General features: G+C 69.7%; 92 protein-coding genes, 1 tRNA gene, 2 pseudogenes and 1 riboswitch. Of the genes and pseudogenes, 47 read left to right on the top strand and 48 right to left on the bottom strand.

Features of this window, described 5'->3' with window-relative positions:
* Positions 1 to 115 precede the first annotated feature (115 nt).
* On the bottom strand, positions 116 to 1057 hold the full coding sequence (locus ABH927_RS29185) for a cobalamin biosynthesis protein (RefSeq protein WP_370026812.1): 942 nt from the start codon (positions 1055 to 1057) through the stop codon (positions 116 to 118).
* A 16-nt stretch (positions 1058 to 1073) separates the two neighbouring features.
* On the bottom strand, positions 1074 to 1889 hold the full coding sequence (locus tag ABH927_RS29180) for an aminoglycoside phosphotransferase family protein (RefSeq protein ID WP_370026811.1): 816 nt from the start codon (positions 1887 to 1889) through the stop codon (positions 1074 to 1076).
* Between the two features lie 168 nt (positions 1890 to 2057).
* On the opposite strand from ABH927_RS29180, the gene ABH927_RS29175 reads away from it, so the two are divergent.
* Together ABH927_RS29175 and ABH927_RS29170 are read left to right on the top strand one after the other, a co-directional pair.
* Positions 2058 to 3029: a Gfo/Idh/MocA family protein gene (locus ABH927_RS29175; RefSeq protein ID WP_370026809.1), complete on the top strand. Its 972-nt coding sequence runs from the start codon at positions 2058 to 2060 to the stop codon at positions 3027 to 3029.
* A 282-nt stretch (positions 3030 to 3311) separates the two neighbouring features.
* Entirely contained in the window at positions 3312 to 3821 is a 510-nt protein-coding gene (locus tag ABH927_RS29170) for a hypothetical protein (RefSeq protein ID WP_370026807.1), read from the top strand.
* A 68-nt stretch (positions 3822 to 3889) separates the two neighbouring features.
* Here ABH927_RS29170 and ABH927_RS29165 read toward each other — a convergent pair whose 3' ends face one another.
* The gene (locus ABH927_RS29165; RefSeq protein ID WP_370026806.1) at positions 3890 to 4891 is read right to left on the bottom strand and encodes a tyrosine-type recombinase/integrase; all 1002 of its coding nucleotides are present in this window, start codon (positions 4889 to 4891) and stop codon (positions 3890 to 3892) included.
* Between the two features lie 95 nt (positions 4892 to 4986).
* Between ABH927_RS29165 and ABH927_RS29160 the strand changes: the two genes are divergently transcribed.
* Both ABH927_RS29160 and ABH927_RS29155 read left to right on the top strand, forming a co-directional pair.
* Positions 4987 to 5060, top strand: a tRNA-Arg gene (locus ABH927_RS29160).
* Between the two features lie 858 nt (positions 5061 to 5918).
* Positions 5919 to 6065, top strand: coding sequence for a hypothetical protein (locus ABH927_RS29155; protein WP_370026804.1), 147 nt, complete (start codon positions 5919 to 5921; stop codon positions 6063 to 6065).
* 222 nt (positions 6066 to 6287) lie between these two features.
* Here the strand turns inward: ABH927_RS29155 and ABH927_RS29150 are convergent, their stop codons facing one another.
* A complete protein-coding gene (locus ABH927_RS29150; protein ID WP_370026802.1) occupies positions 6288 to 6974 on the bottom strand; it encodes a TetR family transcriptional regulator in 687 nt (228 codons plus the stop codon).
* A gap of 244 nt (positions 6975 to 7218) precedes the next feature.
* On the opposite strand from ABH927_RS29150, the gene ABH927_RS29145 reads away from it, so the two are divergent.
* From ABH927_RS29145 to ABH927_RS29130, 4 genes and pseudogenes are all read left to right on the top strand, one after another.
* Positions 7219 to 8187 (top strand): zinc-binding alcohol dehydrogenase family protein, encoded by a 969-nt coding sequence (locus tag ABH927_RS29145; RefSeq protein WP_370026801.1) that lies wholly within the window; start codon positions 7219 to 7221, stop codon positions 8185 to 8187.
* 262 nt (positions 8188 to 8449) lie between these two features.
* Positions 8450 to 8977 (top strand): nuclear transport factor 2 family protein, encoded by a 528-nt coding sequence (locus ABH927_RS29140; RefSeq protein WP_370026799.1) that lies wholly within the window; start codon positions 8450 to 8452, stop codon positions 8975 to 8977.
* A gap of 64 nt (positions 8978 to 9041) precedes the next feature.
* Positions 9042 to 10442, top strand: a complete 1401-nt coding sequence (locus tag ABH927_RS29135) for an aldehyde dehydrogenase family protein (RefSeq protein WP_370026797.1) — start codon at positions 9042 to 9044, stop codon at positions 10440 to 10442.
* A gap of 150 nt (positions 10443 to 10592) precedes the next feature.
* Positions 10593 to 12076, top strand: a pseudogene (locus tag ABH927_RS29130) (ISL3 family transposase).
* 371 nt (positions 12077 to 12447) lie between these two features.
* On the opposite strand, the gene ABH927_RS29125 reads toward ABH927_RS29130, so the two are convergent.
* Positions 12448 to 14469, bottom strand: coding sequence for a M60 family metallopeptidase (locus ABH927_RS29125; RefSeq protein ID WP_370026796.1), 2022 nt, complete (start codon positions 14467 to 14469; stop codon positions 12448 to 12450).
* 792 nt (positions 14470 to 15261) lie between these two features.
* Between ABH927_RS29125 and ABH927_RS29120 the strand changes: the two genes are divergently transcribed.
* From ABH927_RS29120 to ABH927_RS29110, 3 genes are all read left to right on the top strand, one after another.
* Positions 15262 to 15540, top strand: coding sequence for a hypothetical protein (locus tag ABH927_RS29120; protein WP_370026794.1), 279 nt, complete (start codon positions 15262 to 15264; stop codon positions 15538 to 15540).
* 146 nt (positions 15541 to 15686) lie between these two features.
* Positions 15687 to 16304 carry a hypothetical protein gene (locus ABH927_RS29115; protein WP_370026793.1) on the top strand — a complete coding sequence of 206 codons (618 nt, stop codon included), beginning with the start codon at positions 15687 to 15689 and terminating at the stop codon, positions 16302 to 16304.
* Positions 16301 to 17320 (top strand): hypothetical protein, encoded by a 1020-nt coding sequence (locus tag ABH927_RS29110; RefSeq protein WP_370026791.1) that lies wholly within the window; start codon positions 16301 to 16303, stop codon positions 17318 to 17320. The genes ABH927_RS29115 and ABH927_RS29110 overlap by 4 nt, the downstream gene beginning before the upstream one ends.
* A 304-nt stretch (positions 17321 to 17624) precedes the next feature.
* Here ABH927_RS29110 and ABH927_RS29105 read toward each other — a convergent pair whose 3' ends face one another.
* The 7 genes from ABH927_RS29105 to ABH927_RS29075 form a co-directional block, all read right to left on the bottom strand.
* Positions 17625 to 17849 (bottom strand): hypothetical protein, encoded by a 225-nt coding sequence (locus ABH927_RS29105; protein WP_370026790.1) that lies wholly within the window; start codon positions 17847 to 17849, stop codon positions 17625 to 17627.
* Positions 17850 to 17966: 117 nt separating this feature from the next.
* The gene (locus ABH927_RS29100) at positions 17967 to 18752 is read right to left on the bottom strand and encodes a GAF and ANTAR domain-containing protein (RefSeq protein WP_370026789.1); all 786 of its coding nucleotides are present in this window, start codon (positions 18750 to 18752) and stop codon (positions 17967 to 17969) included.
* A gap of 61 nt (positions 18753 to 18813) precedes the next feature.
* On the bottom strand, positions 18814 to 19584 hold the full coding sequence (locus ABH927_RS29095; RefSeq protein ID WP_370026788.1) for a GAF and ANTAR domain-containing protein: 771 nt from the start codon (positions 19582 to 19584) through the stop codon (positions 18814 to 18816).
* 139 nt (positions 19585 to 19723) lie between these two features.
* Positions 19724 to 20095, bottom strand: a complete 372-nt coding sequence (locus ABH927_RS29090; RefSeq protein ID WP_370026787.1) for an STAS domain-containing protein — start codon at positions 20093 to 20095, stop codon at positions 19724 to 19726.
* Positions 20096 to 20700: 605 nt separating this feature from the next.
* Positions 20701 to 21138: an ATP-binding protein gene (locus ABH927_RS29085; protein WP_370026786.1), complete on the bottom strand. Its 438-nt coding sequence runs from the start codon at positions 21136 to 21138 to the stop codon at positions 20701 to 20703.
* Positions 21139 to 21367: 229 nt separating this feature from the next.
* Entirely contained in the window at positions 21368 to 21724 is a 357-nt protein-coding gene (locus tag ABH927_RS29080) for a PRC-barrel domain containing protein (RefSeq protein WP_370026785.1), read from the bottom strand.
* 291 nt (positions 21725 to 22015) lie between these two features.
* Positions 22016 to 22189: a hypothetical protein gene (locus ABH927_RS29075; protein ID WP_370026784.1), complete on the bottom strand. Its 174-nt coding sequence runs from the start codon at positions 22187 to 22189 to the stop codon at positions 22016 to 22018.
* Between the two features lie 618 nt (positions 22190 to 22807).
* On the opposite strand from ABH927_RS29075, the gene ABH927_RS29070 reads away from it, so the two are divergent.
* The 3 genes from ABH927_RS29070 to ABH927_RS29060 are packed head-to-tail and all read left to right on the top strand — an operon-like array spanning position 22808 to position 27123.
* Positions 22808 to 23086 (top strand): hypothetical protein, encoded by a 279-nt coding sequence (locus ABH927_RS29070; RefSeq protein WP_370026817.1) that lies wholly within the window; start codon positions 22808 to 22810, stop codon positions 23084 to 23086.
* A 3-nt stretch (positions 23087 to 23089) separates the two neighbouring features.
* A complete protein-coding gene (locus tag ABH927_RS29065) occupies positions 23090 to 24268 on the top strand; it encodes a hypothetical protein (RefSeq protein ID WP_370026783.1) in 1179 nt (392 codons plus the stop codon).
* Between the two features lie 35 nt (positions 24269 to 24303).
* The gene (locus tag ABH927_RS29060; protein WP_370026781.1) at positions 24304 to 27123 is read left to right on the top strand and encodes a BTAD domain-containing putative transcriptional regulator; all 2820 of its coding nucleotides are present in this window, start codon (positions 24304 to 24306) and stop codon (positions 27121 to 27123) included.
* Here ABH927_RS29060 and ABH927_RS29055 read toward each other — a convergent pair.
* The 6 genes from ABH927_RS29055 to ABH927_RS29030 form a co-directional block, all read right to left on the bottom strand.
* Positions 27113 to 27988 (bottom strand): SAM-dependent methyltransferase, encoded by an 876-nt coding sequence (locus ABH927_RS29055; RefSeq protein WP_370026780.1) that lies wholly within the window; start codon positions 27986 to 27988, stop codon positions 27113 to 27115. The genes ABH927_RS29060 and ABH927_RS29055 overlap by 11 nt on opposite strands.
* A gap of 206 nt (positions 27989 to 28194) precedes the next feature.
* Positions 28195 to 29856, bottom strand: coding sequence for a hypothetical protein (locus ABH927_RS29050; protein ID WP_370026779.1), 1662 nt, complete (start codon positions 29854 to 29856; stop codon positions 28195 to 28197).
* A gap of 22 nt (positions 29857 to 29878) precedes the next feature.
* Entirely contained in the window at positions 29879 to 30820 is a 942-nt protein-coding gene (locus tag ABH927_RS29045; protein WP_370026777.1) for a carbohydrate ABC transporter permease, read from the bottom strand.
* On the bottom strand, positions 30817 to 31830 hold the full coding sequence (locus ABH927_RS29040) for an ABC transporter permease (protein ID WP_370026775.1): 1014 nt from the start codon (positions 31828 to 31830) through the stop codon (positions 30817 to 30819). The genes ABH927_RS29045 and ABH927_RS29040 overlap by 4 nt, the downstream gene beginning before the upstream one ends.
* Positions 31830 to 32036 carry a hypothetical protein gene (locus ABH927_RS29035; RefSeq protein WP_370026773.1) on the bottom strand — a complete coding sequence of 69 codons (207 nt, stop codon included), beginning with the start codon at positions 32034 to 32036 and terminating at the stop codon, positions 31830 to 31832. The genes ABH927_RS29040 and ABH927_RS29035 overlap by 1 nt, the downstream gene beginning before the upstream one ends.
* Before the next feature lie 80 nt (positions 32037 to 32116).
* Complete coding sequence (locus ABH927_RS29030; RefSeq protein ID WP_370026771.1) at positions 32117 to 33286, bottom strand: ROK family protein; 1170 nt, start codon at positions 33284 to 33286, stop codon at positions 32117 to 32119.
* A 513-nt stretch (positions 33287 to 33799) separates the two neighbouring features.
* On the opposite strand from ABH927_RS29030, the gene ABH927_RS29025 reads away from it, so the two are divergent.
* Positions 33800 to 35881, top strand: a complete 2082-nt coding sequence (locus tag ABH927_RS29025) for a phosphocholine-specific phospholipase C (protein WP_370026770.1) — start codon at positions 33800 to 33802, stop codon at positions 35879 to 35881.
* A 273-nt stretch (positions 35882 to 36154) separates the two neighbouring features.
* Here the strand turns inward: ABH927_RS29025 and ABH927_RS29020 are convergent, their stop codons facing one another.
* From ABH927_RS29020 to ABH927_RS29010, 3 genes are all read right to left on the bottom strand, one after another.
* Positions 36155 to 37567, bottom strand: coding sequence for a WGR domain-containing protein (locus tag ABH927_RS29020; protein ID WP_370026768.1), 1413 nt, complete (start codon positions 37565 to 37567; stop codon positions 36155 to 36157).
* A gap of 107 nt (positions 37568 to 37674) precedes the next feature.
* Positions 37675 to 38415, bottom strand: a complete 741-nt coding sequence (locus tag ABH927_RS29015; RefSeq protein ID WP_370026766.1) for an SGNH/GDSL hydrolase family protein — start codon at positions 38413 to 38415, stop codon at positions 37675 to 37677.
* A 123-nt stretch (positions 38416 to 38538) separates the two neighbouring features.
* The gene (locus ABH927_RS29010) at positions 38539 to 39633 is read right to left on the bottom strand and encodes an alpha/beta hydrolase (RefSeq protein ID WP_370026764.1); all 1095 of its coding nucleotides are present in this window, start codon (positions 39631 to 39633) and stop codon (positions 38539 to 38541) included.
* A 240-nt stretch (positions 39634 to 39873) separates the two neighbouring features.
* On the opposite strand from ABH927_RS29010, the gene ABH927_RS29005 reads away from it, so the two are divergent.
* From ABH927_RS29005 to ABH927_RS28985, 5 genes are all read left to right on the top strand, one after another.
* The gene (locus tag ABH927_RS29005; protein ID WP_370026762.1) at positions 39874 to 40992 is read left to right on the top strand and encodes an SPFH domain-containing protein; all 1119 of its coding nucleotides are present in this window, start codon (positions 39874 to 39876) and stop codon (positions 40990 to 40992) included.
* Positions 40993 to 41031: 39 nt separating this feature from the next.
* Complete coding sequence (locus ABH927_RS29000; protein WP_370026761.1) at positions 41032 to 42144, top strand: hypothetical protein; 1113 nt, start codon at positions 41032 to 41034, stop codon at positions 42142 to 42144.
* Between the two features lie 267 nt (positions 42145 to 42411).
* Positions 42412 to 42699, top strand: a complete 288-nt coding sequence (locus tag ABH927_RS28995; protein WP_370026816.1) for a PucR family transcriptional regulator — start codon at positions 42412 to 42414, stop codon at positions 42697 to 42699.
* A gap of 103 nt (positions 42700 to 42802) precedes the next feature.
* Positions 42803 to 44356 carry a M28 family metallopeptidase gene (locus ABH927_RS28990; RefSeq protein ID WP_370026759.1) on the top strand — a complete coding sequence of 518 codons (1554 nt, stop codon included), beginning with the start codon at positions 42803 to 42805 and terminating at the stop codon, positions 44354 to 44356.
* Between the two features lie 382 nt (positions 44357 to 44738).
* Positions 44739 to 45275, top strand: a complete 537-nt coding sequence (locus tag ABH927_RS28985; protein ID WP_370026758.1) for an NUDIX hydrolase family protein — start codon at positions 44739 to 44741, stop codon at positions 45273 to 45275.
* A gap of 2 nt (positions 45276 to 45277) precedes the next feature.
* Here ABH927_RS28985 and ABH927_RS28980 read toward each other — a convergent pair whose 3' ends face one another.
* The 4 genes from ABH927_RS28980 to ABH927_RS28965 form a co-directional block, all read right to left on the bottom strand.
* Positions 45278 to 46006 (bottom strand): MFS transporter, encoded by a 729-nt coding sequence (locus ABH927_RS28980; RefSeq protein ID WP_370026756.1) that lies wholly within the window; start codon positions 46004 to 46006, stop codon positions 45278 to 45280.
* A 166-nt stretch (positions 46007 to 46172) separates the two neighbouring features.
* The gene (locus ABH927_RS28975; RefSeq protein WP_370026755.1) at positions 46173 to 47417 is read right to left on the bottom strand and encodes a cytochrome P450; all 1245 of its coding nucleotides are present in this window, start codon (positions 47415 to 47417) and stop codon (positions 46173 to 46175) included.
* A 120-nt stretch (positions 47418 to 47537) separates the two neighbouring features.
* Positions 47538 to 49076 (bottom strand): alkaline phosphatase, encoded by a 1539-nt coding sequence (locus ABH927_RS28970; protein WP_370026753.1) that lies wholly within the window; start codon positions 49074 to 49076, stop codon positions 47538 to 47540.
* Positions 49077 to 49339: 263 nt separating this feature from the next.
* The gene (locus ABH927_RS28965) at positions 49340 to 49840 is read right to left on the bottom strand and encodes an ATP-binding protein (protein WP_370026751.1); all 501 of its coding nucleotides are present in this window, start codon (positions 49838 to 49840) and stop codon (positions 49340 to 49342) included.
* A 131-nt stretch (positions 49841 to 49971) separates the two neighbouring features.
* Here ABH927_RS28965 and ABH927_RS28960 point away from each other — a divergent pair, with 131 nt between their 5' ends.
* The 4 genes from ABH927_RS28960 (at position 49972) to ABH927_RS28945 (ending at position 54385) form a co-directional block, all read left to right on the top strand.
* Positions 49972 to 50751, top strand: a complete 780-nt coding sequence (locus tag ABH927_RS28960) for a helix-turn-helix domain-containing protein (protein ID WP_370026749.1) — start codon at positions 49972 to 49974, stop codon at positions 50749 to 50751.
* A complete protein-coding gene (locus tag ABH927_RS28955; protein ID WP_370026747.1) occupies positions 50742 to 51023 on the top strand; it encodes a DUF397 domain-containing protein in 282 nt (93 codons plus the stop codon). The genes ABH927_RS28960 and ABH927_RS28955 overlap by 10 nt, the downstream gene beginning before the upstream one ends.
* A 461-nt stretch (positions 51024 to 51484) precedes the next feature.
* Positions 51485 to 52666 carry a metallophosphoesterase gene (locus tag ABH927_RS28950; protein ID WP_370026746.1) on the top strand — a complete coding sequence of 394 codons (1182 nt, stop codon included), beginning with the start codon at positions 51485 to 51487 and terminating at the stop codon, positions 52664 to 52666.
* A 300-nt stretch (positions 52667 to 52966) separates the two neighbouring features.
* The gene (locus ABH927_RS28945) at positions 52967 to 54385 is read left to right on the top strand and encodes an amidase (protein WP_370026744.1); all 1419 of its coding nucleotides are present in this window, start codon (positions 52967 to 52969) and stop codon (positions 54383 to 54385) included.
* Positions 54386 to 54493: 108 nt separating this feature from the next.
* Here the strand turns inward: ABH927_RS28945 and ABH927_RS28940 are convergent, their stop codons facing one another.
* On the bottom strand, positions 54494 to 55009 hold the full coding sequence (locus ABH927_RS28940) for a DUF1003 domain-containing protein (protein WP_370026742.1): 516 nt from the start codon (positions 55007 to 55009) through the stop codon (positions 54494 to 54496).
* A gap of 157 nt (positions 55010 to 55166) precedes the next feature.
* Between ABH927_RS28940 and ABH927_RS28935 the strand changes: the two genes are divergently transcribed.
* Positions 55167 to 55784 carry a helix-turn-helix domain-containing protein gene (locus tag ABH927_RS28935; protein ID WP_370026740.1) on the top strand — a complete coding sequence of 206 codons (618 nt, stop codon included), beginning with the start codon at positions 55167 to 55169 and terminating at the stop codon, positions 55782 to 55784.
* Between the two features lie 49 nt (positions 55785 to 55833).
* Here the strand turns inward: ABH927_RS28935 and ABH927_RS28930 are convergent, their stop codons facing one another.
* The 4 genes from ABH927_RS28930 to ABH927_RS28915 all read right to left on the bottom strand — a co-directional run bounded on the left by ABH927_RS28930 (position 55834) and on the right by ABH927_RS28915 (position 59330).
* Entirely contained in the window at positions 55834 to 56850 is a 1017-nt protein-coding gene (locus tag ABH927_RS28930; protein ID WP_370026739.1) for an LLM class flavin-dependent oxidoreductase, read from the bottom strand.
* 28 nt (positions 56851 to 56878) lie between these two features.
* Positions 56879 to 57211 (bottom strand): TIGR04076 family protein, encoded by a 333-nt coding sequence (locus tag ABH927_RS28925; protein WP_370026737.1) that lies wholly within the window; start codon positions 57209 to 57211, stop codon positions 56879 to 56881.
* Positions 57212 to 57226: 15 nt separating this feature from the next.
* Positions 57227 to 58897, bottom strand: a complete 1671-nt coding sequence (locus ABH927_RS28920) for an amidohydrolase family protein (RefSeq protein WP_370026735.1) — start codon at positions 58895 to 58897, stop codon at positions 57227 to 57229.
* Between the two features lie 172 nt (positions 58898 to 59069).
* The gene (locus ABH927_RS28915; protein WP_370026733.1) at positions 59070 to 59330 is read right to left on the bottom strand and encodes a response regulator transcription factor; all 261 of its coding nucleotides are present in this window, start codon (positions 59328 to 59330) and stop codon (positions 59070 to 59072) included.
* A 335-nt stretch (positions 59331 to 59665) separates the two neighbouring features.
* Here ABH927_RS28915 and ABH927_RS28910 point away from each other — a divergent pair.
* The 3 genes and pseudogenes from ABH927_RS28910 to ligD all read left to right on the top strand — a co-directional run.
* A pseudogene (locus tag ABH927_RS28910) lies at positions 59666 to 59824 on the top strand (aldehyde dehydrogenase family protein); the annotation flags it as partial.
* 94 nt (positions 59825 to 59918) lie between these two features.
* Positions 59919 to 60134: a hypothetical protein gene (locus ABH927_RS28905; RefSeq protein WP_370026731.1), complete on the top strand. Its 216-nt coding sequence runs from the start codon at positions 59919 to 59921 to the stop codon at positions 60132 to 60134.
* Positions 60135 to 60152: 18 nt separating this feature from the next.
* Positions 60153 to 61103, top strand: a complete 951-nt coding sequence (gene ligD / locus ABH927_RS28900) for a non-homologous end-joining DNA ligase (RefSeq protein WP_370026729.1) — start codon at positions 60153 to 60155, stop codon at positions 61101 to 61103.
* 6 nt (positions 61104 to 61109) lie between these two features.
* On the opposite strand, the gene ABH927_RS28895 is transcribed toward ligD, so the two are convergent.
* The gene (locus tag ABH927_RS28895; protein WP_370026727.1) at positions 61110 to 62138 is read right to left on the bottom strand and encodes a LacI family DNA-binding transcriptional regulator; all 1029 of its coding nucleotides are present in this window, start codon (positions 62136 to 62138) and stop codon (positions 61110 to 61112) included.
* A 136-nt stretch (positions 62139 to 62274) separates the two neighbouring features.
* Here ABH927_RS28895 and ABH927_RS28890 point away from each other — a divergent pair, with 136 nt between their 5' ends.
* The 4 genes from ABH927_RS28890 (at position 62275) to ABH927_RS28875 (ending at position 65240) form a co-directional block, all read left to right on the top strand.
* Complete coding sequence (locus ABH927_RS28890; protein WP_370026726.1) at positions 62275 to 63096, top strand: ABC transporter permease; 822 nt, start codon at positions 62275 to 62277, stop codon at positions 63094 to 63096.
* Positions 63097 to 63131: 35 nt separating this feature from the next.
* Positions 63132 to 64154 carry an ABC transporter substrate-binding protein gene (locus ABH927_RS28885; RefSeq protein ID WP_370026724.1) on the top strand — a complete coding sequence of 341 codons (1023 nt, stop codon included), beginning with the start codon at positions 63132 to 63134 and terminating at the stop codon, positions 64152 to 64154.
* 2 nt (positions 64155 to 64156) lie between these two features.
* The gene (locus ABH927_RS28880) at positions 64157 to 64978 is read left to right on the top strand and encodes an ABC transporter ATP-binding protein (RefSeq protein ID WP_370026722.1); all 822 of its coding nucleotides are present in this window, start codon (positions 64157 to 64159) and stop codon (positions 64976 to 64978) included.
* Between the two features lie 121 nt (positions 64979 to 65099).
* On the top strand, positions 65100 to 65240 hold the full coding sequence (locus ABH927_RS28875; protein WP_261583541.1) for a hypothetical protein: 141 nt from the start codon (positions 65100 to 65102) through the stop codon (positions 65238 to 65240).
* A gap of 3 nt (positions 65241 to 65243) precedes the next feature.
* Here the strand turns inward: ABH927_RS28875 and ABH927_RS28870 are convergent, their stop codons facing one another.
* Complete coding sequence (locus ABH927_RS28870) at positions 65244 to 65885, bottom strand: GNAT family N-acetyltransferase (protein WP_370026720.1); 642 nt, start codon at positions 65883 to 65885, stop codon at positions 65244 to 65246.
* Between the two features lie 120 nt (positions 65886 to 66005).
* Positions 66006 to 66536, bottom strand: coding sequence for a hypothetical protein (locus ABH927_RS28865; RefSeq protein ID WP_370026718.1), 531 nt, complete (start codon positions 66534 to 66536; stop codon positions 66006 to 66008).
* Positions 66537 to 66687: 151 nt separating this feature from the next.
* Between ABH927_RS28865 and ABH927_RS28860 the strand changes: the two genes are divergently transcribed.
* From ABH927_RS28860 to ABH927_RS28815, 10 genes are all read left to right on the top strand, one after another.
* Entirely contained in the window at positions 66688 to 69498 is a 2811-nt protein-coding gene (locus ABH927_RS28860) for a BTAD domain-containing putative transcriptional regulator (RefSeq protein ID WP_370026716.1), read from the top strand.
* 278 nt (positions 69499 to 69776) lie between these two features.
* Positions 69777 to 70490 carry a glycosyltransferase family 2 protein gene (locus ABH927_RS28855; protein WP_370026714.1) on the top strand — a complete coding sequence of 238 codons (714 nt, stop codon included), beginning with the start codon at positions 69777 to 69779 and terminating at the stop codon, positions 70488 to 70490.
* A gap of 53 nt (positions 70491 to 70543) precedes the next feature.
* Positions 70544 to 71017: a hypothetical protein gene (locus tag ABH927_RS28850; protein ID WP_407072838.1), complete on the top strand. Its 474-nt coding sequence runs from the start codon at positions 70544 to 70546 to the stop codon at positions 71015 to 71017.
* Between the two features lie 283 nt (positions 71018 to 71300).
* Positions 71301 to 71693 carry a DoxX-like family protein gene (locus tag ABH927_RS28845; RefSeq protein ID WP_370026712.1) on the top strand — a complete coding sequence of 131 codons (393 nt, stop codon included), beginning with the start codon at positions 71301 to 71303 and terminating at the stop codon, positions 71691 to 71693.
* Entirely contained in the window at positions 71690 to 72583 is an 894-nt protein-coding gene (locus tag ABH927_RS28840; RefSeq protein WP_370026711.1) for a DUF3419 domain-containing protein, read from the top strand. Before ABH927_RS28845 ends, ABH927_RS28840 begins: the two co-directional genes overlap by 4 nt.
* Positions 72580 to 73353, top strand: a complete 774-nt coding sequence (locus ABH927_RS28835; protein WP_370026709.1) for a DUF2071 domain-containing protein — start codon at positions 72580 to 72582, stop codon at positions 73351 to 73353. The genes ABH927_RS28840 and ABH927_RS28835 overlap by 4 nt, the downstream gene beginning before the upstream one ends.
* Positions 73350 to 74081 (top strand): class I SAM-dependent methyltransferase, encoded by a 732-nt coding sequence (locus tag ABH927_RS28830; RefSeq protein ID WP_370026708.1) that lies wholly within the window; start codon positions 73350 to 73352, stop codon positions 74079 to 74081. Before ABH927_RS28835 ends, ABH927_RS28830 begins: the two co-directional genes overlap by 4 nt.
* Complete coding sequence (locus tag ABH927_RS28825) at positions 74078 to 74500, top strand: hypothetical protein (protein ID WP_370026706.1); 423 nt, start codon at positions 74078 to 74080, stop codon at positions 74498 to 74500. Before ABH927_RS28830 ends, ABH927_RS28825 begins: the two co-directional genes overlap by 4 nt.
* Positions 74501 to 74565: 65 nt before the next feature.
* Entirely contained in the window at positions 74566 to 75303 is a 738-nt protein-coding gene (locus ABH927_RS28820) for a hypothetical protein (RefSeq protein ID WP_370026705.1), read from the top strand.
* Positions 75290 to 76414 carry a helix-turn-helix domain-containing protein gene (locus ABH927_RS28815; protein ID WP_370026703.1) on the top strand — a complete coding sequence of 375 codons (1125 nt, stop codon included), beginning with the start codon at positions 75290 to 75292 and terminating at the stop codon, positions 76412 to 76414. The genes ABH927_RS28820 and ABH927_RS28815 overlap by 14 nt, the downstream gene beginning before the upstream one ends.
* Here ABH927_RS28815 and ABH927_RS28810 read toward each other — a convergent pair.
* The 9 genes from ABH927_RS28810 to ABH927_RS28770 all read right to left on the bottom strand — a co-directional run bounded on the left by ABH927_RS28810 (position 76411) and on the right by ABH927_RS28770 (position 85139).
* Positions 76411 to 77226, bottom strand: a complete 816-nt coding sequence (locus ABH927_RS28810; RefSeq protein ID WP_370026701.1) for a PIG-L deacetylase family protein — start codon at positions 77224 to 77226, stop codon at positions 76411 to 76413. The two genes, ABH927_RS28815 and ABH927_RS28810, sit on opposite strands and share 4 nt — an antisense overlap.
* On the bottom strand, positions 77223 to 78254 hold the full coding sequence (locus tag ABH927_RS28805; protein ID WP_370026699.1) for a sugar phosphate isomerase/epimerase family protein: 1032 nt from the start codon (positions 78252 to 78254) through the stop codon (positions 77223 to 77225). The genes ABH927_RS28810 and ABH927_RS28805 overlap by 4 nt, the downstream gene beginning before the upstream one ends.
* Entirely contained in the window at positions 78251 to 79135 is an 885-nt protein-coding gene (locus tag ABH927_RS28800) for an ABC transporter ATP-binding protein (RefSeq protein ID WP_370026697.1), read from the bottom strand. The genes ABH927_RS28805 and ABH927_RS28800 overlap by 4 nt, the downstream gene beginning before the upstream one ends.
* A complete protein-coding gene (locus tag ABH927_RS28795) occupies positions 79132 to 80073 on the bottom strand; it encodes an ABC transporter ATP-binding protein (RefSeq protein WP_370026696.1) in 942 nt (313 codons plus the stop codon). The genes ABH927_RS28800 and ABH927_RS28795 overlap by 4 nt, the downstream gene beginning before the upstream one ends.
* Positions 80066 to 80935: an ABC transporter permease gene (locus tag ABH927_RS28790; RefSeq protein ID WP_370026694.1), complete on the bottom strand. Its 870-nt coding sequence runs from the start codon at positions 80933 to 80935 to the stop codon at positions 80066 to 80068. The genes ABH927_RS28795 and ABH927_RS28790 overlap by 8 nt, the downstream gene beginning before the upstream one ends.
* Complete coding sequence (locus ABH927_RS28785) at positions 80932 to 81915, bottom strand: ABC transporter permease (RefSeq protein ID WP_370026693.1); 984 nt, start codon at positions 81913 to 81915, stop codon at positions 80932 to 80934. Before ABH927_RS28785 ends, ABH927_RS28790 begins: the two co-directional genes overlap by 4 nt.
* A gap of 4 nt (positions 81916 to 81919) precedes the next feature.
* The gene (locus ABH927_RS28780; protein WP_370026691.1) at positions 81920 to 83659 is read right to left on the bottom strand and encodes an ABC transporter substrate-binding protein; all 1740 of its coding nucleotides are present in this window, start codon (positions 83657 to 83659) and stop codon (positions 81920 to 81922) included.
* An 18-nt stretch (positions 83660 to 83677) separates the two neighbouring features.
* Positions 83678 to 84826, bottom strand: coding sequence for an ROK family transcriptional regulator (locus tag ABH927_RS28775; protein WP_370026689.1), 1149 nt, complete (start codon positions 84824 to 84826; stop codon positions 83678 to 83680).
* A gap of 109 nt (positions 84827 to 84935) precedes the next feature.
* Positions 84936 to 85139 (bottom strand): hypothetical protein, encoded by a 204-nt coding sequence (locus tag ABH927_RS28770; protein ID WP_370026687.1) that lies wholly within the window; start codon positions 85137 to 85139, stop codon positions 84936 to 84938.
* A gap of 156 nt (positions 85140 to 85295) precedes the next feature.
* Here ABH927_RS28770 and ABH927_RS28765 point away from each other — a divergent pair, with 156 nt between their 5' ends.
* The 3 genes from ABH927_RS28765 to ABH927_RS28755 are packed head-to-tail and all read left to right on the top strand — an operon-like array spanning position 85296 to position 89047.
* On the top strand, positions 85296 to 87698 hold the full coding sequence (locus ABH927_RS28765; RefSeq protein ID WP_370026685.1) for an MFS transporter: 2403 nt from the start codon (positions 85296 to 85298) through the stop codon (positions 87696 to 87698).
* The gene (locus ABH927_RS28760) at positions 87695 to 88528 is read left to right on the top strand and encodes a YceI family protein (protein WP_370026683.1); all 834 of its coding nucleotides are present in this window, start codon (positions 87695 to 87697) and stop codon (positions 88526 to 88528) included. The genes ABH927_RS28765 and ABH927_RS28760 overlap by 4 nt, the downstream gene beginning before the upstream one ends.
* A gap of 36 nt (positions 88529 to 88564) precedes the next feature.
* Positions 88565 to 89047: a MarR family winged helix-turn-helix transcriptional regulator gene (locus ABH927_RS28755; RefSeq protein WP_370026681.1), complete on the top strand. Its 483-nt coding sequence runs from the start codon at positions 88565 to 88567 to the stop codon at positions 89045 to 89047.
* Here the strand turns inward: ABH927_RS28755 and ABH927_RS28750 are convergent.
* The 3 genes from ABH927_RS28750 to cobN are packed head-to-tail and all read right to left on the bottom strand — an operon-like array spanning position 89039 to position 94246.
* Positions 89039 to 89419 (bottom strand): PPOX class F420-dependent oxidoreductase, encoded by a 381-nt coding sequence (locus ABH927_RS28750; protein ID WP_370026679.1) that lies wholly within the window; start codon positions 89417 to 89419, stop codon positions 89039 to 89041. The two genes, ABH927_RS28755 and ABH927_RS28750, sit on opposite strands and share 9 nt — an antisense overlap.
* Entirely contained in the window at positions 89403 to 90659 is a 1257-nt protein-coding gene (locus ABH927_RS28745; protein WP_370026677.1) for a cytochrome P450, read from the bottom strand. The genes ABH927_RS28750 and ABH927_RS28745 overlap by 17 nt, the downstream gene beginning before the upstream one ends.
* Positions 90656 to 94246, bottom strand: a complete 3591-nt coding sequence (cobN, locus tag ABH927_RS28740) for a cobaltochelatase subunit CobN (RefSeq protein ID WP_370026675.1) — start codon at positions 94244 to 94246, stop codon at positions 90656 to 90658. The genes ABH927_RS28745 and cobN overlap by 4 nt, the downstream gene beginning before the upstream one ends.
* Positions 94247 to 94303: 57 nt before the next feature.
* Positions 94304 to 94381, bottom strand: a riboswitch (cobalamin riboswitch).
* 64 nt (positions 94382 to 94445) lie between these two features.
* On the opposite strand from cobN, the gene cobG reads away from it, so the two are divergent.
* Positions 94446 to 95747 carry a precorrin-3B synthase gene (gene cobG / locus ABH927_RS28735; RefSeq protein WP_370026673.1) on the top strand — a complete coding sequence of 434 codons (1302 nt, stop codon included), beginning with the start codon at positions 94446 to 94448 and terminating at the stop codon, positions 95745 to 95747.
* Between the two features lie 23 nt (positions 95748 to 95770).
* Here cobG and ABH927_RS28730 read toward each other — a convergent pair whose 3' ends face one another.
* The gene (locus ABH927_RS28730) at positions 95771 to 96847 is read right to left on the bottom strand and encodes a cobalt-precorrin-5B (C(1))-methyltransferase (RefSeq protein ID WP_370026671.1); all 1077 of its coding nucleotides are present in this window, start codon (positions 96845 to 96847) and stop codon (positions 95771 to 95773) included.
* Between the two features lie 35 nt (positions 96848 to 96882).
* Between ABH927_RS28730 and ABH927_RS28725 the strand changes: the two genes are divergently transcribed.
* Positions 96883 to 97626, top strand: a complete 744-nt coding sequence (locus ABH927_RS28725; RefSeq protein WP_370026670.1) for a cobalt-precorrin-6A reductase — start codon at positions 96883 to 96885, stop codon at positions 97624 to 97626.
* On the opposite strand, the gene ABH927_RS28720 is transcribed toward ABH927_RS28725, so the two are convergent.
* On the bottom strand, positions 97623 to 98252 hold the full coding sequence (locus ABH927_RS28720) for an HNH endonuclease signature motif containing protein (protein WP_370026668.1): 630 nt from the start codon (positions 98250 to 98252) through the stop codon (positions 97623 to 97625). The two genes, ABH927_RS28725 and ABH927_RS28720, sit on opposite strands and share 4 nt — an antisense overlap.
* A gap of 184 nt (positions 98253 to 98436) precedes the next feature.
* On the bottom strand, positions 98437 to 98686 hold a 250-nt coding region (locus tag ABH927_RS28715), incomplete at its 5' end, for a hypothetical protein (protein WP_370026666.1).

Raw genomic sequence — 98686 nt, 5'->3', positions numbered from 1 at the left:
CCCACAACCACGCAAACCTACAGCTTCCACACCCACATCACGATCTTCGAGAAGGGACTTGCCTCCCGCCCACGATGCTAAACGCAACGGCGTTGACCAACCCTCTCACGCGTGATCATGCAGTCCTTGACAACCGGACGCCGACCGCGAGCGCCACGGCCGAGAGTGAGACCGCGCGTGCCAGCCGTACGGACCTGCGGATGTCCGCGACCGCCGGACGTGGGCCGTCGCCCAGTTCCGGACGGTGCTCCACCCGGCCGCCATAGTCGTTGGCACCGCCGAGCCGTACGCCGAGGGCCCCCGCGAAGGCGGCCTCGCACCGCCCGGAGTTGGGGCTCGGGTGACGATGGCCATCGCGGCGGAGCATGGCTAACGCGCGGCGCGGGGATCCGCCCACGGCGGGCGCGAAGGCGACGGTGAGCAGGCCGGTTAGCCGGGCCGGCACGAAATTGGCCACGTCGTCGAGCCGGGCCGACGCCCATCCGAACCGCTCATATCGCGGCGACCGGTGGCCGACCATGGCGTCCAGCGTGTTGATCGCGCGATAGGCCAGCAGGCCGGGAACGCCGGCGACCGCGCCCCAGAAGAGCGGGGCGACGACGGCGTCGGAGGTGTTCTCGCCGATCGACTCGACGGTCGCCCTGGCCAGCTCAGCGGCGTCCAGGCCGGCGGGATCGCGGCCGCACAGGTGCGGCAGCCGCTCGCGGGCGGCCGTTAGGTCCCCCTCCTCCAGGGTTCGGGCCATGTACGCGCCCTCCCGGGCCAGGGTCGTCCCGCCGAGGACGGCCCAGGTCGCGGCGGCGGTGACGGCCGTCCGGGCGGCCGGGCGCGAACGGGTCAGCCGGTCGGCGAGGACGCCGACGCCGGCGGCGGTGCCGACGCATAAGGCGGAGAAGGCCACCCCGCGGCGGCGCGAGTCCCGATATATCCGCTTTTCTAGGGCGGCCACCCGGCTGCCGAACACGGCCACGGGATGACCTCGCCTCGGGTCCCCTGCCACGGCGTCGATCGCCGCCCCGAGAAGAATCCCCGCCGCGGTCGCCCTTCCCTTGATCACCCGGGCATTCTGCCACTCAGATCAGGTGGGAGTGGAGGGAGTCCTCGTGGGCGTCGAGCCACGCGGCCGCCCTTCTGATCCGCTGGCCGGCTCCTCCGGCCCACAGGGCGGCCCAGCCTCCCCCGTGGGTCTCCGCTCTCGTGCGCATGGCCGTATAAGAGCGGCCGAACCTGATCCGGGCCACCTCCAGCAGCCGCAGCCTGTCCCTCCGGCCCAGGCCGTACGCGTCGGAGAAGAGCCGCAGGCGTGCCCCGGCGTCCAGATGGCGCTGGAGCGGGTCGCGGTCGAGCGGGTCGGCTATCGGCGCCCAGTGCCGCAGCGTCGTGACCACGTCGAAGAGCCGTGTGGTCGGCCTGGCCATGTCGAAGTCGATCAGAGCGTACGGCACCGGCCGCGACGCTCGTGGGTCCTCGCGGAAGACGACGTTCTCGGGGGTGACGTCGCAGTGGCCGATCAACTCGGGCTCGTCGTCCGGGGCGGACCCGCTCTCCCAGATCGCACCCGGCGGCGGGGTGAAGGTCGCCGCCGCGTCGTGGAACCGCCGCAGCAGACGGGCGAGCGCGACCAGCGTCTCGTCGCTGACGGCGTACCGGGGCAGGGGGCGCGTCGGCACCTCGCCCTCGACGAACGTCAGGATCTCCCGGTCGAGCCCGTCAATGCCGACGACGCGCGGAGCGCCCTCGAACCCGGCCGCCTCCAGGTGCCTGAGCAGTGCGTGCACGGAGGGTGAAGAGGCCCGCATGGGGCGCCTGACCGTGCCGCCTACCCGCACGACTCCCTCAGTGACATCACCGGTGAGGGGGATCTCAGAGGGGGCCGTGCGCGCGAACATAGCCATCTACCTTAGTGGTCACGACCTCGCCCGGAGCCTGACCTGCGCCAGGATGGCATGCCGGGAGAAGGAGCCAGAAGTACGGGTTGACGCGAGCCACAGGCGTCGGCTGCGAGCGCCGTAGATCGATGAATGCCAGGTTCATGGCGGACCCTTAGGATGATCGGCGTGCGAATCGGTACGCTCGGCGCCGCCCGGATCACCCCCGCCGCCCTTGTGAGGCCCGCCCGGCTCGTTCCCGGTGTCGAGGTCGCCGCGGTCGCCGCCAGAGACCGGTCACGGGCCGCCGCCTTCGCGGCGAAGCATGGCATCCCGGTCGTGCACGACTCCTACGAGGCGCTGGTAGCCGACCCGTCGATCGACGCCGTCTACAACCCGCTGCCGAACGCTCTGCACGCCGAGTGGACCCTGCGGGCTCTGGAGGCCGGCAAGCACGTCCTGTGCGAGAAGCCGTTCGCGTCCAACGAGGCGGAGGCCCGTACGGTCGCCGAGGCCACGGACAAGTCCGGCCTTGTCGTGATGGAGGCATTCCACTACCGGTATCACCCGCTGGCCGAGCGGATGCTCTCGATCGTCGGCGACCTGGGCGAGATCCAGGAGATCGAGACGTGGCTGTGCTTCCCGCTCCCCCGCTTCTCCGACATCCGATACTCGCTGCCGCTCGCCGGCGGAGCGCTCATGGACGCCGGGTGCTACGCCGTACATTGCGCGCGCCTGCTCGGCGGAGGTGAGCCCACCGTCGTGTCGGCGCGAGCCCTTCTCCGCTCGCCAGGCGTTGACCGCGCGATGGCGGCCGCGCTGGAGTTCCCCTCGGGTGCGTCCGGCCGGGTCCACGCCTCGATGTGGTCGTCGCGGTTACTCAAGATCGCCGCCCGGGTCACCGGCTCGCGTGGCGAGATGCGGGTCCTGAACTTCATCGCCCCGCAGATCTTCCACCGCCTGTCGTACACGGTCGACGGCGTCACGCGGCGGGAGCGGGTCGCGGGCGACGCCACGTACACCTACCAGTTGAGGGCGTTCGCGTCAGCCGTACAGACCGGAGACGGCAACCTCACCCCGCCGTCGGACTCGATCGCCAACATGGCCGTCATCGACGAGATCTACCGCAAGGCCGGCTTGTCCCCACGAGGCACCGTCTGAGGCCCCTCCCGGAAACCGGGTGTGTACTCACTCGTAGGATCATGCGGAATCAGGCACGAGCGGCCTGTACGGAGTTGGGATCTTTAGACGGGCCGGAGGCTTCGTATCCACAAGATGGCCCCGCGTACGCACAGAACCTAGGGCTCGTAGCAAATGCGGCCGGCGGCCCGGTCACGACGATGAGCGCCACGAGCTCACACCCCTGTGAGGTACTCCCCCCATCTGGTGTCCGTTGTTCCGTCCCGTCTATGCGGTTGCGGCCCCCCTGTCATGATGCCGGGCGTGGATACCTCCGACATGACAGCCGCAGCCTACGAGGTCCATCGCCGCTGGCGTGCCCGGGAGGCGCCTGACGGAGAGTTCATCATGTTCGCCGATGGTTCGCTGTCAGTGATGCGCCTCATGCGCTTCTCCCCACCAGGTCAGCTCAACGATCTACAGGCCGAGCGATGGCAGTGGGTCGAGGTCCTACGAGCCACCGCGTGGAAGGCCAACGATTGGGTGGAAGTCGATTCCGTGCTCGCCTCGTGCACCTACGCCAAGGGTCGTGCCTTGGCAGGAGAGTCAGCCAACCACGGCAGCATCGGCTGGGTCGCTCTGACGCGAGACGATGACGAAGGCACCTTGGAATGGGTCGCGGTCTCCAGCGAGGCCAATCCGTTCGCCGAGGTCGCCCTGAATGAGACCACTGTGACGGCCATCAGTACCGCAGGCCGTACGTGGGCCTTCCCCCGAAATGCGCCTCAACAGGTGAGGATCACTGAAGACCCGGCTTACCCCTGGTGCCGCTGAACAAACGCAGCGCCATTGGCGCTCAAACTGCGGACCGACCACGTCACCAAGATCAACCGCTCCACCGGCTAGATCCGGTCACCTGGCGACAGCCGGGCGTGCGCGTCCCGCGCCCGGCGCTGGGCCGTCGCCATGGTGTAGCGGCGGACCATCTCCAGCGAGGTCCAGCCGCCCACGTGCATCAGGTCGATCGGGTCGCCCCCCGCGTCCAAGAACGAGGTCGCCATGGTCGTGCGGAAGCGGTGCGTGTAGACGCCGGAGATGCCGGCCTCCTTGGCTCGCCGCTTCAGCATCTGCAGGATGCCGGTCGTTGTCAGGCGGCGGTCGCCACCGGCCGCGGTGATGCCACGCTCGGGCAGCCACAGCCACGGCGAGTCGGCGTGCTTGTGCCGCGCCCGGGCGCGGAGGTAGCGATCGATGGCGGCAGCCGTCTTGCGCCCGATCGGGGCCATGTGCATCCGGCCGCCCTTGAGACGTATCCGCAGAACGTGCTGGGACAGGAACACGTCGGTGAGCTCGTCGTCCTCGGGGTGGTAGTGCAGCCCCGCCAGGCCGGAGCCTCGCATGCCGTTGTCGAGCAGGATCCGCATAATGGCCGTGTCGCGGCGGTCGATGAAGGTGGTGCCGGAGCACGTCTTGAGCATGAGCTTGAGCTCGTCCTCACTGAGGGGCTCGACCGGCTGGGTGACCACGTTGGGCGGCGCGACGTTGGCCATCGGGGAGGGGCCGTCGAGCTCTTCTTCGTCTACGAGCCAGTTGAACAGGACGCGGAGGTTGCGGAAGTGCTTGTGCGCGTCGCCCGCGCTGCGAGCCCGGGTGTCCCCGCAGGGGCAGGGCTTGATGCGCTTGTCGTCGAGCCAGCAGCCGTGCAGGCGCGCGGCCAGAAAGGCGCGCACGTGCTTGGCCTCAATCTTGTCGAGCTGTCCGGGCATGTCATGCTGGGCGAGATAGGCGATCAGAAGTCGCGCGGAATGGACGTAGCTCGTGATGGTGCCAGCGGCGAGCTTCTCGCCTTCGAGGGCCAGCTTCCACGAGGGGATGAGGTCTCGGAGGAGTGGGGATCTACCCATGGGGAAAGCTCCAAATCCGATGCTGTTTCATCGGTGTGCGGCTATGCTACCTTAGGCCAAGGTCAGCAACCCCGCTGGTCAACTCCCCAAATCAAGCGCCCTTAGCTCAGCCGGATAGAGCATCGGACTTCTAATCCGACGGTCGGGGGTTCGAATCCCTCAGGGCGCGCTCACGATCATGCCGGCCCCGAAGACGATCAATGGAAGATCAAAACCGAACACCTCCCAGGCTTCGCCCCCTTTCCATGGCACGCTGACCGTCAAGAACACCCAAGGGCGCCCGGGCGGACAAGTAGGGCGAAAGGTGACAATCCGCGCCAGAACTCGGCAACCAGCGGACGAACAATCCGTAGGGCTGGTTCGACTGCTCGACCCCCGATACGTCGCGGTCAACTGGGCGCATGTCTCGTACAGCTCACGGTTGAACAGGGGCGGCGAAGGTGTCTCGACCGCGGTGGAGATCAAGGCCGTGACCGCGAGGCTTCCGGCGAGGGGGAAAAGATCACGTCTTCGCATGAACGCATCCAAGGACTTGAGGAGTGCCTCCACTCTGAGCGATGAGTCCTCATCCCGCATGCCGGCCCACCGCGTGGACGTCTGGGTGGAGCTCGGCCCCCAGGGATGGCATTTCCGCTGGTGGACAGGCCGAATATCCGATCAGCGGCTCAGGGAGTACACCTCCTGTCCGGGCTCGGCGGCCGAGACGGCGGCACGCCGAATCGGCTGCCGCGTGCGTCAGATGAGACAGGCACCCTCACTCAGCGTCCTGGGCCGCCTGGAGATGGCCGCCGAACTGGCGGTCGCGGCGCAGGATGCAGATCCGCCTTAGGGCCAGGCAAGGACACGTCCTCCGGCGGGCAGGAGCGCGCGGCATGACAACGAGACTCCTGGGCTGGGGCGTATGCGAGGGCCTTGGAGGTCGAGCGCCAGGCGCGTGGGCCGCTGGTGTACGTGCGCGATCCGGCCGATGCCTCGCACGGGTTCGTCCGGGTGAGCCTTCCCCCGGTGGACCCGCTTCCTGGCCGCGGTGAAGTCGGGACAGTTCATCCCGCAGCGGGAAGGCGATGAGATCACCATCACCATCGGCGACCTGTGGAATACCGGGATCGTCACCAGCTCCCCCTCCCTCGTGACCACACCCCACACCTGGGAGCTCTTCGTCAAGCTCGACTGAGTGAAAGGAGCCTCACCATGGTTTTGTTCGTGAGAGTTGACCGCGCTTGCTCGTCGAGTGTGACCGCGGTCGTGTCCCGGTGAATTCGTTGTTCCTGAGGTTGACCGCACGGTGTGGCCCACGGTGAAATGCCGGATGCGGTTCGTGATAAAGGAGCGCCTCCATGCCCCCTTCGAAGGTTGAGCTCTACGCCGCGATCCGCCGGGGGCGGTTTCGCGGTGTTCAAAGGCTGGGAATTCGGGCTGAGCGTTGCTGGGGATGGGCCATTCCGTCGATCAGAGCGGTGGTCAGGCGGGTGAGGGTGGGTTCGAAGTCGATGCCGATGTGCGCCATGGAGGGCTCTTCGGCGTAGAGGCGGGTGAGGGTTTCGGCGGGGTGGCCTGCCTGCCACAGCGATGCGGTCATCGCGATGATCCCGATGATCACGTCGCCGGCCTGGGCCTTGTCGAGTGTGCTGGCTGCGGTGATGGCGTCGGTAAGGGCTCCCACAGCGACGATGGCGACGCTCTTGAAGGCGTGTACACGCTCGTAGGAGACCTCGCGTTCGAGGCTCAGGGTGACGTGGGTGAGCAGGTCGCAGAAGAGCGGGCGCTCGGCGAGCGAGGCCGTGAGGATGCCGGCCAGTTCGGTCGAGGCGACTCGCTGGAGGCCTGCCAGGCGCACGGCGATGTCCTGGGACCAGTCGGCGTACCCCTCCTCGGCGAGGGCGAGCAGGATCTCTTCGCGCGAGGCGTAGTAGCGGCGTACGGCTGAGGCGTGGACGCCGGCCTGGGTGGCAATCGCGGTCAGGGTGACCGCGCGGATGCCGTCCCGGGCACCGAGGGTACGGGCCGCTTCCATGAGGTCGGCGGCCCGCTGCTGCTTATGGCGGCGAGAGTAGGCCCGCTGAAAGGTGCTGGCTTCTGACATGCGGCAACAGTACAACGCAATGCCATTGCGCTGTACAACGCAATGGCATTGCGTTACTGTCAGGTGTCGGCGGCGCGAGAACTGCACGGAGCCAACGCCCGCAGGGCGCGCCGAGCACGGACGCGGCTCTCTGCCGGGCGGGCCGCAGGCCCAGCGGCCTCTTCGCGGGCGCCCGGCGACCGCCCCGGCCTGGGGCGGGTGATCACACCCGCAGAGTACGAAGCAGGAGTTTTCAATGCATGCGATGACCATCAGTGAGTTCGGTGGACCCGGGGTCCTGGTTCCGGTTGAGCAGCCCGACCCGAAGCCGGGCCCGGGACAGATCACCATCGACACCAGCCACGCCGCGGTCGGCCTGGTCGACGTCCTGTTTCGCCGCGGCGACATGGCCGGCCGGGCCGGATACCCCCAGCCGCCTTTCGTGCCCGGTCTGGAGGTCGCCGGAACCGTCCGTGAACTGGGCGACGGCGTCACCGAATTCCAGATCGGCGAACCGGTCGTGACGCTCTCCCAGATGTCACTGGGCGGATACGCCACGGTGACCCTGGCCGACGTTGCCATGACCGTGTCCCTCAAGGGCAGCGGTGTAGACCCGGCTCAGGCTGTCGCGGTCCTGCCGAATGCGACCACGGCGTATCTGGCGCTCACCCGCGTGGCACACCTGCGCAAGGGGGAGAAGGTGCTGGTGCACGGCGCGGCGGGCGGCCTGGCCGCCGCCTTCCCCGCGGTCGCCCGCTCACTGGGCGCTTCGCACATCACAGGTACCGTCTCCTCGCAGGCCAGGATCGCTGACACCACACACCTGGACTACGACGAGGTGTTCACCAGTGACCAGTTCGTGAAGGCCCTGGAAGGCCGCCCGGTCGATGTCGTCGTCGACCCGGTCGGCGGCCAGGTACGCACCGCCACCCTCGACGTCCTGGCGCCGCTCGGCCGCATCCTGCTCCTCGGCCACGCCGCCCGCGACCTGGACATCCCGCTCACCGGCGACGAACTGTGGATCAGGAACGCGGGCATGCTCGGCTTCGCCGTAGGTCCCTACCTCCAGGACAACCCCTCCGCCGCACGGCCGGCGGTCGAGCAGGTCGTCTCCCTCCTCGCGGCGGGCCGGCTGACCCAGCGCGTCGACGAACTCCCGCTCACCGACGCGGCAGAGGCACACCGCCGGCTGGAGGCACGCGAGGTACCCGGCCGCATCGTCCTGGCCGTCTGACCATCAGGCACACGCGAATAATCCGCTGGCGGGGAGTCGGCGTACCCTTCCGCAGCCGGGCGACCGCCGGGCCAGTCCCCTTCGCGGCCTGGCAACGAATCGTGGCGCGCACGAAACCGGCCAGGAACGCCGAACAGTGCGCGTTGAACGCGGACCGCTGTGATCGCGGCCTGTCGGCGCCGGCGGCTCACGCCAACGGCTGCGGATGGCTAACGTGACGGCCGCGCGCTCAGACGCCCATCACAAGAAAGGATAACGAGTCATGACCGTGGAATCCGATGTCCGCTATGTGCTGGACCGGATTGCGATCCAGGATGTGATCGCCCGGTATGGCCTGGGACAGGACCTGCATCAGGGCGACAACGAGGACCAGGACATGCTGGCCCAGTGGGCGGAGGTCTTCGCCCCGGACGCCGTGATTGATGCCTCCGACGTGGGGCTGAGTGCCGAGATCGGCCTGGAAGAGTACGTCGACTTCATGCGTGGCAAGGACCGCAGAGGCGACCAGGGGCTGGGCCGGCTGTTCGGCCTGTGGCAGCACCGTGAGGGCTACGCGACGGTCACGCTCGACGGCGATACCGCGACCGCGATTTCGCCCTTCTTCCACACCCATGAGACGCGGGACGGCAACGCCAACGTCATTCACACCGGCCTGTGGCACGACCGCCTGGAACGGCGCCCGCAAGGGTGGCGGATCGTTCACCGCCGCCTGGAGGACGGCTTCTTCAACACCCTCCCCCGCATCGACAACCCGCACGACCTGGTCGAGCACGACCCCGCGAGCCGATAACCGGAACCAGCCCCGGCCCAAGGGACGCACCCGGGCCCGCGCGAAACAGTAAGGAAGCACAACCATGAAATCCGTCAGTCAGCACTTCATCAACGGCCGTTTCGTCGATTCGCACGGCCAGGACACCGTCGACATCCACAATCCCGCGACCGGTGAACTCATCGGACGCTCGACGCTTGGCGACGCCGTGGACGCCGAACGGGCCATCGCCGCGGCCAAGACCGCCTTCCCCGCCTGGTCCACGACCAGCCTGGACGAACGCAGGCAGTACCTGCAGCGCATCGCCGACGCGCTGACCGAGCGCATGGACGACTTGGTCGCGATGACCGTCGCCGAATACGGTGCCCCTGCTTTCTTCGCCGGCTACATCGACGGCCAGGCTCGCGACTTCTTCGTCCTCGTCCAGGACCTCCTCAAGCCGGAAACCTTTGAGGAGACCAACGGAAACGCCACCATCACCAAGGTGCCGGTCGGCGTGGCCGGCCTGCTCACCCCGTGGAACGGAAACCCCTGGTTCGTCTGCGGCAAGACCGCATCCGCGCTCGCCGCCGGCTGCACCGTGGTCATCAAGCCCAGCGAACTGAGCCCGCTCGAGGCGCAGATCCTCATGGAGTGCTTCGAGAAGGCCGCCCTGCCGCCTGGTGTCATCAACGTCGTCATCGGCCCCGGCGCCACCGTCGGCAACACGATCACTCGCAGCCCCGACGTGCAGAAGATCTCCTTCACCGGCTCGACCCGGATCGGCAAGCAGATCAACCACGACGCGACCGAGACCATGAAGCGGGTCACGCTGGAACTCGGGGGCAAGTCACCGACCATCGTGCTCGACGACGCCGACATGGAGGACGCGATCGGGTTCGCGCTTGGGGCCGGCCTGATGAACACCGGACAGGCCTGCATCGCCGGAACCCGCATCCTCGTCCCCGAGAGCCGCCTCGACGAGGCAAAGACCGCGATCAAGGCAGGCGTCGAGGTTCTCAAGATCGGCGACCAGATCCAGCCCATGGTGTCCGCCGGACACTACGAACGAGTCCAGAGCTACATCCGCAAGGGCATCGAAGAGGGTGCCGAGGTACTCGTCGGCGGCGAGGGCAAGCCCGCGGGCTTCGAGGCCGGCAACTACGTGAAGCCCACCGTCTTCACCAACGTCACCAACGACATGACCATCGCTCAGGAAGAGATCTTCGGCCCCGTCCTGTCGGTCATCACCTACCGCAACGACGACGAGGCGGTCGCCATCGCCAACGACGTCGAATACGGACTCCATGCCTACGTCTATGGCCAGGACCAGGAACGCGCCCGCAAGGTCGCCAACCGCATCCTTGCCGGCCGGGTGATGATCAATCAGATCGTAGACGACCCCACCAGCCCCTTCGGAGGCTTCAAGATGTCCGGCTTCGGCCGCGAATTCGGCATCCACGGCCTCCAGGCCTACCTCGAAACCCGCACCGTCTACGCCAGCTGAAACCGGCACACCGGCGTTGGTCACACTCCTCGGCAAGCGGCTTTGTGACGGGAGTGTCAACTTTTCGGCTCTGTCCTGTAATCGGTGGTGGCGTTGGGTGATCATCTGCCAGCTTGGGGTGTGCTGAAGATCAACGATCTGGTGGGCGTGGTGTTCTCGGGGCTGTCTGACCTGGTCATTGAGGATGTGGTGGACGAGAACGACCTCATTCGGGTCATGGCCCGCACTCGGGATGAGCCTGTGCCCTGCCCGGTGTGCGGGGTGCTGACCAGCCGTGTGCACGGCTTCTACGGCCGGACGGTCACGGACGTCCCGATCGACGGGCGGACAGTGGTGGTATCGGTGACAGTACGACGCCTGGTCTGCCCGACGCTGGGGTGCCCACGGCAGACGTTCCGTGAACAGGTTCCAGGGCTGCTGGAGCGCTACCAGCGCCGCACCAACCGGCTCACCGGCCAACTGGGAGCGGTGGCCAGAGAGCTCGCGGGCCGGGCGGGCGCTCGCCTGTCACAGGCACTGGACGTCGCGATCTCGAGGTCCACCGCGCTGCGGCTGCTCATGCGGTTGCCGCTGCCGCCACCGCGGGTCCCCCGAGTGCTCGGGGTCGATGACTTCGCTCTCAAACGGCGCCACCGATACGCCACCATCCTCACCGACGCCGAAACCGGCGAGCGCATCGACGTTCTCCCCGGCCGTGGCGCCGACGCCCTTGAGGCGTGGCTGCGTGCCCACCCCGGAGTGGAGATCGTCTGCCGGGACGGGTCGGGTGCCTACGGCGAGGCGATCCGCAGGGCGTTGCCCCACGCGACACAGGTCAGCGACAGATGGCACGTGTGGAAAACCTCTGTGACAAGACCCTCGCTGAGGTCCGCTCCCACAGCTCCTGCTGGGCCACGGTCAACCCGGCTCGGCCCGCATGTGTCCGGGAGCAGACCACCCGCGAACGCCGGCAGCAGATCCACGACCTGCTGGACAAGGGCGTTGGCCTGCTGGAATGCGCACGCCGTCTCAATCTGTCCCTGAACACCGTCAAGCGCTACGCCCGCACCCGTGAGCCCGAGGCCCTGCGCCGCGCTCCACGCTACCGGCCCACCCTCGTCGATCCTTACCGCGATCACCTGCGGGAGCGGCGCGCCGCCGAGCCGGCCGTCCCGGTCCTCCAGCTGTTCCACGAGATCAAGGAACTCGGGTACACGGGCAGCCTCAACCTGCTCTACCGCTACATCACCCAAGGCCGAGCCGAGGGCGATCGGCCCGTCATCACACTGCTCACCCGCCCCGACAGGCTACGTGAGGCCGACACCGCGTTGCTGCAGGAACTCGCCCTTACGTGCCCCGAACTGGCCGAGCTCGCTCACCTGGTCCGTACCTTCGCGGAACTCCTCACCCCGGCCGCGGGCAACGACGCCAAGCTCGCCGCCTGGCTCACCGACGCCCGGGCCGCTAACCTGCCCCACCTGCACGGTTTCGTCAACGGCCTCGAGCTCGACCGCGAGGCTGTGAATGCCGGCATCACCTTGCCACATCACAACGGCCGGACCGAAGGCGTCAACACGCGAACGAAGAGAATCATGCGGCAGATGCACGGCCGGGCTGGGTTCGACCTCCTGCGCCACCGCATCCTGCTGCAATGAAGATCACTCAGCGCCACCACCGATTACGGGACAGAGCCGATGTTGTTGTTCTGCCAGTCCCATGCTCTTGATGAGTCCGTCAAAATCGTCGAAGAGCATGCTCGCCGTCGGATAGATGGTGTGATGTACGCCCGCCTACTCCGGCACCATCAGAGATGACGCCCAGACCTTTCGGCAAAGGCTGCGTCGGCTGGCGTACCTGACCGCTCAGCCCGACGGCGCGGAGGTTCTCCACAGGATCTTGATCATCTCGCGCGTTCGTGGCCGCGCCGCGTTGGCCACGCTCCTTCTGCCGGTCGAGTTCGTCCAGCACCGCGCCCCGACGCCTGAACGCGGGAAGCCCGGCGGCGGGGCCGCCGGGCCCGGGCGGGTCACGTATAGGGGCGGATCTTGGTCAGGTCGGTGTCGGGCTTGGGCAGGGCCAGGGCGCGGACGGCGTCCCAGATGTCCGTTTCGCTCTCCTTGAGCAGGCCCCAGTCGGCGAAGAATCCGGTGAGGTCGCGGCCGGCGGCGGTGCAGGCCGAGACCACGAACCACTTCTTGCGCTCGTAGGTGCTCGTCGTGTTCCCGTGCACGGCGCGGACGTGCTTGTGCCAGGCGGGCAGGAAACCCGGCCCGAGGCCGAGCCGCAACTGCTCGAAGATCGCCTGAGGATCGGAGTCGCCCGCCCCGAATTTCTTCTCCGAACGGGGCAGGGCCAGGTATTTCTGGGTGCCGGGCCAGCGTCCCGGGAATTCGTCGGTGCGCTCGTTGTGGAATTTCTGGTTGACGGCCAGCGCGTAGAGGTTGACCGAGATCTCGGTGATTCCCTCGGGGTCGCCGTAGGTGGTGTCCTGCTGGAAGTGATGGCCGTATTCGTGCAGCATGACCCAGGAGTTGCGGGCTGCCTCGGAAAGCAGCGCGTTCATGAAGTAGCCGGGCTGATCCTCGTGCGGGAGGCCGATGTACCCCGACGCCGCGTGTGGGGGCGCGGCACTGCTCGTCTCCACCGCGTACAGCCGCAGCGTGGGCGGCGCGTGGACCGGGGTGCTGCCGTCCATGCCGCTGACCGCCTCGGAGATGGCGACGACGTCGTGGTGCGCGGCGAGTGTGGCGGCCGGGTCGCCGTCCTTGTAGCGGCGGGCGGTGGGCAGCAGTGCGGCGATGACGACGCGTTCGCTGACCATCTCGACCTCGGGGGCCGTCGTCTTGTCCAGCATGACGCGCCACTGGGCGGCGGTCGTCTTCCCCTGTACGTGGTAGGGGATGGACCGCGCGGTGCCGCCCAGGAGCAGCCACGCCGGTTCGCCTTCGCCGGTGGGGGTGGTGCGGCGTAGGTGGATGATGCCGCCGTGCGGATCGGTGATCTTGTTGATGCCGGGTTTGAGTGCGGTCACGCGCAGGCCGGGGGCGAACTGCTTGGGGTCGTCCCGGTTCGCCATTCCCGGGGCGCCGACCAGCACTTCCAGTCCCGGCGCGTGGCCGTAGACGGTGATGGAGACCTCCTGGCCGGCCGGCGCGAAGTAGCCGGTCGGCTGATAATCGGCGAACGGGAAGCCGAGCTGGAGCCGCACCTCCTCGTCGCCGGCGCCGACGCACGGCGCGAGGGCGAGGAGCCGCGGCTGCGGGAAGTCGATCGTCGCCTCGACGGCGTCGTACACGCGGCCGCCGAGGTGGACCCGCAGGCGCAGCGTGTTCGCGTCCCACTTGTAGTCGGCGGGCACGTTGGGGTTCGACATCGTGCCGTCGGCGGTGAAGTCGCCGATGCTCGCCCAGTTGCCGTCTGGCCACTGCGCCTGCAGGTTCGCCCCCTGCGGCCCGCCCCGCGCGGTCACCTGCAGCTTCCCGTCGGCGGCCCGCACCGCCGAGACCGCGGTCAGCGGCGGGCGTACCCGGACGTCCACCGAGGGGGTGAAGGTGAGGCCGGGCTTGAAGACGCGCAGCCGCAGGACGTCGGTGCTCACCTGGTAATTGGAGGGCACGTTGGGGTTCGACATCGTGCCGTCGGCGTTGAAGTCGCCGATGCTCGCCCAGTTGCCGTCTGGCCACTGCGCCTGCAGGTTCGCCCCCTGCGGCCCACCCCGCGCGGTCACCTCCAGTCTGCCCGCCGCCGTCCAGACGGCGGTCACGACCAGTGCCGGCCGCACAGTGAACTGCCGGTAGCCGGAGGCGTCGCCATACTTGAAGGCGCGCAGGCGCACCGTGTCGCGCGCCCACTGGCGGTCGTGCGGCACGTCCTTGTTGAGCACGCTTCCGTCGGCGGTGAAGTCGCCGATGCTCCCCCAGTTGCCGTCCGGCCACTGCGCCTGCAGGTTTCCCCCCACCGGACCGCCCCGCGCGGTCACCCAGAGCCTCCGGTCGTCGGTCCAGGCCGCCCATGCCTCGTCGAGGTGTGCCTGCGTTTCATCGGCCACAGAAATTCATCGCCCCTCCGTCGGGAATAAAGGAAATGCCCGGCCCCCGGACCGGCCTTTTGCCGTTCCCATTCCGGGCCCGACCGGTGCATTCGGAGCCTAACCCAGAGAAAATATCGAAACAAGGAAGCAATTTAGGGCCTCGACAATTCGGCGCACCCCAAACAGAATCAAAGTGGCCGTTCCGCGCGGCCCGGAAAGCCGGACACCGCTCAGGGGCGGGACGCGTCGCCGCTTTCGGGTACGCGCCGCGCGCACGCCGCCGTGTCCGTCGTCTTGGCCGGGCGGCGCCGAAGCCTGGCGCCGCCCGGGGCTGCGCCAGGCTTCGGATCAGGCGAAGAGGGCTGCGTAAGTCGCCGACACCGCCCTGGCCTCATGACGTCCCGATTGCCGCAGGTCAAGGCGTCAGCTTCTGGCACGGTCCCGGCGGCTTCCACCGGTTCGCCGACCGGGACCGGATTGGTGGCTTGCGTTGCTTCGACGCACTGACCTGGGGCGGGATGGTCAGGGAGACCGGACAGAAGAAGAAGCATCGTTCTGTCGGGTTACCGGCTCTGATGGCGGCTGGGGACACATTCGGGAGCGGAGAGCCCTTCCGGTCCGCCTGATATTGGCTGGTCTCCTCGGTCTCAGCTCACCCGGGGATTCGTCCCGGAAAGGTCCCGAAACTCAAGGTCTCGACAGGGTTTTTCGGGATGAGTCTCGGGACGGCGGCTCCTGCGAAAGATGACGGCAGGGGTAGCGTCGGCCGGATGTCCCGGAAACGACAATTTGTTGGATTTCATACCCGAGGTGGCTCCCACCGCGCCGCCCCGCCCAGCGGGCAGCCGAAAGGAGGAAACCAAGATTTGCGACGACGAGGTCCTGGACTTCTACCTCGGCACCCACCGCCCCCGCTGGCTGGTCACCACCCCCCTTGAGGTGTCGCTGTTCATCTCCCACTGGGTCCTCGCCGCGCTGTTCCTACGGTTGGCAGCCATCGAAGAAAGGATTGCTGGCGCGATCCCAGGACGGGAGCTGATCGGCGCTGATAGCGACCGATTGGCTACATATGGTATTTCTTTGGGGTGACGCCGACGCGTGGAGCCTCCGTTCCTGAGACGCCGACCGCTGAAGGCGACGATGACCCACTCCTTGCGCCCAGCGGTCCCGGTGACCGCGCACGTAATCCGCTCAGTAGTCGCAGCTACGTAGTCCGACGGTTGGTGGCAGCCATTATGTCGAGCCTGGCGGGCGCGCTCTCCATAGCTGTGCTGCTCAGCGGCGGCGACGGCCTGCTTCTGTCGGTGCTGGCCTGGATCGTAGCGGTTGTTGGGTGCGTCGTCGCTCTGGCTCAGGTGCGTCTTTTCTGGATGGTCCTAGGTATGGACCCGGTCGTCACCGGGCGATTCCAGGTCGAGGAGCGATGGGCATCGGTCCCGTTGCTCACCGACGAGGACCTGCGAGAGTTGCTCGGTGAGGGGGCGAACTCCCGGGCCGACGAGGCGTCCGGCGTCCGATCGCTGTTTGTGGACGGCAACCGGGTGGGGTCCGTCCTGGTCGCTCGTGCGCCTTCGCCGGGCGCGGCCCGTCGGTACGTCCGCCGGCAGGCCCGATGGTCAGTCGACCGTGGTGTCGGCGTGGCCCCGACCGGACTCGGCGATGCCGCCGTCTACACCGTGGATCTGGCCCTGCGGGGCGTCAAGGTCGCGGCCGGGACGAACGTCTTGTGCGTCAGCGCGACCGCGGATGTCGCGACCGCGTCGATACCCGTCTGGCAGGCCGTCGCGCACCGGGCGCTCGATCGGCTGACCGCCTGCGGGTCTTCACCGGAGGCGCAGGTGGCGGTGCGATGACCTTCGTCGGCTCCAGCGCGGGCCTGTGCGCCGCCGCCGAGCGCGAAGTCCCGTTCATGGTCTTCGTATACGACGCCGGCCTGGTCTTCGCCCGGCCGACATGGGGAACCCTGACGGCGACCGCTCGGGACACCGCGGTGCTCAGTGGTGCCGCTGACCTGGCGTTGTCCGTGCTTTCGCTTGTTGCGCCGCTCAACGCCAGCGGTGCGGCGATCGGGCGTGGCCGAGTCCTGCGGTTGATGCGCCAGATCCGCGCGGCGCATGTCCGCTTCCGCGGCCGTGCTGCGGCGACACCATTGCCGGATCTGGCGGCAGAGCTCGCAGCCGCGGGCTGGCGGGCGATCGAACTGCCGGCCGGGGAGATCGCCGGGTGGAGCTTCGAGCAGGCCGCGGGCCGCCGCCCCGGGCGGGTGGACATCTACGATCGACAGGGCCGGCGGTACTCGCTGAGTGGATCGGCTGGCTCCCTGGGGTCGTTCGCACAGCTGCTGCGCGGCTACCCCGCTAACGCGCCGGCCGCCCCGCTGCCAACGACGACCAGCGTCGCCCAGGCCCTGCCGATGGTGGCATCGGTGCCGCCGCCGCGCCGCGCCCGTGCCGTCCTCGCCGCCGTGGTCCTCGCCGCGCTGGTCGGGACGCTCGTGGGCCGGTACGCTCTGCCCGCCATGCCTCGTGGCGCCCGGATGGTGGTCCGCCTCTGCGGGTCGAGCGCCGCCGATCGCGCGATACCGACCTGTGGCGACCATCCGGTCAGCAAGGAGGGGCGGGAGCGGGTCATCGATGCCCTGCGGCGGGGGGCCACGGTCTATGTGGTCGGTCCGCAGGACACCTCCGATGTCCTGGTGGCGGTCCTCGCCGATCCGAATCACACGTGGTCGCGGCTGCAGGCTGCCCTGACCGGCATGCCGGGGGTAGCCGCGGTTCTGCCGGCCTGCGACGGAGGTCCGTATCCAACGGCCGAAATCCGGGGTGGGTGTGTCGATCCATACGCGACTCCGGACTGGGTCTTCAATTGAGCGACGTCCCACCGGCCCGGCCGATCCACGCGCTCGCTCATGAGGATCTGCTGATCTTCTGCAAGCCGGCCGCCGGTGTAGCCGAAATCGCACATCCCGGGGACGGGGCGTCGCGGTGAGGACGGCACGGGCCCGACAGCGACACCGCACGCCTGACCAGCGGATATTGCTTAACGCGGGGGCGGCCACGGCTATATCCGTGTAGGCATGGGACCGCATGCCGGTGGCGTTCAGCGCGTCTGAGCTGCCCTGACACGGCCGCTCCGGGAACCGGCGTGCCCCCGGCCCGCCGCTTGGGGCAGTGCTATTCCTGATCAAGCTGACCGATCGCGATGGTGATGGGTTGATCTCGCGTGGCGAGTTCACCCGGCTGAAGCAAAGAGCGCCGGCGCCGTTCTACGGTGGCGAGGTGATGTTCGGCGCGCTCGGTCGGCCCTGCATCGACATCCGCGCCTTCCAGCGGTATCTCGTGGGCAAGGGCCTGAAATACATCGACGGGGAAGTCGAGGCGTTCCTGCGCAACGTTCATCCGGACCTGGGCCTGGCCGCGGCTCACTCATCGCGGGCGTCTGGCTTGGTCGGGATGTCGTGCGCGGCCGGGGAACTGGGAGGTGCCGGAAGAGCGGGTGGCGGGGGTTGTGGGCGCTCAGATGCGGGGGCCGTCCTCGGTCGTGCGGTGCTGGGTTTGCAGGAGGTCGGTCAGGAGCGGGTCTTGGTTGATCACCTGGGCGGCGACTGCGGACAGGTGCTGGTTGTGGCTGCGGGCGTAGCTGCGCATCGCGGTGAAGGCGTCGGCCACGCTGATCTGGGCGCGTTCGGCCAGCATGCCCTTGGCCTGTTCGATGATGACCCGGTTGTTGAGGGCGTACTGCAGCTGTTCGGTGACCAGTTGGTGCTGGCGCAGGGTGCGTTCATGGGTGATGCCGATGGTGGCCACGTCGGCCAGGGCTTGGGCGACCGCGCTGGTCTGGTCCGGCGGGACGCCGGGGGTGTGGCTGAACAGGTTCATCGCGCCCAGGGTCTGATCGCGCAGCCGCAGCGGGAAGGCTTGGACCGCGGCGTAGCCGGCGCGTTGGGCGGCCTCGGCGAAGCGCGGCCATGGCTGCCGCTCGGCGGTCAGGTCGGCGCAGGTGACGATCTGCCCGCTGCTGTAGCAGTCCAGGCAGGGGCCTTCCTCGGTCTGCAGCTGGAACAGCTCCAGCAGGCGTACCTGGTCGCTGGAGGCCGCCACCAGGGTGAGCGAGCCGCGCTCATCGGCCAGCAGGATGCCGGCGGCGTCGACGTCCAGGAGCCTCACGCATCGTTCGGCGAGCATCTGCAGGAAGTCGATGACATCGAAGTCGACGACCAGGGTGTCGGCAAGCTCGACGAAGGTTTGGACGATCTTTCGGTCGAGCATCTGCCTCACCTCGGGGTCAGCGTAATCAAGCATGGCATACCGCACCTTGGCAGTGCCGGTGGATGGGGATCTGTCGCGATCGGCGCGCGGTGCGTCATTCGGGCTCCACGGGGAAGCGCAGGCGTCGGGCTACGACGTCGGCGGCGACCTGCAGCAGGCTACGGTCGGCGGCGAAGGCGTGGGCGCGCAACTGGACGAACGCGGTGCGCAGGTCGACGCCCGACTGGACGGCGATCATGCCGGTGGCCTGGTGCACCTGCGCCCAGTGTTCGCCGGTGCCGCGCTCCAGGCTCGCGCCGTCGATCAGGGCCCCGTCGATCAGGCTGGCGTGGGTTGCGGGCATGCCGGAAAGCGCCCCATTGGCGCCGTGACTGTGCTGGATGTGCACGAGCAGGGCGATATGGGCGAAGGTGAGCGCGTCGGCCAGGTCGTCGGGGCTCAGCCAGCCCGCGCGAGCCCGGCTGATCTCCAGCACGCCGACTGAGATCGCGCCCAGCATCATCGGCAGAGCGAACAGCGCTTGGGCTCCTGCCTCGAGGGCGGCGGGGGCGAAGACCGGCCAGCGGCGCAACGTTTCCGGGTCGGCCAGATCGGGCGCCAGGACGGGCCGCTGATCGGCCAGCGCGGTAATGGCGGGGCCTTCGCCGACGGTGGCGTGGGCTTCCATCACCTGGTAGGCGGCCGGGCTACTGGCACACAGCGGCTCATACCCCATGGGCGGCCCGGTCAGGGCCACAGCGACCCCGTGAGCATCAAGCGTCCGCGCGCACGTGTGGCACACCGTCTCCACGCTCACCGGCCTGCCCTGGGCTTGGGCGTCGGCGATGATCGATTCCCACACAGCAGCCGGGCGCTGCGTGCTCATCGACCCTCACCATCTGAGCCCGGGTGACGCTCGCCGGGCAGGTCCCGGCTGATCCGCATGCGGCTGGGCTTCATCCAAGCACATCGGCTCCGGCCTAACGCATGCTCTGTTCGGTCTGGTTCCTTTGCTCGGTGGCCGGTCACCCGGCTGGGCCGGCCGTGACGCGCTCGCGTTCGTCGGCCAGGACGTAGGTGGGGGGCATGTCGGTGACAAGTTGTGTGCGCAGCCCTAGCAGAGCGACCAGGCGCGCAACAGGACGGTTGACGCCGCGTAGCCCGAACCAGCCGCCGGCTTCGAAGAAACGTTGGGTGCTGAGCAGCATCAGCCGCAGTCCGGCGGCATCGCAGAATCTCAGCTCGGCCACGTCCATGATGATGTGCTGGTGCCCTTCGGCGCGCAGCCGGTCCAGGGCCCGTTCCAGTTGCGGGCGAGACAGAGCGTCCAGTTCGCCTGCCACCGACAGCACGCTGCAGCCGAGATGGTGCACGGTGCGGATGACAAGGTTGGTCATGTAGCCCACTTTCGGCAGGCAACACATGAAGATCCGACACGAGAGTGGACGGCCTGGCCGTCGACGCAGAAGGTCCACCGGCAGGGCGACGAAGCCCGCATCACCTCGGCACCGCGGGGTCTGGACGGCACGAAGATCGCAAAGTGCGCAATCCCCAGATGGTGCGAAGGACGAAAAGGGAAAAAACCCCTCTCCTCTTTTAGAGTAAGTCCTCCCGGGGCCAGAGCCAAGAGCGCACCTGCCCGAATACGCGGCCGGCGCACCGCTGCGCGCAGCCCAAGCCCGAGAGGGCAGACACCCCGCCGCGGGTAAGGCCGAGGGCAGGGATGTAAATCTGCTCCAACGGTGGCTGCGCGCCCGGGTGATGACCAGCCGGACACAGTGCCGGCACCGCAGGGGCCGGCTTTGCGGCGCCCGCAGTTGGGCTGCGGGGTCGGGCTCACGCGGGCGAGCAGGTGACGGCGGACCTACCCCATGATCCAATCGAGTGCCTCATGGCGGCGGCCATCGAATCGGGTGGCCTGACGCCACACTTCCACCAGCGCCTCGGCGCTGGCTCGCTCCTAGCACGCCATCGCCCTACGGGGGTGCTCCGCCGCGGCAGTTCACCGCCGCCCTCGCCTTGGGGACCAGAGCGCTGTGGCCAGCAAAGCTCGTGCCGAGCGCATAGCGCGGCGCATGCGTAGCCGTACGCGTGAGCGGCCATCCAGGCGGGTGATGGTGGCTTCGTCGCAGACCTGGTCCATCACCCACAGGCCCAGCCCGTTGCGGCCAGGCACGGGCCGTTGCTGGGGGAAGGCGTCGGGGGCGAGCTGGCCGACATCATCGAAGATGTCGACGCTGAGGAACTCCTCGTCGGCCCAGATCCGCACCTGTCCGCGGCCGCGGGCGTGTTCCAGGACGTTGGTGGCGGCTTCGCTGGCCGCCAGCACGAGGTCCTCGCGTTGCCGATCCGACAGTCCCGCCCAGCGGGCGGAACCGTCGACGAGCTCGCGAAGACGGCCCAGGTCGTCGCTGACCGGCCAGGTAGCGAGCTCGCCCACGTCCATCGACCCCCAATTGGTGCCGGTTCGGCTGAGTGACAGGGCGGCAACCCGCGTCCGCACTCGATGGCCGGCAGAGCCTGTAGCAGCGTCCCGTCACCTGCCTGGGGCCCAGCCGTGTGCCCCCTGCGCATCCCACAGGCTCCCTTTGTAGATGCCCTGCCGCGCGGTGAGCCCTGAAGCTTGGGCAGAGCCCGACCGCGCGCAAGGGGATGCGGCTGGTCAGGTGTTATCTGGGGTCGCCGGGCAGCCGGCCGTAGTAGCCGCCGACCTGGTCGCGGTAACCGGCTTCCTTGTAGTTGTCCTTGTCGAACTCGGGCGCGTCCTTGATCTCGGCCTTGGTGCGCGCGAGGTGGACCTTGCGCTCCTGCGGGTCGATCCTGGTCACCGTACTGGCGGGCAGGACCCGCTTCTTACCGAAGATCCACGGGCCGGTGTCGACCACGACGTAGCTGTCGCCGACCACATTGCTGGCCTCATCGACCGAGCCGATGGAGCCGTCGGTGGCCTGGACGTCGAAGCCGACGATGTCCAGGCTGTCGTCGCCGTAGACGCCGGAGTCGTAGGACCACATATCGTTTGACACGAATTCCTCCTGCTGAAGGTGAAGAACAAGACTCACCCACCCTGCCCCGTCCCCTACCGCTAAACACCACTCGCCCGGCAGCGGTGGCCTTCCATCTGCTCAGATCGGCGTGCTGAAGATCCAGGTCGAGGGGCTGGGGCCTTCAGCCCTGGCCCCACCCCAGGTAACGACCGAATGACGCGCCCGTCGGACATGATCCGCTGGAAACGGCGTTGGACATGCGTTCGGCCGACACTCTCAGGCCTCGAAGTCATTGCCGACCATCACTCGCGCTAGCGAGAGGATGTTCTCTTAGGAGACCGTGGAAGGGAGACCGACGCCGAGCTGGGTGTACAGCTCCAGTTGGTCAAAGTAGAGGCGGTGGGCGGTGATCAGATCGTTCTCCATGGTGAACACCCAGCATAGGTGGATGCTCAGCCGCCGGCCGGACGGCTCGATGGCCTGCTGAGCGCCGAGCCCTTTCACGAAGTCCCCGTCGGGTCCTCGAGCTGTCGCGGTGATTCTGGCGCCTAGGGCCGCGGCGATCCGCCAGGCCGGCGACTTCTGCGTGGGGGTCGCGACCTTCCCCTACAAGCATCCGCGTCGGCCACGATCGGGTCGGACACCGAGTTCCAGTAGTGATGGTCGCGTGGCCGCTCGGTGGTTGTCCGGTCATTGCTCGTGTGGTTCCCAAAATGGTTGCTCGGCGGTTGCTCGCGTGTATGAGATACGGCACGGAACGCGCCGACATAACCTGGCAGTTTGGCTGAGACAATGACGGACGGAATTGCAGAAGGCGGCACGACACGGCAGTAGACGGCATTTGAGCAGCCGACTTCTAATCCGACGGTCGGGGGTTCGAATCCCTCAGGGCGCGCTCTCGCCCAGCAGCGGAGACCCCCGCCTGAAGCGCTAACGCGGTCGTGCGGGGTTCCTCATGTCTGGCTGTCTACGGCTGCGAGCGTCTCTGACCAATGCTTGCCCACCACTCCAGGTGACTCCCTACTGCGCGCGGCGGAACGCACTCCATGCGGCCAATCGACCACCAACCGTGTCCATAAAAAGCGGCTTGGGCATGATTGATCGTGGTTACGATTGATCGCCATGGCGGCATCAAAGAAGGCGGAACTGGAGGCGCTGGTCGAACAGGCCACCGTCGACGCCTACGACGAGCACGAGCAACTCTCCGGCTTTCACGTCATGCTGGAGGAGCACCTCACCGTGACGGTCAAGAAGATCGACATGCTTCCAGGAACCGGAATCGTCGCGATCTGCATGCGGGGACCGCATCGGCAGGCGATCGGCATCCTCGACCTTCCGCTGCCGACACCGCGACCTGACGGCTCCGAATGGATCGACGCCTACCGTCAATGGTGTCGGTGAGCAATGAGCGAATACCAGTACTACGAATTTCTCGCGGTCGACCGACCTCTGGACGCCCAGCAGCAGGCCGAGGTCCGCGCGCTGTCCACCCGGGCCCGGGTCACCGCCACCAGCTTCACCAACGAATACGAATGGGGCAATTTCCGCGGCGACCCGAACCGGATGATGGAGCGCTACTACGACGCGCACCTGTACCTGACGAACTGGGGCACGCACCGGGTCATGCTCCGGCTGCCCCAGGCGCTTCTCAACCTGGAGGTCGCCGAGCAGTACTGCGCCGGGGATCAGGTCAGGGCATGGACCTCGGGGAAGCACCTCATCCTCGACCTGACCAGCGAGGAAGAAGAGGAATACTGGGACGAGGACGTCGAACGCTCGCTGTCGGCCATCGTGGGGGTTCGAACCGAACTCGCCGCAGGAGATCTGCGACCGCTCTACCTGGCCTGGCTGGCCGCCTACGGCACCTGGGAACGCGATGAAGACGCCTTCGACTATGGCGAACAGGACGTAATCGAACCACCCGTGCCCCCCGGACTCGACACGCTGAGCGCGCCCCAGCAGGCCTTGGCAGACTTCCTGCGCCTCGATCCCGACCTGCTCGCGGTCGCGGCGGAGGCCAGCCCAGCCGTGACCACCATCCAGGACGATCCACGGGAGCTGGCAACCTGGCTGGCCGAACTTCCCCAGCGAGAGAAAGACAAGCTGCTTCTGCGGGTCGTCCAAGACCAGGCGGCCCAGGTCCGGATGGAGTTGCTGCGCCGATTTCGCCGTAAGCCTCAGGCCGAGGCCAGTGACGTCCCCGCGCGTGCCGTGGGCGAGCTACTGGACGCCGCGGCCGAACGCCGTCGTGAACGCGAGCGGCGCGCGGCGTCCAAGCGGGCCGAGGAAGAGGCTAACCGCGAGCGGGAGCGGGCCATGGCTCGCGAGAAGCGGCTGGATGAGCTGGCCCGCGACGAGGAAGCGGCCTGGTCACGAGCCGAATCCATGATCGACACCAAGAGGCCGGGCGAGTACAACGCGGCCGTCGAACTCCTCAAGGACCTGCGGGCGGTGGCCCAGCGCGGCGACCGCCTCGACGGGTTCGTCCGGTCCTTCACCCTGCTACGCCAAAAGCACCTGCGCAAGCCCGCTCTCCTCGAGCGCTTCAACCGCGCCGGACTCGACGACCCACCCACCGGCTGACTGGCATAGCACCGGAGTCGGAGCGGGAGACCACCATGCGCTTTGCGATCTTGGGGCCGGTCGAGGTGACCTCCGATGACCGGGCCGTCCCGTTGTCCCCGATCCGGCGGCGTCTGCTGTGCGCTCTGCTGGTCGCCGGTAAGCCCGGGCTTACCGCCGACGCGCTGGTGGAGGCGCTGTGGGGGCCCGACGCCGACCCGGCCGCGCATGAGAGGTCGCTGAAGACGCTCATCTCGACGACCCGCCGTGCCGTGCCCGGCCGTATCCCGCTGGGCTCCTCCCGGCGCTACCGCCTCGTGCTTGACCCGGGCGACACGCTCGACGTGGAGGAGTTCCGCGGCCTGGTCGCCGGCGGCGGACCGCTACTGGAGGCGGGACGCCACGGCGAGGGGGCGGCGGTGTTGCGGCAGGCGCTGCGGCTGTGGGGCTCCCCCGGCCTGCCCGACCTGCCCGACCTGCCCGGCCAGCCGAGCATGCTGTGGCAGGCCCGCGACGAGCTTCTCGCGGAACGAGCCGCGGCGCAGATGTCGCTGCTCGCCGTACTGACGGAGCTGGGCGAGCACCGCGAGGTGATCCGGGACGTGCGGCGGGAGCTGGAGTCCGACCCGCTGTCGGAGCCGCTGCACGCGCTGCTGATGCGGGCCCTTGCCGCCTCCGGGCGCCGCGCCGACGCGCTGCGGCACTACGACGCCGCGGCGGAGACGCTGCGGCAGGAGACGGGCAGCGAGCCCGGCGCCGCACTGCGGCAGCTCCGCGCGAACCTCGCCGCCGATGATCATCCGGCCGCCCACCCGCTCGTGGTCCCCGCCCAGTTGCCCCCGGACGTCGTCGACTGGACCGGCCGTGCCGAGGAGGTCGCGCAGGTCGCCGGCTTCCTCCGCACGGCAGCCACGGGTGTGCCCATCGTGACGATCTCGGGGCCAGGCGGGGTCGGCAAGTCCGCCCTGGCCGTTCATGCGGCTCACCTTTTGCGTGACGCCTACCCTGACGGGCAGCTGTATGCCGAGCTGCCCGGCATGGCGGGGTCGCCCGACCTTGGGAAGGTGCTCGGCGCGCTGATCGGCGCGCTGGGCGTCGCTCCGGAGGCGTTGCCGCGGACCCCGGCCGAGCGGACCGCGCTGCTGCGGTCGCTGCTGGCCGGCCGGCGGGTCCTGCTGGTGATCGACAACGCGGTGACTTCCAACGAGGTGCGGGCGTTGCTGCCGGGCACCGCGGGCTGCGCGGTGATCGTCACCAGCCGCAAGCAGCTGTCGGGCCTGCCGGGCGCGTGCCCGGTCATCGTGGACCCGCTCCCCCGTGATGATTCGCTGTGCCTGCTCGGCCGGATCGTCGGCCGCTCCCGCGTCGATGCCGAACCGGACGCCGCCCGGCAGATCATCGACGCGCTCGACGGGTTGCCGCTGGCCGTGCGGATCGCCGGCGCCCGCCTGCAGCGCATGCGGCACTGGCCGCTGGCGCACCTGGCCGAGCGCCTGGCCGAGCGGCGCCTGCAGGTCCTGACGGTCGGCGACCTGGCCATCAGCGCGTCGATCGCCGAATCGTATGAGGCGATGCCCGAGCACCTGCGGGTGGCGTTCCGGCACGTGTCGCTGACCGGGGTGGGTGACTTCCCGTCCTGGATCGCCGGGGTGCTGATGGGGGGGGCCGGCTCCGAGGAACTGCTGGACGCGCTGACCGAGCACAGCCTGCTCGCCACGGCCGGGGTGGACGACGTGGGCCAGCCGCGCTACCGCCTGCATGACCTGCTGCGGCTGTATGGGGCCGAGCGGCTGGCCGAGCACCAGGGCGAGCACGACGACGCGGTCAGGCGGCTGCTCAGTGGGTGGCTGGAGCTGGTGGGGCGGGCGGACACGCTGATCCTGCGCGAGCCGTACCACCCGCCGCCCGCGCCGATCAGGCGGGAACGCCCGGCTCTGGCCCAGGCGCGGGAGGCGATCGACGCCGACCCGGGCCGGTGGCTGTCGGCCGAGGTCGGCAACGTGCTGTCCGCGATCCGCCTGGCCTGTGAGGAGGGCCGGTTCCGCCCGGCGACCGGGTTGGCGTTGCGGGTGGCGTCCATCCTGCATGCGCAGAACCGGCACCGCGAGGCCGAGGACATGTGGCGGCGGATCATGCACGCGGCGGAGCGGCCCGGCGTGCCGGGTGCCGCGGGCGACGCCCGGATCGCCGCGGAGGCGCGGTACCGGGTGGCTGCGCTGATCACGCGTCAGCCGGGCGGAGCGAGGCGGGCCAGCCCGCTGCTCGACATGTGCGTCGGCGTCTGGGAGGAGGTGACCGACCGCCAGGCGTTGTCGCGGGCGCTGTCGCTGCGCGCGTACTGCGCGGTGGCCGCCGACCGCGACCACGGCGACCACGGCGACGGCGGGGTGCAGCTGAAAGCGGCGTGGTCCGGCGCAGAACAGGCATTCGATCTGGCCGCGGGCCGGCACCGGTACGCCGAGATGCTCGCCGCGCGCACCCTGGGGTTGGTCGCCGGTGCCGACGGCCGGCACGGGCAGGCGATCCGGTGGTGCTCGGCCGCGCTGAAGCTGGCCGAGTCCCTGGCAGGGGCGGCCGGGGAGACGCACCGGTCGTATGTCGTGTTCGCCCTGACCGGGCTGGTCGCCGCGCTCCTGGGCGCCGGCGAGTACGAGGAGGGCCTGGAGCTCGCCCGGCGGGGGCGCGCCATGGCACGGGCGGTGGCCTACCGGGAGGGGGAAGCGTCGTGCGTGGAACGCGCGGGTGATGCCCTGGCCCGGCTGGGACGCCGCGAGGAGGCCGCCGCGCAGTACGCGCTGGCAGCCGACCTGTTCGACGTCGTCGACCGGCGCAAGGCGCACCGGTGCCGGCGGAAACGGGACGCGGTCAGGGCTTGACTGCGACGCCGGACCAGATGCGGAGCGGGCCCCGGGCGGCGGGAACGGCGACGCCCGGCCGCCACTGCGGGACGTCGACCATGCCGGGCGGCAGCAGGTCGAGCCCGTCGAAGAACCGCTCGATCTCGTTGCCGGGCCGGAACGTCAGCGGGCGGGTCAGCCGCGGGTTGGTCGCCTGGATCCGTTCCCACACGGCCGGGTCGATCTCGTCGGTGGAGGCGTGCGACACCACAAGATAGCTGCCGGTCGGCACGTCCTCCATGTACCGCCGGACGAGCCCTTGGGGGTCGTAGTCGTCGCCGACGAAATGCAGCACCGCCACCATCAGCACGGCGACCGGCTCGGAGAAGTCGATCAGACGTTGCGTCGTCTCGTGGTTGAGGATGCTTTCGGGGACGCGCATGTCGGCGTCGATGTAGCCGACGAACTCCTCATCGATGAGCAGCCCCGCCGCTTCCGGCAGGACCTCGGGGTCGTTGTCGACGTACACGACCCGGGCGTCCTCGTCGACGGCCTGGGCGACCTGGTGCACGTTCTCCTGCGTCGGGAGGCCGGACCCGAGGTCGAGGAACTGGCGGATCCCACGGTCGGCCGCGAGGTGGCGGACGGCTTCGATGAGGAATTGCCGGTTGGCCAGGGCGCTGTCCCGGGCTTCGGGGCTGATCTTGAGGACCTGGTCGGCGGCCGCGCGGTCGGCGGCCGAGTTGTGCGTGCCGCCGAGGAAGACGTCATACAAGCCGGCGACGGACACGCGCTGGCTGCCGTCGAGGCCGCTGATGTCGCCTGTGGTGGCGCGGGCGGGGTTGAGGGTCACCGGCTGCAGCTCCTCGGGGCCGTCGTGGTCACGGGGCGGGAACCCGATCATAACCGTCCACCAGGAGGCAAAAACGGGCGAACGCCGCCCGGCTGGTCGTGGCCGCGACCGCTCGGCTGTCGCACACTCCGTACCGGTCGCGGGTCGTCCCCCACCGTGTTGGACCGGCGAACACCGTCGCGCCCAGCCGGCCGTTGCCGACCACCGGAGCCGCCTCGGCCCGCTCTGCGGCCGGCGCCGGCCGGCTGGGCGCAGGGTCACTTGCCGGCCTTGTACTTGTCGTAGTCCTTCTGGTTCAGTTCCAGGTACCGCTGCAGGCCGACGCCGTCGAGACCCTTGACGTAGGCGTCCCAGTCGGTGTCGATGTTCTTCGACCCCGTGATGAAGGCCAGCTGGCCCTGGGCGACATAGCTGTCGAGGTTGGTCTTCAGCGTCGCGATCTCGGCGCTGGCACTCGGGTCGGTCCAGACCGAGACGGTCGGGAAGAACTGTGCCTTGTCATCGTGGCCCTCGTACAGCTTGGTTGCCTGGAACAACCGCCGCTCGTATCCGGCCTCGGCGTAGACGTCCATCGGCACCACGTTGGCGTTGCGGTAGGCGAGGGTCAGGTTGTACTGCGCCATCGAGTCCCAGGAGAGGTTCTTGGGCGCCTGAGAACCCGGCGTGCGCTTGTACAGCGGCTGGACATTGTTGTCGAGCGCGATGTCGCCGGGTCCCGGCTTGGTCCAGCCCACGCCCTCCGGACCCATCACCGCGATATTGGTGCCCTCGGTCGTGTAGATGTAGTCGAGCATCTTGATCGCCGCGACCTGCGCCTCCTTGCTGGCTTTGTTGGTCAGCATGAAGGTGAAGGTGCTGGAGCTCGGGTAGTTCAGACCGCTGTAGCTCTTACCGGACGGCCCGGTCAGCGGCGGCGCGGCGTCGTACTGCTTGTCGCGGCCGTCCTTGGAGCCCAGCTGCACGAAGATGGCCGGGTGCAGGAGAGGCGACGAGCCGATCGTGACGGCGTCGGGGTTGTTGCCGGTCGCCTGTAGTGCCTCGGCGTTCTGGGTGAACGAGGCCTGGTCGATCAGACCCTCCTTGAACAGCGAGTGGATGTACTTGAGGCCTTCGCGCCACTCCGGCTTGTTCACCGGAGTGGTGACCTTGTCGCCGTCGAGGGTGAGCAGCCCAAGCCCGCCGTTGTTCGCACCGGCCGGGGGGTAGGCGAACGCGCCCATCAGGTAGTCGATCAGGTGGCCGTCCTGCGTGTCGGCGGTCATCGGGATCTCGTCGGCCTTGCCGTTGCCGTTCGGGTCCTTCGTCTTGAACGCCCGCAGGACCGTACGCAGCTCCTCGGTGGTCTTCGGCATCGGCAGGTTCAGCTTCTTCAACCAGGCGCTGTTGATCCACAGCTTGTCCGGATAACTGCAGTGGAAGCAGTCCGACCATTGCGGCAACGCGTAGATGTGCCCGTCGGGCGCGGTCGACATCTCCTTGAGCGTCTTGTTGGAGTCCAGCGCCTTCTGGATGTTCGGCGCGTTTTCCTTGATCAGCTTCTCCAGCGGCACCGCGACGCCCTGCTTGCCCAGCTTCAGCACGTCGGCCTGGGAGAACCCGTCCACCCAGGGGATCAGCATGAACAGGTCCGGGTAGTCGCCGCTGGCGAGCGCGATCTGCCTCTTCTCCCTGGCCGGCCCCGCGTCCCACGTGGTGGTCTGCCAGCGGAACTCGATCTTGAACTTGTCGCTCATCAACTTCGTGACCGGGTTCGTGGCCAGATTCAGGTCCGCGTTGGCTTGCGCGAACGTGTTGATGATGACCTTGCCGTCGGCGCCGAGCTTGGGCTTGGCATCGTCCTCGCTGGACGTGCAGCCCGCGACTCCCAGTGCCGTGACGATCGCCAGTGCGGCGACCGTCCTGATGGAGCGTATTTCCATGGTTCTTTCCAATCGTGAGTTGCTAGCCCTTGACGGCGCCGACCAGCACGCCCTTGGTGAAGTGGCGGGCGACGAACGGGTAGATGATCAGTACGGGCAGGCTCGAGACAACGATGAGGGCGTACTTCAGGACGTTCGCGAGCTGCAGCTGCTGAAGCTGTTGCGTGACGTCCGTGGCGCCAACGTTGCGCTGGTTGAGGATGAGAATGTTCCTGAGCACGATCTGCAGCGGATAGAGATCGGGATCCTTGAGATAGACCAGGGCGTCGAAGTAGGTGTTCCACTGAAAGATCACGTACATCAGCGCGAGGACGGCCAGCAGTGGCTTCGACAGCGGCAGCACCACCGACCGGAGATATCGCAGCTCGCTCGCCCCGTCGAGCATCGCCGCCTCGTGGAGGTCCTCCGGGATGGAGTTGGCGAAGAACGTGCGTGCGATGATCACCTGCCAGACGCCGATGGCGTTGGGGATCAGCAGCGCCCAGCGGGTGTTCAGCATGCCGAGGTCCTGGATCACCATGTACGTCGGGATCAGGCCGCCCGAGAACAGCATGGTGAAGATCAGGCCGGTCATCAGCACGTTGCGCCCGAAGAAGTTCTTGCGCGACAACGGGTAGGCGATGGCGACGGTCAACGTGACGCTGATCAGGGTGCCGCCGATGGCGTAGATCAGCGAGTTGTAGTAGCCCCGCAAGACCTGCGAGTTGCTGAGGGCGACTTCGTAGGCGTGCAGCGAGAACTCGACCGGCCAGAAGGTCACCCTGCCGGAGGAGACGGCACTCGCGCTGCTGAACGAATTGGCGACGATGTAGATCAACGGCAGCAGCACCAGCGCCAGGATCACCACCAGCATGATCGTGACGACGACCAGGAACACCCGGTCGCGGAACGGCTCGCGGACCTTCTCCCTGGCCGCCGGCTTCCGCCGCAGCCCGGACAGGACCGACGTCGTCAGCGCGCTCATCCCCACAGTCCCTTCCCGGTGATCCGCTTGGCGGCGAAGTTGACGAACAGCAGCAGGCAGAGGTTGATCACCGAGTTGAACAGGCCGACGGCGGTCGCCATGCTGAAGTCCGCATTGACCAGGCCGGTCTTGTAGACGTAGGTCGGGATGATCTCCGATTGCGCCAGGTTCAGATCGTTCTGCAGCAGGTACGCCTTCTCGAACCCGATCGCCATCATGTTCCCCACGCCGAGCACCAGGATGATCACGGCGGTGGGCATGATTCCCGGCAGGTCGACGTTCCGGATCCGCTGCCACCGGCTGGCACCGTCGATCTTGGCCGCCTCGTGCAGCGCCGGATCGATGCCGGCGAGAGCGGCCATGTAGATGACCGCCGAGTAACCCGTGGTCTGCCAGACGTCGGACCAGACATAGATGTGCCGGAAGTAGTTCGGATCGCCGAGGAAGTCGACCGCCGGGATCCCGAACAGGCCGAGCGCGTCGTTCACGATGCCGAGCCGTGGCGACAGGATGAGGATCGTCATCGAGACCGCCACCACGGTGGAGATGAAGTAGGGCGCGTAGGTGAGCAACTGGACCGAGCTCTTGAACCAGCCGTTGCGGATCTCGTTAAGCGCGATGGCCAGAATGATCGGAATCGGGAAACTCGCCAGCACCAGGTAGAACGCCAGGATGAAGGTGTTCTTCAGCAGCGTGGCGAAGACCGGGTTGCTGAAGAACAGCTCGAAGTTCTTGAACCCGACCCACTCACTGCCCCAGATTCCCTCAACGACGTTGTAGTCCTTGAACGCGATGACGGCGTTGCTGATCGGGATGTACTTGAAGATGACGAAGTACGCCACCGGCACGATCACCAGCAGGTACAGCTGCCAATACAGCCGCCAGGACCGCTGCGCCTCGGTCCAGCGGCTACGCCAATAGCGCGCGGGCGCGTTCCGGAGCCGGCGAGACCGGACCGGCGGCTCGGTCGCGCGAGCCGGCGGGCTCGGGCGCCGCGTGGTGATCTCCATCAATCCACCCGCAGGTCGCCGGCGGCGTCGAGGTGCCATTCGATGCCGATACCGGGTGCGTCCGGCGGCCGGCCCCAGCCGTCCATGATCACCGGTCCGGTGCCGGTGATGGCGCCCAACTGCGGCAGGTGCTCGACGTACCTGCCGTTTGGTACGGCGCAGGCCAGGTTCACGTGCGGCTCCATCATGAAATGCGGTGACCTCACAGTCACACCTCCTGGTTGAGGGGGCGGGGTGGTACCTGTTGCGATAAGGCCGGCCGATGGCCGGATCGAGGCCGGTGGGGTCAGGAAACGACGAGCGACTGGATGCTCACCGCGGCCGCTCCGCGTGCCCACTCTTCAAAGGGGAGCGGGCGGATGGACAGCGGGCAGTCGACGGCGGCGCCGAACGCCTGCCGTTCGAAGCCCGCACGGATGTGTGTTTCGAACAGGTCGTAGGCGGCGAGTCCTTCGCCGGAGACGACGATCCGGGCCGGGCCGACCAGGTTCGCGACCGCCGCGATGCCGGAACCTATCGCGTTGCCGCCCCGGGCGAAGACAGCGCCGATTTGCTCGTCGCCGCCGCGTGCCAAGGCCATCGCTTCGTCGATGGTGAGCTCGGGCCGGCCAGAGCGGTCCCGGGCCTGCCGGACGATGGCGTGGGAGCCGGCGATGGCCTCCACGCAGCCTCGACCACCACAGTGGCAGCGGGGGCCGGTGGCGTCGATGCTGATGTGGCCGATCTCGCCGGCCACGCCGTGCGATCCGGAGACCAGTTGGCCGTTGACGACCAGGCCGCAGCCGATGCCGGTGCCCACCGTGACGAGGGCGAACGACTCAGCGCCCACGCCCTCGCCGAACCAGTGCTCGGCGGTGGTCAGCGCCTTCACGTCGTTCTCCACCGTTACCGTCAGTCCGGTGATCTTGACCGCGTGTTCCATCAGCGGCACGTCGCGCCACTGAAGGAACGGCGAATATCGGACAAGGCCGGTGGTGCGGTCCACGTCTCCGGAAATGGCGAGCCCCAGCCGGCGGGTGCGGTCCCGGTAGCCGCCGGGGCCGTCCAGCAGCTCGTCGACGAGCTCACCGAGCGCGGTGACGACGGCCTCGACGTCAGGGGCGGCCAGCGGCCGATGAGCCGAGGTCCGTATCTCCGCGCGGAGATCGCAGAGCACGCCGATCAGCTCGTCCGCGGTGATCTTCACTCCGACGAAGAACTCGCGGTCGGCGCGTACGGCCAGCGGGCTGGCCGGCCGTCCGGCGCCCAGGCCGGTCCGCTCCGTCGCGGCGAGCTCCCGCAGGTAGCCCGTCTCGATGAGCGGACGGGCGGCCTTGGTGACGGCCGCGGAGGACAGCCCGAGCCGGCGCGCGAGGCTGACCCGGCTCAGGGGTCCTTCGGTCAGCACCGCGGTGAACACCGCCGTGGCCGCCGGGGTCACGGTAAGCGTTCCGGGCGTTCCGGTCGCGAGAAACATGGCCGAAACTTAGGCTTAATAATTTCCTTCGTCAAGTATTGATTTCCCGACCCTGGGCGACTTACGCTCAGCGCACGCCCGCCCAAGTCGAGGACCAGATGCCCTCTGTGCTGTTCCATCCCGACCACCGACGGCGGTCAGGTGTGGTCTTGCCCACCCCGCCGACGCGCTGGTGAACGCGAGGGCGGCCGCCGTGTCGGCCGGCTTGCACGTGAACGGCTGACCGGTCGCGCGGGCCAGGTCCCAGCCGTGCAGGACCAGTTCGTCCAGCGCGACTGGTCACCCACCGAAGTCACACGTCGGGTGCCGAGCGCTCAACCCCAGATGTAGCGGCGGCCGCGTGTCGCGGGTCGTACGGCCGGGCGCCAGAGACGAGGCAGACGGATCGGGCCGGGCGAGGCGTTCAGACGGCCTTCCGAATGGCGTTCCACATCTGTCGCGAAACGTTCGCGATCACCTGCCGACGATTGGTTCGCCAACCGTCAATGCGCCGTCATAGGAGAAGGGCCTGCCGTGCCGAAGATTGATCGCCGACGTTTTCTGCAGCTCGCGGGCGGCACCGCCGCCTTATCGCTGCTGCCGGACAGCATCGCCCGCGCCGCCGCCATCGCGCCCGCCACTCGGACCGGAACCCTGCAGGATGTAGAGCACATCATCGTTCTGATGCAGGAAAATCGATCCTTCGACCATTATTTCGGCACTCTTCGAGGTGTACGTGGATTCGGGGACCCGCGGCCCGTCGTGCTGCCCAGCGGGAAGCCGGTCTGGTACCAGTCCTCCGGTACGCGGGACATCCTGCCTTTCCATCCCAAGGCCGACAACCTGGGCATGCAGTTCCTGCAGGACCTCAACCACGACTGGAACGGCGGCCACAAGGCCTGGAACAACGGCAAGTACGACCAGTGGATCGCCGCCAAAACCGCCACGAGCATGGCCTATCTCACGCGGGACGATATTCCGTTCCATTACTCGCTTGCAGACGCATTCACCGTTTGTGATGCCTACCACTGCTCGTTCATCGGGTCCACGGACCCGAACCGCTACTACATGTGGACCGGCTACACCGGCAACGACGGCACCGGGGGCGGTCCGGTGCTCGGCAACAACGAGCTCGGCTACGACTGGACCACCTATCCCGAGCGGCTGGAGCAGGCCGGCGTCTCGTGGAAGGTCTACCAGGACATCGGCAACGGTCTGGACGCGAACGGATCCTGGGGCTGGACCGGTGACCCCTACATCGGCAACTACGGCGACAACTCCCTGCTGTACTTCAACAAGTACCGCAACGCCCAGCCCGGCGACCCGCTCTACGAGAAGGCCCGCACGGGAACGAACGTCAAGGCCGGGGGTGGCTTTTTCGACATCCTCAAGGCCGACGTCCTCAACAACCGGCTACCCCAGGTCTCCTGGATCGCCGCGCCCGAGGCGTACACGGAGCACCCGAACTGGCCGGCGAACTACGGCGCCTGGTACATCGCCCAGGTGCTGGATGCGCTGACGGCCAATCCTGACGTGTGGAGCAAAACCGTCCTGCTCATCACGTACGACGAGAACGACGGATTCTTCGACCACGTCGTTCCTCCCTACCCACCGGGGTCCCGCACCCAGGGGCTGTCGACCGCGGACGTCAGCGGAGAGATCTACAGGACGGGCGGCGGCTACGTCGGCGGCCCGTATGGCCTGGGCCAGCGTGTTCCGATGATCGTTGTCTCGCCCTGGAGCAAGGGGGGCTGGGTGTGCTCCCAGGTGTTGGACCACACCTCGATCATCCAGTTCGTCGAAAGGAGATTCGGAGTGCATGAGCCGAACATCTCCCCTTGGCGGCGCGCTGTGTGCGGCGATCTCACCGCGGCGTTCGACTTCGCGCAGTCGGACACGACCCTGACGGCCCTTCCGGACACCAGGGGCTACGCTCCGCCAGACCGGCAGCGGCATAGCGACTACGTGCCGAAGCCCCCCGCCAACCCCGCCTTGCCCAAGCAGGAAGCCGGGCTTCGCCCCGCACGGGCCCTGCCGTACGACCTGGGCGTGGAGGGCAGGACCGATCCCGTGGGCGGATCCCTTTCGATCGACTTCGCCAGCCGAGGCCTGGTCGGCGCGACGTTCTACGTGACCTCCGGCAATGGCATGGGCGGTCCCTGGACATACACCGTGGAAGCGGGCAAGACCCTCTCTAACAGTTGGGCTCCATCGCGACAGAGCCAGGGCGCGTACGACCTGTCGGTCTTCGGACCCAATGGCTTCCTGCGCACGTTCCGCGGCCATGTGGCCGGCGCGGGGGGATCCCGCCCGGCGGATCCCGAGGTCAGCGTCCGCTACGACACCGGCCTCAGTGGTGTCACGCTGACGCTCACCAACCGCGGCGGCACCTCCTGCGGAGTCACCGTCACGGACGCGTACGGCAACGCCGGCCCGGCGACGTACCGGCTCCAGCCTCACGCCAGCGTGACGCATTCCGCGACCCTGACCGACAGCTACGGCTGGTATGACCTGAAAGTCACCTCCGACCAGGACCCCACGTTCCTCCGACGCGTGGCCGGACACGTCGAGACCGGCAAGCCGAGCATGAGCGACCCCGGAATCATCACCGGTTAAGCGGCCAGCCTTGGCCCCCGGAGGAGGCATCGTCCGGATCCGTCGGACGCGGCTGTAGGTTTCGCCCGTGCGGAATCGGTACCTATACCACCGGTCGGACGGGAAGCGTCGACCAGCACGTGCACGGTGTGCGCCGACTCCGGCAGGGCTGTCACCGACAGCCCTGCTGGATCACTCGAGTCGGCTTCGACAGGTCCCACCGTACCGCCGAGGTCGAGCACGCCCCGCATGAACAGATAGCACCCGGGGACGTGGGAGCCACCACCGCTGCTCTCAGACCAGCCTTCTGATCTCACCGAAGGTGCGATAGAAGCCGCCTCGCCCCGAAGGGTGCACACCCTCGACGAGGTAGCGCGCGCCCACCTCCCGGATCTCCTTGGGGAACTGCACATTCCACAACTCGTAACCAGGGCTGACGACGCGGACTCGCAGCCGCTCCCCTTCCCGCACGCACTCCACGACCACGCCGTCCCCGGCGTGGGTGACCGTCTCCAACACGAGGGACGGCTCCACCGCCGCCAGCGACGCCGCCGCCTTCACGTCGACGGGCTCCGGCACGGTGCCCTCCCGGGCAGCCGCGATGGCCGTCTCGCTCGCGTCGATGCAGGCCAGAGAGCCGTCGGTGGTGACGATGTACAGGCGGTCGTCAAGGAACTGCATGGAGAAGGCCGACCCGCAGCCCGTGCCGAGCTTCCACAGCCGCTCTCCCGAGGCGGCGAAGCAGTACACAGAGGAGTGGCTGTCACCGGCGAAGACGTAACGCCCCTCGGGCGAGGTCGCGCAGGAGTAGACGGGGCCGTCACACTGGTAGACGGCCTCGACGGCCCCATCGCTCTTGGACAGGCGGTGGACCGTGCGGCGGGCCGTGCCGGCGTAGACCGCGTGCTCCTCCTGCCAGCCGAACAGCACCTGATCCGCCACCGGCGTCTGCCAGACGGGGCTGCCGTCGGCGGCGTCGTATCGGGCGACGCCGCCGGAGTGGCCGTGGTAAACCGCGTCCTCGTCGCACCTGACCATCCAGCCGGCCTTGCCCTGGCCCGTGCGCGACCACTGGAACTCGTCCTCGTAGTCGATCGTGGTGATCCGCCCATCCCGGTCGGAGACGCCCAGAATTCCGTCGTGGATGTCAAGCCAGTAGATGTCGACCTCGGCGGCGATCTCATAGGCCGCCCTGGGCACCTTGCCACTCAGGTCGTACACCTTGCCGTCGTCGCAGCCCGCGTAGATCCAGAAGTCGTCGGCCACGATGCACTTGACGCCGTCCGGCAGCCGGAAGCGGCCCGTTACCGTGCCGGAGTGGGTGACGGTGTACACGTCGCCGCGCTGGTTGCCGACCCAGCAGCGCTCCTCGTCCACGAAGATGCCGAACGCGGAGGCGCCGCTGTTGAAGCGCCACAGGACAGGCGCCTGCTGGGCGGTGGAGCGGGTGCTGGCGATGGTCCTGCGGGTGACCGCCCTTGGCTGCCGTACGCCGCGTACGGCCGGCGCGTACCCCTTGCGCAGCTTCTCACCGACCTTCTTGGCCGCCGCGGCCTGCGCTTTCTCCTCCGTCGGGAAGGTGGAGACCTTGGTCTGACCGGCCTCGCCGATGCGCCCGTAGGTGATCGTCACCTGTGTCCCGGACACGGTCGTCTCGTAGAACTTGTGTGACCCGCCGCCGTCTTCGGACAGCTCGAGATAGGTCATGTCCGCACTCTCCAGATAAGCCAGACTTGATCAATTGGTCGGGAGACTAGAGCACGGGGATGACAAAACCGGTGCCGCGAACGAGTGAGCCGGCGGCGTGCGCACGGCTACCGCTGAAGGGCCGAGAGCACCTGGCGTGCGATCAACTGGTGGCCGGTGGCGGCGGGATGGTCGCCGTCGGCGGCGAGGAGGGTGGTGTCGTCCCCGGTCGCGCCGTATTCCTTGAACGGCGTGTACAGATCGACATACCGTGCGCCCGCGGCCTGGGCCGACGCGGCGAGCGTGTCGTTCACCGCCCGTGTGAGACTGTCGCTGTTGGTGACGTACCTCTCCCCTTCGGCCCTGCCCATGGCGCCGTCCATGAAGACGTTCCAGTAACCGGTCACGAGGATCCGGCTTCCCGGCCGCGTCTGCAGTGAGCGCACCTTGGCCAAGATGGCGTCCATGTTGACGCGTAGCCGTACCAGATCGTCCTTGTAGCAGGCCATGCCGGCGCTCGGCCCGCAGTCGTCGTCCTCGATGGCGCCGCTGTCGAAGTCGTTGGCCCCGATCGTGATGATCGTCAGGTCGGCGGAGAGCAGGGTCTCCCGCGCGGAGTCGCCCTCGATCTGGTCGAGCAGGCCCTGGGTGGTGAGCCCGGCGGTGGCGAGGTTGTCGCTGACGACGTCCATGCCCTGCTTCGCCGCGAGGGCCTCGCCGATCAGCGATACGTAGCTGCTGCAGTCGCACGCGGACCCGGCCGGCACCGAGTCGCCCAGCCCCACCACGGTCGTCACCTGGGCCGCCGTGCCGCTCCGCGTCACTCCGGCGGACGGGAGGTCGAGCAGGACGCCCAGGATTGCGATCACGGAGAGGAGGGTCGCTCGCGCCCGGAACCGCGCCCGGCGCGCGATTCGCGCCTGGACACGCCGTGAGCGACGGGAGCCGACGTCACGTCCGTTGAACGACAGCACGTCCTCTGCCACAGGTCACTAATGGAGCCGACGGGGGTCGTGCAGCTCACTGGAGATCCACTTGAGGGCCGCCGGCAGCATGGAGCTCCATATGCCGTAGTTGTGGCCCCCGGTGGGGAGGATGGACGAGAAGACCCGGGTCGGGGCACGAACGACCTGACGCAGCCGCATGATGTCCGGTGCCGTGTCGGAGTCCTGACGGGTGCCCATGACCAGCAGCGACACCCGCGGATGGCGCTTCCCCAGCACCTGGAGCAGATCGTTGGCCTTCAACAGAGCGGGCGATCGTGTTACGGCCTGGGCGGTCGGCGTGAAGTATCCGGACAGGCTGACGGCGGCCGCGAATTGCGCGGGATGCTGGACGGCGAGTTTGGCCGCGCAGAAACCGCCCTCCGAATATCCCATCGCGGCCCAGCCCGCCCCGTCCTTGCGAGCGCGGAAGTTGGCGGTCACCATGTCACGGACGTCTTCGGCGGCCCAGGTCTCCGCGCGGGGGCCGCCCGGGATGTCGGTGCAGTCGGTGTCAAGACCTGGTGCCAGCTGCATCGTGGGAGCGACGAGGATGGCCGGCCGCGTCGTGCCCCTCGCCATCTCCTGAGTGAGAAGCCCGGTGATGTTGAGCATGGTGAACCAGTTGTGGACGGGTCCGGGATAACCGGGCAGCAACTCGATCACAGGGAACAGCTCGTGCCTGTGAGCAGGCTGGCCGTACTGCGGCGGCAGCCACACGTAAACCGGTGCCTTGATGTGCGTTCTCGGCCCGTCGTAGTCGACGACCCGCACTCCGTCCTGGCCGAACGGCACGAATCTCTGGCTTGTCGAGGCATGGAACCCGTGCCCGGGTGACGTCAGCGGCACGAGAGCGTCTGCCGCGTCACCGGTGCTGGAACCGGCCAGGTCGTCCCACGTGGCGTAGAACTCGAACTGGTCGTTGACGACGACCGCGACGGTGAGCACCGCGCATACCTGGCAGAGGAGGACCAGCGCCGCTCGCCGCACCCCCTGCGACAGCGCCGGCCCGCGCAGCCGGCCACCGATCCACACGGACGCGACCGTCACCGCGACCGTCAGCACGATCGTCCCGACGAGAAGCGGCACCCCGAGAAGGCTCATCACAGCCTCACACTTTCTTGGCCCGCCCGGCTGAACACGGCGGGACCTGTGCACGCTACTACAACCCCCGTCAAGTCCTCCTAAGTGGCGGCGCCTCGATCACCAAGCGCGTCGACCCTGGTCATGGCGAGCCGGAAACAGGGTCTGGTCGTTGTTTGTGGCACTTGTTATGGTCGTCGGCGGCGCTGAGCACGGGCCGCTCGGCATTTACGAAGTGACGACGGGGGAAACGTGGGCTTGATGGACCGCATCCGCGGTGAGTTCGTCGATATCGTCGAGTGGACGGACGACAGCAGGGACACCATTGTCTGGCGTTTCCCGCGCTACGAGAACGAAATCAAGATGGGCGCCCGGCTGGTGGTCCGGGAATCGCAGACGGCCGTCTTCGTCAACGAGGGCCGCATCGCCGACGTTTTCACCCCCGGCACCTACGTCCTCGAAACGAGGAACCTCCCGCTGCTCGCCACGTCGAAAGGCTGGAAGTACGGCTTCCACTCGCCGTTCAAGGCGGAGGTCTACTTCGTGAACACCCGCCAGTTCACTGATTTGAAGTGGGGCACCCAGAATCCGGTCATCGTACGCGACCCGGAATTCGGCATGGTGCGGCTGCGGGCGTTCGGCGCGCTCTCGGTACAGATCACCGACGCGGCCGCCCTCCTGCGGGAGCTGGCCGGGACCGACCCGCGGTTCCGCACCGAGGAGGTGCGGGAATACCTGCGGCAGCTGGTCGTCGGACGGCTGGCGAACGCGCTGGCCACCGCGAACGTCCCCGTGCTCGACCTGGCGGGCCGGCAGGACGCTCTGGGCGTCCGGCTGGCGGCCGTCGTCAGTGAAGAACTGGCCCCGGTCGGCGTATCGGTGCCGACGTTCGTCATCGAGAACATCTCCCTGCCCGCGGAGGTCGAGGCGGCGATCGACACCCGCACCCGGATCGGCATCGCGGGCGATCTCGACCAGTACACCCGGTTCCAGACCGCGAACGCGATCGCTGACGCGGCCCGCAACCCCGGAGGCGCGGGCGAAGGCATCGGTCTTGGCCTGGGAATGGCCGTCGGGCAGCGCCTGGCTGCCGGGGTAACCCCTCAAACGGCCCCGCAAGCGGTCCCGGCCAATCCGGTCGCCGCGGCGGTCGGCCCGCCGCCGCTTCCACCGCAGGTGCAGTGGTACGTCGCGGTGGACGGCCGGCAGCAGGGGCCGTACGACCTCACTTCGCTCTCCGGCCTCGTGGGCGGGGGTGCGCTGACCGGCGCCACCCTGGTCTGGCGGGCGGGCATGCCCGCCTGGCTCCCGGCCGGCCAGGTGCCCGAGCTGACCCAGCTGATGGCCGGCACCCCGCCGCCCCTGCCCCCGCAGGTCTGAGGCCGCCTCGCGCTCCCCTTTCCCTCCGGAGGACCGGCCTTGTCCGACCCTGACGCCACCGCCGCAGCGACCGCCCGTTCCTACCCGTGCCAGTCGTGCGGGGCCACCCTGGAATACGCCCCGGGCACCAGTGCCATGCGCTGCCCGTACTGCAAGCGGGAACAGCCCATCGCGCCCGCCGCGCGGCGAGTGCGCGAGCACGGCTACGCCGAGCTGGCCCAGATGCCGCTCAAATCACGGGAACCGGCCGGCGCGGCGCGGCTGTTCGTCTGCCCAGGCTGCCAGGCGCGTACGGAAAGCGACACGCTGTCCGAACGGTGCCAGTTCTGCGCCACGCCGCTGGTGGCCGATGCGGGAGCCACCGGGCGGATCACGCCCGAAGCGATCGTCCCCTTCGGCCTCGACCGGAACGGCGCCCGCGCCGCGCTGCGCACCTGGACGTCCTCTCGTTGGTTCGCCCCTTCCACCCTCAAGAAGGTGACCGAGGCCGAGACCTTCAAGGGGACCTACCTGCCGTACTGGACATACGACGCGGACACGATCTCTGACTACACCGGCCAGCGGGGCGACCACTACTGGGAGACCGAGGAGTACACCGTCACGACGAACGGCGAGACCCGGACGGAGACCCGCCAGGTCATGCGGACCCGCTGGTCGCATGCCTCCGGCACGGTTTCGCGCGCCTTCGACGACGTGCTCGTCGCCGGTACGACCCGGGTGGCCTCAGAGCAGTTGGAGAAGCTCACCCCCTGGCCACTGGACCAGGTGATTCCGTACCAGGAGCATTATCTGGCGGGTTTCCAGACCGTGCGCTACGACATCGAGCCGGAGGACGGCCTCGATCTGGCCAAGGAACAGATGTCCCCGGTCATCGAGTCCGACTGCCGCGACGACATCGGAGGAGACGAGCAGCGGGTCCACTCGGTCGGCACCCGCTACTCCGACGTGGCGTTCAAGCTGGTGCTGCTGCCCGTCTGGTTCCTGAGCTATCTCCACGGCGGCAAGAGCTGGAACGTGATGGTGAACGCCCACACCGGCGAGGTGATCGGGCGGCGGCCGTACAGCACCGCCAAGATCCTCGCCGTCACGCTCGCGGCCGTGGCGATCGTCACCGTGGTCACGCTGATCCTCATCAGGAACAGCGCCAGGTAGGCGGATCCAGGGCGACCTCCTCCGGTGTGACCAGCCGCCGGGCGGGCAGCGTGTACGGCACGGGCGATGTCACCGCCGCGGTTCCCGATGCGCTGCGCGTCGCCTGTGATCGGCTCGGGCTGCCGCAGTTCGAGGTGCCGCAGGAGGTGCCGTTCGTCAGCTTCACCGAATGGCTCGCCGAGCGGCTCGCCCCGGCCCGCGACGAAGAACACGACCGCCAGGAGACCGGACGCCTGCTCTCCCTGAGCAGCCGACGGGCGGCGCTCGATCTGGCCCGGCGGCGCGGCGGGGTCGTCCGTCCTGAAGATCTGGCCACGTTCTCCGGCCTTCTCGTCGGGAAGGAGCCGGGCCGGCACGCGGCTGGTCGACACGCTGCGGGTGTTCCTCGACTGCGACGGCTCCGTGGGAGCCACCTCACGGGCGCTTTTCCTGCACGTCAACTCCCTCCGGCACCGGCTCGCCCGGATCGAGGCGGTGACCGGCCGCAACCCGCTGCGCTTCGAGGACCGGGTCGCCCTCGCCGTCGCGATGTGGACCCAGGACAACCGCCGCTAGGCCCCGGCCACATATAGGGCCTTCACCGATGGCCCGGCAGCGGTTAGTTTCGCGATCAGTGCCTACCAGAGGAACCCTGTCATTGGACCCGAAGGAGAGCCCAATGCGCATCACCCTCGGCATGAGAGCGGGAGTCGCCACCGCGGCGGCCTCGCTCATGCTTCCCCTCGCGCTGACCGCACCCGCGAGCGCGGACCCCGACCCCGCACAGGTGGCGCGATCGGTGGCCGTGGCCGGCATCAAGAAGCACCTCCAGAAGCTGCAGGAAATCGCCAACGCCAACGGCGGCACCCGCGCCGCGGGTACCGCCGGCTTCGACGCCTCACGCGCCTACGTGGCGGGCCAATTACAGAAGGCCGGCTACAAGGTGACCGTGCAGCCGTTCGAGTTCCCGTACTTCCGGGAGAACTCCACCGCCGTCCTACAGCGGATCTCCCCGTCCCCCAAGACCTACGCCCCCACCCCGCCCGACGGCAGCGCCGTCGGGGACTTCGCCACCATGACCTACTCGGGGTCCGGCGATGTCACGGCCACCGTCCAGAACGTCGACCTGGTGCTGCCGCCCGGCCCCGCGCCGAGCAGCTCCAACTCCGGGTGCGAGCCCGCCGACTTCGCCTCGTTCACGCCGGGCAACATCGCCCTGCTCCAGCGCGGCACCTGCACCTTCCAGGTCAAAGCGGAGAACGCCCAGGCGGCGGGCGCGGCCGCGGCGATCATCCTCAACGAGGGGCAGCCCGGCCGCACCGACACTCTCCAGGGCACTCTGGGCGAGCCGACGGTCAGGATCCCGGTGGTAGGGGCCAGCTTCGCGGTCGGCCAGGAGCTGGCCGGCGCGGCGGGCACGGTCGTCCGAGTGAAGACCGACACCACCAGCGAGATCCGCACGACCCACAACATCATCGCCGACTCGAAGTGGGGAGACCCGAACAAGATCGTCCAGCTCGGCGCCCATCTCGACAGCGTGCCCGCCGGGCCGGGCATCAACGACAACGGCTCGGGCAGCGCCTCGATCTTGGAGATCGCGTCGAAGCTCGGCGGGCTCCCCACCCGGAACAAGCTGCGCTTCTCCTTCTGGAGCGCCGAGGAGTTGGGCCTGCTCGGCTCGGAGCACTACGTCGCCAACCTGTCGCCGGAGGAGCAGGCCAAGATCAAGCTGTACCTGAACTTCGACATGGTCGCCTCCCCCAACTACGCGCTGAAGATCTACGACGGGGACGACTCCGACGCCACGGGCGCCCCGGCGGGCCCGGCGGGCTCGGACGAGATCGAAAAGCTCTTCGAAAAGTACTTCGACACCGTACGGCAGGGCCACGTGGGCACCGACTTCGACGGACGCTCGGACTACGGGCCGTTCATCGCCGCCGGAATCCCCGCGGGCGGCCTGTTCACCGGAGCCGAGGGCATCAAGACGCCGCAGGAGCAGGCGCTGTTCGGCGGTACGGCCGGCCAGGCCTACGACTCGTGCTACCACCAGGCATGCGACTCGATCTCGAACATCAACGACAAGGCCCTCGCACTCAACACCGGGGCCATCGCCACCGCCGCGGTGGCCTACGCGTACAGCCGTGACCTGCCCGGGCCGGACACCCGGACCACGGCGACAGCCCGCACCGCCGCGACCGGCTCCGCGCACAGCCACGGGGCGCTCGCGGATTGACGTTTCCGATCGCGCGTGGTCGTGCCGCTCCCAGCACGGCCACGCGCCGGTCACGCCATGGCGATCACTGCAGATAGGCGACGGCCCGGGTCTCGAACACGCCGATGGCCAGCCCCTTGGCGTCCGACACGTACGGCGTCCACCGGCAGCGGTCCGGGACACTTGCGGGGACACCTGGCTTCAGGGCTTTCGCGCGGCCATCTCGTGATGACGGATCACTTCCTGGATGATAAATCTGAGGAATTTCGTGGCGAATTTCTGGCGTCCGCCGCCAGTCTTTGAAGCCGCTCTATCAGATCGCCGAGACGGTCGATGTAAACGCCCTGACCCGCGATGGCCGGCAATCTCGCAAGGTGAGCGGGCAGGGAAGTACGATCGGCCAATGACCGAAATGACCGAAACCACGCCCGGTTGGCTGAGTCCCGAAGAGCTCGAACTGACCCGCGCGCGGATGCCGATCCTCTACGTCGACGCCGTGCCGGTGAGAGTCGACGAGGCGGGAGTGGTCACGCATGTCGGCCTGCTGCTGCGCATCGGATCGGACGGGACGGTCAGCCGCGCCCTCGTCTCCGGCCGGGTGCTGCACCACGAGCGTGTCCGTGACGCGCTCATGCGCCACCTGGAGAAGGACCTCGGCCCAACGGCGCTTCCTCGCGTCCCGCCCTCTCCCCAGCCGTTCACCATCGCCGAGTACTTCCCCACACAGGGCGTCACGCCGTACCACGATCCTCGGCAGCACGCGGTGTCCTTGGCCTATGTGGTGCCGGTAGCGGGCGACTGCCGTCCCCGGCAGGACGCTCTCGACCTCGTCTGGTTCACTCCGGAGGAGGCGGCGTCGCCCATGGTTCAGCAGGAGATGACCGGCGGGCACGGCGTCCTGCTCAAGCAGGCCCTCGCGTACGTCGGCTGTCTTCCCTGAGATCAGACGGCCGCGCTGCCGGTCCTCGCGAGTGTGGGCTTGACGATGAGGATGTGGCACTGTGCGTGCCGTTCCAGCTCGTGGCTGGCGCTGGCGTCCATCATGGCGGCGATCCCGCCATGGGCCGGAGCTCCGATCACGACGACCCGTGCCCCGATCTGGTTGGCGTGCTCGGCCATCATCCGTCCCACTCCGCCGTGTTCAACGGATCCGAGGAGCACGTGCCCGACGGCGGGCACGTCATTGGGGTCAACTGCTGAAGGTACGCGCTCGGCGTGGACGAGATGCTTGTGCGCGGTGGAGAGGATGAGGATGCCGAGGACGAGCACCCCGGCTCCGATGTAGAAGGGGACGTGCAGGTTGGTGTACTCCACCAGCTTGCCGGCGACGAAGGGGGCCAGGCCGCCACCGATGAAGCGGACGAACCCGTAGGCGGCCGAGGCGATCGGGCGCTCGACCGAAGAGACGGTCATGACGGCCTGCGTGGTGACCGTGTTGTTCACGCCGATGAAGATGCCCGCCACGACGACGGCGGCGATCAGCACGGCCGGGTGCGTCGTCCAGATCGCGATGACCAGCACGGTGACGGCGAACAGAGCAAGATTGGCGTACAGCGTGCGGGCGATGCCGAAACGCCTCTGCAGCCACGGGGCCCCGAAAACGGCGAAGATCGCGACCAGCACGCCCCAGCCGGTGAAGACGAGGCCGAGCTGGATGGCGTCGAGGCCCATCGGGAACGGCGCGTAGCCGAGGACGGTGAAGAACGCCTGTAGCAGAGCGCGGTCAGCGACATCGTGAGCAGGCCACGGTGCCGCAGCGCGCGCAGGGGCTCGTACAGGATGATCGCACCGGCGAACCCGCCGCTGGCCGAGCTGATGATCACGGCCAGAGTTGTGATCACCAGGTCACGGGGAGCTCGTACACGCCGTAGACCAGCCCGTCGTGCTTGAACGGCACCTGGTCGAGGCCGACGGCGAGCCGCAGGCCAGGGACGCGCCGGAAGAGCGTGCCGTACGCGACCTGAAGCTCGACTCTGGCCAGCGCCTGCCCCAGGCACTGGTGCACCCCGAAGCCGAAGGCCAGGTGCCCGCGCGCGTCGCGGTGGACGTCCAACCGGTCGGGATCGGTGAACACCTCCTCGTCCCGGTTGCCCGCGTCGGAGGGGAAGATGACCCCGTCCCCCGCGTGAATGACCTGGCCGTGGAGGTCGATGTCCGCAAGGGCGACCCTGCGCCGTCCCGACTGGAGGATGGTCAGATAGCGCAGCAGCTCCTCGACCGCACCGGCGATGAGCACGGGGTCGTCACCGTCGCGCAGCGCGGCGAGCTGGCCGGGGTGCTCCAGGAGCGCCAGCGTGCCGAGCGCGATCATGTTCGCGGTGGTCTCATGGCCTGCGACGAGTAACAGCATGCCCATGGCCGCCGCTTCGCGCTGGGACAGGTTCCCGATCGCGACCTGCTCGACGGCCAGCTTCGACAGCAGGTCCTGGGCGGGGTTGGCGAGCTTCGCGGCGACCAGGCGGTCAAGGTAGCCGATCAGCTCGCTCTGGGCCGCCGCGCTCCTTTCCGGCGCCTGGTCACGGCTGACGATGATCCTGCTGTTCTCCTGGAAGAAGTCGTGGTCGGCGTACGGCACGCCGAGCAGTTCGCAGATCACCTGCGACGGCACAGGCAGGGCGAACGCCTCGACGAGGTCGACCGGCTTCGGGCCGGACAGCATGCCGTCGATCAGGCCGTCCACGATCCGCTGGATCGCCGGCCGCAGCGTCTCGGCCCGCTTGACGGTGAACAGGGCTGTCACCATACGGCGCAGCCGGGCGTGCTCGGGGTCGTCCATGCCGACGAAGCTTCGCGTCTGCCCCGTCCGCACGGCGAGGCCCGCGCTAGGGTGCGGGTAGCCCGCCAGTGTGATGTCGGCGCTGATCCGCGGATCGGCGAGCAGGGCGCGCTGGTCGGCGTAGCGAGTGACCAGCCAGGGGGTGCTGCCGTCCCACAACCGGACCTTGCTGATCGCCGTCTCGGACTGTACCTCTCGCAGTCGCGGGGGCGGGTCGAAGGGGCAGTGGGCCGTCCGTGCCATCGGATAGTCCGGGATGGCTCCCGCTGACGCGGGCGACCCCAGTTCGACGGATTCTGTGTGCATCTGTTCCACCTTTCACGAGGCTCGTCGATGGTGGTCCGCTTCGCGGCGGAGGCCCTGCACCCGGGGTGCGGCATGCACCCGGATGCGGCGGCCCACTCAATGAGAGCGCGGGTGCTGAGATCAGTCCAGGCGCTCGGCGTAATGGTCACCGTCGAGCACCTCGAAGACCGCTTGGGTCACGGGCTGGGCGGCGGGTGAGGCCGGGTCGACGACGACCCGCAGCGTCATGGTCGCGCGACCGTGCGTCAGGTCGCATCGGATATATCCCCGCCAGTCACCGCTGTAGTAGCGACAGTGGGGGTTGGCGCCGAGCTGCTCTTCGGTGAGCAGTTGGCCCTTGGCCGGAGAACTGATCGATGTGCCGACGAACTCCGGAGCCACGATGTCCCCCGGCCCGAGCCGGAGATCGTTCACGAAGTTGGCATGCGCGTCGCCGGTGATGACGACGGGATTGCTGACGCGGTTGTCCCGCAGAAAGCGCAGAAGGCGGCCGCGAGCCGCCGGATAGGCGGCCCATGTGTCGCCGGACAGGCGCGGGCTCACCGGGCCGCCGGTGGAGAAGTCGGCCATCATCACGCTGTTGGCCAGCACGTTCCATCTCGCCGTGGAGCCGGTGAGCGAGCGCCGGAGCCACTGCTCCTGGTCCGCGCCGAGGATGTGACGATCGGGATCCTCCCGGCCCGTGCACAGGGGAACGGCGAGGCCGCTGTCGATCGAGGGCTCCATCCCCGGCGCGCAGGGCGGCGCGTCGCGGTACTGGCGGGTGTCCAGCACGTGAAAGGCCGCCAGATCGCCGAATCCGATCCGGCGATGCACCCGCGTCTTCGATCCGTACGGCAGGGCGGTCGCGGGCACCGGCATGTGCTCGTACCAGGCCCGGTACGCGGCCGCCCGTCGCCGGCGCAGGGCCATCGTGTCGGCTGGGTTCGAAGAGTGGTAGCCGGCGTAGTTGTTCTCCACCTCGTGATCGTCGAAGGTCACTACGAAGGGACAGGCGGCGTGGGCGGCCTGCAGGTCAGGGGAGCTTTTGTAGAGCGCGTACAGGGCCCGGTAGTCGGCGAGCCCGCGGATGTCCCGGTTCTCGTAAATGTAGTCGCCAAGATGTACGACCAGGTTGACGCCCTCGTCGATCAATCCGAGGTAGGAGGAGTATCTCCCACTGGCGGTGCGCTTCTGGCAGGACACGAACGCGAACGTCAGCGCCTGGGCGGCTCGATCTGGCACGGTACGGAACCTGCCGGTAGCGCTGATCTCCCCTGCCGCCCGGAATCGGTAGAAGTACTCCTTGTCCGCCTCAAGGCCCACGACCTCGGCGTGAACGGAGTGGGCCAGCTCCGGGAAGGCGGTGGCGGTGCCCTCCCGGGCGACCTGGCTGAACGCGGAGTCGGTCGCCACCTGCCAGTCCACGTTCACCGGGCCGGAAAGGGGAGCTTCTCCAAGCGGCTCGGGGACCAGCCGCGTCCACAGCACCGCGCCATCGGGTCCCGGATCGCCGGACGCCACCCCCAGCGTGAACGGGTAGCCGGTCAGGCGACGCCGAGCGAAGATCGCCGGTCCCGCCTGACTCGTGGCCGCGAGGACGGCCAGGTCAGAGAAAGCATTGAGAAGCGCACGACGACTGGCGAACCGCTCGAAAGCCGCGTCAATGCCCCTTTCCATGACCTCTCCCCCAATGGCCCGCCCCCGTCGCATCGAGAAGCATTGCAGGCCGGAGGGCCGATTCCCAGGAAGCCGTACGTTGGAGCAAGGCCGCGCCGCGGCAGGCACTGGAGCACCAGGCGCCTGCGATTCCGAAAGTCAAGAGACGGCCTCGAACTCTCAACGGCCGCACTGGGGGGCACGAGCGAAATTGACCATGACAATAGTGCTGTTATTTCGCGCGGATGACAGCACTATCGTCATGATCGATGCGGGAAGAGACCTCAGGAATCCAGACCATGCGCTGGCCCTCCGCCGGAGGTCGTTGGCCAGGCGAGGAGTTGGAACCACACGGACTTGCCGTACGGGGTGAGCGCCCAGCCCCAGTGGTGAGAGAACGTCTGCACGATGGCGAGTCCCCGGCCACGGAGGTCGAGTTGGCCGGCCTGGCGTAGCCGTGGAAGCTTGCTGCTGGGGTCGTGGACGTCCACGACGAGTAGTTCCTTCTCCCTGCTGACCGTGACACGAATCGTGCTCGTCGCGGGGACACCGACTGACCCGTGCGTGAGTGCGTTGGTGATGAGTTCCGACGCCAGGAGTTCGGCGACTTCCGGAACGTCTTCGGCCGCGTCCCAATCGATGGCCACATCGCGCACGAACCGCCGGGCGGAGGCAACGCATTTCGTGTCACGCGGCAGCCACTTCTCACCCAGGACGGGAACGAGCCGGTCCGGCGTGTAGCGATATTCGGCCACCAGCGTTCGGGCCTCGATTGCCTCGGTCATCGACGTTCTCCCGGTCTCGGAATTTCACGTCCAGACTGCCGAGATCCGACTACTGTGAGTACGGATTTCGTTACCAAGGCCGACATTTGAAGGCCAGAGCCATGTCGTTGAACTCCGACAAGGGAGGCGTTGTGGTCGATTCCTACTCACCACAGGCGATATGGGGCAGGGAGCTGCGCCATTACAGGCAGGAGGCGAAGCTGACCCAGGCTCAGCTCGCCCAGAAGGTCCATTTCAGCGAGTCCCTGATCAGCGGCATCGAAACCGGCCAACTCCCCGCCAGCCCGGAATTCGCCCAATCCTGCGACGACGCCCTAACCACGGGCGGGGCCCTGCATCGCCTGCTCGACTGGCGGAAGGGACAGGTCTTCCCCTCCTGGTTCGGCAAGTGGCGCGACAAGGAGCAGGTCGCCACCACGCTGCGGACCTACGAACCGCTCGTGATCCCCGGCCTGCTCCAGACCAAGGCGTACGCGCGGGTCTTGCTGCGCGGCAACGAGGCAGCCGTGACGGCACGCCTGGACAGGCAACTCATCCTCACCCGTGAGGACCCGCAACCACCGACTTTCCGGTGCGTCATTGACGAGGCAGTCCTGTACCGGCCGATGGGAGGGCCGGAGGTAATGCGTGGGCAGCTTCACCACTTGATCTCGATGGCCGGTTCACGGCTGAGCGTCCAGATTGTCCCGCAGGGGATGCACTCGGGGTTGCTTGGAGGGTTCGTCATCGCGACGCTGGATGGCGGAAGCGACGTACTCTACGCGGAGACCGCCGTCCGGGGCATCACCACCAGCGACGCGGAGGATGTCACGGCAGCGATCGAGCGTTTCGAAAGCATCCGGACCGAGGCGCTACCGCTGAACATGTCCCTTGACTTGATTAAGAGAACGGCGGAGGAAAGATGGACCTGAGCATGGCGCGCTGGCGCAAGTCGAGCTTCTCCGGTGACAACGGCGGTAACTGCGTCGAGATCGCCGAACTGACCGATGCGACCGACGGCCCTGATCGAACGGCTCGCCACGTCGATGGCCCTGACCACAAGAGTGGCCACAGCAGGCTGATCGCCGTACGGGACTCGAAGGACCCCGACGGCCCCAAGCTGTTCTTCACCCCGTCTGAGTGGGCCGCCTTCGTCCAGGGCGTGAAGGCCGACGAGTTCAACGTCGCCCCTGACGCGCCCTGACCACCCGCACCTCCGCCGGCCGCGCCGTACCCGCCATCCGGCTAACGCGCGGAGCCGATCCGCCGCACCGTGGGTCGGCCGTGAGATCTCCTGCGCGGGCCGCCATGCAGACGATCATGTGAAAGGTTATGCCTGCGTGCAGGTGCAAACTGTTCGTGAGAGTCGATGAGGCGCGTCCGAACAGGCCAGCTTGTTGAGTGGCCTACGAGGAGAGGGGCAGGCGATGGCGCAGCGCTTGCTTGAGCTGGATGTGGAGAACTTCCGCAGCCTGCGGAAGGTCTCGCTGCCCTTGAGTCCGCGGTTACGCGCGGATGCCGCTACCTGCTGTGCCGAACACATTAAGACGGGCAGGTAGCCTCCCTCCGCTCCGGCGGGCGGCGATGCCTTGTGAACGGCGCGTGTGGTCGGCAGTACGCCGGAGGTGTCATGATGCACGCACCCCACGACCGAGGAGTTCAGCAGTGTCAGCTAGTGAAGCGGCACAGGCGGCGCCCGCCAGGCGATCGCTGCGGCCGTTACTGTTCGGCCTGACGATCATCGCCGTCCTGGCGCTGCTGTTCGGTCTGCCGTGGTGGACGTTGGTCATCGCGGACACGCGGTGGCCGACCGCCGTCGTTGTCGCCGGCACGATCATGTTCGCCGGCGCGCTCGTCGCGCTTCCCGTGCTCATGTACCTCGGACACGGCAGCCGCCATCGGGACTGGGCGGCGCGCACGGGCGACACGATCCTCGGCGTGATCTGGGTGCTGTTCGCCTGGGCTCTGCTCGGCAACGTGCTGCGGCTCGCACTCGTGATCGCCGATGTCGCCGACCCAGCCCGGTCCCGGATCGTCGCCGCCGCGACCGCCGCCGTGTCGCTCCTGCTGATGCTCTGGGGGTACGCCGAGGCGATGCGTGTGCCCCGCGTCAAGCGAGTGGACGTCACTATTCCCCGGTTAGGCGCGGGCATGGACGGCCTCCGGGTCGTCCTGCTGACCGACACGCACTACGGTCCGATCAACCGGGCCCGCTGGTCGGCCGGGGTCGTGGCGGCCGTCAACCAGCTCGACGCCGACATCGTGTGCCACACCGGCGACATCGCCGACGGCTCCGTGTCCGAACGGCGGGAGCAGGCCGCGCCGCTGGGCGACGTCCGTGCCCGGCTCGCCCGGACGTACGTGACCGGAAACCACGAGTACTTCGGCGAGGCGCAGGGCTGGCTCGACCACATGCGGGAGCTCGGCTGGGAACCCCTGCACAACCGGCACATCGTGGTGGAGCGCGACGGCTCCCGGCTCGTCGTCGCCGGCGTCGACGACGCCACCGCCGCGTCCTCGGGGCGCCCCGGTCACCACGCCGACCATGCCGCCGCGCTGGCGGACACCGACCCGGACCTTCCTGTACTGCTGCTCGCCCACCAGCCGAAGCAGATCGACGCGGCCGTCGCGCGCGGCGTCGACCTGCAGATCTCCGGACACACCCACGGCGGCCAGATCTGGCCCTTCCATTTCCTCGTGCGCCTCGACCAGCCCACGGTCCAGGGCCTGAGCCAGCACGGCGACCGGACCCAGCTCTACACCAGTCGGGGCACCGGTTTCTGGGGACCGCCATTCAGGATCTTCGCGCCGAGCGAGATCACCGTGCTCACCCTACGCGCGGCGTAAGCGCCGGCGACGGTAATTCAGTCGACGGTGAGGGCGGCTGCTGCCAACATGGTCGTCATGTCGCGAGCGTAGTAACACTTCGATCACCAGCAGGGGATGGTCCCCCGGACCAGGCCGGTTCCACGACAACTCAGAGCCACCGGCCCGGCGTAGTGACCATCGCCCCAGTTCAGGCCGTTCGTCAGCAGCGCCCCTGGGCCTAGATGGCTTGTCGCACGCTGCTCACCCACCTGGGATCCCAACGGATCCAGCTGTGATCGATGTGCCGGCGTCGAAGACGCCGAGAAACGGACTCCCGACATGCAACTCCACGAGTACGCGCGGTACGACGCCGTAGGACTTCGTGACCTGATCAGGGCGGGCGAGGTCACCGCCGGCGAGGTCGAGAGCGTCGCTCGACAGGCCCTGAGCGCGGCGAACGCGGAGGTGAACGGCCTGGCACTGCCGGTGTTCTCGCCTGCGCTCGACCACTCCGACGATGGGCCGTTCACCGGGGTGCCCTTCCTGATCAAGGACCATGGTCCGGTGGCGGAGGGGGTCCCGTTCTTCCTCGGGAGCCGAAGCCTGCCGGGCATCGTCCCCCCGCGCGACAGTGATCTGATGGCGCGCTTCCGCGCCGCCGGCCTCGCCACCCTGGGCCTGACCACCGTGCCGGAGATGGTGATCAGCTTCTCCACCGAATCGGTCAAGCACGGACCGACCCGCAACCCATGGGATCTGGAGCGGGGCGTGGGCGGATCGAGCGGTGGCGCGGCCGCTCTGGTCGCCGCAGGCGCCGTGCCCGTCGCACATGCCGGCGACGGAGCCGGGTCCATCCGGATCCCGGCCTCCTGCTGCGGGCTTGTCGGGCTCAAGCCGAGCCGGGGCCGCGTCCCATGCGGCCCTGACCTGGGGGAACCGATGCTCGGCATGGCGTACGAGTTCGCCCTGACGCGCACCGTCCGCGACGCCGCCCATCTCCTGGACGCCGTCCAGGGGCCTGGTGTCGGTGACAAGTACACCGCGCCGCCCCCGGGCGGCCGATATGCCAACGACGTCGGGGCCGACCCCGGCTCCCTGCGGGTGGCCGTGACCACCAAGGCCTGGTCGGGTGCGGTGGTGGACGGCGAAGTCGCCGCGGCGGCGGTCCAGGTCGGCCGTGTGCTGGAGGAGACCGGTCACACCGTCACCGAAGCGAGCCCGGTCCTCGATTGGGACGCGGTCATGCAGAGCATGGTGGCCGAAGCGGTCGCGATCGCGTCTCCCCTGCTCATGGCCCCGAGGCAACCGGACCCGGCCAGACTGGAAGCCGTCTCCAGGCGGCTTCTGCAGGTGGCGAGGGAGTACAGCGCGCTGGACATGATGGCCGCCTTCGGCGCGCAGAATCGGGTGACCCGGTCGGTGGGCGCGTTCTTCACCGAGTACGACCTGCTCATCACCCCGACATTGGGCCGCCTCCCGGCGCCTCATGGCACCCTGCGCTACGACGATCCCGGCCACACCCTGACAAGCTGGCTGCAGTCGATCTTCGAGTACGGCCCGTTCGCCATGGTGTTCAACATCTCCGGTCAGCCCGCGATCAGCCTGCCGCTGGGCCACAGCGACAGCGGGCTGCCGATCGGGGTGCAGATCGTCGCCCGCTACGGTCGCGAAGACGTGCTGTTCCGGATCGCCGCTCAACTGGAACAGGCCATGCCCTGGAAGGACCGGACCCCCGGGTTCTTCCTCGGAAGGCACTGACAGAGGTGGCTTCGCGGGCCCGCTCTTCTCAAAGGGGCGGGCCTGCGAGATCACAGCTCCGAGAGGTGCTTCTGGCTTCTTGTACGGCTCCGGGCACCCGGCCGGCTTTCATGAGGCGGCGGGGTTGACCTGACCGGCATGCCCGGGTGACTCGGCGTCGCTCGGGCCGGATCCCGATCGCGCGTGGGACGCGACGACGGCGGCGTGGATCTCGACGGTGAGCGCGTGGATGAGCTGGGTCAGCTCCGTGTTGTGGTGCAGCTCCACTGTCTGGGCCTTGTAGTCGTGGTCGGCCTTGCGCCGGGCGAAGTCGCCCTGGCGGTTCTGGCCGATCATGACGAAGGTGGACAGGAAGATGGCCTCCAACGAGACGACCAACGTCAGCGTCGGCCAGGGGCTTGCCTCCACGAAGATCATCCATAGGGCGAACCCGATCGCGTGGATATAGACGAACTGCATCGACCCGGCGAACCTGGTGATCGCGTCGGCCACACGGAGCTGCACGTCGGCGGCACGCTTCGCCTCGTGTTCGATGACCGCCGGGTGCACGTGCTCGATGAGCGCCCGACGCGTGCGCTTGTCACGCGGCGGATGCGCGCGGGACGCAGCCTTCTTGATCTTCACGGGGACCCTTCCAACCCGGCCGCGATCGGCACCGGGACGATGTGAGCTGACACTGGCGGATGAACGCTACGCCCTCCTGCCGAGCGAGAGCCGGGTGACTCCGGCGTTCGATAGCATCGAACAAATCGCATGGACGGACCCGGCGTCGGGAGGTCAGGTGGGCGGGAGCGACCGGCGTGCCGCGGCGGCCGGCGGCGAGCAGGAACGCGTCGGCGCCCACATCCGCCGGTTCCGCAAGGAGCAGGGGCTCACGCTCCGCGGGCTGTCCGCCAAGTCCGGCCTGTCGATCGGCTTCCTCTCCCAGGTCGAGCGGGGCGTCTCATCCATCGGCCTGACCGCGCTCAACAGCGTGGCCAACGCGCTCGACCGGCCGGTGGCCGCGTTCTTCGACGACGACGCGCCCGAGCCGGAGAGCGGCCTCCCGGCCTCACCACCGCGCCACTTCACGCTGACCCGTCGCGAGGACGGCGCCACGCAGTACGTCTCCGGCCAGCAGACCTACCGCATGCTCTCCGATCGCGGGCCCGGCCTCGTGCTGGAGCCGATGCTCGTGCACATCGCGCCCGGCGGCCGCCGCGAGGAGGCGTACGGCCACAAGGGCGAGGAGTTCGCCTACGTCGTCAGAGGCGAGCTGCTCTACGAGGTCGACGGCGTGGAGCACCGGCTCTTCCCCGGCGACAGCGTGCACCTGCGCTCCGACCTGCCCCACCGGATGTTCAACGACACCGGTGAGGTGACCACCGTGGTCTCGGTGGTCACCCCTCGTCTGTTCTGATCCGCGGCCCGCTGTTCACTCACACGTGAAGTCTCCGGGCTGCTCCACCTCACCGTCCGGACCCTTCCCGGTTCAACGCGGGCAGCACCGCGGAGCCGAGCAGCCAGACGCCGAGGTCGTCGGTGAGCCCGTGCGGCGTGCCGAACTCCACCCGGTGGACGCCGGCGTCGATGAGCGCCTGGGCCTGCGCGGCGACCTGGTCCGGGGTGCCGGAGAACGCGAACAGATCGAGCAGGTCGTCCGGGATCAGCAGGCCGGCCGCCTCGTGCCGCCCGGCGTCGGTCAGCTCCTTCACCCGGCGCAGCAGGTCGGCCGGGATCTCGACGGTCGGGTCGAGATCGGCCACGACGGCGAGGTACATCGCGACCTCCGTCCGGGCCCGGGCCCGCGCGGCGGCGCCGTCGGTGTCCACCACGGTCACGGCGCCGACCACGATGCCGATCTCGCCGGCGGACCGGCCGGCCTGCTCGGCGCCGACGCGCAGCCGGTCGCGGATCACCGGGACCATCGCCGGGTTGGCGCTGCCGCCGATCTTGATCTCGCCGGCGATCCGGCCCGCGAGGGCGACTCCGCGCGGTCCCCAGGCGCCGATCAGCAGCGGCGGGTCGGGGCGGTGTACGGCATAGCGCAGGGTCGTGCCGGGGGCCAGCCGGAACACCCGGCCCTCGAACCCTCCGGCGTCGCCGCCGAGGAGCCGGTAGACGACCTGCGCCGCCTCCTCGATGGCCGCCAGCGGCCGTGGCTGGTCGATGCCCACGGCGCCGAGCCAGGCGCCCCGGGCCAGGCCCAGGTACGCGCGCCCGCGCGAGGCGAGATCCAGGGCCGCCACCTGGCCGGCGATCTCGTAGGGCGCCATCGAGTACGGGTTGAGGCAGGCCGGTCCGAGGCGGACCCGCGAGGTGGCCGCCGCCATCTCCAGCAGCGGGAAGATGGGCGGCTGGTACATCAGATCACCGAAGACGGTGAGCACGTCGAAGCCCTGCTCCTCCGCCCGGCGGGCCAGCCGGGCGTAGTCGCCCGCCCGCTTGTCGCTCTGAAGGCCGAGCCCGATCTCCACGGGTGCCACGTCAGCTCCTCTGCCAGGTCAGGTCGCGTCAGGTCAGGTCGGCGGAGTTCATCCGGCGGCGGCGGGTGCGCTCCACACGCATGATCAGCCGCTCCTCCGGGTCGGGGCAGGCGAACAGCGAGTCCTGGGCCAGCCAGTCGCCGGCGGCCAGGTCCCGCTGTTTGGCCGCCAGGAACGGCAGCACCGACGCCAGCGCGTACACGCAGAAGTGCTTGCCGTCCGGCAGCCGCAGGTGTGCGCTGTCGGTCAGCTCGAAGTAGTCGCCGACCGCCATCCCGCAGACCGACCGGCCTTCGATCCGGTCGACGCCGACCCGCAGGTCGTAGAGCTCCATGTCGCCGTCGCCGGCGGTCTCCTCCATGTCAGGTCCTTCCCATCAGGGCACCAGCTCGGCGTGGTGGTGGACGATGAGCCAGCCGCCGGCGGAGTGCCGCAGCACGTCGGTCACCCGGGTGTGCTCGGCCGGGCCTCCGGCCGACTCGGCCGCGACCAGCACATATCGGGCGACGGCGGTGTCTCCCCACACGTCGACGCGCTTGTCCCGGGCCTCCAGTGAGGCCGGCGCGGGCCCGGCTCCGGCCGCGTCCCGTTGCGCCCGGTAGGCGTCCAGGTCGGCGCGGCTCCGCAGGGGGCCCGGCAGGTGCGTCTCCCACGTGGTCACCTCCGGGTGGAGGTGGGAGTCGAAGCGCCGCCGGTCGCCCGCGAGGAAGGCGTCGTACATGTCGTCGATGCCCGCGGCGACCACGGCGGCGGCGTCCTCGCCGGTCATCCCCATCCCCCTACCCATCCGGTCGTCGCGGACCACCTGGCCGCCCGACATCACCCAGCGCACGCCGCGGAACGCGGACGTCTCCGCGAGCGGGTCGCCGTCCATCGCGATGAGGTCGGCGTACTTGCCGGGCTCGACGGTGCCGAGGTCGGCCTCCGCGCCGAGCCAGCGCACCGGGCCGAGCGTCCCGGCGTAGAGCGCGCGGGCCGGGCCGATGCCGGCCTCGGACATGTACTCCAGCTCCCGCACCGAGGCGTTGGTGCCCTCGAAACCCCAGAAGGGCGGCATGTCGCTGCCGAGCAGCACCTCGACTCCCGCCTCGACGGCCATCGCGTAGCTGTCCAGGTGGCGGGGGCCGGCGCCCAGCGAGCGGCACTGCATCCACTCCGGCACGCCGAGCTCGTCGAAGAACTCCTTGCAGCGGGTGACCAGCAGCGTGGGCACGAGAGCGGTGCCCCGCTCCGCCATCTGGGCGGCCACCTCCGGGGTGAGCTGGTAGCCATGTTCGACGCAGTCCAGCCCCAGCTCGACGGCCTCGGCGATGACCGGCGCGGGACCGGCGTGCGCGGTGACCTTACGGCCCCAGGCGTGCGCGGTCTCGATCACGGCCGCCAGTTCGTCGGTGAAGAGCTGCCGGGTGTGGATCGCCTCGTGTTCACCCGCGATGCCGCCGGAGATCATCACCTTGATCAGGTCGGCGCCGGCCTTGACCTGGCTGCGCACCCCCTGGCGGAAGCCGTCCGCGCCGTCGCACTCGAGGGTGTCCGTGCCCTCATGGCCGTGGCCGCCGGTGCAGACCAGCGCCCGCCCCGCGGTGAAGATCCGGGGGCCGATCGCGCGGCCGGACGTGATCGCGCGGCGCAGCGCGAAGTCGGCGTGGTCCTTCTCCGCGACGCATCGTACGGTCGTCACTCCGCAGAGGAGGGTGCGCCGGGCGCCGTCGGCCATGTAGAGGGCAAGCTCGTGCGGGGTCATCCCCCTGACCGCGTCACCTCCCTGGCCGGGCAGGGACAGGGACAGGTGGGTGTGCATGTTCACGAGCCCTGGCGTGACGTACGCGCCGGCCAGGTCGATCTCACGGACGTCACCGGCCGCCCGGGCCTGGGCGAGGACCTCGGCGGCGGGCCCGACGGCGGCGATCCGGTCGCCGCGCACCCATATGGCCGCGCCGGGCAGCGGGCCGACGCCGTCGAGGACCCGGCCGTCGACCACCGTGCAGTTGGTCAGCACGGTGGTCAGCACGGTCGCCGGCTCCGCAGGCTGATGTGCGGCGCTCATGGGAGCCTCTCCAGTTCACGGGGAAGCGAGGGCCCGGGGTGGCCCCCGCATACCGGGGTGTTCTATCAGAACGAAACTCCAGTGAACAAGGGAGGGCAGGCGTTCACCTCGGCAAACTGCCCGCAGGGCGGCGAGATGTTCACCGGATTTCAGCGTCCGGAACGGCGCGTCGTCAGCCCCGGGGCTGGATGCCGTCGAGACGGGAGGCCAGCTGGGACCGCGAGGTGATGTTGAGCTTCGGGAAGATCCGGTAGAGGTGGGAGCCGACCGTGCGGGGCGAGAGGTAGAGCCGCTGTCCGATCTCGCGGTTGGACAGCCCGGCGGCGGCGAGCCTCGCGATCTGCAGCTCCTGGGCGGAGAGCGCGTCCTGGACGGCGGGCCCGTGGTCGGGGGCGCGTTCCCCGGAGCTGGAACCGGGACATCCACGCTCCATTCCTCGTACGAGCGATCGTAGGAACTCCAACCCGGGCTCGGCTTGGGTAAAACGACTCAACCTCCCCGCACAGCGCAGTCATGTGACCCAAGAGACGCGCGACCGCCGCGTCCTACGGTCGGGGATGACCCCGCATGCCCGCTGAACGGAAGGTGAGGACGTGAAGTCAACGGCTGCCGCGCCCGCACGATATGACGAGCTGAGCGCGATGCCCATCGGAGGGCGCTGGCGCGCCGGCCACTCGGACCGCACGCTGACCGACCTCGATCCATGGACCGGTGAGGTGATCGCCGAGTTCCGGACGGCCGATGTCTCCGACGTAGTCGAACACGCCGGTGACCGGCGGCCTGCTCCTCGCCAAGATCCTCGAAGAGGCGGGGCTGCCCGACGGCGTGCTCAACGTCGTGGTCGGCCCCGCCGAGGAGATCGGCGACGCGCTGGTCTCGCACCCCGTGCCCCGCATCGTGTCGTTCACGGGCTCCACCGAGACGGGGATCGACATCTCCCGCAAGGCGGGGATCAAGCGGCTGCTGTTCGAGCTGGGCGGCAACGCCCGCCAACGACACGGAATACGGCCTGTCCAGCGCGGTGCACACGCGCGACCGGGAGCGGGGCACGCGCTTCGCCCTCCGACTGCGGGCCGGGATGACGCACGTCAACGACAGCCCGGTGAACGAGGAGGACAACACGGCCTACGGTGGCGGCTGGTCGATCGACCAGTTCACCACCCACCACTGGGTCTCCGTCCAGCACGAGCGCCGCTCCTACCCCCTGGGCAACCGGGGAGTTGACCCCGCGCTCTGACGTGGGCATGGTGGGCTGATGGCCAGCGATGAGGCACGGGACGGGGTTGAGCTCACCAATCTCGACCAGCCGCTGTTCGACGGGGCGGAGGCGACCAAGCGCGATCTGGTCGACTACCTGGACGCCGTTCATGACCGGGTCATCCCGGTGTTGCGGGATCGGCCGCTGTCGGTGGTCCGGGTGCGGCAGGGCCAGGAGCCGTTCATGCAGAAGAACACCCCCAAGTACGCCCCGTCGTGGATCAGGACGGTCCCGCTGTGGGCGGAGACCTCCCGGCGGCAGGTGTCGTACGCCCTGTGCGACGACCGCCGCACCTTGCTGTGGTTCGCCAACCAGCGGGCGGTGGAATATCACCCGACCCTGGTCCGCGCGGGGCAGCGGGACCACCAGACCCATCTGGTGCTCGACCTCGATCCACCGCTCGCGGACGCGTTCCCGCTGGCCGTACGCGCCGCGCTCCTGGTCCGCCAGGCCCTGGCCGACGCGGGCCTGAAGGGGGCGGTCAAGACGAGCGGGGCGAAGGGCCTGCACGTGTTCGTGCCGATCGAGCCGCACGCGGCCATGGCCGACGTGGCCGCGGCCACCCGGGCCGTCGCGGCGCGCGCCGAGCGCCTCGACCCGGTCCTCGCCACCACGGCGTTCATCCGGGAGGACCGCGGCGGCAAGGTGTTCCTCGACTCCACCCGATCCGGCGGGGCGACGGTCGTGGCGGCCTACAGCCCGCGCGTACGGCCGGGCGTGCCGGTGTCGTTCCCCGTGGCCTGGGAGGATCTGGACAGGGTCACCCCGGCCGACTTCACCGTGCACACCGCGGCCGGGCTGCTCGGCGACGGCGATCCCTGGGCCGAGCTCATGCCGGAGCCGCAGCGGCTGCCCGCCGATCTGATCGAGGAGGGCCACACGATCCCGGTCGCCCGCGTGCAGGCCATGCACGAGGGCAAGCGGCGTGCCCGCGCCCGCGGAGCCTGAAGGGACTCACCCCCTACCGGTGCTCGCTCTGATGACGACCTCGCCGGCCACCCGGATGACGCGGTTGCGGGGCCCGCGCCGCTCGGTGAGCGCGAGTCGCATGGCCTCCTCCCCCAGCCGCTCCAGCGGCAACGCGAAGGTGGTCAGCGGCGGCGTCAGGTCCCGCACGATCGGTATGTCGTCGAACCCCGCCACGGAGACGTCGGCCGGGACCCTAAGGCCGCGATCCCGCAGCGCCGCGAGCGCGCCGATCGCCATCACGTCCGTGACGGCGAAGACGCAGCCGGCGCTCAACCCCCGGTCCAGCAGGACGGTCATCGCGGCGTAACCGCCGTCCCGGGTGAACTCGGCCTCCACGATGTCGTCGTCGCTCAGCGGCACACCGGTCTTGACGAGCTCGTCGCGGAAGCCGCCCACACGGTCGGCCACGGTGGTCAGGGCGCGCGGCCCCGCGAGGACGGCGAAGCGGCGATGGCCCAGATCGACCAGCGCGCGGGCGAGCGCGGCGCCGCCCGCCCGGTTCTCCGGCAGCACGCTGTCCACCCGCAGGCTGCGGTGCCGGCTCACGACGGCGACCCGTCCGCCGCCCCTCATGTACGGCTCCAGCTCGGCGGCGAGCGCCCGTTCCCAGGCCGGATCCTCGAAACCGGAGCCGATGAGCAGGATGGCCGGGGCGCGCTGGGCCCGCAGCATCGAGACGTACGCGATCTCGCGATAGGGGTCGCGGAAGGTGCTGGCGAGCGTCACCAGCAGCCCGTTGTCTCCCGCGACCCGCATGACACCGCGCGCGACGGTGGAGAAGTAGGGGTCGCTGACGTCATGGCAGACCACCCCCACGGTGGGCCTGGGCGTGCCGGCGAGGGCCTGGGCGTGCGGGTTGGGCGTGTACGCGAGCTCGCTCGCGGCCCGCCGCACGCGCTCGGTCAGCTCGGGCCTGACCCTCGCCGTGCCGTTCAGCACCCGCGAAGCCGTCGCGAGAGAGACGCCGGCCGCTTTGGCTACGTCCTCCAGCGTCACATGGATCCGATCGCGCATCACTCTCCTGTTTCTTGACTGGCGAACTCACCCATGGTTACGGTAACGGCCAGAAAGCGCTTTCCATAGGGGGGCCATGGTTTCGCGAAGCTCAACCCAGCGACTCCAGCCGCCAGGAGCGCCGCCGGCGAACGGCGTGACCGCCCGGAACCGGCCCGGTCCGGCGGAGCGCCTGGCCGCCGCCACCGCGCGGACCTGGCGCCCGATCGTCGTGCTGGCGGCGCTTTTCGTGATCTGGTGGGCCGTGACCGCCGCGGGACTCATCAAGCCCTATCTGGTGCCCTCACCGGCGCGGACCCTCGACGCGGTCCTCAGCCAGCCGGCGTACTTCGCGCACAACACCTGGATCACGACCTACGAGACGGTGCTGGGTTTCGCGATCGCCATCGTGGTGGGGGTGCTCGCCGCGGTCGTCATGGTCTACTCCCCCACGGTCGAGAAGAGCCTGTACCCGCTGCTGCTGTTCGCCCAGGTCATCCCGAAGATCGCCATCGCGCCGCTGTTCGTGGTGTGGCTCGGGTTCGGCCTGTCGCCGAAGATCGTCGTCGCGGTCCTGATGGCCTTCTTCCCCATCGTGATCTCCGCGGTCACCGGCCTGAAGACGATCGACCCCGAGATGCTTCAACTGTCGTCCACGATGGGGGCGGGCACGGGCCAGACGTTCTGGAAGATCCGGTTTCCGGCCTCCCTGCCCCACCTGTTCTCGGGGCTCAAGGTCGCCGCGACCATGGCCGTCACCGGCGCGGTGGTCGGCGAGTTCGTCGGCGCCAACGAAGGCCTCGGCTACGTGATCCTGCAGGCCAACGGAAACCTCGACACCCCGGTGCTCTTCGCCGGGCTGCTCATCATGTCCCTGCTCGGCGTGGTGCTGTTCGCGCTCGTCGAGTTGCTCGAGAACTTCGTCCTCCCCTGGCATGCCAGCCGCCGCCGCACCGACATCGCCACGACTTCCCTCTAGGAGGAGACCCGATGAGACCCCCGATGAGACCCCCGATGAGACTTCGCGTGCTTGTCGCCGGACTCGTGCCGGCGGTCTTGCTCACGGTCGCCGGCTGCGGCTCCCAGGCGACGGAGAAGACCAAGGACGCCCAGGGCCGGGAGCTCGACAAGGTCACGCTCACGCTCAACTGGTACCCGTACGGCGAGCACGCGCCGTTCTACTACGGCAAGAAGCAGGGGATCTTCGCCAGGCGCGGCATCGACCTGACCATCCGGCCGGGGCAGGGCTCGCAGAAGACGATCCAGGCGACCGCCTCCGGGCAGACCGACTTCGGCTGGGCGGACACGCCGGCCCTCCTCGCGGGGGTGTCCCAGGGACTGGAGGTCAAGAGCCTCGGCGTCTTCCTGCAGACCACGCCCTCGTCGGTGCAGTTCTTCGACGACAAGAACATCAAGTCTCCCGCCGACCTCAAGGGCAAGTCGATCGCCTCTACCGCCGGAGACGCGCTGAGCAAGACCTTCCCGGCCTTCCTGAAGGCCAACGGGCTGGGCCCCGGCGATGTCACGCTGCAGAACACCGACCCGGCGGGCAAGATGGCGGCGGTCATCTCCGGCAAGACCGACGCGCTGCTCGGCTTCGCCACCGACCAGGGCCCCACGATGCAGGAGAAGTCCGGGAAGCACGTCTCCTACCTGCGCTTCGCCGACTACGGGCTCAGCTTCTACAGCAACGGCCTGCTGACCTCGACCGGCACCGTCGCGGACAAGAAGGACCTGGTCAAGCGGATGGTCGAGGCCACCAGCGAGTCCTGGGCCGCGGCGGAGAAGGATCCCGGCGCAGCGGTGGGCGCGATGGCCGGCGCCTCCCAGCAGCTTCCCTCGGAGAAGGTCCTCACCGAGCAGTTCGGCGCCACGCTGAAGCTCCTCCACACCGACGCCACGAAGAACCGGCCCCCGGGCGTGAACAGCGAGGCGGACTGGGCCAAGACCATCGCCACCTTCGCCCAGGCGGGCGTGATCACCAAGGTCGAGCCTCCCGCGACGTACTGGGACGCGAGCTTCGCCCCGAAAGGATGACGATGCAGACGGGCAACGGCATCGCCCGGCCGTACGACCCTGAGGTCACGACCGGCGCCGCGGTGGAGATCGAGGACGTCGAGGTCCGGTTCCGCACCAAGAAGAAGGACGTCACGGCCCTGCGGGAGGTCTCCCTGCGGGTCGGGCCCGGCGAGTTCGCGGCGATCGTGGGCGCCTCCGGATGCGGCAAGTCGACGCTGCTCAAGCTGGTGTCCGGCCTGCTGAGCCCGTCCTCGGGCCGGGTCCGGCTGCATGGAGAGGACGTCCGGGGGCCGCGGCGCGACATCGGGTACGTCTTCCAGCGGGCCGCCCTCCTGGAGTGGCGGACCGCCCGGCGGAACATCCTGCTCCAGGCGGAGATGCGCCGGATGCCGAAGGAGCGGGCGCGTGAACGGGCCGACGAGCTGATGGCCATGACCGGCCTGACCGGCTTCGAGGACGCCTATCCGCATGAGCTGTCCGGCGGGATGCAGCAGCGGGTGGCGCTGTGCCGGGCGCTGCTGCATCAGCCGCCGGTGCTGCTGATGGACGAGCCCTTCGGGGCGCTGGACGCGCTCACCCGCGAGCAGATGAACGTCGAGCTGCGCCGGATCTGGCGCGAGACCGGCACCACCGTGCTGCTGGTCACCCACTCCATCGCCGAAGCGGTCTACCTCGCCGACCGGGTGATCGTCATGACCCCGCGCCCCGGCACCGTCGCCGAGATCATCCCGGTGGCGCTGCCCGTCGAGCGGAAGTACGGCGAGACCATGGCCGAGCCGGAGTTCGCCAGGGCGACGGGCAGGATCCGCGATCTCCTCGGAGCGGCGCCGGCCGCCGAGTGACCCCCCGCCTGAGCTGGCATTACCCGCCGGTCGTCACGTATCCTCCTCAGAAGCGCAGCGACTCTTCCCGCGGCTGGTCAAACGCGTCGCGTATCTGTGTTCCCGACGGAAGTCGATTCCCATGAGTCAGCATGTTCACGTCCGCCTCAGTCACGGCCTGGCCATAACCGAAGAGGGCGACCTGGTCGAGAAGACCGGCTGCCAGTGCGGTGCCACCTGGACCGACACCTACCGCGTCGAGGACGGGCAGCCCGAGCCGTAACCCCTACCCGAGCCCCTGCACGCCGAACTGGTCGCGGCAGGCGTCCAGGCCGCGGATTTCCACCGGCACCGGGCACGTGAACTGATCACTCTCCAGGCGGAGCCGCTGGTCGATGCGCCGCCTCCCCTGAACCACCTGGATCTTCACGCCGTCGTGCCGGTAGCCGAGCTTGCGGGAGACCGCCAGCGAGGCCGGATTGTCCACGAAAGCCGACGAGACGGCCGTCTCCGCCCCCAGGCCCTCGAACGCGAAACGCAGGACGGCGGCGCGCATCTCGGTGCCGATGCCCTTGCCGTGCCAGGCGCGCCCCAGCCAGGAGCCCGTCCTGACCTCCCGGGTGATAGCGAGGTGCGACGCACTGATCGCCTGCGAGCCGATGACCCGGCCCTCGAAGACGACCATGAAGTTGGCGGTCCAGTCCTCGGGCCGCCAGGCCCCCAGCACCCCGAGATGATGCCGGATCAGCGCCCGCGGCAGCTCGTCGGCGGCCACGTCGGTCCACGGGTAGAGGAAGGGCATGAAGCCGGGCTCGTGCACGCCCTCCAGCGCGCGGTCCGCCAGCTCGTCCAGATCCTCCAGCGAGGGCAGCCGGAGCTCCAGGCGAGGCGTCGTCAGGCGGAGGCTCAGCAATGGACAGTGACGCATAGAAGGTGATTGTCCCGTACGGCTCGGCGGCAGGGCATCTGGTTTATCTCTGACTGTCGAAACCATGAAATGCCGCAAAGCCGCCAGAGACCGGCGTTGATTCCCCCCGAATGCTCCCGGTCATGTCGAGTGCTCTTTATGCCCCCCGTTGTGGTCTTCCGGGTCCGCGGCGACGGACATGGAGCCGAGCAGGCGCTGGGCGGCCTTCTTGAGCGCGGCGGCCACGGAGCCGGCGCGGACCCGTTCGAACAGCGGCGTCTGGGCGTCTTCGGCGACCGCCCGAAGCCTGGCCTCCTCCTCCTGGAAGAGGTCGTGGAACGCGGCGACCGGGCCGTCGGCCAGGCGGCTCCGGGCATCGCTGTGGCGCTGCGACACGCGGCCAGGCGTCACGCCGAGGATGCGGGCGATCTGCTTGTTGTCGACCTCGCGGGTGCGGCGGGAGCCGCTGAGGATCCGCGCGATCTCCAGGTCCTCGAGGTGGGTCAGGAAGTTGATCTCGCCCTGTTTGGCGCGTTTGACCGCGGCGACGAGCCGGAGAAGGGCGACGGGGTCGCCGGTGTGGCGATCAGAGGCGATCTCGGTGAGGAACTCGAGCAGGAGACCGACATGGGCGTCGCTGGTGTCCACCTTCCGGGGACGACCGACTGGCATTGGTGCCTTTCTCTTCCGTTTCACGTGCGGACGGAGAACGGTACAGAGAGAAGGTCAGCAAGAGGTTTCCACCCGGTTATCGGCCGTTGATCACCGGCGGGCTCACCCGGGGTAGCATCCCCACGGGGGGCTGGACAATAGATAGGGACACGTGCGTTTCGCGATTCTGGGGCAGGTGGAGGTCACGGCCTCCGATGGCCGCCCTATACACCTTCCCCCCATCCAGCGGCGGGTGCTGTGCGCCCTGCTAATCGCGGGCGAGGCCGGCATGTCCGCTGAGGCGTTGACGAGGGCCTTGTGGGGCGACGACGACGTCCGCGCCCACGAGGGGCCCTTGAAGTCGATCCTGTCGCAGCTCCGCCGCGCGCTGCCGGGCCGGATCCCGCTGGGCTCGTCCGGCAGGTACCGGGTCGTGCCGAAGCCGGGCGACCGGCTTGACCTGGAGGAGTTCCGGGAATTCGCCGCCCGTGGCACGCGGGCGGGCGACCATGCCGCCGCGGCGAAGGTCCTGGGGGAGGCGATGCGACTGTGGGGCGTCCCCCCGCTCCCGGAGCTGCCGGACGACGACGCGCCTCTGAGAGAGGCCCGCGACGCCCTGCTGAGCGAGCGGCGGGCCGCGCTCCTCCCCCTGTGGGAAAGCCGCCTGCACCTGGGTGAGCACCACGCGGTGCTGAGGGAGGTGCGGGACGAGCTCGCCGGCGACCCCCTGTCGGAGGCGCTGCACCGGCTCGTGATGCTCGCGCTGTACCGGTCCGGGCAGCGGGTGCGGGCGCTCAAGCACTACGCGTCCGTCGCCGCGATGCTCAGGGCGGAGACCGGGGCCGGCCCCGGCTCGGAGCTGCGGAGCCTGCGCGACGAGATCGGCGCGGACCACGATCCCTCCGGCCGAGCGCCGGCTACGTCGCCGGGGATCGTGCCCGCCCAGCTGCCCCCGGACGTCGTGGACTGGACGGGCCGCGCCGACGAGGTCGCCGCGATGGTCGAGTGGCTCACGCCGTACCCGGACAGGACCGGTGTGCCGGTCGTGGCGGTCAGCGGGCCGGGCGGTGTCGGGAAGTCCGCGCTGGCCGTGCACGTCGGCCACCTGGTCCGCGAGCACTTCCCCGACGGGCAGCTGTACGCGAACCTCCATGGGATGTCGCCCCGGCCGCAAGAGGTCGCCGGCGTCCTCGGCGAGATGCTGACCTCGCTCGGCGTCCACCCGAGGGACCAGCCCCGCACTGTCGGGGAGCGGACCTCGCTGCTGCGATCCCTGCTGGCCGGGCGCAGGGTCCTGGTGCTCCTCGACGACGTCGCGGGCGCCGGCCAGATCCCCCCGCTGGTGCCGGGCACCGCGGGCTGCGCCGTGATCGCCACCTCGCGGGCGCACCTGGCGGAGGGCGCGATGCGGCGGATCCGGCTCGACCCGCTGCCGCCGGAGGAGTCGATGGCGCTGCTGGGCGAGATCATCGGCCGCCGGCGGGTGATCGCCGAGCCTGAGGCGGCGGCCAAGGTCGTGCGGGCGTGCGGCGGGTTCCCGCTGGCGGTCCGCCTCCATGGGGCCCGGTTGTCGGGGCAGCCGCATTGGAGCCTGGCGCATTTCGCCGATCTGCTCGGGGACGGCCATGAGACCCGCACGGGTGACGAGCGCGCGCTCAGCGAGAACATCGCCGACGGGAGCTACGAGGCGCTGCGCCCGGACGCGCGCCGCGGCTTCCGCGTCCTGTCCCTGGCCGGACGCGCCGACTTCCCCGCGTGGGTGGCGGCGATGCTGCTCGGCCGGCAGGACGCCGACGACCTGCTGGAGATCCTCACGGCGCACAGCCTCATCGCCCCCGCCGGGGTGGACGCCTTCGGGCAACCCCGGCACATCCAGCACGACCTGCTGAGGGACTACGCCTCCACCCGGCTCGCCGGGAACCTGGGCGAGCGCGACGCGGCGAAGGGCCGGCTCCTCCGCGGATGGTTGGAGCTGGCCGACCTGGCGGACTCCCATCTCCACCACGACCCGCACCACCCGCCGCCACGGCGCCTCGGCGCGCACCGGGACGCGCCGGCGAAGGCCCGGCGCCTGGTCGAGGGGGACCCGCGCGGCTGGTTCGCCGCGGAGATCGACAACCTGCTGGACGTGATCCAGCTGGCCTGCGCCGAGGGCGACGTCCAGATGGCGGCCAGGATCGCGCTGGCGGTCAACACCCACCTCTTCTGGGTGCGCCGGGACTACGACGCTGAGGACATGTGGCAGTCGATCATGCGGGCGGCGGGCAATGACACGGAGCCGGCCGCCGAGGCGCGTCTCCGGATCGCCACGCTGATCAACCGCCGCCCGGGCGGAGCGCGGCGTGCCGTACCGATGCTCGACGCGTGCGTCCAGGCGTCCGGAGATGCGCGTGCGGCCAGGTCGCTGGCGGCCCGTGCGTTCGCCGCGTGGACGTGGGCGGCCGAGCCGGACATGGACCCCCGGCAGCGGGACGAGCTCCTGAGCCGGGGCACCGCCGACGCGGAACGCGGCCTCGCCGTGGCGCGGGCCGCGGGCGACCGGCATTCGGAGATGGCGTGCCTGCGCGCCGCCGGCGTCATCATGGCGAGCCGCGGCGACCACGGCGGGATCCGCCTGTGCGAGGCCGCGCTGGGGATCGCCCGGAGCGTCGCCGAGGAGACGGGCGAGCGGGCCTATGAGGCCTACACGCTCCGTCTGCTCGTCATGGCGCGGCTGTCGCTAGGGCACTACGAGGAAGCGCTGACGTCGCTCACCCAGAGCCACGACCTGATCGAGATGTTCGACCATCGGGCCGGTGAGGCGGCGTGGGCCGAGATGAAGGCCGACGCGCTGACGGGGCTCGGCCGCCACCGGGAGGCGGCCGACATGTACGCCGCCGCGGCCCGCCTGTACGAGGGAGACGCGGCGCCACACCACGGGCGGCGCTGCCAGGAAAAGCACGCCGCCGCCATCGACCAGGCCAAGCCCGTCAGGTCCCGATGACACCCCTTATACAGCTTTAGGCGACTAACGATTAAGCGGTAGGAATGCCCGATGTTTAGCACGTTCCTTTGGTAACTTCTCCCCCGCACGGCACTTAGCGCCATAAACTACTCAAATCACCTATAAGGGGAACAAATGCACGGGGGCACCACTGGCATCGCAATGCTGCCTCCAACCGGCTCGTCCGCACTTCTCGGACTGGTCTTGACCGGCATCGCGGTGACCGTGGTGGCGGCGCTGCTCTGCTACAGGTTCGCGACCCGCCGCAGAAGGTCGCGGTGAGACGGCGTAAGGAAAACGAGAAACTGCGGATCGTCGCGGCGGGCGTCCTCGTGCTGGCCGCCACAATCGTGTGGATCGTCGTTTTCCGTACCTTTATCTCGAACCCGGGACACTGGGAATCGGCGGGCATCTACCTGCTCACCACCGGCGTCCTCATCGCGATTCTGGGCTCGACCGTCTACCCCCGCAGGTTCACTCACCTGCCGCCCGCCAAGGGCCGGGTGGTGGCGATCGTCCCGGCTTACAACGAGAACACCGAGGCGCTCAACTCGACGGTCGCCGCGCTGCTCAACTCCTCCCGGCCACCGGACGAGATTCACGTCGTCGATGACGGCTCGAGCAACCCGGCGGTGCGGTTCGCGCACCCGTTCGTGCATTGGCATCGCCGGGACAACGGCGGCAAGAGGGAGGCGCAGGCGTTCGTCCTGCGGGAGTTGCGCTGGGCACGCGACAACGGCCGGGGCCGCGCCGACTTCATCCTCACCGTGGACAGCGACAGCGTGGTGGATCGGCGCGCGATCCGGCATCTGCTGCGGGCGATGTCCGACCCCCGGGTGCAGGCGGCCACCGGGCTGCCGATGCTCCGCAACCGGACCAAGAACCTTCTCACCAGGCTGCTGGACCTGGAGATGGTCTCGGCGCGCTCACTCTCTACCGGGCCGATCTCGTCCTGGACAACCTGGACGACTACCTCAACTCCGGCACCGTAGGCGACGACCGGCGGCTCACCCACTACGCCCTGCAGCGCGGCCAGACGGTGGCCGTGGACGAGGCCTGGGTGTTCACCGACATGCCGGAGACCATCCGGACGACCTACCGCCAGCGGACCAGGTGGTACCGCTCCTACTGGATCTACGCTCTGTGGGAGGTTTCCAACCTGCGGCCCCTTCCGACGGCCTGGCGGATCTACGCCATGGCGATGAGCGCGCTCAACCCCGTGGCCCTGCTCTGGATGTGCGTCGGCGCCCCGATCATGGGCAAGCCGTTCCCCTGGCAGGGCGCGCTGTACTGGCTCGGGCTGACCTACATCATCGGCTCCCGGTACGCCATCCGGCGGCCCCAGGTGAGCTGGGGCTCTCGGATGGCGACCTGGATGATCGGCACGCCGTTCCTCCTGCTCCTGCAGTACGGCGTGATCCGCCCGGCCATGTGGCACGCCGCCCTCACGGCCAGGCGCACCGGCTGGGTGACGCGAGGCCCGGGCGTGGAGGAATCGGCCTTGTCCATGGTCGCCTGACGGCCGGAGATTCCGTCGTCGAGCCAGATCTTCTTGATCCCCTGAGCGAGCGCCGGCTGGGCCTGGGCCGTGCGGGCCGACGCTCGCGAGCCAGCGCATAGGTCCGTAGACCTCCCCGTGAACAGGGGTGATGCCGTTCACGGGGACGGGCATCGCTCCCGTCACGACCGCAGGACTGCCCAAACCGCGACATGTCGTCAAAACGACAACCTCGCTTGACAACCATGGCGTCGCTAACCATACGATTTAATCGATCGATTAAACCGATCGGTGAAGGGATCCCATGGCACGGTCCTGGCTTGTCGCGGCCCCGGTCGCGTTGTTGTGGCTCTATGAGGGCCTGTGGTGCAAGGTCTTTCCCGGCAGGGAGGACCAGCGCGCGATCGTGGCGGAGGTCCCGTTCCTTCCCGCAGGCGCGGTGACCCCGCTCCTGGTCGCGATCGGGCTCGCCGAGGCCGGCATCGGCGTGTGGGCGCTGAGCGGGTGGCGCCCGCACATGGCCGCGGTCGTCCAGACGGCCGTGGTCGCGACCGTCAACCTCGGCGGCCTGCTCTGGGGGTCGGACCACATCTCCGAACCGGCTCGGCTGGTCATCCAGGACATCGCGTTCATCGCGCTCGTCTGGATGGTCGCGGCCCAGCGGAGGCGACCCCTCCATCAGCAGGAGGCGCGGTGAGCGGCAATCCGTGGGCCCAGGGGCGCATCCTGGCAGGCGGCGCACGCCCGCGGGTGCTGTTCGGCCGCATGTACGAAGACCCCGGCGTCGAGCTCTCGGTGTTCCCGCCGCCGGGTGCCCGAGTCCTGTGCGTCGCCTCGGCCGGGGACACCGCCGCCGCCCTCGCCGGGGCGGGCTACGAGGTCACGGCGGTGGACGTCAACCCGGTCCAGCTCGAATACGCGCGTGGCCGCCTTGAGCGGGGCGCGCCCGCCGTGGACGGCACGGCCGAGCGGATGCTGGCGACGGGCCGTGCGGCGGCGGCCGCCCTGCTTCCCGCGTGGCGCCGCCCGTCACTGGAGCGGTTCCTCCGGCTCGACGATCCGGCCGAGCAGGCCCGGCGGTGGCGGACGAGGCTCGACGGCCCCGGCCTGCGGCTGCTGATGGGCGCGGCGCTCCGGCCCGCCGGGGCGATGGCCGCCGCGCTGCGGCCCGCCTTCCGTGGCGCGGTGCCGGCCGGGTTCGACCTGGTGCTCCGCCGCCGCATCGCGCGCGGCGTGAGCCGCCATCCCAACGCGCGCAATCCGTGGGCGTGGCGGCTGCTGCTCGGCGACGAGATCCTCCCGGCCGCGAAGCTCGCCGGGCCTCCGGTGGAGCTGGTGGCCGCCGACGTGGCCGGCCATCTCGAACGCGTGGCGCCCGGCGCGTACGACGCGGTGACCCTGTCCAACGTCCTCGACGGCCCGGGCCCGGCCTTCGCGCGGCGCCTGCGGGCCGCCGTCCGGCATGCCGTACGTCCGGGCGGGGTGGCGGTGCTGCGCAGCTTCCGGGAGCCGGCCGCCTCCGGGCCCGGCCGGGCCGCCGACGACCGGTCGATGCTGTGGGGCGTCGTGCGGGTGATCGGGCTGTGAGAGACCTGCTGCGGCGCCATCCGCTGCCGATCCGGACCCGGTTCGCGCACTCGCTCGTGCTCACCTACGCGCTTCCGCCTGAGGTGCTCGCCCCCTTGGTGCCGCCTGGACTGGCGCTGGACGCGTACACGGACCGGTCGGGGGTCGAGCACGGGTTCGTCGCCGTCGGACTGGTGGACGCCCGCCGGCTGCGGCCCGCCTTCCTTCCCTTCGGCGGCGACTACCTGCTGACCGGCTACCGGATCTTCACCCGGTTCCGCACGCCTGGCGGCCGGACCATGCGCGGCCTGCGCATCCTGCGGAGCGACACGGGCAGCCGCCTGATGGTCATGGGCGGAAACCTGCTCACCCGCTACACCTACCGGCTCGCCCGGATAGTCAGCCGGGCCGAGGACGGCACCCTGGAGTTCGAGGTGGTCAGCCGTGACGGCCGGGCGGACCTGCGGGTCCGGGCCGACCTGGCCGGGGCGCCGGCACCGCTGCCCGAGGGCAGCCCGTTCGCCTGCGCGCGGGACGCCCGGCGCTTCGCCGGGCCCCTGCCGTACACCTTCGAGCACGAGCCGCGGACCGGCGCGATCGTGGTGGTCAAGGCGTTCCGCACGCGCTGGGAGCCCGAGCCGGTCGCGGTCGAGGTCGGCGGGCTCACCTTCTTCGACCACGGACCGTTCGCCGAGAGCGCGCCGGTCCTCGCCAACGCCTTCCATGTCGCGGATGTCGAGTACGGCTGGCATCGCGGCATCCGCCGCAACCCTGACGGAGGAGAGCTGTGACGCACAGACCATCCGGCGCCCGGGAGGTCGTCGTCTACAACTGGCCGCTCTACGCGGCCGGCGCGGCCTGCGCCGTGGCGGGGGCCGCCTCAGCACGTCGGCTGCAGGGCGTCTTGCGAGCAGCGGCACGCGGGGGCGCGCTGCTCGCGGCGGGCTGGCTGCTCAGCAGCGTCGCCGCGAGCTGGTGGGTCTACGACCGGTCCGAGCTGCACGCTTACACCTGGCTGCCCGATCTGCTGCCGGACGGGCTGGGGGACCACCTCGTCGTCTCCGGAGGACTCGACGAGGCCAGCCGGCCGCTTTCCACCCAGGGGAGCCAGACCATCGCTGACCTATGCCTCACCACCACGGGCTCGCTCCGGCGTGCCCGCGACCGGGTTCCGCCGTCGCCGCGGGCGGTGGCCGCCCGCCCCGATTGCCTGCCGGTGGAGTCCGCGTCGCAGGACACGGTGTTCCTGGTCTTCGCCGCGCACGAGCTGCGCCGGCCGCGTGACCGGGAGAACCTGTTCGCCGAATGCGCCAGGGCGCTCCGGCCGGGCGGCGCGCTGATCCTGGTCGAGCATGTGCGGGATGCCGCCAACGCGGCCGTCTACGGCCCCGGCTCCTTCCACTTCTTCCCGCGCGCGGAGTGGCTGCGGGTGGCGGGCCGCGCCGGGCTGCGGCCTTCGGCCGAGCGGCGGATCGGCACGTTCGTCACCGCGTTCGCGTTCCTGCGGGACCCGGCATGACCGGCCTCCTGGAGCTGGAGACACAGTTGCGCCTCGTCGGCGTCGCGCTGGTCGGCATGGGCGCGTTCCACGCGGTGCTCCCCCGCCTGATCGGCTGGCCCGCCGACCTCGCCCCCACCAGCCTGCTGACCCGCCAGGTCGCCTACGCCCACACCTTCTTCATCGGCCTGACCTGTGTCTTCCTTGGGCTGCCGCCGCTGCTGCTGGCGCCCGACCTCCTGGGGGGATCCACGCTGGGAACCGCGCTGCTGGCGGGGCAGACGGCCTTCTGGGCGACCCGCCTGGTCTTCGAGCTCGCCGTGTTCTCTCCCCGCATCTGGCGGGGCGACCGCTTCCGGACGGCAAGCCACATCGCGTTGTCGGTCCTCTGGACCTGGGTTACGGCGATCTTCGCCACAGCCCTGCTACAGGCGCTATGATGCCCGGAAATGAAGTGCCGGCGATGATCGTCTGATGCTGGGCCAAGTGGAAACGGGGGTTGCCGATGAGCTTCGAAACGTCCTCATGGGCCGTGGGGCGCTTCGGCGACCGCGCCGATTTCGTGCGACAGCAGCTCGTCACGTCGCTGCTGGAGGCCATGGGCAACGCGCAGGACGCGCAGCGGTGGTCCCGTAGCGACAAGCGCTTCCCGTACGGGCAGACCATGATGACCCGGCGCTACGAGGCGCTGGTCGAGGGCTTCCGCAACGAGCCGGGCTTTCAGATGGTCAAGCCGTACGGCTCGCCGCACCACCTCGTGGTCCTCGACGGCAACCTGCTGCTGCCGTTCCGCTACGCCGAGGACGACACCACGCCCATCACGGAGGCCCGGATCACCGACGGCCGCATCTCCGCGCTGGCCAGGGAGTTGTTCACCCGGTACGGCCCGGCGGCGTCCTACCGGCAGCTGACCCTCGAGGACGAGGCCGAGCTCGCGGAGGTCCGTCCCACGCTGGCCGGCCTCCCGGACGACACCCGTCTGATCCCCGTCGCCTATGCGGGCAACGCCCAGGCCGGGCTGCTCCGGCTCTACTGGGGCGAGGCGGAGCTGATCGACGAGTTCGGCAGGCTCCGATGGCACCACTACGAGCCGATCCCGCTCCTGGCGGCCCACACCGCGACGCTCCTGCCGGCTCAGCCCGGCACCGCCACGCGCTTCGACCACGGCGCCGTTCCGGACCTCGGCCTGAGCCCGAGGGAGTCCCAGCGGACCGCGGTCGCCGGCGGCGATGAGCGCCCCTAGCCCGCAGGCCGTGGCGGACGCCTTCGACCCCGCGCGGCTCACCCAGGCCCGGCGTCTGGCCGGGATGACGAAGAAGGACCTCGCCGAGCGGATCGGCGTCACGCCCGCCGCCGTGGGACAGTACGAGACCGGCATGACACGCCCGAGGGGCGACCTGGTCCCCCGGCTCGCCGGCGTTCTCGGCGTGCCGTCCGCGTTCTTCCTGATGGGCCGCCCGCACGGCAAGCTCGACGGGTCCATGGCCCACTTCCGGAGCCTGCGCTCGACCCGGGCCCACCAGCGGGCCAAGGCGGTCGCGTTCGTCGAGCAGGTGTGGGAGCTCGCCCACGCCCTCGAACGACGTGTACGGCTGCCGCACGTGGACCTGCCCGGTTTCTCCGGCGGCGAGGTCCACCCGCTGGCCCGCGACCCCGCCGAGGCCGCCCGCGCCCTGCGCCGGCTCTGGGGGCTGGGCGCCGGGCCGCTGTCCCACATCGTCCGGCAGATGGAGGCCCACGGCATCATCGTGGTCTTCCCGCCCCCGGACGAGGACGCCGCCACGGTCGACGCGTTCTCCACGTCCCAGCTGCCCCGGCCGATCGTCGTCCTCACCGCCAACCGGTTCGACGACATCCACCGCTACCGGTTCACCGCGGCGCACGAGCTGGGCCATCTGGTCCTGCACGGGGACACCGCGTCCGGAGACACCCAGCAGGAGCGGGAGGCCGACGTCTTCGCCGCGGAGTTCCTGACGCCGCGCGACAGCATCCTCCCCGAGCTGCCCAAACGGCTCGACCTGCGGAGGCTGGTCGAGCTCAGGCACACCTGGGGGGTGTCGGTGGACTCCCTGCTGTACCGGTGCCGGGAGGTGGGCCTGATCTCCGACTCCGCGGCGGGCCGGGCATACCAGCGGCTCAAGACGCTGCGCGACCAGCCCGGCTTCGCCGCCGAGCCGATAAGCGGCTATCCCGGCGAGCAGCCGATGCTGCTCCGCCAGGCGTTCGACCTCGCGGTCGCTGAGACCGGCCTGACCATGCCGCGGCTCGCCGCCCAGCTGGCCTGGCCGATCCCCCGGGTCCGCGAGCTGCTCGGTATGCCCGACCAACGCCCCACCCTCCGCATCGTGCCCTAGAAAAGCGGCAGCAGCCGGCGGATCTCGGCGTCCGTGGCCTGGCGGCCGTAGCCGGCGAGCTTGAAGGTCTCGGCGTGGCGGACCTTCTCGGCGTGTTCGTCCCCGTAGAAGCGGGCCAGGGCCGGCCGCATGGGGTCTCCGGCCAGCATGAACTCCGCCCAGTGGGTCAGCACGAACTCGCGCCGCTCCGGCCAGGAGTCCTCCGGCGGCACCTGGTCGAGGAAACCGCGCTCGAACGGCGCGAACTCGAAGAACTGCGTCGCGTGGGCGGCGCACGCGAGGAGCTTCTCCTCCATCACGCCGTCCACGTCGACGGCCACGTCGTGCCGGTGGCAGTCGCCCGTGCCGTAGTCGGTCATCAGCAGGCACAGCGGCGCGCGGTCGAGCGCGGGCTTGTCCGGCACGACGTTCGGCACGGAGCAGAACGCGACGGCGTCCCGCACGACGCGCCCGGCCGCTCGGTTGTCCGGGTGCCCGGCGCAGTCGTCGTGGAACGCGATGACCACGTCGGCGCGCCAGTCGCGGATCACCTCGATCACCCGCTTGCGCATGTCGATCGAGGCTTCCAGCTCCCCGTCGTGGGTGTCCCAGATCTGGTATTCGAGGACGCCGAGGTGCTCGGCCGCGCGGACCGCCTCCCTGGCGCGGCGCCGGGCGAGGGGGATCCGCTCCAGCGCGAAGTGACCGGCGTCGCCGTTGGTCAGCGACAGGAACTTGACCGCGTGACCCTCCCTCGCGAGCGCGGCCGCCGTCCCTCCGGCGTACATGTCCGCCTCATCCGGGTGGGCGCCCACAACGAGGACCTTGGTCATTGCGTTTCCTTTCTGATCGCGCGCAGCGTCTCGGCGGAGCGCGCGATGAACGCGAGCTGCCGGTCGACGCCGTAGGGGTCGGTGTAGTAGTCGTCGGGTCCCGGCATGGCGCCCTCCCCGGCCCGCTCCTCGCACAGCCGCGCGAGGCGGACCAGTTCGAGGATCTCCCCGACGTCGAGGTCGGGATGGGCCCGCCGCCAGGAGGGGTCGAAGATCGGGATGTCGTTCCAGTCGCGGGACGTCGCGTTCTCGATGGTGAGGTTGACCGACGGGTCCAGCTCGGCCAGCACGGCGTGCCAGTCGATGACGCCGTCGCCGCAGGCCCGGATCTGACGTTCGAGGCCGCGCGGCGTCGGGAACAGGGTCACGTCGCGCATGTGGGTCTTGCGGACGAGCGGGCCGAGGCGCCGGGTCGCTGCGACGGGGTCCTCCCCTCGGACGACGACGTTGGCGAGGTCGAGGGTCACGCCCAGCACGTCGACGGCGTCCGCCAGGCGCAGGATCTCGGTGGTGGTGATCTCCTCGTGGGTCTCCATGGCCAGCCAGGCGCCGTGGTCCCGCACGACGGGCGCCAACCTCAGGAGGAACTTCTTCGTCGCCTCCAGCTGGTCCTCCCAGACGACGTCGGTGCGGAACCGGTCGTTGGCCTGCAGGCCCCACTCGTGCCGCTGGTAGTTGGCGGTGTCGCACCACAGCGACACGCATCCGGCCGCCGCGCACGCCTCGACCATCCGCGTCATCCCGAGGAGGTAGTCGCCGTCGCCGGCCGCGCGCACCTCGGGCGCCTCCGCCGTGTTGTACGGATTGACCTTCCCGAGCCCCATCTCCAGATAGAGGCCGAGGTCGTCGGCGAGGCCACGCAGGTCGGCCAGCAGACCCCTGTCCAAGGTCGGCGTGACGTCGAGGATCGTCCGGAAGAACACCCCGTCGTATCCCAGCTCGTGACAGCGGACGAGCAGGTCAAGCGGGCCGCGCCCCTCGGCGGGAAACTTGCGGCCGTCGATCCCGACCTTCGTGCCGGCCTTCATCGGGGGGCTCCTTCCACGTGGCAGCGCAGCCACCGGCCCGGGGAAGGCTCGGTGGCGAGTGGCGCGACCGGGGGCATGGTCCGGCCGCACTCGGCCACGGCGACCGGGCATCGCGCGGCGAACGGGCAGCCCGCCTCCCCGGCCTGTACGGTCCCCGCCGCGGGCGCCGGGTCCAGGGACGATCCGGGAACCGAGGCGAGCAGCAGCCGCGTGTACGGGTGCCGGGGGTCGTCGAGCAGCTCCTCCGCGGGCGCTGACTCGACGGCGTAGCCCGCGAACATCACCACCACCCGGTCGGCGAGGTAGCGGGCGCTGACCAGGTCGTGAGTGATGTAGAGGAGCGCCACGCCCTCGTCGTCACGCAGGCGGGCCATGAGGTTGAGGATCTCCACCCGGACCGACATGTCGAGCATGGAGACGGGCTCGTCGGCGACGATCAGCCGGGGCGCGGACGCGAGCGCGCGGGCCGTGCCGACGCGCTGGCGCTCGCCTCCGGACAGCTCGTGCGGGCGCCGCCGTACGAACCGCTCTCCAAGCCCCACGCGCTCCAGGAGCGTGACCACCTCCCTGTCCACGTCCGGGACGCGCCGTCCGGACCGGATCACGGCCCGGCGGAGGTGGTGGCCGATGTCGTGCGCCGGGTTGAGCGACCCGAAGACGTCCTGAAAGATCATCTGTGGCCGGTCGGAGACCGTCACCGATCCCTCGGACGGGCGCATGAGGCCCACGATGATCCGGCCGAGTGTGGTCTTGCCGCTTCCCGACTCCCCCACGACCGCGACGATCTCGGCGGGATCGACCGCCAGGGAGACGTCGCGGACCGCTTTCACCGGGCCGAAATCCTTGCGCAGCCCGCGTGCCTCGACGACTGCCTCCTTCATGACGTCTCCCTTCCGACGTGACACGCCACGACTCGGTCCGCGCGCGGAAGCAGCGCGGGCTGCTCGGTCCGGCAGACGTCCACCGCGACCGGGCAGCGGGGATGGAACCGGCAGCCGGGCGGCGGAGCCTGCGGGTCGGGCGGCCTTCCCGGCAGCCCGGCTATCCGCCCCTTCCCGAGGCCCGGCACCGACCCGACCAGTCCCCGCGAGTAGGGGTGGTCCTGGCTCTGCCGGAAGTCGGCGGCCTTCGCCACCTCGCAGAGCCTCCCCGCGTACATGACGGCGACCCGGTCGGCGGTCTCCAGGAGAAGCGGCAGGTCGTGCGTGATGAACAGCACGGCGAAGCCGAGCTCGGCCTGGAGCGCCTTGATCTGGCCGATCAGCTCGTGCTGGACGACGACGTCCAGCGCGGTGGTGGGCTCGTCCATGACGACCAGGCGGGGGCGGAGGGCGAGGGCCATCGCGATCGCGACCCGCTGCCGCATCCCGCCGGACAGCTCATGCGGGTACGCGCGGACTCTGCGCCGGTCGATGCCCACCAGGTCGAGCAGGTCGGCCGGGGTGCGGCCGGAGGCCTGTCCCCGCCCGAGGGCCTCCGCGAGCTGCCGCTCGATCCGCAGCACGGGGTTGAGCGCGTTCAGCGAGTTCTGCATGACCATCGAGACCACCCGCCAGCGGAGGTCCCTCACCTCGGCGTCGCTCATGGTGAGGACGTCCGCGCCGTCGACGAGGACCTGGCCGCCCGTGATGTAGCCGGGCGGGCGCAGCAGGCGGGTGAGCGCCTGGGCGACGGTCGACTTGCCGCAGCCCGACTCCCCCGCCAGCCCCAGGAACTCGCCCTCGGCCAGATCGAGGTCGAGGCCGTCGACGACGCTCACGGACCCGGACTCCGTGGCGTACCGCACCCGCAGGTCGCGGACTCGCAGCAGATCAGGCATCGCGCACCACCGGAGTCACGAGCACGGCGCTCCGCTGCCGCATGCCGATGGCCTGGCGGAGCAGGTCGGAGGCCCGGAGCCGGGGGTTGGTCCGCTCGTCGACGGCGTGGTTGATCAGGGCGAGCGAGAAGGCCGTCAGCGCGATGCCGAGGCCGGGGATGACGAACGTCCACCACGCGCCCTGGAGGAGCGCCGAGCCGTTCTGCGCCCAGAACAGCATGGTGCCCCAGGTCACCTGACCGCTGTCGCCGAGCCCGAGGAACTCCAGCGACGCCTCGGCGCCCACGGCGAAGATCACCTGGTTGACGAAGAACGCGGCGACGATCGACAGCATGTTGGGCAGCAGTTCGACGGCGAGGACGCGCCACCGCGCCTCCCCCGCCAGCCGGGCCGCGGCGATGAACTCCCGTTGCCGCAGGCTGAGCGCCTGGGAGCGGAACAGCCGCGCGCCGAACGCCCACCCGGTGAGGCTCAGCACCGCGACGATCGTCACCGGCCCGGGAGGGAGGAACGCGGCCAGCACCACGATCAGCGGCAGGCCGGGGAGCACGAGGAACACGTTGGTCAGCGACGAGAGCACGTCGTCGGTCCGGCCGCCGGCGTAGGCCGCGAGCAGGCCGACGGCGAGGCTGATGAGCGTCGTGATCAGGGCGACCGCGAACGCGATGAGCAGCGAGACGCGGCAGCCGTACAGGAACTGGCTGAGCACGTCCTGCCCCTGGCCGGTGGTGCCGAACAGGTGGGCCGCCGACGGCGGCTCGTTGATGCCGCCCACGCCCTTCGCGGGGTCGTAGGGCGCCAGCAGCGGGCCGAGGGCGGCGCAGAGCACCAGCAGGACGAGGGTGACGACGCCGAACCTCATGCCGCCACCACCTGCCGGACTCGCGGGTCGAGCAGGGCGTACAGAGAGTCCACGATGAAGTTCGCGGCCAGGACCGACAGGGTGATGATCAGAAAGAGCGCCTGCATGAGCGGATAGTCCACGGTCGTGACGGCCTGAAGGAGAAGGAAGCCCAGGCCGGGATAGGAGAAGACGATCTCGGTGAGGATCTGCCCGCTGAAGACCATGCCGACGGCCATCCCCAGCATGGTCACGTTGGGGAGGAGGGCGTTGCGCACGGCGTGCCGCAGCAGGATGTGCCGGGGCGCTAGGCCCTTCGCCTCGGCGAGCGTGAGGTAGTCCTCGGACAGGACGCCGACCATCGCGTTGCGCATGTTCAGCGTCCAGCTTCCGACCGACACCAGCACGATGGTGAAGACGGGCAGGGCCAGATGGGCGGCCACGCTCCCGGCGAACTCCAGCGTGAGCGCCGGCTCCAGGCCGTCGTCGTAGGCGTGCCCGAGCGGGAACACCCCCCAGTCGAACGCCAGGAGGTACATCAGGAGCAGCGCCAGGAAGAAGTAGGGAAAGGAGCCGACGAAGATCAGGCTCGGCGGCGCGACCCGGTCGACGATCCCCGACCTGCGCCAGGCGGCCACCGCCCCGAGCGCGCAGCCGATGACGAAGCTCGCCGCGACGCTCACCACGCCGAGGAGGATCGACCAGCCGAGCCCCGTCGCGATGACGTCGGTCACCGGTGACGGGAACTGCGACAGCGACACCCCGAGGTCCCCGTGCAGGAGGGCCCACAGGTAGCGGCCGTACTGCACGACGAGCGGGTCGTCGGTGAGCCCGTACGCCTCCCGGAGCCCGTCCAGCGCCGCAGGGGTGAGCTGGGTCGAGTAGTTGGCGAACATCGTGCTCGCCGGATCTCCGGGGGCCAGCCGCGGGAGGAAGAAGTTCACGCTGACCGCGACGAAGGCCGCGAGCGCATAGAAACCTAGCCTGCGCAGGAGGTACACCGGGCTACACCGACCGCAGCTTCGGGTAGACGAGGAACGTCGACGGGGTGCTCTGGAGGGTGAGCGGCGCGTACGGGTCCTTCTCGGTCGGGAAGCCGGTGACGCGCTGTGTGTTGTACAACCCCCAGTCGGGCTGCTCGTAGAGCGGGACGACCGGGGCCTCGCGCGAGAACAGGGCCTCCAACTGCTTGGAGAGCGCCTGCTGGGTCGCGAGATCGGGGGTCGCCGCGAAGTCGGCGAGCAGCTTGTCCGCCTCGGCGTTCTTGTACCGCTGGACGTTGAGCGCGGAGGCCGTGCCGACGGGCTTGTAGGTCGCGCTCGACATCATGCCCCGGAAGAACTCGAACGGCGTGGCCGTGCGCTCGGCGCTGCCCAGGGTCAGGTCGAACCTGCCCTGGTAGGTGGAGTCGGTCCACGTCTCGTAGGCGATGGTCTTGAGCTCGACCCGGATGCCGACCTCCTTGAGGTTGTCGGCGACGCACTGCGAGGAGGAGATCCAGTCGTTCCAGCCGGTCGGCACGATGATCGAGAGCTTGAGCGGCGTGCCGTCGGGCAGCGCGCGGAACCCGTCGGCGCCCTTCTTGAGCCCCGCCTCGTCGAGCAGCGCGCCCGCCTTCGCGGCGTCGTGGCCGACCCACGACGCGCCCTCCTGGACCACGGCCGGGTCGATCCAGTCCTTGTACGGCCCGGCCGGCAGGCCTGTGGCGTTCGCCGGGGCGCTCTTCCCCCAGACGGCGATGTCGATCATCCGCTGCCGGTCGAGCGCAAGGCTGACCGCCTTGCGGACGCGGACGTCGTCGAACGGCTTCTTCTCGGTGTTGAGCATGAGGTAGACGCAGGTCGTGCGCGGCCACCAGTAGCCGTAGTGCTGGGGATCGCGCGAGACGAAGGTCTTGTCCGGGTCGGGGACCAGGCCGCCCCAGTCGATCTGGCCGCCGATCGTGGCCGCGCTGATCTGGTCGTTGCCGGAGAAGGCCGGGATGTTGAGGCCGCCGACGCCGAGCTTCTGCCAGTAGTGAGGGTTGGCGGTGAGCTGGTACCGCTGGGGCTGGAAGCTCTTGACGACCGTGAACGGGCCGGTGGCGACGGGGTCGGGATTGGTGTGCTTGACCGGGTCGGCGATCGACGACCAGACGTGCTCGGGCACCACGAACTGGCTGACCAGGATGTAGAGCGCGGGCGAGTACGGCTTCGCCAGGGTGAAGCGCACGGTCGCCGGGTCGACCGCCTCGACCGAGGCGAGGTAGTCCTCCCAGGCCCCCGACGCGGGCCCGATCAAGCCCTTGTTCCGCTTCATCAGCTCGAACGTGAACACGACGTCGGACGCCTGGAACGGCTTCCCGTCGGACCACTTCACGTCGTTCCTGAGCGTGAGGTCGAGCCGCGTGGGGCCGTTCCACTCGGCCTTGCTCGCGATCCAGGGGTCCAGCTTGCCGGTGGCCGAGTTGTTGATCATCAGCGGCTCGTACATGGCCTTGAGGGCGGCCCAGCGCGAGGTCGGGGAGAACGGGTTGAAGTTGCGGGTGAAGTTGCGGCTGCTCTCGGCGACGAGCGTCACGAGCGCGGTTCCGGCGGGCCGGCCGGAGGGGGAGGTCTTCGACGGGGTGGTGGATCCGCAGGCGGTCGCCGCGACACCCAGGGCGAGGACGCCCGCGCCTCCGATGAAGGCCCGGCGAGTGACGGGGTTGGGGGTCGAGACGTGGTGACGGGCGGAGACGGGGTGACGGGTGACGGTGTGGCGCATGTCTACCTCATTGGGGTTCTACCGACCGGCCGTGCCGGCGGTGAAGATCTGCTCACGGGCCAGGGACAGGGCGAACTCGACCGCGCCCGCCCGTACGGCGTTGCCGCTCACCGTGCTGGTCGCGAGCGGGGTCTGGGCCAGCGGCGTGCCCGCGAGCCGGGCGGCGACCCGCTCGCGTAACGCCTTGCCGCCGGCACGGCACAGTGGCCCCCCGAGAACCACCAGGTCGGGGTCGAGGACCCCGATGACGCCGGTCAGCGCGACGGCGACGCGGGCGGCGAGGTCGGCGAGGAAGGCGGGGTGACCGCCCGTTATCGCGTCATCCGCCCCGAGACCGTGTGCCTGGGCCAGCGCGGCGACGGCCTCCGCGCCGAGGATCTGGTCGAGCGGGCCGCCCTCCGGCCCGAAGACGCGGCCCACCTCGACGGGATCGGGCACGACGACCGAGCCGATCTCACCGCTCCGGCCGCTGGCGCCGCGCCAGAGCGAGCCCTTGAGCACGACTCCCGCGCCGATCCCCTGGCCGAGCCAGAAGAGCACGAAGCTCTCGGCGCCGACGGCCGCGCCCTTGACCATCTCCTCCACGGCGACGAGGTTGACGTCGTTCTCCATGTGGACCCGGTCGTTGCCGAGCGCGGCGCGGAGCGGGCCGAGCGGGTGCACGTCGCTCCAGCTCGGCACCTGGATCGCCGAGGCCAGCCGGTCGCCGTTGACGTCCACGACTCCCGGCATCCCGATGGTGATCCGGTCGAGATCGCTCACCTGGATGCCCGCGGCCGTGGTGGCGTCCGTGAGGGCGGCGGACAGCGTCTCGATCGCGTCGTACGGCTCCGGCGTGGGGATGCGGCGCTCCCCGACGATCTCGCCGGTGAGATCGGCCACCGCCACGTCGAGGGCGGACGGCGTGACGTCCACTCCCGCGACGTAGGAGGAGGACCCGTCCAGGGTCCACATGTGGGCGGCCGGGCCCGCGCTGCCCGGCTTCCGGCCGCCCTTGCGCACGAGCCGAGCCGACTCCAGACGCCGGAGCACCTCGGCCGTGGCCGCTTTCGACAGGCCGGTGAGGCTCTCCAGTTCGCCACGGGTGAGCGGCCCGCGACCCAGGAGCAACTCCAGGGTGGCGCGCTCGTTGAGGGTCCGCAGGAATCGGGGGCTACCGGCCGGCATCGGCTTCATCCTTAATCGTCTGGATAGTTTCTAGACGGTTAGCGGGATGCTAGAAGCTGCGGCTTCGCGCGTCAATGCCCACGAAGGAGGTTCAGAGAGGAGTTCGGGCCTACAGGGGATCCACCCGGCGGAAGAACCCGCGCGCGTCGAGGAAGTCGGCGAGCGACTGGCGATGGTCCTCACAGGCCATCCAGACCTTCTCCCGCTCGGGCGTATGGATCTTGGGGTTGTTCCAGACAACGGCGTACACCGCCGCGGCCCCACAGCCCCTCGCCGAGCAGACCAGCGGCTCGCTCATCGGCGGACCCGCCATAAGGCCAGCCTAGTAGGCCGGATTTGTCCTATTTGCCCCGATCTAATAAGTTGCCTCGGGAAACCATCTCATAGGCAACCATTGGGCGAAAGGACATTGATGCCAACCGCGGTACCAGAAGGAGTGCGGACGAGGGCGCCGGAACCGGACGCCCCGATGACGCACCGGCAGATCCTGGAGGCGCTGTCGGGCCTGCTCCTCGGCATGTTCGTGGCGATCCTGTCGTCGACCGTCGTGTCGAACGCGCTGCCGACGATCATCGTCGATCTACAGGCGAGCGAGACCACCTACACCTGGGTGATCACCGCGGCCTTGCTCGCGACCACGGTCTCCACTCCGATCTGGGGCAAGCTCGCGGACCTGATGAGCAAGAAGGTGCTCGTCCAGCTCGGCTTCGTGATCTACGTCATCGGCTCGGCGATCGCCGGGCTCTCGCAGAATCCCGGCATGCTGATCGCCGCCCGGGTCGTGCAAGGCCTCGGCGCCGGCGGCCTGACCGCGCTGGCCCAGGTCATCATGGCGGTGATGATCGCGCCCCGTGAGCGCGGCCGCTACTCGGGCTATCTGGGGGCCGTGTTCGCCCTCGCCACCATCGCCGGCCCGCTCATCGGCGGCGTCATCGTCGACACCTCGTGGCTCGGCTGGCGCTGGTGCTTCTACGTCGGCGTGCCGTTCGCCGTCATCGCGCTGGTCGTCCTGCAGAAGACGCTGCACCTCCCGACGCGCAAGCGCAAGGTCAAGGTCGACTGGATCGGCGCGGCGCTGATCGCCGCCGCGGCGTCCCTGCTTCTCATGTGGGTGTCGTTCGCGGGGAACAAGTACGACTGGCTGTCGTGGCAGACCGCCGCCATGGTCGGCGGCGCGATCGTCCTCGCGCTGCTCTTCGTGCTCGTGGAGTCGAGGGCCGCCGAGCCGATCGTCCCGCTGCACCTGTTCCGCAATCGGACGATGAGCCTCGCCGTGCTGGCGAGCCTCCTCGTCGGCGTGGCCATGTTCGGCGCGACCACCTTCCTCAGCCAGTACTTCCAGCTCGCCCGGGGCGAGACGCCCACGATGGCGGGCGTCATGACCCTGCCGATGATCCTGGGCCTCGCCGTCTCGTCGACCGTAGCGGGCCAGATCATCACCCGAACCGGACGCTGGAAGGTCATCCTGGTCATCGGCGGGATCTGCCTGACCGCCGGATTCGTCGCCTTGGGCACCCTGCGGTACGACACGCCGTACTGGCAGGTGGCGATCTACATGATCTTCCTGGGCATCGGCGTCGGCGCCACCTTGCAGAACCTCGTCCTGGCGGTGCAGAACCAGGTCAGGCCGCAGGAGCTCGGCGCGGCCAGCTCGGTCGTGGCGTTCTTCCGGACGCTCGGCGGCGCGATCGGTGTCGCGGCGATCGGCGCCGTGCTCGGCTCCCGGATCACCCGGTATCTGGAGGAAGGCCTCGCGAGGCTGGGAGTCCACAGCGCGCCGGGTGGCGGCTCCCTTCCCAGGATCTCCACGCTGCCCGCCCCCGTCCGCGAGGTCGTCGAGAGCTCCTACGGCCACGGCGTCGGCGACGTGTTCCTCTACTCGGCGCCCTGCGCCCTCATCGCGCTGATCGTCATCCTGTTCATCAAGGAGGTCCCGCTGCGCACGGCGCATACCGAGCAGGCGACGACCGAAGCCCCCCAGCCCGTCCGGAACCCCGTCCCGCACGGCCGCCACGCCCACAACGGCGACCGCGGCCCGCTGCCCCAGCGCGTACGGCGGGAGCCCGAGCCCGTTCCCAGCGCCGTCATGCTGGAGGCAGCCGACCACCTCGCGCAGCTCACCCCCGGCGGCGCGATCCGCGGCTGCATCCGCGACGGCGAGGGCGTCCCGGTGTCCTACGCCAACCTGACGCTGATCGACCTTCGCGGGCACCAGCTCTCCCGCGCGACCGCGCAGGCGGGCGGCCGGTACGACCTGTGGACTCCCGGCAGCGGCACATTCGTCCTCATCGCCTCGGCGGCAGAGCACGAACCGCAGGTGGCGACCCTCGTGGTCGGTGACCAGCCGCTCGACTTCGACCTGACGCTCACCAGCTCGGGCGGGCTCGCCGGCACCGTGCGCGACAGGGACGGCGTGCCCGTCCCGGACGCGATGGTGATCCTCACGGACCTGCGCGGCGAGGTGGTCGTCTCCGGCACGACCGGGGCCGACGGCGGCTTCTCGTTCGCGGGAATGGCGGCCGGGACCTACACCCTCGCGGTCAGCGCCGCCGGCCACCGGCCCGCCGCGCTGCCGGTGGAGGTGGGAAGCGGGCAGAACAGGCAGGATGTCGAGCTGCTCCCCGGGGCGAGGCTCCGCGGGACGGTCCGCGTCAACGGCGGCGGCCCCCTGCTCGACGCCCGCGTCACGCTGCTCGACCCCGCAGGCAACGTCGTCGGCACCGCGACCACCGGCGAGGACGGAGAGTACGGCTTCGCCGACCTGGCGAACGGCCAGTACACCGTCATCGCGACCGGCTACCCGCCCGTGGCCGACACCGTCAATCTCACTGGCGAGGACGCCCACGACGTGTGGCTGGGTCACCTGGCATGAACACCGATATCCGGCGCGGCCTGCACGCCGTCGTCCGAACCAGAGACGGCTGGGCCGTACAGAACGCCGTCGTCACCGTGACCGACATGTCCGGGCAGCAGGTCGCCCGGGTCGAGGCGGACGCCGACGGCACGGTCGTGAGCGGCCCGCTGCCGCCCGGCGTCTACACCGTGGTCGTCACCGCGATCGGTTACGCGCCCGTCGCGTCGACCGCGATGGTGACCGCCTCCGGCGCCGCCGATCTGGGCGCCCTCGTGCTCGCCCGGCAGGGCGGCCGGGAGTTGCCGCCGCCCGGCGTGTGGATCGTCGACCCGGCGCACTCGACGGTCGCCGCGACCGCCCAGCACCTCGGGCTGTCCAGCGTGCGGGGACGGTTCGGCGACTTCTCCGCCCGCATCGAGATCGCCCCCGACGTCGAGAGGTCCACCGTCAGCGCCCAGATCAACGCGGCGTCGATCGAGACCGGCAACGGCACACGCGACGATCACCTGCGCTCGGCCGACTTCCTGGACGTCGAGCATCACCCCGCCATCACCTACCGCGGCAGCGGCATCTCCGCCGCGGGCCCGGACCGGTGGACGGTCCACGGGGAGCTGACGCTCAGCGGGGTCACCCGCCCGGTCGATCTCGACCTGTCCTACCTCGGCACGGGCCCCGACCTTTGGGGCGGCCTGCGCGCCGCGTTCCACGCCTTCACCGAGCTGCGCCGAGACGACTTCGCGATGAACTTCAACCAGATCGTGCAGGCCGGAATCGCCCTGGTCGGCGCCACACTGAAGGTAGAGCTCGAAATCCAGGCCGTGCATGAGACGACACTGCCCCCGGCCTGATCGTCTTCGGTACATTGGGCCCGCACTGGAGGAACGATGACGAAGGCCCAGACAACCACGATGGCCACCACCGCGAGCGCGCGGGAGGCCTACTGCTCGGTCGAGCAGCAGCTCAGCGTTCTCTTCCGGCGGGCCCGTGCGCTCTCCGCCGAGATGGGCCGCCGGGTCCATCCCGACCTGGAGCCCGGCGCGTACGGCCTGCTCATCCGGCTTGACGAGGTGAGTCCGGCGCGGCCCAGCGACCTCGCGACCTATTTCGGCGTCGGCAAGGCCACCATCAGCCGCCAGCTCAAGGCGCTGGAGGAGCTCGGCCTGATCAGGCGTGAGCCCGACTCGCTCGATGGCCGCGCCCATCTGCTGGCCCTGACCGAGGAGGGGAAGCAGCGGCTGGACCGGGCCCGGGACGCGCGCCAGAAGGCGTTACGCGAGCGGCTCGACACCTGGCCGGAGGACGAGGTGTGGCTGCTCGCGCGGATGCTCGCCCGGCTCAACTCCCTGACCGCGGACGACCTAATCTAAGGTGATCCGCACACCGAGGGTCCCCTGGCGGCCGCGCCGCAGCCTGCTCGTCCAGATCGTCAGCCGGCCGGCCAGGCCGTACTTGCCCATGACGAGCCGGCCCACATGGTCGATCTGCTCGGCGGGGAGCAGCTCGGCGCGACCCCCGACGGCCTCGCCGCGCAGCCTGCCGCGGATGTCGCAGGGCGCGACGGTCACCTCGGGATTGTTGCGGATCCGCTTGACCTTGCCGGAGTCGCGGACGGTCCAGACGACCAGGGCGTCACCGTCCCGCACCGCCCAGACGGGCGTGGCGACGGGCGTGCCGTCCCGTCGGAATGTCACGACCGACACGTACTTCTCGGCGCCGAGCCGCTCAACCGATGTTGTCATCGCCCGACTCTAGCCTGACCGGCAGCCGGGCCAGCCGCCAGGAGCCCGGCAGGAGCTGGCGTTCCAGTTTGTCCGGCTCGACGGCCAGGGCCAGGCCGGGGAAGCGCCGGAGAAGCGCCTCGAAGGCCACCTCCGCCTCCTGGCGGGCCAGCGCCGCACCCAGGCAGTAGTGGAGGCCCTGCCCGAATCCGACATGGGTCTCCATCCGCTGACGGGTGATGTCGAGCCGCCCGGGATCGCCGAACTCGCGCGGGTCGTGGTTGGCGGCGACGAGCACGGCCATGACCGCCTCGCCCCGCCTGACCGGCATGCCGCCGATGTCGAGGTCCTCCGTCGCGTAACGCATCCGGGTCGCCTGGACGGGGCCGCACCAGCGCATGAGCTCGTGTACGGCTCTCGGCAGGAGGCCCGGCTCGCCGCGAAGCCGGGCGAGCTGGCCGGGATGCGTGAGCAGGGCGACGACTCCGTTGCCGATGAGGTGCGCGGTCGTCTCGTGCCCGGCGAGGACGAGCGTCAGGACCATCGTGATCATCTCGGTGTCGCTGAGCCGGTCGCCGTCCTCGTCCTGGGCCCGGATCAGCCCGGTGAGCAGGTCGCCGGCGGGCTGGGCGCGGCGCCGTACGATCAGCTCCTGGACGTGCGCGACCATCTCGCGCAGCGGCGCCGCGAAGGTCCCGGGTTCGAGCGACACCAGGGCTCTGCCCCACTCCCGCCACCGAGGACGGTCCTCATCGGGGATGCCGACCAGCTCGCAGATGACCGTGATCGGCAGGGGATAGGCGAACCGCTCCATCAGGTCGACCACGCCGTCCAGCCCGTCGAGCAGGCTCTCGGTGATCTCCTCCACGCGTGGCCGCAGCTCGGAGACCCGGCGGGCGGTGAACGCGCGCGACACGAGCTTGCGCAGCCGGATGTGGTCGGCGCCGTCGACGTCGAGGACACCGTCCAGGACGTACTTGGCGTACTCCGGAGGGATGCCGCGCGCCCGGATCATCTGGTCGCGGACGTCGCGCACGCCCATGCCCGGCACACCGGCAGGGTTGTTGACGAAACGCGGGTCGCTCAGCACCAGCTTCACGTCGTCGTATCGGGTGACGAGCCAGATCGGCGTGTCGACGCCCGGGAACGTCGCGCGCGCCATCGGCGCCTGCTCCCGCAGCCGTGCGAACCCTCCGAACGGGTCGCCCATCAGCTCCGGGTCCATCAGGTCGACCGTCGCCACGTACCCCGATGCGCTCATGGTCTTCCCATACCCGCGCCGCCTTCGATGTCTCCTTCGACCTTGAGGTAGACCTCCTGCAGGTCGTGGAGGATGTCGGGGTCGGGATTGCTCCACATGTTCCGGTCGGCCGCCTCCAGCAGGCGCTCGGCGATGCCGTGCAGCGCCCACGGGTTCGACTCGGTGAGGAACCGCTGGTTCTCCGGGTCCAGCACGTAGGTCGCGGCGAGCGTGTCGTACATCCAGTCGGCCACCACGCCGGTCGTGGCGTCGTAGCCGAAGAGGTAGTCGACGGTGGCGGCCAGCTCGAAGGCGCCCTTGTACCCGTGCCGCCGCATCGCCGCGACCCATCGGGGGTTGACCACGCGGGCGCGGAAGATCCGGGCGGTCTCCTCCGACAGGGTCCGGGTGCGAACCGCGTCCGGCCGGGTGCTGTCGCCGATGTACGCCGCCGGGGCCTTGCCGGTGAGGGCGCGGACGGTGGCGATCATCCCGCCGTGGTACTGGAAGTAGTCGTCGGAGTCCGCGATGTCGTGCTCGCGGGTGTCGACGTTCTTCGCGGCCACCGCGATGCGCCGGTAGGCGGCCTCCATGTCCTGCCGGGACGGTGTGCCGTCCATGTCCCTGCCGTAGGCGAAACCGCCCCAGACCGCGTAGACCTCGGCGAGGTCGGCGTCGTCGCGCCAGTTGCGGCTGTCGATGAGCGGCAGCAGCCCGGCGCCGTACGCGCCCGGCCGGGATCCGAAGATCCGGGTGGTGGCCCGCCGCTCGTCCCCATGGGCGGCTCGGTCGGCCGTGACGTGCGCCCGCACGTAGTTGAGCTCATCGGGCTCGTCCAGCCCGGCGACCAGCCGTACGGCGTCGTCCAGCATGACCACCACGTGGGGGAACGCGTCGCGGAAGAAACCACTGATCCGGACGACGACGTCCACCCGGGGACGGCCGAGCTCGGCCGCCGGGATCGGCGTGAGCCCCGTGACCCGGCGGGACGCCTCATCCCACTCGGGGCGGACGCCGAGAAGCGCGAGGACCTCGGCCACGTCGTCCCCGGCGGTGCGCATCGCGCTGGTCCCCCAGATCGACAGCCCGACCGAGCGCGGCCAGTCGCCCGTGTCGGTGCGGTAGCGCTCCAGCAGCGACTCGGCCATCGCCTGCCCGGTCTCCCAGGCGAGGCGGCTCGGCACGGCCTTGGGGTCCACGGAGTAGAAGTTCCTGCCGGTGGGCAGCACGTTCACCAGGCCGCGAAGCGGCGACCCGCTGGGCCCCGCGGGCACATAGCCGCCGTCGAGCGCGTGCAGCACCGCGTCGATCTCGCCGCTCGTCTTGGCCAGCCGGGGCACGATCTCGGTGGCGGCGAACGTCAGGATCTCCGAAACCCGGGACGGTACGGCCATCCCCTCGCAGACTTCCCCGACCGCGGCCGGATCCCAGCCACGGGCTTCCATCCCTTCGACGAGCGCCGCCGCCACCGTCTCGGCCTGATCGGTGTCGACGCGCCCGGCCGTGCCGTCCTCGATGAGGCCGAGTGCCTCGCGCAGCCCCGGAAGCGCCTCGCTTCCCGCCCAGATCTGCCGGGCTCTGAGGATCGCCAGCACCAGGTCCACCCGCGCCTGACCGGCCGGCGCCTCGCCGAGCACGTGCAGGCCGTCCCGGATCTGCACGTCCTTGACCTCGCACAGCCAGCCGTCGACGTGCAGCAGGAAGTCGTCGAACTCCGCGTCGTGCGGCCGGTCGTCCAGGCCCAGGTCGTGGTCGAGCCGGGCGGCCTGGATCAGCGTCCAGATCTGGGCCCGGATGGCGGGCAGCTTGGCCGGGTCCATCGCGGCGATGGAGGCGTGCTCGTCGAGGAGCTGCTCCAGCCGGGCCATGTCCCCGTAGGTGTCGGCGCGCGCCATGGGCGGCACGAGGTGGTCCACGAGCGTGGCGTGCGCGCGCCGCTTGGCCTGGGTGCCCTCCCCCGGGTCGTTGACGAGGAACGGGTAGATCAGCGGCAGGTCGCCCAGCGCGGCGTCGGGCCCGCAGGACGCGGACATCCCGGCCGACTTCCCGGGCAGCCACTCCAGGTTGCCGTGCTTGCCGACGTGGACCACCGCGTGCGCGCCGAACCCGTCGGCGAGCCAGCGGTAGGCCGCCAGGTAGTGGTGGCTGGGCGGCAGGTCGGGATCGTGGTAGATGGCGATGGGGTTCTCGCCGAACCCGCGCGGCGGCTGCACCATCACCACGACGTTCCCGGCCCGCAGCGCCGCCAGCACGATTTCCCCGTCAGGGTCGCGGGACCGGTCGACGAACAGCTCGCCCGGCGGCGGGCCCCAGTGCCGTTCCATGCCCGCGCGCAGGTCCTCAGGCAGCGTGCCGTACCAGGCGCCGTAGCTCGCGGCGGAGATCCGTACCGGATTGCCGGAAAGCTGCTCCTCGGTGAGCCAGTCCTGGTCCTGGCCGCCGGCGGCGATGAGGGCGTGCATGAGCGCGTCGCCGTCCCCTGGCAACTCCCCTATGTCGTAACCCCGCTCGCGGAGGGCGGCCAGCAGGCGGACCACGCTCTTCGGAGTGTCGAGCCCGACCGCGTTGCCGATCCGCGCGTGCTTGGTGGGATAGGCCGACAACATGACCACGACGCGCCGGTCCGCCGGAGGCACGTGGCGCAGCATGGCATGCCGTACGGCGATGCCGGCGACGCGGGCGGCGCGCTCCGGGTCGGCCACGTAGACCGTCAGCCCCTCGTCGTCGACCTCCTTGAAGGAGAACGGCACCGTGATGATCCGGCCGTCGAACTCCGGGATCGCCACCTGCGAGGCGGCGTCGAGAGGCGACAGCCCGTCGTCGCTGGCCGCCCATGTCTCCCGGTCGCCGGTGAGGCACAGGCCCTGCAGGATCGGGATGTCGAGCCGGGCCAGCGCCCCCACGTCCCAGGCCTCGTCGTCGCCGCCCGCCGACGCCGTGGCGGGACGGCTGCCGCCGGCCGCGAGGACGGTGACGATCAGCGCGTCCGCGCGGCCGAGCACGTCGAGCAGCTCCGGCTCGGCGGTGCGGAGGGAGGCGCAGTAGACCGGCAGGGGGCGGCCGCCCGCGTTCTCGATCGCGGCGCACAGCGACTCGACGAAGCCGGTGTTTCCGGCCACGTGATGAGCGCGGTAGTACAGGACGCCCACGACCGGGCCGTCGCCGGTCGAGTCGCGTTCGAGGACACCCCAGCTCGGCAGCGGGGCCGGAGGGGCGAAGCCGTGCCCGGTGAGCAGCACCGTGTCGGACAGGAAGCGATGCAGCTCGGCCAGGTTGTCCGGGCCGCCGTGGGCGAGATAGGCGTGGGCCTCGGCGCACACGCCGCCGGGGACGGTGGACAGCTCCATCAGCTCGGCGTCGGGGGCCTGCTCGCCGCCGAGCACGATGACAGGACGGGGACCGGCCAGCAGGGCGTCCAGGGCCTCCTCCCAGACCCTGCGCCCGCCGAGCAGCCGTACCACCACGAGCTCGACGCCGTCGAGCAGCGACGGAAGGTCGGCGGCGGCGAGCCGGGCGGGGTTGCCCAGCCGGTACGGCGCGCCGCTCGCGCGTCCACTGAGAAGGTCGGTGTCCGAGGTGGACAGCAGCAGGATGGGGAGCTCGCGCACGGCACATGTCCTCACTCGGGGTCCGCGCCCCGGGTCGTGGTCCGGAAACGGCCAGGAGTGTTCTGGCTCCCGGATCGGGGCGCACGCCTCGTCCGGTGACAGTGGCGGGACCGCGCCGGATTCGCACCGGCTTCCCTCCTTGTGCCGTCGCCCCCCATTATGCGGGCTTGTCGCGAGACGCCGGACTAACATCATCAACGTGGGTCTTACCGACGTTTCGGAACGATCCGGGCCAGACGCGTGCCCGGGTGCGTTTCAGACGCATTCGGCCGCTGACGGGGCCGTCGCCCGGATCCGCGTACCGGGCGGCCTCCTCATCCCCCGGCAACTGCGGGAGCTCGGCCACACCGCCGCGTCCCTCGGCTCGGGCGTCATCGAGCTGACGTCCCGCGCCAACGTCCAGATCCGCGGCCTGCGAGGCGATGCGGAGCGGGAGTTCGCGACGCGGATGACCGCCGCCGGGCTCCTCCCCTCGGCGACCTACGAACGCGTGCGGAACATCCTGGCCTCCCCGATGGCGGGGCTGGACGGGCACGGCCTCATCGAGGTGGCCCCGCTGGTCCGCGAGCTTGATCTGGCCATCTGCTCCCGCCCGGCGCTCGCGGATCTGCCGGGCCGTTTCCTGTTCGCCGTGGACGACGGCAGAGGCGACGTGGCGGCCCTCGGCGCCGACATCGCCCTGCTTCCCCCCGCTTTCGTGCTGATCGCGGGCCAGGACAGCGGGCTGCGCGTCAGCCCGGCGGAAGCCGTACCCGTCATGGTGGCGGCAGCCGAGGCATTCCTCGCCGAGCGCGGGTCGGACGACTCCAAGGCCTGGCGGATCTCGGAACTCCCCGACGGCCCAGCGAGGATCGCCGCCCGCCTCGGCGGCCACGCCACCGCGCCACCCCCCAGGCCGCGAGGCGGAGGCGTCGCGGCGGTCGCCGGGAAGCAGATGGGAGCGCTGGCGCAGCCCGGCGGCTGGGCCGCGCTGTCCGTCATGCCGCCACTCGGCCGGTTGTCGGCCGCTCAGGCCCACGCCGTCGCCACCGCCGCCGACACGGGCGATGGGGAGATCCGCCTCACCCCGTGGCGCGGCGTCATCGTGCCCGGCTTGACGTGGGCCGACGCCGAGCTGTGGCTCCCCCGGCTGGCGGACGTCGGCCTCATCACCGATGCAGCCTCCCCATGGACGGGGGTGACGGCCTGTACGGGGCGGCCCGGCTGCGCCAAGTCCCTGGCCGATGTCCAGGCCGACGCCGTTCGCGCGCTGTCGGCTGCCGGTGCCCGGGGCGCGGCCGGAGCGCCGGTGCACAGCGCTCTCCCCGTGCACTGGGCGGGTTGCGAACGCCGCTGCGGACGGCCAAGCGGGCCCGCCGTGCTCGTCGTCGCCACCGGCCACGGCTACCGGGTGGACGCCGGTGGGCGGAGCGTGTCATGCGCGGGCATCGAGGAGACGGCCTCCGCGATCAGCGGGACGCGCACGACAGCCGACGGACCGCCGGGCACGACAGAGACATGAGCCCAACTGGCGCGCGTCCACGCTCACCCGGCCCGGCCGACTATCGTGCCCGCGCGGTCGATCACCACGACGTCGACGTCGACGGGGGCGCCGCGGAGCACTCCAAGCGCGGTGACCCTCGCCCCCTCGGCGACCAGGTCCCCCAGCGGCAGACCGGACTCCTGGCAGAGCTGGAGCGCCTGCAGCGCCGTGTTGGCGTGCCTGACCCGATCGGCCAGGTCCTCGGCGCCGCCCGCCTCCCTCACCAGCGCGGCGAGCGCCTCCGTACTGACCTGCGAGCGGCCCGAATGCAGATCCAGATGCCCGTCCGCGAGCTTGGAGAGCTTGCCGATTCCGCCGGCGACCGTCAACCGGGGAATCGGGTGCCTGCGCAGGTATTTCAGCACGGCCCCCGCGAAGTCGCCCATGTCCAGGAGCGCGTCTTCGGGCAGCCCGTACAGCTCGGTGGCCACGTTCTCCGACGTGCTGCCGGTGCACGCGGCGACGTGCCGATGCCCCGCCGCCCGCGCCACGTCGATCCCGCGCCGGATGCTGTCGATCCAGGCCGAGCACGAGTACGGCACCACGATGCCGGTGGTGCCGAGGATGGACAGCCCGCCGAGGATGCCCAATCGGGGGTTCCAAGTGTGGCGCGCCAGCTCCTCCCCGCCCTCCACGGAGATCTCCACGATGACGTCGCCGCTGCCGCCGTACAGTCCGGCGATCCGCTCGACGTGCTCGCGGATCATCTGCCGGGGCACCGGGTTGATCGCCGGCTCGCCCACCTCCAGCGGCAACCCCGGCTTCGTCACGGTCCCCACGCCGGGCCCCGCGCGGAACGTGACGCCCGTCCCGGGAGCGCCGTGCCGTACCGTCGCGAAGATCAGCGCACCATGAGTCACATCGGGGTCGTCGCCGGCGTCCTTGACCACCCCGGCCCGCGAGCCTCCGCCGGAAATCAGCTCCTCCACGGCGAGCGCGAACGCCGGGCGCTGACCGCGTGGCAGCACGATCTCCACGGGATCGGGGAACGACCCTGTGAGCAGTGCCGCGTACGCGGCCGTGGTGGCCGCCGTGGCACACGCGCCAGTGGTCCAGCCGTGCCGAAGACCCGTGCTCATGCGTCAAGGATGTACCAAGCCCGCCGGAGCACCCCATGAGGGCGGGAGTCCTGATCCTGGGAGGAACCGGCGAGGCCCGGCGACTGGCGGAGACGCTGGCACGAGAGCCGCGGCTTCGCGTGATCTCTTCGCTGGCGGGCCGGGTGCGCGACCCCAAGCTCCCGCGGGGAGAGGTACGCGTCGGGGGGTTCGGAGGCCCTGACGCCATGGCCCGCTGGCTGCGCGAGCAGAACATCGACGCCGTGGTGGACGCGACCCACCCGTTCGCCGAACGGATCACCGCCTCGGCGGTCCAGGCCACGGCCTCGGCCGGGATCCCGCTGCTCGTCCTTCGCCGGCCCGGGTGGCGGGAGGAGCCGGGCGACGACTGGCACTGGACGCGGTCCCTGCCGGAAGCGGCCGCGCTGCTTCCCGCGCTCGGCCGCCGGGCGTTTCTCACCACGGGACGCCAGGGCCTGCCCGCCTTCGCCGGCCTGGACGACCTGTGGTTCCTCATCCGTACGGTGGACCCGCCCGAGCCGCCGCTTCCATCGAGGTTTCGTCTGTTGCTCGATCGGGGCCCCTACAAGCTGGACGGCGAGCTGTCCCTCATGCGGGAGCACCGCGTCGACCTGCTGGTCACCAAGGACAGCGGAGGAACGATGACCATGCCGAAGCTCGCCGCGGCCCGGGAGCTCGGCCTGCCCGTCGTCGTGGTGCGGCGTCCCGCCCTGCCCGACGTTCCCACGGCCGGGACCGTCGAACAGGCCCTGGCCTGGCTCAACGGCCTTCTTCCCTAGAACTCGTCGGGGGTGACGAGGTAGCAGTCGCCGGTGCGGGTGCGCCATAGGAGGGTGCCTGGTCTGGGTTGGGTGACGTGGGTGCCGGGGAGGGATTTCATCTTGTGGTGGCGGCGGTGGAGTGCGGCGAGGTTGGCGTCGGTGGTTGGGCCGCCGTGGTGGTGGGGGCGGGTGTGGTCGAGGTCGGAGCTGTAGGCGCTGCGGTTGCATATGGGGTTGCGGCAGGTGCCGTCGCGGGCGCGGACGCGGGCGGCGAGGGCTGTGCTGGGGCGGTAGCCGGGTTCGGGTGGGGGTGTGATGTCGATGGCGTGGATGGCTGTGCGGATCGCCATCTGCTGGTCGCGAGGCTTGGCCAGCGTCGTGATCTTGGCGTGCAGGATGATGTGGCCGTGTGGGGTGCGGGTGGCGACCCAGGTGGAGGCCAGGGTGGCGAGTTGCCGGGCTTGGTCGGGGGTCACCGGGCCGTAGCCGTGCAGCAGGCCGGCGCGTTCGTCGTTTCCGGCCCAGGTGTCGTAGGGGACGGCCAGTTGGAAGGCGCGCCTGATCCCGCCGTCGCCGGCCGGTGCGCTGCCGATGGTGGAGTCGACCGCTGTGGCGGCTTGCTCCTCCTGTTCCGCTTCCAGCACCGCCTTCTGATGTGGGCCGGGGTCGCCGCTGTGACCACGTTTGTGACCACGTTCGTCGGCTCCTGGATCGGTCGTGTGACCGGATTGCCGATCAGCCCAGTCGTCGGGGGGATCGTCGGGTGCCGGAGCGGTCGGTTGTAGGCCCTCGGTGTGGTCTGGCCATAGGTCGTCCAGTTGGCCGTCGTCAGGCGACGCGCCCCCTGCCTTCCAGTGCCTCGGCCGGCCCGCAGTGGAGCCGGGAGCTGCGGAGCTTGCGGGGGCGGGAGCCGCAGAGCCGGCAGCCGCAGAGCTGGCAGTCGTGGAGCCGGGGCTGGCTGATCCTGTGGAGGTGCCGGTCGCGGAACTCGGGGTGGTGGAGTCGGACGCCGCAGGGCGAGGGCTTGTGGGGGCGGGTGTTGTGGGGGCGGGGCCGGTTGGGGCGGTGGGTGCCGTAG

The organism is Planotetraspora sp. GP83 (assembly GCF_041262585.1).
GTDB lineage: Bacteria > Actinomycetota > Actinomycetes > Streptosporangiales > Streptosporangiaceae > JAOEGB01.
Note: the sequence above shows the minus strand (reverse complement) of the source record. Positions and strands in the feature narration are given on the sequence as shown.

Coding starts and splice junctions, on each gene's coding strand:
- ABH927_RS29180 (WP_370026811.1), bottom strand. CDS start 1,889: ATGTTCGCGCGCACGGCCCCCTCTGAGATCCCCCTCACCGGTGATGTC.
- ABH927_RS29165 (WP_370026806.1), bottom strand. CDS start 4,891: ATGGGTAGATCCCCACTCCTCCGAGACCTCATCCCCTCGTGGAAGCTG.
- ABH927_RS29150 (WP_370026802.1), bottom strand. CDS start 6,974: ATGTCAGAAGCCAGCACCTTTCAGCGGGCCTACTCTCGCCGCCATAAG.
- ABH927_RS29145 (WP_370026801.1), top strand. CDS start 7,219: ATGACCATCAGTGAGTTCGGTGGACCCGGGGTCCTGGTTCCGGTTGAG.
- ABH927_RS29140 (WP_370026799.1), top strand. CDS start 8,450: ATGACCGTGGAATCCGATGTCCGCTATGTGCTGGACCGGATTGCGATC.
- ABH927_RS29135 (WP_370026797.1), top strand. CDS start 9,042: ATGAAATCCGTCAGTCAGCACTTCATCAACGGCCGTTTCGTCGATTCG.
- ABH927_RS29115 (WP_370026793.1), top strand. CDS start 15,687: ATGTCGAGCCTGGCGGGCGCGCTCTCCATAGCTGTGCTGCTCAGCGGC.
- ABH927_RS29110 (WP_370026791.1), top strand. CDS start 16,301: ATGACCTTCGTCGGCTCCAGCGCGGGCCTGTGCGCCGCCGCCGAGCGC.
- ABH927_RS29105 (WP_370026790.1), bottom strand. CDS start 17,849: ATGAACGTTGCGCAGGAACGCCTCGACTTCCCCGTCGATGTATTTCAG.
- ABH927_RS29100 (WP_370026789.1), bottom strand. CDS start 18,752: ATGCTTGATTACGCTGACCCCGAGGTGAGGCAGATGCTCGACCGAAAG.
- ABH927_RS29095 (WP_370026788.1), bottom strand. CDS start 19,584: ATGAGCACGCAGCGCCCGGCTGCTGTGTGGGAATCGATCATCGCCGAC.
- ABH927_RS29090 (WP_370026787.1), bottom strand. CDS start 20,095: ATGACCAACCTTGTCATCCGCACCGTGCACCATCTCGGCTGCAGCGTG.
- ABH927_RS29070 (WP_370026817.1), top strand. CDS start 22,808: ATGGCGGCATCAAAGAAGGCGGAACTGGAGGCGCTGGTCGAACAGGCC.
- ABH927_RS29065 (WP_370026783.1), top strand. CDS start 23,090: ATGAGCGAATACCAGTACTACGAATTTCTCGCGGTCGACCGACCTCTG.
- ABH927_RS29060 (WP_370026781.1), top strand. CDS start 24,304: ATGCGCTTTGCGATCTTGGGGCCGGTCGAGGTGACCTCCGATGACCGG.
- ABH927_RS29055 (WP_370026780.1), bottom strand. CDS start 27,988: ATGATCGGGTTCCCGCCCCGTGACCACGACGGCCCCGAGGAGCTGCAG.
- ABH927_RS29050 (WP_370026779.1), bottom strand. CDS start 29,856: ATGGAAATACGCTCCATCAGGACGGTCGCCGCACTGGCGATCGTCACG.
- ABH927_RS29045 (WP_370026777.1), bottom strand. CDS start 30,820: ATGAGCGCGCTGACGACGTCGGTCCTGTCCGGGCTGCGGCGGAAGCCG.
- ABH927_RS29040 (WP_370026775.1), bottom strand. CDS start 31,830: ATGGAGATCACCACGCGGCGCCCGAGCCCGCCGGCTCGCGCGACCGAG.
- ABH927_RS29030 (WP_370026771.1), bottom strand. CDS start 33,286: ATGTTTCTCGCGACCGGAACGCCCGGAACGCTTACCGTGACCCCGGCG.
- ABH927_RS29020 (WP_370026768.1), bottom strand. CDS start 37,567: ATGACCTATCTCGAGCTGTCCGAAGACGGCGGCGGGTCACACAAGTTC.
- ABH927_RS29010 (WP_370026764.1), bottom strand. CDS start 39,633: ATGAGCCTTCTCGGGGTGCCGCTTCTCGTCGGGACGATCGTGCTGACG.
- ABH927_RS29005 (WP_370026762.1), top strand. CDS start 39,874: ATGGACCGCATCCGCGGTGAGTTCGTCGATATCGTCGAGTGGACGGAC.
- ABH927_RS28990 (WP_370026759.1), top strand. CDS start 42,803: ATGCGCATCACCCTCGGCATGAGAGCGGGAGTCGCCACCGCGGCGGCC.
- ABH927_RS28985 (WP_370026758.1), top strand. CDS start 44,739: ATGACCGAAATGACCGAAACCACGCCCGGTTGGCTGAGTCCCGAAGAG.
- ABH927_RS28980 (WP_370026756.1), bottom strand. CDS start 46,006: ATGGGCCTCGACGCCATCCAGCTCGGCCTCGTCTTCACCGGCTGGGGC.
- ABH927_RS28975 (WP_370026755.1), bottom strand. CDS start 47,417: ATGCACACAGAATCCGTCGAACTGGGGTCGCCCGCGTCAGCGGGAGCC.
- ABH927_RS28970 (WP_370026753.1), bottom strand. CDS start 49,076: ATGGAAAGGGGCATTGACGCGGCTTTCGAGCGGTTCGCCAGTCGTCGT.
- ABH927_RS28965 (WP_370026751.1), bottom strand. CDS start 49,840: ATGACCGAGGCAATCGAGGCCCGAACGCTGGTGGCCGAATATCGCTAC.
- ABH927_RS28955 (WP_370026747.1), top strand. CDS start 50,742: ATGGACCTGAGCATGGCGCGCTGGCGCAAGTCGAGCTTCTCCGGTGAC.
- ABH927_RS28945 (WP_370026744.1), top strand. CDS start 52,967: ATGCAACTCCACGAGTACGCGCGGTACGACGCCGTAGGACTTCGTGAC.
- ABH927_RS28925 (WP_370026737.1), bottom strand. CDS start 57,211: ATGGAGGAGACCGCCGGCGACGGCGACATGGAGCTCTACGACCTGCGG.
- ABH927_RS28920 (WP_370026735.1), bottom strand. CDS start 58,897: ATGAGCGCCGCACATCAGCCTGCGGAGCCGGCGACCGTGCTGACCACC.
- ABH927_RS28915 (WP_370026733.1), bottom strand. CDS start 59,330: ATGGAGCGTGGATGTCCCGGTTCCAGCTCCGGGGAACGCGCCCCCGAC.
- ligD (WP_370026729.1), top strand. CDS start 60,153: ATGGCCAGCGATGAGGCACGGGACGGGGTTGAGCTCACCAATCTCGAC.
- ABH927_RS28895 (WP_370026727.1), bottom strand. CDS start 62,138: ATGCGCGATCGGATCCATGTGACGCTGGAGGACGTAGCCAAAGCGGCC.
- ABH927_RS28885 (WP_370026724.1), top strand. CDS start 63,132: ATGAGACTTCGCGTGCTTGTCGCCGGACTCGTGCCGGCGGTCTTGCTC.
- ABH927_RS28880 (WP_370026722.1), top strand. CDS start 64,157: ATGCAGACGGGCAACGGCATCGCCCGGCCGTACGACCCTGAGGTCACG.
- ABH927_RS28875 (WP_261583541.1), top strand. CDS start 65,100: ATGAGTCAGCATGTTCACGTCCGCCTCAGTCACGGCCTGGCCATAACC.
- ABH927_RS28870 (WP_370026720.1), bottom strand. CDS start 65,885: ATGCGTCACTGTCCATTGCTGAGCCTCCGCCTGACGACGCCTCGCCTG.
- ABH927_RS28865 (WP_370026718.1), bottom strand. CDS start 66,536: ATGCCAGTCGGTCGTCCCCGGAAGGTGGACACCAGCGACGCCCATGTC.
- ABH927_RS28845 (WP_370026712.1), top strand. CDS start 71,301: ATGGCACGGTCCTGGCTTGTCGCGGCCCCGGTCGCGTTGTTGTGGCTC.
- ABH927_RS28825 (WP_370026706.1), top strand. CDS start 74,078: ATGACCGGCCTCCTGGAGCTGGAGACACAGTTGCGCCTCGTCGGCGTC.
- ABH927_RS28820 (WP_370026705.1), top strand. CDS start 74,566: ATGAGCTTCGAAACGTCCTCATGGGCCGTGGGGCGCTTCGGCGACCGC.
- ABH927_RS28815 (WP_370026703.1), top strand. CDS start 75,290: ATGAGCGCCCCTAGCCCGCAGGCCGTGGCGGACGCCTTCGACCCCGCG.
- ABH927_RS28810 (WP_370026701.1), bottom strand. CDS start 77,226: ATGACCAAGGTCCTCGTTGTGGGCGCCCACCCGGATGAGGCGGACATG.
- ABH927_RS28805 (WP_370026699.1), bottom strand. CDS start 78,254: ATGAAGGCCGGCACGAAGGTCGGGATCGACGGCCGCAAGTTTCCCGCC.
- ABH927_RS28800 (WP_370026697.1), bottom strand. CDS start 79,135: ATGAAGGAGGCAGTCGTCGAGGCACGCGGGCTGCGCAAGGATTTCGGC.
- ABH927_RS28795 (WP_370026696.1), bottom strand. CDS start 80,073: ATGCCTGATCTGCTGCGAGTCCGCGACCTGCGGGTGCGGTACGCCACG.
- ABH927_RS28790 (WP_370026694.1), bottom strand. CDS start 80,935: ATGAGGTTCGGCGTCGTCACCCTCGTCCTGCTGGTGCTCTGCGCCGCC.
- ABH927_RS28780 (WP_370026691.1), bottom strand. CDS start 83,659: ATGCGCCACACCGTCACCCGTCACCCCGTCTCCGCCCGTCACCACGTC.
- ABH927_RS28775 (WP_370026689.1), bottom strand. CDS start 84,826: ATGCCGGCCGGTAGCCCCCGATTCCTGCGGACCCTCAACGAGCGCGCC.
- ABH927_RS28770 (WP_370026687.1), bottom strand. CDS start 85,139: ATGGCGGGTCCGCCGATGAGCGAGCCGCTGGTCTGCTCGGCGAGGGGC.
- ABH927_RS28765 (WP_370026685.1), top strand. CDS start 85,296: ATGACGCACCGGCAGATCCTGGAGGCGCTGTCGGGCCTGCTCCTCGGC.
- ABH927_RS28760 (WP_370026683.1), top strand. CDS start 87,695: ATGAACACCGATATCCGGCGCGGCCTGCACGCCGTCGTCCGAACCAGA.
- ABH927_RS28755 (WP_370026681.1), top strand. CDS start 88,565: ATGACGAAGGCCCAGACAACCACGATGGCCACCACCGCGAGCGCGCGG.
- ABH927_RS28750 (WP_370026679.1), bottom strand. CDS start 89,419: ATGACAACATCGGTTGAGCGGCTCGGCGCCGAGAAGTACGTGTCGGTC.
- ABH927_RS28745 (WP_370026677.1), bottom strand. CDS start 90,659: ATGAGCGCATCGGGGTACGTGGCGACGGTCGACCTGATGGACCCGGAG.
- ABH927_RS28730 (WP_370026671.1), bottom strand. CDS start 96,847: ATGAGCACGGGTCTTCGGCACGGCTGGACCACTGGCGCGTGTGCCACG.
- ABH927_RS28725 (WP_370026670.1), top strand. CDS start 96,883: ATGAGGGCGGGAGTCCTGATCCTGGGAGGAACCGGCGAGGCCCGGCGA.